The sequence below is a fragment of the Pseudomonas gingeri genome, assembly GCF_013385635.1.
GTDB lineage: Bacteria > Pseudomonadota > Gammaproteobacteria > Pseudomonadales > Pseudomonadaceae > Aquipseudomonas > Aquipseudomonas gingeri_A.
On record NZ_JACAPR010000031.1, the window covers coordinates 1 to 109907 of the forward strand.

Genomic DNA, 109907 nt, shown 5'->3' on the forward strand with positions numbered 1-109907 from the left:
GAGGGCACGAATGGCGTTGGCCAGAGTACGCTGGCTCGGTTTCAGAATCGGTTGCGGGTTGGACATTTCTTGGGCTCTTGTTGATTTTTATTTCAGTCCCTGGTGCTTATCCGACCAGACTTCATGCAGGCGCGACGGTCCCGCCCTCAAAGGCTGGTCAATGCCCTATTCGCCGCCTCGACCGCGGTGATCCGCTCGACCTTCGGGCCGGAGCGCTCGGCTTCGAAGTCGGACTCAAGGAAGATTTTCACAATGCTCTTGGCCAACTCGGGACCGATCACCCGTGCACCAATGGACAGGATCTGCGCATCGTTGCTTTTGCGCGCACGCTCGGCCGAATAGGTGTCGTGGGCCTGGGCCGCACGTACGCCCTTGATCTTGTTCGCGGAAATGGCCATGCCGATGCCGGTACCGCAAATCAGGATGCCCAGGCGATGCTCCCCGGCACTCACGGCAGTCGCGACCGTGGCCGCGATATCCGGGTAAAGCACCGGACTGGAGGAGTAGCAGCCGAAATCCTGGAGCCTGTAGCCCAAACCTTCGATATGGAGCTTGAGCAGCTCCTTGAGCTCGTAGCCGGCCTCGTCGCTGCCGACGGCTACCGAAAACAGTGTGTTTGCATCCATAAGTTTTCCTCCGCCGCCTGACAGAAACCCAGGCAGCGATCAAATGATCACGCAATGAAATTTTGCACAAGTATTAGCCCGCCAGAAACAGAGGAGTGTCAAGCGGTTTTTTGAATGATTTATCGCCATAATGACCAACAAGCGGCGGAAACCGCCAAAGAATAGAAAGCCTCGTTGACACATACTAGGGATTTGCTTTAAACATATGATCACTCGCCGATCATTTGATCGACTTGACCTAACAAGAAAATCAGCAAGAGGACACCCCGATGGCTACGCCATTACTGCTCCAGGCTGAACATGTCGCCAAAGCCTATGCAGGGATCCCGGCCCTGCGCGACGGGCGCCTCTCTCTCCGTGCAGGTAGCGTGCACGCCTTGTGCGGCGGCAACGGTGCAGGCAAATCGACCTTTCTCAGCATCCTCATGGGCATCACCCAGCGTGACGCCGGCAGCATCCTGCTCAATGGCCAAGCGGTGCATTTCCAGCGCCCCGGCGAGGCGCTCGCCGCCGGCGTGGCGATGATCACCCAGGAGCTGGAACCGATCCCCTATATGACCGTCGCCGAAAACATCTGGCTGGGCCGCGAACCCCGCCGTGCCGGCTGTATCGTCGACAGCCGGGAGCTGAACCGCCGCACCCGCGAATTGCTGCACAGCCTGGAGTTCGAGGTGGACGCCACCAGCCCCATGCATCGCCTGAGCGTGGCGCAGATCCAGTTGGTGGAAATCGCCAAGGCCTTCAGCCATGACTGCCAGGTGATGATCATGGACGAGCCGACCTCGGCCATCGGCGAGCGCGAGACTGAAACTTTGTTCAAGGCCATCCGCCGCCTGACCGCCCGCGGCGCGGGGATCATCTATGTATCGCATCGCTTGAGCGAACTGGCGCAGATTGCCGACGACTACAGCATCTTCCGCGATGGCGCCTTCGTCGAAAGCGGACGCATGGCCGATATCGACCGCGCCCATCTGGTTCGCGGCATCGTCGGCCAGGAACTGCAACGCATCGATCACAAGATCGGTCGCGAATGCACCACGCAGAACTGCCTGGATGTCGAAGGACTGAGCCGCGACGGCGAGTTCCAAGACATCAGCCTGCAACTGCGCCAGGGCGAAATCCTCGGCATCTATGGCCTCATGGGCTCGGGCCGCAGCGAGTTCCTCAACTGCCTCTACGGCCTCACCGCACCCGACTCGGGGACGGCCACCCTGCAAGGCCGGCCCCTGCCGATCGGCGTGCCGGCGGCAACCATCCGCGCCGGCATGTCGCTGGTCACCGAGGATCGCAAGGACAGCGGCCTGGTCCTCAGCGGCAGCATCATGGCCAACATCGCCCTCTCGGCCTACAAGCAGCTATCGAGCTGGTCGGTGATCAGCGCACGCAAGGAAAACGAACTGGCCCGCAGCATGGTCAAGCGCCTGCAGATCAAGATCTCCTCCCTCGATCTGCCGGTGGCCTCCATGAGCGGCGGCAACCAGCAGAAAGTGGTGCTCGCCAAATGCCTGTCGACCCAGCCGATCTGCCTGCTCTGCGACGAGCCGACCCGGGGCATCGACGAAGGCGCCAAACAGGAGATCTACCACCTGCTCGACGAGTTTGTCCGCGCCGGCGGCGCGGCCATCGTGGTCTCGTCCGAAGCCCCGGAACTGCTCCATCTGAGTGATCGCATCGCGGTATTCAAAGGCGGCCGACTGGTCACCGTCAGCACCGATACCGCTCTTTCCCAGGAAGCCCTGTTGAGTCTCGCCTCATGAACAGTAAAATCCTTGCCGCCCCCGCCCCCCTCCCCGTATCCACGACCAGCCGCCCGCGCGCGCGCCTGCGCCTGGCCCTGGACCGCTTCGGCCTGCCGCTGGTGTTTATCCTGCTGTGCATCGCCATGGCCTTTGCCAGCGAGTACTTCATGACCTGGCGCAACTGGATGGACATCCTGCGCCAGACCTCCATCAACGGTATTCTCGCCGTGGGCATGACCTATGTGATCCTGACCAAGGGCATCGACCTCTCGGTCGGCTCGATTCTGGCCTTCGCCGGCCTGTGCAGCGCCCTGGTGGCGACCCAGGGTCATGGCCTGCTGGCGTCGGTCAGCGCCGGGATGTTCGCCGGAGCCATGCTTGGCGTGGTCAACGGTTTCATGGTTGCCAACCTGTCGATCCCGCCGTTTGTCGCGACCCTGGGCATGCTCAGCGTCGCCCGCGGCATGACCTTCATCCTCAATGACGGCAGCCCGGTCACCGACCTGCCCGACAGCTACCTGGCCCTGGGCATCGGCAAGATCGGCCCGATCGGCGTGCCGATCATCATCTTCGCGGTGGTCGCGCTGATCTTCTGGATGGTCCTGCGCTACACCACCTACGGCCGCTATATCTACGCCGTGGGCGGCAACGAAAAGAGCGCCCGCACCTCAGGGATCGGCGTGCGCAAGGTGATGTTCTCGGTCTATGTGGTCTCGGGGCTGCTGGCCGGACTGGCCGGCGTCGTGCTCTCGGCACGAACCACCTCCGCCCTGCCCCAGGCCGGCACGTCCTATGAGCTGGACGCCATCGCCGCCGTGGTGATCGGTGGCACCAGCCTCTCCGGTGGCACCGGGAGCATTGTCGGCACCCTGTTCGGCGCCCTGCTGATCGGCGTGATCAACAACGGCCTGAACCTGCTCGGGGTGTCCTCGTATTACCAACAAGTCGCCAAGGGGCTGATCATCGTGTTCGCGGTGCTGATCGATGTCTGGCGCAAGAAAAAACGCTGAGCCAGGCGTTTGCCTTCGCCCCCTGTCAAACGAACGACAACAATAAAGGTGTTCCCCATGAAGTCAGGTAAAACGGTATTCGCCCTGCTGGCCATGTCCCTGCTGGCCAGCAGCGTCAGCTTCGCCCAGGGCAAGACCTACAAGATCGGTGCCGCCGTCTATGGCCTCAAGGGCCAGTACATGCAGAACTGGGTCCGCGAGTTGAAGGAGCATCCGGCGGTCAAGGACGGCACGGTGCAGCTCACGGTATTCGACGGCAACTACGACGCCCTGACCCAGAACAACCAGATCGAGACCATGGTCACCCAACACTACGATGCGATCATCTTCGTGCCGATCGACACCAAGGCCGGGGTCGGTGCCGTGCTCCGCGCCCAGGAAAGCGACGTGCCGGTGATCGCCTCCAACACCAGGGTCGCCAGCGCCAACGTGCCCTTCATCGGCAACGACGATGTCGAGGGCGGGCGCCTCCAGGCCCAGGCCATGGTCGACAAGCTCAAGGGCAAGGGCACCGTGGCCATCATCCAGGGCCCGATCGGCCAGTCGGCGCAGATCGATCGGCAAAAGGGTGAAATCGAAGTGCTGCTGAAGAACCCGGGCATCAAGGTCATCGAGATGAAGACCGCCAACTGGTCGCGCTCCGAGGCCCTGACCCTGACCGAAGACTGGCTCAACGCCCACCCCAACGGCGGCATCTCCGGCATCATTGCGCAGAACGACGACATGGCCCTGGGCGCCCTGCAAGCGGTGAAATCCCGAGGCCTGTCGCCAAATGACGTCCCCATCACCGCGATCGACGGCATGCCCGACGCCATCCAGGCGGCGAAGAAAGACGAAGTCACCACCTTCCTGCAGGACGCCCAGGCGCAGTCCCAGGGCGCCCTCGACATGGCCCTGCGCACCCTGGCCGGCAAGGACTACAAGCCGCAATCGACGATCTGGGAGCGTTATGCCAAGGAAGTGAAATGGGGCGACGGCACCGACAAGGCGTACATTCTGCCGTGGGTGCCGGTGACCGGTAACAACGCCGATGCCCTGTACACGCAGGTCACCGGCACCAAGTAAGCGTCTGCCCAATCGAAAACCCGGGCCGGGTCCGGCCCGTATGGAGTGTATGCAATGTCCAATTTCTGGAACCAGGCGTTCGACCTCGACGGCCGCTGCGCCGTGATCACCGGTGGCGCCGCCGGTATCGGTCTGGCCTGTGCCAGCCTGCTGGTGGAGCGCGGTGCCAGGGTCGCCCTGCTGGACCGCGATCCGGCGGTGGTCGACGTGGCGGCCAGCCTCGGCGCCGGGCACATCGGCCTGGCCGTCGATCTTCGCCAGCTCGACCAGGTGCAGACCGCCGTCGACCAGGCCGCCACGCACCTCGGCCAACTGGACTATCTGGTCAACAGCGCGGGGGTCGCCCTGCTGGACAAGGCCATGGACGTCAACGAAAACGCCTGGGACACCACCCTGGACATCAACCTCAAGGCCAGTTTCTTCGTGGCCCAGGCCTGCGCCCGGCACATGATCGGGCAAGGTAACGGCCGCATCGTCAACCTCGCGTCCCAGGCCGCCGTGATTGGCCTGGACCGGCATGTGGCCTACTGTGCAAGCAAGGCCGCGGTGGTCGGCATGACCAAGGTACTGGCCATGGAGTGGGCAGCCCATGGCATCAATGTCAACGCGGTATCCCCGACCATCGTTGAAACGGCCCTGGGCAAGAAGGCCTGGGCCGGCGAACTCGGTGAACGGGCAAAATTGCAGATCCCGGTCGGACGCTTCGCCCAGCCGGAAGAAATCGCCGGGCTGGTGCTTTATCTGCTCAGCGATGCGGCCAGGATGATCACCGGCGAGAACGTGGTGATCGACGGCGGCTACAGCATCCAGTAATCGGCTCAGACCTTACAAGAACAAGGAAACACGCCATGAATCGAGTCATCAACGATCCGGACCAGGTAGTCGAGGACATGCTCAAGGGCATCCTCGTGGCCCATCCGGAACTGGCCCAGTACGAAGCCAATCCACGGGTCATCGGCAAGCGCACGCCCTCACCGGCGGGTCGGGTGGGGATTGTCACCGGTGGCGGCTCCGGCCATGAACCGGCCTTCCTGGGTTATGTCGGCCCCGGCCTGGTCGATGCCGTGGCCGTCGGCGAAATATTTTCCTCGCCCACCGCCAAGAGCTTCTTCGACGCCTTCCGCGCCGCTGACCAGGGCGCAGGCGTCGCCTGCCTGTACGGCAACTACGCCGGCGACAACATGAACGTCAAGCTGGCGATGAAAATGGCCGCCAGCAAGGACATGAACATTCGCACCGTGGTCGCCAACGATGACGTGGCCTCCGCCCCGCCGGCCGATATCGCCAAGCGCCGTGGTGTCGCCGGGGAGATCTTCATGTGGAAGGTCGGTGGCGCCGCCGCCGCCCAGGGCTACGACCTGGACGGCGTGATCCGTGTCGCCCGCAAGGCCGTCGACCACTGCCGCTCCATTGGCGTGGGCCTGACCCCGTGCATCATCCCGGCGGTGGGCAAGCCGAACTTCCAGATCGCCGACGGCATGATGGAACTGGGGATCGGCCATCACGGCGAACCGGGAATCGAAGTCATCCCTGTCGAGTCCGCCGCTGCCATGGCCGAGCGCATGCTCGCGCCGATTCTCGCCGACCGCGACTTCAGCCGGGACGACAGCGTGGTGGTGCTGGTCTCCGGCCTGGGCGCGACCCCGGTGATGGAGCTGTATATTTTCTACGCCGAAGTCGAACGCCTGCTCAAGACCAAGGGCCTGCGGGTTCATCGCTGCTATATCGGCAATTACTTCACGTCACTGGAAATGATGGGCGTCACCCTGACCCTGCTCGGACTCGACGCCGAACTGACCACCCTGATCGATCAACCCTGCCGCTCCATCGGCCTGTCGCAGTCGGAGTAAACCATGAGCCAGCATTTTTCCAGCAGCACCGGTAGCGCCATCGTTGCCAGCCTGGTCTCGGTGATCGTCGCCAACCGCGAATACCTCAGCGAAGTGGACGGTGCCATCGGCGACGGCGACCACGGTATCAACATGGCCAAGGGTTTCTCCCGCTGCGGCAAGAGCCTTGAAGGTCGCCAATTGTCCCTGGCCGAGGCGCTTGACGAGCTGACCCTGGCCCTGATGGAAGGCATTGGCGGCTCGATGGGGCCACTCTACGGCAGCCTGTTCATCGGCATGGCCGACGAAGTACGGGGCCGCGACGAAATCGACGCGGCCAGTTTCGCCCGGCTGCTGCGCGGCGGCCTCACGTCGTTGCAGGACATTACCGATGCGGGTGTCGGCGACAAGTGCCTGATGGACACGCTGATCCCCTCCGTGGAAGCCTTCGAACAGGCCCAGGCCAACGGCGCTTCGTTCCATGACGCCTTGAACCGGATGAAAAGCGCGGCCTCACAGGGCCGGGACTCCACCCGCGACCTGGTGGCGAAAATCGGTCGGGCCAGCCGCCTGGGCGAGCGCTCCCTGGGCGTGCTGGATGCCGGCGCGGTGTCCTGCTGCCTGATCCTCACCAACCTCGCCGAATCGGTGCAAGCGCAACTGCTCGACTGAGCGTCCACCGCCCCTGATCGGACGCTCGTCGAGGCGCGCCGATCAGGGTACTCCCGAGCCCTTCAGACGAGTTTGCGCGTCGCATCGTCAAGCGCGAGGATGGTGTAGGCATTGGACACCGTCGTCGCCAGGGTATTGATCACCCCGGAGCGCAATGCGCCGAGCGTCGCCGCCGCCTTGGTATTCTCGCTGGCAATCGCCACCACGTCGGGAATCCGCGCCAGTTCCTGAACCGACAGCCCGATCACCCGCCCCTGCATGGTGTTGACCGCCGGCTGGCCATGGATGTCGATGAAGTCGTACCCCATCATGTCGCCCACCGTACCGGACAGTCGCGCCTGGGCGATCTCCTGGGGCGAGAACCAGCCCATGCGCACCATGTTGCTGTTCTCGCTCATGTCGCCGATGCCGATCAGCGCGATATCGGCGCGACGGGCCCGATCCAGGGTCGAACGTACCGTATCGTTGTTGATCAGGGCGCTGCGCAACTCATGGTTGGCCACCAGCGCCGGTGCGTAGAGGGTTTCGCTTTCCGCACCGAAGCGCAGGGCAAGCCGACGGCAGATGTGGTCGGGGTTCATGTATTCGCCAGCCTTGAGCGAACCGCCGATGGCGCAGACGAACGTGCAATTGCGCGTCACCGGCAGGAACACGTTTTCAGCCACGGCACCGACATTGCGGCCCATGCCGACGGCGACGATCATGCCGTCATCCAGGGTCTTGTTCAGGTAGTGGGCCACCAGGCTGGCCACCGCCGAACGCTGGGCGTCCGGGTCACCGTGATCGACGGCGATCAACGCCCGGTCCAGCTTGAAGCGCTCGACCAGCGTCTGCTCCAGCTCGCTGTTCATCGCAGGGTGTTGCAGTACCCGCACTTCGACAATCCCTTCGTCGCGCGCGCGCTTGAGCAGCCGGCTGACTTTTGCCCGGGACAACTCGAAGCGCTTGGCAATAGCCTCCTGCGTGATGTTCTCAAGGTAATAAAGCATGGCAACGTCCGTCATCAGATCGATGTCACTGGGGCCGCGCTGTGCACTGTCACTCATGAGAGCTTCCATTTCCGCATCAAAAACCCATTGTCCCCATTCGATACGGGTCAAGTCCAGTGGCGGGAGGGCGAAAAACGGCCGTGGCCCGCCACCCGTCCCCGCGAGACAGGCGCCCGGCTGGCCGGCCTGCCCCACGGGATCGTTGCTGCGGCCCTCTACACCCAGCGTTTGAACAGCACGCTGGCATTGACCCCGCCAAAACCGAAGCCATTGGACAGTGCATAGTCCATGGCCACCGGCCGGGCCTGGCGGCGAATCAGGTCAAGGCCTTCGGCGGCCTCGTCGGGGTTGTCCAGGTTCAGCGTGGCCGGCGCGATCTGGTCGCGCAAGGCCAGGACCGTGAAGATCGCCTCGATCCCGCCGGCCGCGCCCAGCAGGTGCCCGGTGGCGGATTTGGTCGAACTGATGGCCGGGCCATCCAGCGTTCCGAACAGCGCCTTGATCGCCGCCATCTCGCCCTTGTCGCCCACCGGCGTCGAGGTGGCGTGGGCATTCAGATGGCGAACCTGCGAGGGCTCGACACCGGCCTGGCGCAACGCCTGCTGCATGGAGCGGCGCGCGCCGTCGCCGTCTTCGGGGCCCGCCGTCATGTGGTAGGCATCGGAACTGGTGCCGTACCCCACCAGTTCGGCGAGAGGCTTGGCGCCACGGGCCAGGGCATGTTCCAGTTCCTCGATCACCAGCAGGCCGGCGCCCTCGCCCATGACAAAACCATCGCGGGCCTGGTCGAAAGGCCGGGAGGCGCGCTGCGGCGTGTCGTTGAAGTCACTGGACAGTGCCCTTGCCGCGGCGAAGCCGGCCAGGCTGACGCGGTGGATACAGGCTTCGGCGCCCCCGCAGATCGCTACATCGACCTCTCCCGCACGGATCATCCGCGCGGCATCGCCGATCGCCTGGACACCGGCGGCGCAGGCGGTCACCGGCGTGCCCAGCGGCCCCTTGAAACCGTAGCGGATCGAGACATGCCCGGCCGCCATGTTGCCGAGAAACGACGGAATGGTGAACGGCGACAGGCGTCGCGGGCCCTTGCTGTCGGTGGTGCGCACCGCTTCGGCAATGGCCGGAAAGCCGCCGACGCCGGTGGCAATGATGGTCGCCGTGCGCTCCCGCGCTTCGGCGGTCTCGGGCATCCAACCGGCCTGGGCCAGGGCTTCATCGGCCGCCGCCAGGGCGAACAGGATGAAGCGGTCCATCTTGCGCTGCTCCTTGGCGGCCAGCAACTGGTCGGGATCGAAGCCGGCCTGCGGGTCCTGGAGGCGGTCCGGAACCTGGCCACCGATGCTGATCGACAGGTCGCCGATCAGCTCCGGCGGCAAGGGCCGGATCCCGGACTGTCCGGCCAGCAGACGCTGCCAGGTCTGCTCGACGCCACAGCCCAGCGGGGTCAATGCGCCCATACCCGTGACAACGATGCGTTTGTTCATGACAATCCAACTCCTTCAGGTGATTGAGCGAGGTATTGGCTTATGGACGCTACTATCATCATGAAAGTAACATACTCACCGGACAAAAGTTCGCTCGCCCGACAGGAGCCACCATGCAACGCAAGACCCTGATCCATGCCGAATGCCCCATCGCCCGCAGCCTTGAACGGGTTGGCGAGTGGTGGAGCATCCTGATCATGCGCGACGCCTTGCAGGGCCTGAAACGCTTCGACGAATTCTCCCGCAGCCTGGAGATCGCCCCGAACATGCTGACCCGGCGTTTGAATGCCCTGGTGGAAGACGGCCTGCTGGAGCGCGAGGCCTACAGCCAGCGCCCGCTGCGCTACCAGTATGTGCCGACCGCCAAGGGCAGGGATTTTCGCGTGGTGATCCTGGCCCTGGTGGAATGGGGCAATCGCCATTACGCGCCGGAAGGCGAAAGCGTGCAGATCGTCGAACGCGAGAGCGGTCGGCCATTGCACTTGATGATGGCCGATAGCGCCGATGGCCGTCCGGTGCCGCTGGAGCGCAGCACCGTGCAGGCCGGGCCGGCGGCCAGTGAGGGAATGCGTCAGCGCCTGGCTGGCGGCGAGTAGGCAAAGATCAGCTCGATCCCGATGCCGTTCGGGTCTTCGACGAACACCTGGTGTTCCGCCAGGTCGGGCACCACCCGCTCGTCAAAGGGCAGGCCGAGGTCGAGCAGGCGTTGGCGCATCCCCGGCAGGTCGCTGCAGCGAAAGGCGATGTGATCGAGCGCCCCCGTTCCCCCGCCTGCGGCACGGGCGCCCAGATAGGCCTCCAGTTCGGGATTGCTACGGTCCAGATCGGCGATATGCAGCAGTGCCCGCTCTCCCGAATAGAGCCACTGGCCAGGGAACGGGAACGCCGGACGCCAGCCCACTTCAAGGCCGATGGCATCGCGAAAGAACGCTACCGTCTCGTCGACCCGGGAAGTGCGCAGGGTGAAATGATCGAGATGCTGGACCGTCATAGTGCCCCCAGTTGTTTCATCAAGGTCAGGTTGTCTTCAAGGTGCCAGTCGGCGGCGATCCTGCCGTTTTCGATCTGGTAGATATCGAAGGCGATAAAGTCCACCACCTGGCCGCTGCCCTTGCGTTCGCCAAAGGTCCCGGTGAAATGCCCGCGAAAATGCAGCTGCGCGCTGACCCGGTCTCCGGCGACGATCATCTGCACGACTTCGCACGTCAGGTCGGGAACCGCTGCACGAAACGCCCGGGAAGCCTGCAACGGTCCCTGCGGCCCCTGCTGGCGCCCGGCAGGCAGCGTGTGGTCGATGAAGTGGTCCGCCAGCGCGGCACGGGCCAGGGCTTCGTCACCGGTGTGCCAGAAGGTGTCGTAACGCAGGGCGGCGGTTTGCGCGAGTTTCAGTTGCTCGGGGGACAGGCTCTTGTCGACGGCCAGCACGCCCGGCTTCACCAGTTCGGGTGTGGCGGCGGATGCCAGGCCCGAAAGCACCAGGGTGAAGAGTACACCCGCGAGGCGGGCGGTGAAGTTGCGCGATAGGGGTGTGAGTTGCATGGTCCAGGGCTCCGTTGAAGGGACTGATCGGTAAAACCGGATGCGACTGCAGCCAGGTTGGCCGACCCTCATCCGATCACTGGACACCACGTTAATCATTCGGCCCTGCTTTGATAATCGACCCGAAATCGAAAATGACTTTCGGACTTTTCGAATAATCCCTTCCTGAATGAACCTCGTCGTTTTTACGCGTTGCGACCTCGTCGGAAAAAGGCATTGTGCTATCTCGAAAGCCGATGTTATGTTTATAACAAGATCAAAACAAATGACATAAACATAACAATCTCACGCCGGCGCGCCGCTATGTCCACGGAAAAGAACAGCTTTCTCCAGGTGCTGGAACAACAGTTCTCCAGCCTGACCCCCACCGGCAAGCGCATCGCCAGCTACCTGCTGGGTAATCCGGAGCAGTTGCCGTTCGAGTCGGCCGACAGCATCGCGCAGCAGGCTTCCACCACGGGGATTTCCGTGGGGCGTTTCCTGCGCTCCCTGGGTTACCAGAACATCGATGAGGTCAAGAAGAGCCTGCGCGGCGAAGCGCCGACTTCGTGGCTGATCACCGACCGCATTGCCGCCTTCCGTGCCGAAGCCAACCAGGAGGACGCCCTCGACAGATCCATGGGCCGCGAACTCGAGGCCATCCAGCATGCCTATGGCCTGGCACGCAGCGAAGCCTTCACCCGGATCGTGCAGCGCATCCATGAAGCCGATGCCGTGTTCATTCTCGGGATTCAATCCACCCGGGGGATTCTCACGGCGTTCCATAGCCACCTCGAATACATTCGCCCCAAGGTCTACTACGTCGATGGCCTGTCAGGGATCTACGCCGAAACGCTGAACTCCGGCTTCGCCAATCCCTACGCCATCATTGCCGACTTCCGCGCCTATTCCAGCGTGACCCAGGCCTTCTGCAACGCGGCGATCGACAACGACCTGCCCACGGCCCTGATCACCGATCTGCAATGCCCCTGGGCGCGAGACTACCCGCTGGATCTGCTGCAACTGAAAACCGATGTCGGGCAGTTCTGGGACTCCCCTGCTCCGCTGGCCTGCCTGTTGAACCTGGTGGTTTCGGCCGTCGCGGAGAAATACGGCGAACGCCTCGATGAGCGCCTGGCCAGGAACCGTCAATTGCAAAAAGCCTTCGGCCAGTTCGAAGGCTGACCCACCGCCTCGCCGAATCCCCACTGGAGTGTTTGCGTGAACAACAGCCCCCTTGTAGAGATTGATGCCCAGCGCTATCAGGTGCAAATCGACCTGATCTACGCCAGTGCAGACAACCTGGCTGGAAAAGTGATCTACCCGACGGCCCGTTGCCTGCTGCATCGCCGCGCCGCCGAGTGCCTGGACAAGGCCAGCCAAAGGGCGCGCCTGGCCGGACTGACCCTGCGCCTCTATGACGCCTACCGCCCGCCCTACGCCCAGTACCTGTTGTGGGAAGCGTTGCCGAACAACGACTACGTGCGCGATCCGCACCTGGGCTCCCACCACAGCCGTGGCGTGGCCGTGGACCTGACCCTGGTGGGCGGCGATGGCGAACCACTGGACATGGGCACCGCGTTCGACGCCATGGAAGAACGCTCCCATCAGTTCTACCCCGACCTGCCCGCCGAGGTGCAACGCAATCGCCTGCTGTTGCTGGGGATCATGCTCGGCGCCGGGTTCCAGGCAATCGATACCGAATGGTGGCATTACGAATTACCGAATGCCGACGACTACCCCTTGCTGGAGGAGGAGTAAGCCGGCGCCCTGAAAAATCCGATCCACCCGCAACGCCAGACCTGACGAAACCACAGAGTTTCGCAAGCGACACAGCACGGCCCACCCCGGTGTGGCTGAAAACAACAATAACCCGCATGACTTACGTTTCACCTGCAACTGCCCGGTTATAGCTTTTATAAAAAACCTGACGAACTTCCATACATCGAATGATCAAGGAAACCGGCATGAACCCAACGAACACCGTGACCCGCAACGCCTTTTCCGGCACTGGCAAACTGCTGCTGAGCGTCCTGTGCAGCGCCTTGAGCCTGGGGGCCTGGCAGGCCGCCACCGCGGCTGTGCCCCAGGACACGCTGGTCATCGGCAAACCCGCCGATCCGCAGACCCTGGACCCGGCCGTGACCTTCGACAACAACGACTGGACCATCACCTATCCGTCGTACCAGCGCCTGGTCGGCTACAAGGTCGAGGGTGACAAGAGCAGCACCGAAGTCCAGGGCGACCTGGCCGAGAGCTGGACCGTGTCCCCGGACAACCTGGTCTGGGAATTCAAGATCAGGCCCGGCAACAAGTTCGATGACGGCGCCCCGGTGGATGCGGCCGCGGTGAAGTTTTCCTTCGACCGCCTGATGACCCTCAAGCAGGGGCCGTCTGGCGCCTTCCCGGAAGACATGGTGGTGACGGTGGTCGATCCGCAGACCATCCGTTTCACCCTGAAGACGCCTTTCGCGCCGTTCCTGTTCACCCTGGCGCACAACGGTGCCTCGATCATCAACCCGGCGGTGATGAGCAAGGGTGCCGACGTCAATGCCTGGCTGTCCAGCCACACCGCCGGCTCCGGCCCCTTCCGCCTGAGCAACTGGCAGAAAGGCCAGTCGTTGACCCTTGAACCGAACAGCTATTTCGCCGGCCCCAAGCCGGCACTGAAAAGCGTGGTGATCAAGATCATCGGCGAGCCCTCCGTGCGTCGCCTGCAACTCGAACACGGTGACCTGGACATCATCGAAGACATGCCCGAAGACCAGCTCGGCGCGCTCGGCAAAAAGTCCGGCGTGGTGGTCCGGGAATTCCCGTCGCTGCGGGTGACCTACCTGTACCTGAACAACAAGAAAGGCCCGCTGGCCAACGTCGATGCCCGCCGGGCGATCACCGAGGCGGTGGACTACAACGGCATTGTCAAAGGCATCCTCAAGGACAAGGCCAAGCTGATGAACGGGCCGATCCCGGATGGCATGTGGGCCTACGACAGCTCGCTGCCACCGATGAAACAGGACCTCGCCGGTGCCAGGGACAGCCTCGCCAAGGTGCCGCAGAAGATCACCACCCTGAGCTACATGTACTCGGACAAGGACCCCAACTGGGAACCGATCGGCCTGACACTGCAAGCCGCGCTGGCGCCCCTGGGCATCAACCTCAAGCTGGAAAAACTTGCCAACGCGACCTTGCGCGAACGCGTCGGCCAGGCCGACTTCGACATCGCCTCGGGGGCCTGGAGCCCGGACTTTGCCGACCCGTACATGTTCATGAACTTCTGGTTCGACTCGAAGATGCAGGGCCTGCAGGGCAACCGCTCGTTCTACAGCAATCCCGAAGTCGACCAACTGATCCGCGAAGCGGCTTCCACCAGCGACACCGCCAAGCGCGTCGAGCTGTACCAGACGGCCCAGAAAAAGGTGCTCAAGGACAGCGTCTACGCCTACCTCTATCAGAAGAGCTACACCTTGCCGATGCGTGATTCGGTCAAGGGCTACGTGTTCAACCCGATGCTCGAACAGGTCTTCAACCTGGGCAGCATGAGCAAGTAAACCTGCTCGCGCGCGCCGGCCCGGCAAGGCGGCGCGCGTCTGATTCTCGTCGTTCGTGTGACTGAGGTGCCCGATGGCCTTCCTGACTCTGTTGCGCAAGCGCCTGCTCGGCCTGGTGTTGGTCGTGTTCGGCGTTTCGCTGATTACCTTTGCAATTTCGCACCTGATTCCCGGGGACCCCGCCCGGCTGATCGCCGGCGACCGTGCCAGCGATGCACTGGTGGCCGGTATCCGTCACCAGCTGGGCCTGGACCTGCCGCTGTATCAACAATACGGCCGCTACCTGATGGACTTGCTGCACGGCGACCTCGGCACCTCGATCCGGACCAACCGTCCGGTCCTGGAGGACCTGCAGGCATTCTTCCCGGCCACCCTGGAGCTGGCACTGGTGGCGCTGGTGCTGGCGATCCTGGTCGGCGTACCGCTGGGCGTGCTGTCGGCGGTCTATCACAACCGCGCCATCGACCAGATCGCCCGCACCCTGGCGGTCACCGGTATTTCCACCCCGGCCTTCTGGCTCGGTCTGGGCGCGATTGTGCTGTTCTACGGCCACCTGGGTTGGTTACCAGGTGGCGGGCGCTTGTCCGAAGGACTTGTGCCGCCGCCGACCTTTACCGGTTTCTACCTGATCGATTCGCTGCTCGCCGGTAACGCAGAACTGTTTCTCGATACGCTGCAACACCTGGTTCTACCGGCCGCGACCCTGGGTTTCGTCACCCTCGGCGTGGTTGCCCGACAGATTCGCTCGGCCATGCTCGACCAATTGGGCGAAGACTATATCCGCACCGCCCGCGCCTATGGCCTGTCGCGCTGGACGGTGATCCTGCGCCATGCCCTGCCCAACGCGCTGATCCCCTCGGTGACCGTGCTCGGCCTGACCCTGGGTGACCTGCTGTATGGCGCCGTGCTGACCGAAACCGTGTTTGCCTGGCCAGGCATGGGCGCCTATGTGGTCAAGTCGATCCAGTCGCTGGACTTCCCGGCGGTGATGGGCTTCGCGATCCTGGTGTCATTCATCTATGTGCTGTTGAACATGGCCATCGATCTTCTGTACCGCGTGATCGACCCACGCATCGGCGAGGTGAATTGAAATGTCCATCCCCCTGACCGCAGCGCGCGGCCCGCGCTGGAGCGAGAAATTCGCCTACCTGGGTTACCAGATCCGCCGCAGCCCGCTGACCATGGCCGGCCTGGCGATCACCATGATCGTGCTGCTGTGCATGATCTTCGCGCCCTGGCTCGCCAGCCATGACCCCAATGCGCTGGACCTCACCGCGCGCCTGATGCCGCCGTCGGCCGAACACTGGTTCGGCACCGATGAAGTCGGCCGGGACCTGTTCAGCCGCGTCCTGTTCGGCAGCCAGCAATCGGTGGGCGTAGGCCTGTTCGTGGCCTTTGCCTCCTGCCTGATCGGCGGCCTGCTGGGCTGCTTTTCCGGAATCATCGGCGGGCGTTTCGACGCGCTGATCATGCGCCTGATGGACATCATGCTGTCGGTGCCCTCCCTGGTGCTGATCATGGCCCTGGCCGCGGCCCTGGGCGCCAGCCTGTTCAATGCCATGCTGGCGATCACCCTGGTACGGATTCCGTCCTATGTGCGACTGGCCCGCGGCCAGGCTCTGAGCATCCGCCAGATGGGCTACGTCAAGGCGGCCCAGACCTTCGGTGCCGGGCGCTGGCACATGGTGCACTGGCACGTGGCCCGCAATGCCATGCCACCGTTGCTGGTGCAATTGAGCCTGGATATCGGCAGCGCCATTCTCATGGCCTCGGCCCTGGGCTTTATCGGCCTGGGAGCACAACAGCCCACCGCCGAATGGGGCGCCATGGTCGCCACCGGGCGCAACTACATCCTCGACAACTGGTGGTATTCGACCTTTCCCGGCCTGGCGATCCTGATCACCGCCACCGGTTTCAACCTGCTGGGCGATGGCGTGCGCGATCTGCTCGATCCACGGCAACAGGGGAAATGACCATGCATACCGCCACTCCCGTATTGGCCATCGACAACCTGAGCCTGGAATTCCCGGCGTACAAGAACAATGTCAAGGCCCTCAACGGCGTCTCGCTGCACGTCAATCCCGGCGAGATCGTCGGCGTGGTCGGCGAGTCCGGATCGGGTAAGTCGGTCACCGCGATGCTCAGCATGCGCCTGCTGCCCGAGCGCAGTTATCGCATCACCGCCGGCAGCCTGAGCATGCTCGACCGCGACATGCTCGCCGCCTCGGAAAAGGAACTGCTGCAGATACGCGGCCGCGACGCGGCGATGATCTTCCAGGAACCGATGACGGCCCTGAACCCGACACGGCGCATAGGCCGGCAAATGCTCGACGTGATCATTCATCACCAGAAGATCAGCGCAGCGCAAGCGCGTCTCAAGGCCATTGCGCTGCTGCGCGACATGCATATCGCCAGCCCCGAGCAGGTGCTGGAAAGCTATCCGTTCGAATTGTCCGGCGGCATGCGCCAACGGGTGATGATCGCCCTGGCGTTCTCCTGCGAACCCCAACTGCTGATTGCCGACGAACCGACCACCGCCCTCGATGTGACCGTGCAACGCCAGGTGCTGTTGCTGCTCCGGGAAAAGGCCCGGCAGCAAGGCACCGCCATCCTCCTGATCACCCACGACATGGCCCTGGTCTCGCAGTTCTGCGACCGGGTCTACGTCATGTACACCGGTGCCGTGGTCGAACAGGGCCGCACCGAAGAGGTGATGGGCAATCCGCGGCATCCCTATACCCGGGGCCTGCTCAGCGGCCTGCCGGAAATGGTCGAGCCGGGGCAGCCCCTGATGACCATTCCCGGCCAGGTGCCGAACCTGGCCTCCCTGCCGGTGGGCTGCACCTTCGAGGAACGCTGCCCGTACAGCATGCCGATCTGCGCCCAACGCCCGCGCCTCAACCCCATCAACGGCAATGAGCAACGCCGCAGCGCGTGCTGGCTGCCGGTCAAGGAGCTTTCATGATGAACAGTGCCGTCATCCCGACCACGGCCCAAACGGCACCCGACATTCTCCGCCTGGATGATGTTCGCGTGCGTTTTCCGGTGAGCAACGACTGGCTGGGCCGGCCCCGGGGTTACGCCCATGCGCTGAACGGCATCGACCTGCAGGTCAGGGCCGGCGAGACCCTGGGCATCGTCGGCGAATCGGGCTGCGGCAAAAGTACCCTGGCCCAGTTGCTGATGGGCCTGCTGGCCCCGAGCAGCGGCGAACTGAACTGGCCCCCGCGCCCCGACGGCAAGGCCAGGAGCAACGTGCAGATCGTCTTCCAGGATCCGCAATCCTCGCTCGATCCACGGCTGCCGATCTGGCGGATCATCACCGAGCCGTTGTACGCCCGCGGTCATGCACCTCGCCAGCAGATGCGCGACATCGCCGCCCGGGTCGCGTCCCAGGTCGGCATCCGCCCGGAATACCTGGACCGCTTCGCGCACCAGTTTTCCGGCGGCCAGCGCCAGCGGATCGCGATTGCCCGCGCCCTCTCATCGGACCCGGACATCATTGTCCTGGACGAGCCGACCTCCGCCCTGGACATCTCGGTCCAGGCGCAGATCCTCAACCTGCTGGCGGAACTGCAACGGGCGCGCAACCTGACCTATATCCTGATATCCCACAACGTCTCGGTCGTGCGGCACATGGCCGACCGGGTCGCGGTGATGTACCTGGGGCAGATCGTCGAACTGGGCAGCGCTACCCAGGTGCTGGAGCAACCGCGTCATCCCTACACCCGCCTGCTGCTCGAAGCGGTGCCGCGCCTGGGCGTGCCCCTGCAGGCGGAACAGGTGGCGGCGCCGACCGAGTTGCCGGGCAACCGTGTCCTGCCGCAAGGTTGCTTCTTCCGTGAACGGTGCAGTTTGTGTACCCGCGGTTGTGAGCAGCCGCAGGCATTGCGTGGAGAGCCGCAACAGGTCAGGTGTCATGTGCAAGGTTGAGTCTCAGCCAATACGCACGATAGCGCACCAATAGTATGATAAACTTTGCCTACCGACAGTATTCCTCTGAGGCCCAATCATGGGAACCGTGCGTAAAACCATTACCGTGACCGACCAGCAAGATGGCTGGATCAAAGCGCAAATCGAAGCCGGCCACTATACCAACGACAGCGAATATATCCGTGACCTGATCAGGCGCGAGCAGGAGCGCAGCGCCGAACTTGAGGCAATCCGCACCGCACTGATGGAAGGTGAAGCCAGCGGGGAACCACGCCCATTCGACGCCGAGGAGTTCAAGCGCAGAATGATGACCGCGCATGGCTGAGTATCGCCTTACACCTGCTGCCGAACGTGATCTTGAAGCGATCTGGATTTATACCGTTCGACAATGGGGCATGGATCAGGCCACTCGCTATATCGATGTCATGACTGCCACTTTTGCGGAATTGGCGCAGACACCCAAGACCGCCCAGGCATGCGATCACATTCGACCCGGCTATCGCCGAAGCAGCGCCGGGCGGCACATGATCTACCTGCGTATCACCGCTTACGGGATCGTGATCGTTCGTATCTTGCATGATCGAATGGATGCACCACGCTACCTACTGTAACCCATGAGGCCTCCGGCCTGCGGCAGATTGCCGCCGGCCTTTGCCGCCTGCGCGCGACGTGGCAAGATCACAGCCCTCTTCCTGCCCTTGCCCGGAAACCCACGTGCGCCGCACTCGAACTCAGCAGCGATTCGCTACCTGGCTGGCCATGCTGGCCCTGGGTCTGCTGCTGTTCGTGCCGACGATTTCGCGGACCGTCCAGGCCCTGGAACACCAGCCGCCGAGCGGCGCCTGGTGTCCCGAGCACGTCATGGCCGGTGCCCAGCACCAGCACCCGGCTGGCGATTCCGGTCATGGCGGCGTTCACGAGGCGCTCGACGCCTGCGGCTACTGTTCGCTGTTTCACGACAGCCCGGCCCTGCTCTGGGCCGTGGCGGTGCTGCCGCCACGGGTGCCCGCCGCGCCCAATGCCGTGCCCTGCAAGACGCCCATCCCACCGTATCAATGGCCGCTGGACCTGTGTCCGCGCGGACCGCCCCTGGCCTGATCCAGGCGTTTCCGAAAAAACAAACCCTCCGCTGAACACCGCGAGCGCCCCGGCGCCCGTGGTTTTTCCGCGTGTTTTGTCGCCCTGAATCACGGATCTGCATCGATGCCTATCACACGCCCACAACGCGCCCTCGCCGCGTTGACGCTGGCGGTCGCCCCTGCGCCGACCGCACGCTTGTCGAGCCTGAACACGGCCCTGCTCTCGGCCCTGGCCAGCAGCCTGGTACTGCTGCCGAGCGTACTGCCGGTACACGCCGACACCCTCGCCTCGCCCCCCCACAACGCCGACCGGACAGCCGATGCCACCCCCATCGTCCTCGGTAATGTCACGGTCACCGCCGACGACTCGGTACAACCGCTGCCCCACGCCGTCGCCAGTGCCCCGGCAGTGGTGGAAAGCCGCAGCGCCGAGCAGATCAACGACAGCGTCAACCTGATGACCTCGGCGCAGGCCCTGAAATACCTGCCGAGCATCGAAGTGCGCGAACGCTATATCGGCGACCGCAACGGCATCGTCTCCACCCGCACCACCGGGACCGTGTCCAGCGCCCAGTCGCTGGTCTATGCCGATGACCTGCTGCTCTCCAACCTGCTGGGCAACAGCTACAGCTTCCCGCCGCGCTGGGGCCTGGTGTCGCCCAGCGAGATTTCCCGCGTCGACGTCATGTATGGCCCGTTCAGCGCGCTCTATCCGGGCAATTCCCTGGGCGGCGTGGTCACCCTGGAAACGCGCATGCCGACCCGCCCGGAGTTCCATGCGGCGATCACCGGCGCGCAGCAGGACTTCAAGCTCTACGGCACCCACGAAAACTACAACAGCGGCAATGTCAGCCTGGCCGGCGGCAATCGCGTCGGGCCGTTTTCAGTCTGGGTCTCCTACGACCATCTCGACGCCCAGGGCCAGCCAATGAGTTTCGCCACCGCCAACCTCTCGGGCCGCTCGGCCGCCGCCTCGGCCACCCCAGTCAGCGGCGCCCACCAGGACACCGACCAGAACGGCAACCCGCGCCTGGTGTTCGGCGGCTATGCCATCGACCACAGTGTCCAGGACCAGGGCAAACTCAAGCTCGGCTGGGACATCAACCCGGACGTCACCGCCCTCTATACCCTGGGCCTGTGGGCCGACGAGTCGCATACCACGGTCGACAGCTACCTGAAGAACAGTGCCGGCCAGACCTTCTACAACGGTCCGGTGAATATCGACGGCAAGGCCTACACGGTGTCCGGTCTCAACCCCGGCAGCACCGACGAGCTGCATATCCTCAACGCCCTGTCGCTGGGCAGCGATACCCAGGGACCGTTCGACTGGCACGCGGCCTACAGCAACTACCACTACCTCAATGAAGAATCGCGCTCGGCCTCCAACTACGGCCAGACCCTGGCCGGCACCCGCCAGGTGCAGGACGGCACCGGCTGGCAGACCGGCGAACTGCGCGGTATCTGGCGCCCGCAGCCACTGTTCGACCAGAGCCATGAGGTCACCTTCGGCTATCACGTCGATGACTACCTGCTCAAGCAGGAGACCTACAAGGTCGCCGACTGGAAGAGCGGCGACGATGGCCCGAAAAGCGCCGCCTCCGGTGGCGAGACCCGCACCCAGGCGCTGTACCTGCAAGACACCTGGAAGCTGGCCCCGCGCTGGACCCTGACCCTGGGCGGGCGCGAGGAGTACTGGCAAGCCTTCGACGGCTTCAACCTCAACACCGCGACCACCCCGGCGCAGGTCAGCTACCCCGACCAGCGCCGCCATGACTTCTCGCCCAAGGCGGCGCTGGCGTTCGACATCACCCCGGCGCTGCAAACCCGCCTGTCCTTCGGCCGCGCGGTACGCTACCCGACGGTGACCGAGCTGTTCCAGCAGGTCACCAGCGGTAACCAGCTGGTGCAGAACAACCCCGATCTCAAGCCCGAGGACGTGCGCTCCTACGACTGGACTACGCAATACAGCTGGAACCAGTACCAGTTGCGCGTCTCGTTGTTCCAGGAGAATCGCCGCAATGCGCTGTTCTCGCAAACCGACACCACGGTCAGCCCCAACCTGACGCAGATCGAGAACATCGACCGCGCGCGTATCCATGGCGTGGAAACCGCCCTCGATGCCCAGGACGTCATCCTGTCGGGCCTGGAGCTGTCGGGCAGCATCACCTACGCCGAATCCGAAGTGCAACAGGACACCCAGGCGCCAGCCGCCGAAGGCAAGGAGTTCCCGCGTATCCCGCGCTGGCGCAGCCGCGTCTCGGCGATCTACCACCCGAACGCGCAACTGACCTACGCCCTCGGCTACCGCTATTCCAGTGGTGCCTACAGCACCCTGCTGAACACCGACAGCGACCACGACACCTATGGCGGCATCAGCCATTACAGCGTGTTCGACGTCAAGGCCAGCTACAAGATCGACGCGCACCTCACCGCCTCGGCCGGCATCGACAACCTGGGCAACGAAAAATACTTCGTCAGCCCCCATCCCTATCAGCAGCGCACCGCCTTCCTGGGGCTCAACTATGACTACTGACCCATCCGTCCACACCACCATTCACCGCAACGGGAGCCTCGCCCCATGAGCACTTCCAGCGTTTCCCCGAGCGCCCGGACCCGCCATCGCGCCGGGCTCTACCGACTGATCTGGCGCTGGCATTTCTATGCCGGGCTGTTCTGCATTCCCTTTGTCCTCGCCCTGTCGCTGAGCGGTTCGATCTACCTGTTCCATCCGCAGATCGACGCATTGCTCGACAGCCCCTACAACCGGGTCCAGGCCGATGCGCCACGACAGCCGATCAGCGCACAGGTGCGGACGGCCCTGGCGTTGGTGCCGGGCGGTGTGCTCAACGCCTACCAGTTGCCCGAAGGCCCGAACGACGCGGCGCAGATACTGGTGGGCAAAGGCGATACATTGCTGCGGGTCTATGTCGACCCGGTGACGACCAGGGTCGTGCACCAGGTGGCCGATGACGAGCGTTTCACCCGCCTGTTGTTCCACCTGCACGGCGAATTGCTCATGGGCGGCCTGGGCTCGGCCCTGGTGGAGCTGGCCGCCGGCTGGACCCTGGTCATGCTGCTCTCGGGACTCTATCTCTGGTGGCCGCAAGACGGCCGCGTGGCCGGGGTGCTCTATCCACGGCTGCACCAGCGTGGCCGGCTGTTCTGGCGTGACCTGCATGCGGTGGTCGGTTTCTGGATTTCGTTGTTCGCCATCCTGTTGATCCTCAGCGGCCTGCCCTGGGCGACCGTCTGGGGCGGTGCGCTCAAGGAGTTGCGGCAGTGGGTCGCCAGCCATGCCGTGGAACAGGACTGGACCACTGGCCGCGCCTCGGAACTGGCCCAGCGACGGGCGATGAACATGCCCATGAACGACGAACACGCGAACATGCCCGGCATGCACCACGACATGCCCATGCCGATGAAGGCATCCGTCGCCGCGGACTACAGCCCGCTGGAACGCCTGGTACCGCAGGTCCAGGCCCTGGACCTGCCGCCGCCGGTGCTGATCTCGCCGCCCTCGGCCCGGGCGCCGGACTGGACCGCCCGCTCCGATACGGCAAACCGTCCACAACGGCTGAACCTGACACTCGATCCGGTCAGCGCCACAGTGCTCAAGCGGGTCGACTTCAGCCAGCGACCGCTGCTCGACCGCGTTATCGGCTATGGCGTGGCGGTGCATGAAGGCCAATTGTTCGGCCTGGCCAACCAGTTGCTCGGCCTGTTCACCACCTGCGGCCTGATGACCCTGTCCCTCAGCGCCCTGGTGCTCTGGTGGCGTCGCCGTCCGCAGGGTGCGCTCGGCGCGCCGCCCGCCCTGGCCGAGAGCCGTTACCCGGCCGTCATGCTCGGTGTACTGGTGCTGCTGGGTCTGTACCTGCCGCTCCTGGGAGCATCCATGCTGGCGCTGTGGTTGCTGGAACGCTGTGTGTTGTCACGTATCGCGCCATTGCGCGACTTCCTCGGCCTGGCCGCGGTGTAGGAGACATCGCACGCAAAAAACAACCGACAAGAGCGGGTTTTGACAGGGCGAGTGACCCGTCTTGTGGTGCTCGGTAACACCCGGCCCTGTTGCGGTGCGTCTTTTCCAGCAGGGGCCGGCACGCACCGCGCCCCTGCAAGGCCGCAACGGCCATGGCGTAATTCGTGCATCTGGATGCGCTCCCACTTCGCTTGAAGCCGCCATGCGCCCCAAGGAACTGAAACTCTGGACCACCGGTGTTGCCCACCTGCTCGACCTGCCTGCCGGACAGGCGCGGCTGATGGGCCTGAGCCACTGGTTGCGGCAGGTGTGCCCGGTCGATCATTTCGTGTTGTTCGTCTACGAAGGTAATCACCGGCCGCTGGCGCTGTTCGACACCTTCGCCGCCGACAAGCGCGCGGTGTATGTCGATGACTATCAATGCGGGCCCTATCTGCTGGACCCGTTCTACCTGGCTTGTACCCGCGGACAGGCACCAGGACTGTGGCGTTTGCGCCAATTCGCTCCCGACCACTTTTACCTCGGTGAGTACTACCTGACCTATTACCAGCTCACCGGCCTGGCCGAAGAAGTGGCGTTTTTCGTCGACCTCGGCGACGGCGCCATGGCCGTCCTGTCGCTGATGCGCTCCACCGCCAGTTGCGCCTTCGGCCGTGACGAGATGCAGTTGATCGAGTGCGCACAGGCGGTGGTCGAACAGGTCGTCAACGAAGCCTGGCGTCTGCGCCAGGCCCAGCAACCGCGCCCGACGCAGGACCTGGACTTCAAGATCCGCGAGGCCTTCGACCAGTTCGGCGCGCATATCCTCACCCATCGCGAACAGCAGATCGTGCAGTTGCTGCTGCGCGGCCACTCCAGTGCATCGGTGGCCGAACAACTGAGCATCAGCCCGGGAACGGTGAAGATTCACCGCAAGAACATCTACGCCAAGCTCGGCATCGGCAGCCAGGCCGAATTGCTCGGGCTGTTCATCCGCGACCTCACCGGCCACCAGCAGATCGCCGAAGCCTGATGGCGGAAAACGACTCTATCCCCCAAGGGATATATACAGCGTAAAACCCTCGTTGCTAGTTTGGCCCCCGACGCACTGATCCATCACTGCAAGGGAGCCCGCCTCGTGAACAACAGCATGAACGATAGCCCGCCAAGCGATATCGAGTTCTGCAATGTGGTCAAACGCTACGGCCAGGTGCTGGCCGTCAACGGCCTGAACTTCGTCGTGCGCCGAGGCGCGTTTCATTCCTTTCTTGGCGGCTCGGGCTGCGGCAAGACCACCACCCTGCGCATGATCGCCGGCTTCGAACAACCCACCAGCGGTGAAGTGCGCCTGGCCGGTAAAAGCGTGGCCGGTGTACCGGCATTCGAACGACCGGTGAACATGGTGTTCCAGCACTACGCCCTCTTCCCGCACCTGACCGTCGCGCAGAACATCGCCTACGGCCTGCGTTATCGCACTCCGCGCCCCGACAAGAAAAGCCAGTTGCGCATGGCCGACGAAGCCCTGGAGATGGTCCGTCTCAGCGGCTTCGGCCAGCGCAAGCCGAGTGAATTGTCCGGCGGCCAGCAACAGCGCGTGGCCCTGGCCCGGGCGCTGGTCAACAAGCCCACGGTGTTGCTGCTCGACGAGCCGCTGGCCGCACTGGACCGCAAGCTGCGCAAGGAGATGCAATCGGAACTGCTGCGCCTGCAGCGCGAGGTCGGTATCACCTTCGTGCTGGTCACCCACGACCAGGAAGAAGCCTTGTCGATGAGCGACAGCATCAGCGTGATGCACAACGGCTCGATCATCCAGACCGCCACGCCGGAACAACTCTATGAAGCACCGGCCAGTCGCTACGTGGCCGACTTTATCGGCGAATCCAATCTGTTCAACGGCACGGTTCGCCACCTGCACGGCAACTGCGTGGTGCTGCGCACCGAGCAGGGCCTGGAGCTGACCAGCCCGCTGACACCCACCGGCCAGGCCTTGAGCGCGGATGCCGCCGGTTGCATCGCCGTGCGCCCGGAACTGATCAGCATCGCCGGCGCCCAGGCCGAACTGGCCCGTGAAGTGAAACTCCAGGGCTGCGTCGAGGACCGTATCTACCTCGGCACCTGCACCGAATACCGCGTGCGTACCCAGGCCTTCGGCGTGGTCTGCGTGCGCGTGCCGCGCCAGCAGGATCACGGCGCCCATGCATTCGAACACGGCGCGGCAGTGAGCGTCGGCTGGGATCACGCCAATGGCCTGGCCATGGCGTTGTAAATCATCGATTCGTTTCATCAACCGATTGGGGAGCGTGCCATGGACCAGAAGACCTTTATCAAGACCCTGCGCAGCTGGCAGAACGGCTCGATCAGCCGCCGCGATTTCCTTGGCCGTACCGGCCTGGGTATCGCAGCGGCGGTGGTCGCCAGCAATATGCCCGGCTTGCTGACCGCCAGCGCCGAAGCCGCCGAGGCGGGCAAACTGGGTGATCGCCTGTCACTGGCGACCTGGCCGAATTACCACAGCCAGGAAAACCTCGACAACTTCGCCAAGACCACCGGCGCCCGCGTCTCCATGAGCGTGTTCGGCTCCAACGAAGAAATGCTCGCCAAGTTGCAGGCCGGCGGCAGCGGCTGGGATGTACTGGTGCCGACCAATTACACCATCAGCACCTACGTCGGCCTGGGCCTGATCGAACCACTGGACCTGTCGCGCATTCCCAACTTCCAGGCCTCGGCCTTCCAGCAGAAATTCATGGCCCAGGGTACGGTGGACGGCAAGGTCTACGCGGTGCCGAAGAACTGGGGCACCACCGGCATGCTCTACGACACCGGCAAACTGAAGAACGGCCCCACCAGCTGGAAAGAATTCTGGGCCGCCGCCCAGGGCCCCGCCAGCGGCCGGACGATGGTGCACGACTATCAGCTGACCGCTATCGGCAACGCCCTGAAGAGCTTCGGCTACAGCTTCAACTCCCTCGACCCGAAAGAACTGGCCGATGCCGAAAAACTGCTGATCGCGGTCAAGCCGCACCTGTTCGCCATCAACTCCGATATCCAGCCGTCGATGCGCAGCGGCGATGCCTGGCTGGCGATGTCCTGGACCGGCGACGCCTCGCAACTGCACCGCGACAACGAACAGATGCACTTCACCCTCGGCAAGGAAGGTGGCGAACTCTGGAGCGACTTCTTCGCCATCCCGAAAAGCTCGGAACACAAGGACGCCGCCTACGCCTTTATCAACTACCTGCTCGATCCCCAGCACAACAAGCTCGAAGTGCTCAGCCACGGCTACCCGAGTGGCGACAAGCGTGTCGACGCCTTGCTGCCCGTGGCCATGCTCGACGACCCGATCATGTACCCGGCCGCCGAAGCGCTCAGCCCGTTGGAGTTCGGTGCCGCGGCGACGCTGACCAGTCCGGCCCGCGCCGAACTGATGGCCCGCTTCAAGTCCGCCTGATCGCCCCGCCATGGCCAATGAGGAGTCCCCCATGAACGCCGCCGCCCATCCGCAAACGGTGCCGCTGGGCAATGCCCCGTCGGCCGGGGTTCGCCAACGGCGCAATCTCGGCCGGCGGATCAGCCTGCTGATGCTGCTGCCTTCGACCTTGTGGTTCCTGCTGCTGTTGCTGATGCCGCTGGTGATCATCCTGGTGTTCAGCTTCGGCGAACGCAGCACCGTGGGCGGTTACGCCGGCGGCTTCACATTGGCCAACTACCTGAACCTCGGTTCCCGCGCGGCGGCGTTCGGCAATACACTGATGCTGGCGCCGCTGGGCACCCTGGTGTGCCTGGTAGCAGCCTATCCGCTGGCGTATTTCCTGGCGGTCAAGGTGCGCAAGAACCGCTCGCTGCTGCTGACACTGGTGATCGTGCCGTTCTGGACCAGCTTCCTGATCCGCACCTATGCGTGGATCTTCATCCTCAGCGGCAAGGGCATCCCGGCATTACTCGCCAGCCTCGGCCTGGAAGACGTGCGACTGATCAACACGCCCTGGGCGGTGCTGATCGGCATCGTCTACGGCTACTTGCCGCTGATGGTTTTCCCGATCTACGTCAGCCTGGAGAAACTCGACAAGCGCCTGCTCGAAGCCTCGGCGGACCTGGGAGCCAGCGCCTTCGAAAGCTTTCGGCGGATCACCCTGCCGCTGTCGGCGCCGGGCATCATCACCGGGGTGATGCTGGTGTTCATCCTGTTAATGGGCGAGTTCCTGATCCCGGCGATCCTCGGCGGCGGCAAGGTGTTCTTTGTCGGCAACGCGCTGGTCGACCTGTTCCTGCAATCGCGCAACTGGCCGTTCGGCAGTGCACTGGCCATGAGCCTGGTGGCAATGATGCTGCTGATTATCGGGTTGTATCTGAAACTGGTGGCGCGCTACGGCGGCCGACCTGCCGATGGAGGCATATGACATGTGGCTGCGCAGCTATTCGACCTCGCTGTATCTGTTTCTCTATGCGCCCATCGCCCTGATCGTGCTGTTCAGCTTCAACGCCGGGCGCAGCGGCCTGGCCTTCGAGTGCTGCTCGACCCAATGGTTCGGCCGCGCCTTCGGTAACCCGTTCATCATGGAGGCGCTGGGCCATAGCGCGTTCATCGCCTTCACTTCGGCGCTGATCGCCACGCTGTTCGGCACCCTGGCGGTGTTCGGCCTGCAGCGTTGCGGGCCGAAAATTCGCCTGCTGTTCGATGCGCTGACCTACTGCGCTATCATCGTGCCCGGCATCGTCATCGGCATCTCGACGCTGATTGCCTTCATCAGCCTGTTCGACCTGATCAACCCGCTGCTGGCGCGCTGGATACCGGACGTCCCGCGCCTGAACATGGGCTTCTTCACGGTGATCGCCGCCCACTCACTGTTCACCATGGCCCTGGTCATGGTCATCGTGCGCAGCCGCGTCGACGCCCTGGACAAGGCGTTGCTGGAAGCCTCTGCCGATCTCTACGCCCCGCCGATGCAGACGTTCTGGCGGGTCACCCTGCCGCAGATCAGCCCGGCGATCATGGCCGGGTTCCTGCTCGCGTTCACCTTCAGCTTCGACGACTTCATCATCGCGTTCTTCGTCGCCGGTTCCGAAACGACCTTGCCGATCTATATCTTTTCCTCCATCCGCCGGGGGGTGACACCGGAGATCAATGCGGTCTCGACGGTGATCATCTGCGCGTCGCTGGCCCTGCTGTTTACTTCCCGCCACCTGCAAAACCGCCGCACCGGCGCCCAGGAGTCTCACCATGCGTGACCAGCATTACATCAACGGCGAATGGGTCAGCCCGGACCTGGGCGGTTATCTGCCGGTCATCGATCCGGCCACCGGGCAGGCATTCCAGAAAATCGCCGCGGGCACCGAAGAGGATGTCGATCATGCCGTGCGCGCGGCCCGGCGTGCGTTCGACGGTGGCTGGAGCCAGACCACCGGGGCTGAACGCGCACAGTGGCTGGAGGCGCTGGCCGATGATCTGGAAGGCAGCCAGCAGGCGCTGGCCGAACTGGAAGTGCGCGACAACGGCAAACCCTTGCCCGAAGCGCTATGGGACGTGGGCGATACCATCGGCTGCTTTCGTTACTACGCAGGGCTCGCCCGCGAACTCGATCAGCGCCAGGACCAACCGCTGGCCCTGGCCGACGCGCGTTTTCGTTGCCGCATCCGTCACGAACCGATTGGCGTCGCCGGACAGATCATTCCCTGGAACTACCCGCTGCTGATGGCCGCCTGGAAGGTCGCGCCGGCCTTGGCCGCGGGGGCCACTTCGGTGCTCAAGCCCTCCGAACTGACGTCGCTGACGGCGCTGGAACTGGCCGCCGCCGCCGACCGTATCGGTCTGCCGGCGGGTGTCCTGAACGTGGTCACGGGCCTGGGCGCCGATGCCGGCAGCCCGCTCACGGAACATCCGGGCGTGGACAAGCTGGCCTTTACCGGCAGCGTGCCGACCGGGGCACGGATCATGTCGGCAGCCGCCCGCGACATCAAGAACATCAGCCTGGAGCTGGGCGGAAAGTCCGCGTTCATCGTGTTCGACGATGCCGATATCGAGGCCGCGGTGGAGTGGATCCTGTTCGGGATCTTCTGGAACCAGGGCCAGGTGTGCAGCGCCACGTCGCGTCTGCTGGTGCAGGAGCAGATTGCCCCGCGGCTGATCGAACGGCTGGTGGAGGCAACCCGCAAGATCCCCATCGGGCCGGGCCTGGAACCGGGCGTCCTGCTGGGTCCGCTGGTCAGCCAGGGCCAGCATGAGAAGGTCCTGGGGTTCATTGACCAGGGCCAGGCCAGTGGCGCCCGTTTGCTCACCGGCGGGCGGCGCCCGGCCGCTCTGGAACACGGTTATTTCATCGAGCCGGCGATCTTCGACGAACCCGACCACAACAGCATTGTCTGGCGCGAGGAAATCTTCGGCCCGGTGCTGTGCATCAAGCGTTTCAAGACCGAGGAGCAAGCGCTGCACATGGCCAACGCCAGCCGCTTCGGCCTGGCCGCCGCGGTGATGAGCGCCGACCTGCAACGCGCCGCCCGCGTCGCCAATCAGTTGCGGGCCGGGATCATCTGGGTCAACTGCTCGCAACCGACCTTCGTCGAGGCGCCGTGGGGCGGCATGAAACACAGCGGCATTGGCCGTGAACTCGGTCAATGGGGGCTGAACAATTACCTGGAGGTCAAGCAGGTGACCGAGTACGTCAGTGATCAACCCTGGGGCTGGTACCTGAAGTAGTCCTCCAGCAACGCCAGGTCGTCGCTGCCGACAATGGCAGCAATGTAGCCATCCGGGCGCACCAGTACCCAGTCGCCGTCAGCGGGAGTGTAGGCGTCACGAAAGTGCCCGCCCTCATCGGCCAGGTCGCCGCCCGGACCGAACACATGAATATGCAGGCCCGGGCGTGGCGACACTGAACCGCGCTCGGCCTGATAACCCAGCAACGTCCAGTGGCTGCCGCGGAACAGTTCGAACAACCGGATCGACTGGCCGGCCGCCCCACGCACCGGTGCGTCGGGAGCACGGTCGCCAGCCACGACACCATCGAGGCGCGTGGTGTTGCGCCGGGCAAGGGAGGCGTCGGGGTAACCGATGTCGAGCTGGTGCACTTCGCGTCCGCGTCGCATGTTGCCACGTACCTGGGCATCGAGCAGCCGCGTCGACAGGCCGAGCATGGCCGCGGCGACCGGTCGGCGTTCTTCCTCGTAGGTGTCGAGCAGCGTAGCGGCCGCGCCCCGGGCTACCGCCGCCAGTTTCCAGCCAAGGTTGTAGGCGTCCTGCACGCTGGTATTGAGGCCCTGGCCACCGGTCGGTGGATGGGTATGCGCGGCATCCCCGACGAGAAACACACGGCCGCTGCGGTAGTGGTCGGCCAGTCGCGCATTCATGGTATAGGCCGAGGCCCAGGAGACCGACTGGATCACGATATCGTCGCGTCCGGTGCGCTGCGCCACCAGGGCGGTCAGGCCAGCCACGCCAAGGTCGACGTCGCTGTCCATGGGGATCGGCCCCTGGATCTGGAACATCTCGGTGCCGGCGAGCGGACACAGGGCCATCTGGCGCAACCTGTCGCCTTCGTTGAAGCAGTGCCAGGCATCGCGTCCCAGGCCTGTCAGCCGCACATCGGCGACCACCGCGCGCACGCCGAGGGTCTTGCCCGGAAAGCCGACACCCAGAGCCGTGCGCACGAAGCTGCGACCGCCATCGGCGCCCACCAGCCAGCGCGCGCGCAGGGTTTGTTCGCCACCCTCGCCGACCAGTCGTGCCGTGACACCATGATTATCCTGCTCGAACCCCACCAGCTCACAGCCGAATTGCGGTTGCCGACCCAGTTCGAGCAGGCGCTCGCGCAGAATGCCTTCGGTGAGGAACTGCGGCAGCATCAGCGGCAGTTGATAAGGCTCGCCCGGCGTCGGCTCGTTGCGCTCCATGACATCCGCGTCGGTGTAACCACCCTCGTCGCGGTACTGGCGCTGGAGGGGGTATGGCCCACCCGCCGCAACGATGCGATCAAGGATGCCGAGGTCCTCGAAAATCTCCTGGGTCCGGGGTTGGATGCCCTTGCCACGCGAACCGCCGAACGGGCCGTCCCTCTTCTCTATCAGGTGGAAAGCAATGCCCCGGCGCGCCAGGTCGATGGCCAGCGTCAGGCCGGCAGCCCCCGCACCGCAAATCAGTACCTCAACTTCACCTTGCGCTTTCATCTCGACCTCGATATGTGTAATTTGCACATATAAGTGTCAAGCCGGAGCAGAAACAGTGTCAACAAAAAATGTGCAAAATACACATATCAATGCACAGATCCGTGAACTGCATGGGGCATTGGTGGAGATTGTCGGGGTCATGAACCGCCCGCAACGCGACGAGGCCATGGTTCGCGAGGCCGGTATTGCCCTCGACCGCGCGCTGTTCCCGCTGCTGGTGCTGGTTGAGCGACTGGGCCCGATTGGCGTGGTCGAGCTGGCCGATCGCGTGGGACGCGACTACACCACGGTCAGCCGCCAGGTGGCGAAACTGGACAGCCTCGGCCTGGTCGAGCGCCAGGAAAACGCCAATGACCGGCGTGTGCGCGAAGCCGTTATCACGGCGAAAGGCAAGGCAATGACCGATCGGATCGATGCGGCACGGGAAAGGATGGGACAGGGTATTTTCGCGACATGGGAGCACCAGGATGTGGCTGACCTGGTGCGTCTCATCCGTCGGTTTGCCGACGATCTCAAAGGTGATGACTAGGCGGTTCCCCTGACCAGGTCGCCTCAGGGCCGGGTGACAGTCCAGTCGTCGGGAATCACCGCGATCACATCGATCTCCATCAACCACTGCGGCTGGCCCAGGCCCGAGATCACCAGCCCGGTGGAAATCGGGAACACGCCCTTGAGCCACTTGCCGACCACCTGGTACACCGGCTCGCGGTAGCGCGGGTCGATGATGTAGGTGGTGGTCTTGACGATATGAGACAGGTCCGAGCCGGCCTCTTCGAGCAGCTGTTTGACGTTTTTCATGGCCTGTTCGGCCTGCGCCGCGGGGTCGCCCAGGCCCACCAGGTTACCGTCGAAATCGGTACCGATCTGGCCGCGGACATAGACCGTGTTGCCCGCCCGCACGGCCTGGCACAGGTCATTGTCCAGTGCCTGGTTCGGGTAGGTGTCCTTGGTGTTGAACATGCGGATGCGGGTATGGGTTGGCTTGGACATCTGCGACTCCTCAAGAGAAAGACTGCGCCGCACTCGGCTGTGCGGCGCCGGGTCGGTGCGACGATCGACGGTCAGGCACTGACGGCGGATCGGCTGGCAATCGGTTCGGCCACGTCCGCCTCGCGCTGCGCGGCATCGCGGTAGGTCAGGTACTGGCGCTGGATGGCAATCTGGTCGGCGATGTACTTGGCATCGTGCCAGACGCCCCAGATAAACGAGGACCCCCGGCGTGACTGCCACGGCAGGCCCAGGAAGTAGATGCCCGCCTCCGTGGAAATCCCCCGCTGGTGGCGCGGCTTGCCACTGGCCTCGAAAGCATCGACCTTCAGCCAGCTGTAGTCGGTGGCAAAACCGGTGGCCCAGATGATCGTGGTGATGCCCGCCGACGCCAGGTCGAGCTGGAGAATCGGTCGGGTCACGCACTCGGGGTCGGGAAAGGTCCGGCGGGCCCCGGGGTCCGGCGGCAGATCGAGGCCGTTGCGCTCGATGTAGGCATCGGCGGCATCGAGCAGCGCCAGGTAGTTCTCGTCACCGCGGTTGAGGTTGTCGGCCAGGTCCGCCTGGAAGCTGACCACGCCGTTGTCGAACGCGCGGGTCAGGCCCACCAGGTTCAGGCCGCGTTGGGCCAGTTCACGGAAGTCCACCGTGCGCCCGCCCTCGGCGCCACTGACGGCAATGGTCACGTGCTCGCGGCCCGGCTTCATGGCCGCGGCGTCCCATTCGCCGAGCACCCCCAGCCACCAGCAGAAATCGCGGTTGCGGTAGGCGCGCGGCGGCCGGTCGTGCTGGCCGACCGAGAGGTAAACCGTCCTGCCGCTGCGTTGCAGTTCATCGGCGATCTGCGTCCCTGAAGAACCGGCCCCCACCACCAGCACCGCGCCCGCGGGCAGTTGCCGGGGGTTGCGGTAATCCGCGGAATGGATCTGGTTGAGGCCGCCGATCTGCGGGGCGATGGCCGGAATCACCGGGCGCTGGAACGGTCCGGTGGCGACCACCACGCGGTTGGCCTGGATCACTCCCTCGGAGGTTTCCACGGTGAAGCCGGGACGACCGTTGTTGCGCTCGACCTTGCGCACTTCCACGCCCGTGCGGATCGGTGCATTGAATTTCTTCGCATAGGCTTCGAAGTAAGCCGCCACCCGCTCCTTCGGCGCAAAGTCATCGGGGCTGAGATCGTCGAACGCCAGGCCTGGAAAACGATCGTGCCAGGCTGGCCCGTTGGCCACCAGCGAATCCCAGCGACCGGTGCGCCAGGCTTCGGCGATGCGATTGCGCTCGAGCACCAGGTGCGGCACGCCCAGCCTGCTCAGATGCTCGCTCATGGCCACGCCAGCCTGGCCGGCGCCCACCACCAGGGTATCGATTTCAATCATTGCAGCTGTCATGCCTGTGTCCTTCTCGAAGACGGGTGTGCAGGCATTCTGTGCAGATACAGGGAATAGCGAAATTATGTTTTTTGTCGTCGCAAGACAGGAAAAAGCTAGGCCTTGAAACCAGACAGTGAAAATCAGGCCTTGAAAATCAGGAGCCGGCTGCGTCCTGGCCGGCCAGCATGCCATGGCACATCAGCGCCAGGACACTGCGCATATGCCGGGCATGGGCACCACGGTCGGGGCTCGGCTCGGTGGCCAGGCGGATAAAGGCGACGTTGGCGTACTGGTTGAACAGGGTCGCGGCCACTTCGATGTCCACGTCCTGGCGCACCTTGCCCAGGCGCTGGAAGTGCCGAAGCAATGCCTGCGCCTCCTCGATCACCGCACCATTCCACGGCTGCAGGGCCTGGGACAACTCTCCGGTGAACAGCGACGGCGCCAGTTCCCGCCACAGCGAGGCCGGCATGGCCCGTAGCTGGTACTCGGTCATCAGCCCTTCCAGCTCGCACAGGGCCTCCAGCGGATCGCCGCGGTCGTCGAGATGGGCCCGGGCCTCGCGGATCGCCAGTTCGTCGGGCGCCTTGAGCAAGGCGACGAGAATCTCCTGCTTGCCGCCGAAATAATTCACCACCGTCGGCGCCGAGACACCGGCCCGGTTGGCGATCTGCTCCAGGGTGGTGGCGACGAAACCGTGGGTCTTGAACAGCGCCAGCGCGGCATCGGCGATCACCTGCCGACGCTGCTCCTTTTGCCGCTCCCTGAGTCCGGTCATGAGGGGTCCTGATGGGGTTGGACGATAGGCCCCAGCCTACGTAAATTCCTTTTCATCAACAAATATTTTCTTTACAAAAATATTTTATAGTGACAAATATTATCCAGACACCCCCACCCTGGAGACCCGCCATGTCCGTCCCACTCGACGCCAACCGCACCACCCGTGACTACCAGGCCGCCGACGCCGCCCACCACATCCACGCCTTCGTCGACCAGAAGGCGCTCAATGCGGAAGGCCCGCGGGTAATGGTCGGCGGCGACCGCCTGACGCTCTGGGACAACGATGGCAAGCGCTATCTGGACGGCATGTCGGGCCTGTGGTGCACCCACCTCGGTTACGGCCGCAAGGACCTTGCCGCCGCCGCCCACGCGCAGCTGGAACAACTGCCCTATTACAATATGTTCTTCCACACCACCCACCCGACGGTGATCGAGCTGTCGGAGCTGTTGTTCAGCCTGTTGCCGGCGCACTACAGCCACGCGATCTATACCAACTCCGGCTCCGAGGCCAACGAGGTGCTGATCCGCACGGTGCGCAAGTTCTGGCAGGTGATGGGCAAGCCCGAGAAGAAAATCATGATCGGCCGCTGGAACGGCTATCACGGCTCGACCCTGGCGGCCACGGCCCTGGGCGGGATGAAGTTCATGCACGAAATGGGCGGTACCATCCCGGATGTGGCGCACATCGACGAGCCGTACTGGTTTGCCCACGAAGGCGACCTGACACCCGAGGAATTCGGCCTGCGCGCGGCTCGCCAATTGGAAGAGAAGATCCTCGAACTGGGCGCCGACAAGGTCGCCGCCTTTGTCGCCGAACCCTTCCAGGGCGCCGGCGGGATGATCATTGCACCCGCCACCTACTGGCCGGAAATCCAGCGCATCTGCCGCCAGTACGATGTGCTGCTGTGTGCCGACGAAGTCATCGGCGGCTTTGGCCGCACCGGCGAATGGTTCGCCCACCAGGCCTTCGGCTTCGAACCCGACACACTGTCCATCGCCAAGGGCCTGACCTCGGGCTACATCCCCATGGGCGGCCTGATCCTGTCGCGACGCATGGCCGAGGCTCTGGTGGAAAAAGGCGGAGTGTTCGCCCACGGGTTGACCTACTCCGGCCACCCGGTGGCGGCAGCCGTGGCGATTGCCAACCTCAAGGCCTTGCGCGACGAAGGCGTGGTACAACAGGTGAAAAGCGATACCGGGCCGTACCTGCAGAGCTGCCTGCGGGAAGTGTTCGGCCAACATCCGCTGGTGGGTGAAGTCCAGGGTATCGGCCTGGTCGCCGCACTGCAATTCGCCGAGGACAAGGCCACCCGCAAGCGTTTTGCCAACGAGAACGATATCGCCTGGCGCTGCCGTACTCTCGGCTTCGAGGAGGGCCTGATCATCCGCTCGACCCTTGGCCGCATGATCATGGCGCCGGCGCTGATCGCCACGCGGGCCGAGCTGGACGAACTGGTGGACAAGACCCGCATTGCCGTCGACCGCACCGCGCGCGAGTACGGACGCCTGTAAGGCATGCATGGCGCGTGGCAAGTTTTTACCTAAGCCAGCACCATAAAAAACCTCGTTTCGCCCGCTGCCACTCATGGACAGAATGCCGTCATACCCACTCCGCGCCCGTGCGCCTTGAACAGGTTGCCGGGATGCGGAGGGCGAGTCTGGCCGGAAACAGGATACCCCCACCATGACGTTTTCCATCGTCGCCCGTTGTGCCGAAACCGGCCAGTTGGGCATTGCCATCAGTTCTTCGAGCATTGCCGTGGGTGCCCGCTGCCCCTGGCTGCGTCCCAGCGTGGGCGCGGTCGCCACCCAGAACATCACCCTCCCCGCCTTGGGCCCGCATGTCCTCGACCAGCTCGAACAAGGGCTGTCGCCGGCACTGGCGCTGGACAAGGCGCTGACCAGCAACGGCTACAGTCAGTTCCGCCAACTGACCGCCATCGATCACCTGGGCAACACCGCGCATTTCAGCGGCGGCGAAACCCTCGGTTGCCACAACGCACTGTCGGGCGAACAGTGCGTGGCTGCCGGTAACCTGCTGGCGAACCCGGCGGTGATCGAGGCCATGGTGCACACCTTCGAAACCAGTGGCGGTCAACTCGCCGATCGCCTGGTCGCGGCGATGCAGGCCGCGGTGGCAGCCGGTGGCGAGGCCGGCCCGGTGCATTCGGCGGCCATGGTGGTGGTCGGCGAACTGATCTGGCCGATCATCGACTTGCGAGTCGACTGGGCGGACGAAGACCCGGTCGGCCAACTGGCACAACTGTGGACCGATTACCGCCCGCAGATGCAGGACTACATCGTCCGCGCCCTCGACCCGACCAAGGCGCCGAGTTACGGCGTGCCCGGGGACGAATGAATGAGCAGCAGCCGCGAGGTACTGGCCACTCTGATCGCCTTCGACACCACCAGCCGTGAGTCCAACCTGCAACTGATCGAGTTCGTCCGCGACTACCTGGCGCGCCTGGGCGTGCCTTGCGAACTGATCTTCAATGACGAGCGCAGCAAGGCCAACCTGTTCGCCACCCTGGGCCCGGCTGATCGCCCGGGCATCGTGCTGTCCGGTCATACCGATGTGGTGCCGGTGGACGGTCAGCCCTGGACAGTGGCACCGTTCGAACTCACCGAGCAGGACGGCCGGCTTTACGGGCGCGGCACCGCCGACATGAAGGGCTATATCGCCTGCGTGCTGGCGGCCGTGCCACAGTTGCTGGCCGCACCGTTGCGCATGCCGGTGCACATCGCCCTGTCCTATGACGAGGAAGTCGGGTGCCTGGGCGTGCGCTCGCTGCTCGCCGAACTCGAACCTCGGCCGCACAAGCCGCTGCTGTGCATCATCGGCGAACCCACCGAGCTCAAGCCGGTGCTGGGCCACAAGGGCAAGCTGGCGATGCGTTGCGATGTCCACGGCGCGGCCTGCCATTCAGCGTATGCACCGCAGGGCGTCAACGCCATCGAATATGCCGCCGAACTGATCGGCGAACTCGGTCGCATCGGCTCGCATCTGCGCGCGGCGCATTTGCATGACCCGCGCTTCGATCCGCCCTTCACCACGGTGCAGACCGGCGTAGTCAGCGGCGGCAAGGCGCTCAATATCGTCCCCGCCGACTGCCGTTTCGACTTCGAGGTGCGCGCCCTGCCCAGCCAGGATCCCCGTGAAGTCGCGCAGCAACTGGAGCAGTACGCCGAGCAGCAGGTATTGCCGAAAATGCAGGCGGTGGACGCCGGCAGCAGCATTCGTTTTTCCCAGTTGTCGGCCTACCCCGGACTGGCCACCGACCCGCAGAGCCAGGCGGCGCAGTTGATCGCACAGTTCTGCGGATCGAGCGAATTCAGCACCGTCGCCTTTGGCACCGAAGGCGGCCTGTTCGACGCCATCGGCATCCCCACCGTGGTCTGCGGTCCCGGCAGCATGGACCAGGGCCACAAGCCCGATGAGTTCGTCAGCCTCGAACAACTGCACGGCTGTGATGCGATGCTCGCGCGCCTGGTCCAGGCGCTGCGAACCTGATCCGGTTCAGGCGCCCGGCTTGGGCGCCAGCACCTCGCGGCAGTGATCGACAAACAACTGCGCCGGCTTGGTCAACTGCGAGCGACGCAGCCACGCGGCGGACAGCCCGGAACCGGTGACCGTTTCGGCCAACGGTACGCGCACCACCTTCTGACCGTCGTAGGTGTAGTCCGAATGCGGTCGGGTGACCAGGATCGAAAAACCGAATCCACGCCCGACCATGCCCCGGACCATTTCGATGGAGGGCGAGCTGAACAGTATATTCGGGGTCAGGCCACGCTCTTCGAAGATGCTCACGAAGTAGGTGCGGCTGGGCTGCACATCCAGCAGCACCATCGGCTCCAGCACCAGGTCGTTCAGCGAGACCTTGGCCTGGTGGGCGAAGCGGTGCCCTTCCGGCAACAGCGCATAAGGCTGCTGCGGCGCCATCAGCGGCACGGTGTCGATGGTGCTGTCCAGGTCGTGCTCGTAAAGAATCGCCAGGTCGATACTGCCGGAGGTCAGCGCCTGCACCAACTCCTGTTGCTCGCCATCGCGGATACGGATCTCCACCCCGGGCCAGCGCTCGCGAAAGCCGGCGATCAGGCGCGGTAGATAGAGCGGCGCGACGGTTTCGAAACAGCCGATATCGATCTGCCCGGCCACCACATCGTTATCCGCCAGGGCGTTCTGCTCGAACTCGTGGGCCACCCGCAGCAGCTCCTGGGCCTTGCGGTAGAAGCGTGCGCCACTGGGGGTCAGCGACACGCCCTGGGCGTGATGGCGAATGAACAACTGCACGGCAAAGCTTTCTTCCAGGTGCTTGATCGCGGTCGAGACCGAGGGCTGGGCGATATAGAGCTTGCGCGAGGCCTCGGCGACGCTGCCGCACTCGACAGTGGTCACGAAATATTTGAGTTGTCGCAAGTTGTAAGCGGCCATGGCTACCTCGGAAGTGGCTTTGTTGGATTTTGCGGTGTTCGCCGCGCGCGATAAACCAGTAATTTCCTCGGGACTGAACTTAAAAAACCTGTCCAGGCGTGCGCCATCACGGTGCATCGCTGGTGAGTTTTTTTATCGGTAGCGAAGACATTTTTACTCATTTCCCGAGCCGCGCGCTTACCCCACTATCGAGGCCACCGATCATCAACATAGCTCGTCGCGGGCTATCAGGGAGAATCCAGTGACCGACTTGAACACCTGGCAGCGCCTGGCCGGGCAGCAACGCCTGCTCGATCTCGCCTGCATCGACGGACGCGCCCACGCCGCCCGGGACGGCCGTACCTTCGTCGTCATCAACCCCGCCACCAACGCTGTGCTCGCGCATGTCGCCGCCTGCTCCGACAGCGATATCGACCTGGCCGTGAGCGTGGCCCGCAACAGCTTCGAAAATGGCCCCTGGGCCCGCATGCAACCACGGGAGCGCAAAGCGATCCTGCTGCGCCTCAGTGAGCTGATCCTGGCCCATCGCGAGGAACTGGCGCTACTCGACTCGTTGAGCATGGGCAAGCCGGTGATGGATGCCTACGCCATTGACGTCCCTGGCGCGGCCCAGGTGTTTGCCTGGTATGCCGAAAGCCTCGACAAGCTCTATGACCAGGTGGCGCCCACCGGTCCGGGCACCCTGGCGACCATCACCCGCGTGCCCCTGGGGGTGATCGCCGCCGTGGTGCCATGGAATTTCCCGCTGGACATGGCCGCGTGGAAAATCGCACCGGCCCTCGCCGTCGGCAACAGCGTGATCCTCAAGCCCGCCGAGCAATCGCCCTTCTCCGCCCTGCGCCTGGCCGAGCTGGCACTGGAGGCAGGAGTACCACCGGGCGTGCTGAATGTGGTCACCGGCCTGGGCGAACAGGCCGGTCGCGCCCTGGGCCTGCACCCGGATATCGATGCGCTGGCCTTCACCGGCTCGACCCAGGTCGGCAAATATTTCATGCAGTACGCCGCGCAATCGAACCTCAAGCAGGTCTGGCTGGAGTGCGGCGGCAAAAGCCCGAACCTGGTGTTCGCCGATTGTCAGGACCTCGATCTGGCGGCGGAAAAGGCCGCCTTCGGCATCTTCTTCAACCAGGGCGAAGTCTGCTCGGCCAACTCACGCCTGCTGGTGGAGCGCTCCATCCATGACGAGTTCGTCGAGCGCCTGCAGGAACAAGCCCGGCACTGGCAACCGGGCGATCCCCTCGACCCGGCCAGCAAGATGGGCGCCCTGGTGGATGCCCGGCAGGCCGCGCGGGTGATGGCTTATATCGACCAGGCCGACGCCGAGGGCGCCCGCCGGGTGGCCGGTGGCGAGCGGGTGACGATCAATGGCTCGGACAATTTCATCCAGCCGACGCTGTTTACCCAGGTCACCCCCGACATGCGTCTGTCCCGCGAGGAAGTGTTCGGCCCGGTGCTGGCGATCACCGCCTTCGACGATGAAGACCACGCCGTCCGAATGGCCAACGACCACATCTATGGCCTCGCGGCGTCGGTGTGGAGCGACGACCTCAACCGCGCCCACCGCGTCGCCTCGCGCCTGAACGCCGGCACCGTCTCGGTCAATTCCGTGGATGCGCTGGATGTCAGCGTGCCCTTTGGCGGCGGCAAGCAGTCGGGCTTTGGCCGCGACCTGTCGCTGCACTCGTTCGACAAGTACACCCAGTTGAAGACCACCTGGTTTCAACTGCGCTGACCCTGAACGGCCCATGACCTCGCGGGCCAGCATCACGGCCCGCCTCCATCCATTACCTTAGCGGGGACACGCGCATGAAGACCCATTTCGACTATGTCATTGTCGGCGCCGGCTCATCGGGCTGTGTACTGGCGAACCGGCTGAGTGCCGACCCGGCCATCAGCGTCTGCCTGATCGAAGCCGGTAGCCATGACCACAGCCCGCGCATCCAGACACCGGCGGGCACCATCACCCTGTACAAGAGCAAGAAGTACAGCTGGAACTTCTTTTCCGCGCCGCAGCGGCACCTGGGCGGCCGTAGCCTGCACACACCGCGCGGCAAGGCCCTCGGCGGTTCCAGTTCGATGAACAGCATGATCTACATTCGCGGCCACGCCAGCGACTACGATCGCTGGGCGCAGGCCGGTTGTCCGGGCTGGGACTGGGCCGGCGTGCTGCCCTATTTCAAGCAATCCGAGAACAACCGGCTTGGCCAGGACCCGCGCCTGCACGGCAGCGCCGGCGAGCTGAATGTCGAGGCCGCCCGCGATCCCAACCCGGTGTCGAGCCTGTTCGTGCAGGCCGCCGAACGCCTTGGCCTGCGCCGCAACGATGACTTCAACGGCGAGCAACTCGAAGGTTGCGGGATCTACAACCTGACCCAGAAGAATGCCCGCCGGCTATCCAGCTACCGGGCCTTCGTCGCGCCGGTGATCGATCGACCCAACCTCACCGTGCTGACCGACTGTGCCGTGCAGTCGTTGATCGTCGAATTGAGGACAGCCAAGGGCGTCAGGGTCGAGGTGGACGGCAATCGGCATACCCTGCACGCCTACCGCGAGGTCATCCTCTGCGCCGGCGCCCTGGGCAGCCCGCAACTGCTGTTGGCCTCCGGTATCGGCCCGGCGCAGGAATTGCAAGCGGCCGGTATCCCGGTCACCCATGACCTGCCCGGCGTCGGCAAGAACCTGCAGGACCATCTCGACGGCCTGGTCACTGTCCGCTCCAGAAGCCCGCTGACGCTGGGGTTCTCCCTGAGATCCCTGCCAAGCGTGCTCGCCGCGCCGCTGCGCTATCTGCTGGAAAAGAAAGGTTGGCTGACCACCAACTACGTCGAGGCCGGTGGCTTTGCCCGAACGCCCCTGGCCGAGGCCCTGCCGGACGTACAGTTCCACTTCGTGCCGGGTTATCGCAGCCATCGCGGGCGATTGTTCGAATGGGGCCATGGCTATGCCCTGCATACCTGCGTGCTGCGCCCGAAAAGCATCGGCTCGCTGCATCTGGACCGTGACGGCAAGCTGGTCATCGATTTCAACTTTCTCGCCGATCCCGCCGATGCCAGGGTGCTGGTCGAAGGCCTGAAGCTGGCCCGGGGTATTCTCGCCGCGCCGCAGTTCGACGGGATTCGCGGTGAAGAAATGTTGCCCGGCAAGGCCGTGCAGAGCGATGAACAGCTGATGGACTATGTGCGTGACCATGCCTCGACGGTGTTCCACCCGGTGGGCACTTGCAAGATGGGCGTCGACCCCATGAGCGTGGTCGGACCCGACCTCAAGGTTCACGGTCTCAAGGGGCTGCGGGTGGTCGATGCGTCGATCATGCCGAGCCTGGTCAGCGGCAACACCAATGCGCCGTGCATCATGATCGGCGAGAAGGCGGCGGACCTGATCCTGCGACAAGCGCCCCTGGCCGCCTCAGGGGCAAGACAGCTTTTTCCTCACTAGCGACGACATATTTACTAATTTTCCTGGCCCGCGACATCAGCCAACATCAACCTCGCCCCAAAGAGGCACAAGGTCCGTCAGAGACCGCCAGGTCTGCTCAGTTTTTGGCGTCTAGCCCCACTGCCCCGAAATATACGAACTAAAAAACCATCATTCCGGGAGTGCACAATGATCAAGTCTTTCGTCTCGCGCTGCATCCGTCCGCTGGCCCTGACCGCTATCGCCGCCGGCGTTGCCAGCGGTGCCCAGGCCGGTACCCTGTCGATCGGTCATACCACCTGGGTCGGCTACGGCACCCTCTACCTGGCCAAGGACCTTGGCTACTTCAAGGAAAAGGGCCTGACCGTGGAGTTGCCGACCATCGAAGAAGCCTCCATGTACATGGCCGCCCAGGCCTCGGGCAAATTGTCCGGCTCGGCCTCGACCCTGGACGAGATCCTCAAGTACCGCCCGCAGTTCTGCTTCAAGGCCGTGGCCGCCCTGGACGAGAGCCATGGTGGCGATGGTGTGCTGGTGGGCAAGGACGTCAACAGCCTGCAAGACCTCAAGGGCAAGGCCGTGGCGGTCAACGAAGGTTCCGTCTCGCAGTTCTGGCTCAACTACCTGCTGAAGAACGCCGGCATGAAGATGAGCGACCTGACCATCCAGAACATGACCGCCGACGACGCGGCGACCGCCTTTATCGCCGGCCGCGTCCCCGCCGCCGTGACCTGGGAACCGCACCTGTCCACCGTGCGCGCCAAGCAGACCGGCAAGGTGCTGGTGGACAGCAGCAGCACGCCGGGCGTGATCGTCGACGTGGTGGCCCTGAGCTGCGATGTGGTCGACAAGCAGCCGGACGATATCAAGGCCCTGGTCGCCGGCCTGTACAAGGCGGTGCAGTACACCCAGGAGCACCCGCAGGAAGCCTACGCGATCATGGCCAAGGGCGTCGGCGGCTACCTGGCGGACCCGAAGGAACTGGCCTCGGCGGCCAAGGGCGTGCGCTTCTATGACCAGGCCATGAGTGAAGCCCTGCTGGGCAGCAATGGCAGCAAGGGCACGGCTGAAAACGTCATCAAGCTGGCCAACGAGACCGCCAGCGAGTTGCAGGGCAAGCCTTACAACGTCAGCTACAGCGACCTGATCGACAACCGTTTCATCACCCCGAAATAGGAGGCGGCATGTCCAAGCGCAATTCGTGGTTCAACCGCTGCCTGACGCCCAAGACCAGTTTGCCGATCCAGGTGATCTGGAGCGCCAGTGCACTGGCCTGGGCCCTGCTGATCGGCCTGTGGGCCGTGCTGTCCTACGGCGGCGTGGTACCGGCGATGTTCCTGCCCACCCCGGGCGCCGTGCTGGACGCGGCCCTGCGCCTGGCCCAGGACGGCACCCTGGGGCCGCATGTCTGGGCCAGCGTGGAAGTGGTCATGGTCGGCTTCGTGATCTCTTCGGTGGTGGCAGTGCCCATCGGCTTGCTGATGGGCAGTTTCCGGGTGGTGCAGGCGTTCCTGGAGCCTCTGGTCAACTTCATCCGCTACCTGCCGGTGACCTCGTTCGTACCGCTGTTTATCCTGTGGATCGGCATCGGCCTGGAACAACGGGTCTCGGTGATTATCTTCGGGGTGTTCTTCCAGCAACTGGTGATGATCGCCGACGTGTCCAAGGGTATCTCCAAGGACCTGATCAACGCCTCCTACACCCTGGGTTCCACCCGCAAGGATGCGGTCCTGCACGTCATCGCCCCGGCCTCGCTGCCGGGGGTACTGGACACCTTGCGCGTGACCATGGGCTGGGCCTGGACCTACCTGGTGGTGGCCGAGCTGGTGGCGGCTTCCAGCGGTCTGGGCTACCTCAGCCTCAAGGCCATGCGTGGCTTTCAGGTCGACGTGATTTTCCTGGCGATCGCTGTCATCGGCCTGTTGGGGCTGGTCACCGATCAACTGTTCCGACTTCTTCGCTTGAAGGTGGCCGCATGGGCTCAGTAACCGCGACAATGCCAAGGCTCGTCACGCCGACGAACATCGCCCCCGACGCCGCTGCGCGCCTGCGGGTCGACAATGTCAGCCTGCAGTACAAGACGCCTTCGGGCGACACCTTCACCGCGCTGGAAAATGTCTCGTTCGAAGTCCCCGACCAGCAGTTCGCGGTCCTCGTCGGGCCTTCGGGCTGCGGCAAGTCGAGCCTGCTCTACCTGACGGCGGGCCTGGCCGAGCCCACCTCGGGCGAAATCCATGTCGGCGGCCAGCAGGTTGACGGCCCCGGCGCCGACCGCGGCATGGTGTTCCAGAGCTACACCCTGTTTCCCTGGCTGACGGTGCGCAAGAACATCGAGTTCGGCCTCAAGCGCCGCGGCATCCCCGCCGCCGAGCGCCGCGAGACGGTGGATTACTACCTGAACGAAGTCGGCCTGTTGCACTTTGCCGACAACTACTCCAAGCAACTGTCGGGGGGGATGATGCAACGGGTGGCGATTGCCCGCGCCCTGGCCAACGACCCACAGATATTGCTGATGGACGAACCCTTCGGCGCGCTGGACAGCCAGACGCGGTTGCAGATGCAGCAACTGCTGCTGAAGGTCTGGGAGAACACCAAGAAGACCGTGCTGTTCGTGACCCATGATATCGATGAAGCCATCCTGCTGGGGGATCGCATCTTCGTCATGGGCGCCCGGCCCGGGCGGATCAAGCAGGTACTGGATGTGCCGATTGGCCGCCCGAGAAACCTGGACATGGTCATGGAGCCCTCGTTTATCCGGATGAAGCGGGAGATCTTTCACCTGCTGCATGATGGGCCGGAGGAGCAGCACTAGGCCGGGCTTATCTTCGGGGACTGGAAGGCCCAATCGGCGAGGATTGGGCCAGGTTTCTTCTCGTGGTTTCGGTACTTTAAGCGTCACATTTGAGCTTGTGCTGATCCCAACGCTTCGCCAGCAATTCAAGCTCTTGATTTTCGTTGTGGGCAATGGACTGGCGAGAAAGACGTCCATTGATGATGATCGTGAGAACGGCGGCTCCGGCACCTAACAGGATTACCGCCGTCTGAACCCAAAATCCGATGGTTTCACCAAGAATCCTGAGTGGCTGCTCTATGGCAACTGAATCCATTCAATAATCTTCCCATCCATCCTTTATGCAGGCTGTCATCACATTGTCCTCCTGATTGGTGCTTTCCATGGCTTCACAACATCTCGACGGATGCTACACCACCGAGGAGCCTCAAGTACCTGCCATGAAACGTTTTGAGAAAAAAGCAAACAGTGTCGCGACAAAGGGTAAAAGGTGGCGAACCGTACACAGGTTTGCAGACCGGCAACAAAGGAACCGGCAGGCCAAAGCCTCCTGCGCACAGCTCGCCATAACGTGGACACCAAACGCTGATTTCACGGCGCTGTGCGCCTTCTCCCTATGACTGCGAAGCTCGCGCCTCCGAATTTGCGGCGACCTCTCGAACCAACGGTATCCACCGCGTTTGGTGCACGCAATGCTCTTCCATGCCTGAAATACGTGGGAAATATTAGATTTTTCAGCAAGCTACTTCTTCATAAAAAGCAATGGCAAGTAGCCATATCCCTTGCGCTGGTTATTTAGTAGCATCTTGGGCTTAACCACTTTTCTACAAGGAATGTTATGAAGCGGGTAGTCACTTTTCTTCTCTTGGCAACCCTTTTGGGTTGCTCAAAAAAAGATGCTGAGTCTGCAATTTCCGATATCACCGTCTACGCCATCGCTTATGCCATCCACTACAAGGACACTCACAACCCTGCGCTCGCCGCCCAATGTGCCAGAAGTGTTAGCGAGAAATATGCAAATTTGACTGACATAGAACAAATCGCCGCGTTTGCGCCCAAGGCTTTCAAGGGGTTGAGGGCGACTTACCAATGCGCAGCGTCACAGATGGCTTATGCCAATGACTTGCTCAACGCCAGGGAAATCAGCTCCGTCCCGATTCCGCTGATCTGCTTCGAAAAAGAGAATATGGCGGCCATGCAGGCACTGGAGCCTGCCACTCGGGAATTCATCGTTCCCGTCTGTAGCACCAAGGGCTAATGAAGGACTCCATGGACCTGAGCGTTCACACTGCCCTCAGTCCAAAATGTTGCCTGAGAAGAAACCATGTTTGATTTTATCCTCGGGATTCTGCAAGGAGTGGACCTTCTGGATTCCGAGGCCCAGAAAGACAACTCGCCCACATGGCTTCGACGACATCGAAAGTTGATCCGGGTGTTGTTTATCATCTGCATGTACCCCTTCTACGCAGGACTGCTGATTCTCCTGATCATATGGTTGATCAACCTGGGGCCAGTGGCGCAGAAGGTGGCTATGGGGGTAGTCGCGATCCAGGTGCTGGGCCTCCTCGCATTACTGGATCGCCGGCGTCGAACTCCCCGAGCTGCGGGCCGCCGCTCAAGCGGGACTTGAGCTCATCCCTGCCCATCGATGGTGAGGCTCAGGCCCCCGCTGCTGCCCGATTCGCGCGATAAACCGACCAGCCATAAAACGCCAGTGCCACGCCCGCCAGCACGCCACCCACCACACCGATATAGGCGAATCCGAGCTGCCGGCCGACCCAACTGCCCACCAGCGCCCCGCCACCGATGCCGATGTTGTAGATCCCCGAGAACAGTGCCATCGCCACGTCGGTTGCGTCCGGTGCCAGCACCAGTACCTTGCGCTGCAGCGACAGGCCGAAGCCCATGATCGCCATGCCCCAGAACACGCTGAGCACGCCCAGGGTCGAAACGTCCCCGCTCAACGGCAACAGCAAGGCCAGGCACACCACCAGCAACGAGGTGGCCGCAATCAGGAAGGCCTGGGGGTGCTGGCGGTTGAAGCGACTGAACAGCAGCGAGCCGAAAATCCCCGCGCCACCGAACAGCAGCAGGATAAAGGTCACCACCTCGCCGCTCATGCCCGCCACCGTCTTGATGAAAGGCTCGATATAGCTGTAAGCGGTGAATTGCGCCGTGATCACTGTCGCCGTCAGCACATAGACGGCCACCAGCGCAGGCCGTTTGAACAGAATCGGCAGGCTTCTCAGGGAGCCCGAGTTCTGGCTCGGCAATAGCGGCAAGGTCCTCGCCAACCAGAGCACCAGCGCGCCCGCCATCAAGGCGATCACCAGGAAAGTGGTGCGCCAGCCCATGGCCTCACCCAGCAATCGGCCCAGCGGAATGCCCAGCACCATCGCCATGGACGTGCCGGTCGCCAGCAGCCCCAGCGCCTGCACCTGCTTGCCCGCCGGCGCCACCCGCACCGCGAGGGAGGCGGTGATGGACCAGAACAGCGCATGGGACAAGGCAATGCCGATGCGGCTCACCATCAGGACGCCAAAGCTGGTGGCCAGGCTGGAGAGCACATGGCTGACAATAAACAGCCCGAACAGCACCATCAGCAATTTGCGCCGCTCGACGTTACGGGTGAGCAGCATGATCGGCAGCGAGGTCAGGGACACGACCCAGGCGTAGATGGTCAGCATCAGCCCGACCTGGGCGGTCGTCATGTCGAAGCTTTCACCGATGGCGCTCAACAGGCCGACCGGGACGAACTCGGTGGTGTTGAAGACAAAGGCGGCCAGGGCCAGCGCGATGACCTGGTGCCAGTTGCCGGTGTGTTCAGGTGCAGGGGTGTTCATTGGAAATCCGTCATACGCTATCAAGGATCAAGCGGCCGGTGTTTATTCGCCGGGCGCTTGAAAGAAAAGCAGATCGAGGTGACATGGAGGAGTCATGGGGTGCAAGTATCGCTCCTTGGAGGGAATTCGTTATGGGAAAGTTGCGATCCGCATCATGAAAACTCGACGCACTCTCCCCATCAGACCTTGAAGCGCCCGACCGTTGCATGCAGGGCTCCGGCCATCTGCGCCAGATCCTGACCAGCCTGATCGGTCTGTTGTGCCCCCAGCATGACCTGTTCGGACAGCGTACGAATCCCCACCAGATTACGATCCACCTCCCGCGCCACCTGCGCCTGCTGCTCGGTGGCCGCCGCGATCAACTGATTGCGCTCGTTGATCTGCGCAATCGAGCCGGTGATCTCATCCAGTGCCTCGCCGGAGCGTTGTGCGATAGCCAGCGTGGCGCCAACCAGATCGCGGCTGTTCTGCATGGCCGTGACCGCCTGCCCGGTGTCCTGGCGGATATTGCCGATCATCTGCTCGATTTCCTGGGTCGATACCTGGGTGCGATGGGCCAGTGCCCGCACTTCATCGGCCACCACCGCGAAACCACGCCCGGCGTCTCCCGCGCGGGCTGCTTCAATGGCCGCGTTGAGGGCCAACAGGTTGGTCTGCTCGGCAATGCTGCGGATCACATCCAGCACCGCGCTGATATCCTGCACACGCCCGGCCAGTTGCTGGATGCGCCCGGAAGTGTCGGTCACACCGTTGGCCAGGGCGCCGATGGAGGTCACGGTTTCCTGCACTTGCTCACGTCCGCGCTGCGCCGTCTGCTCCGACAGGCGTGACGCCTCGCTGGTGCTGATGGCATTGCGCGCCACCTCCTCCACCGCCGCCATCATCTGGTTGACCGCCGTGGCCGCCTGCTCGATCTCCAGCCCCTGGGACTTGAGACTGGCGCTGGTCTGGCCGCTGACCCGGCTCAACGCCTGCGAAGAGCTGCTCACCCGATCCACCGAGGCGGCGATCTGCGTGACCATGGCGTTCAGGTTCCGTTGCATCGCCTGCATTTGGGTCATCACACTGACGCCGCTGTTCGGGCGAGCCGGCACTTCAATGGTCAAGTCGCCCTCGGCGATCAGGCTCAACACTCGCGCGGCATCGGCAGGCTCGCCCCCCAGGGGACGGGTGACACTGCGCGTCACGACGACCGCCGCCACACCGACCGTGAGCAGGCACAACACAAACAGCCCGAGCATATTCAGGCGGGCATCGTCATAGAGGGTTTGCGCGGCGACCTGGCGCTCGGCGAACAATCGCCCCTGGAGGGCCATCAGGGCATCCAGGCTCTTGTAGACCTCACGTTCGGCGGGGATCACCTGCTCCTTGAGCTGCACCGACGCCTCGTCGATCCTGCCCTCGCGAATCAGTGCCTGCACCTTCACAAAAGCCGCGACATAAGCTTCGCGATGGCTTTTCAGCGTAGCAAAAGCGGCCTTGCCCTCAGCGGTTGGCAACAACGGCTCCAGCACCGTGAACGCCTGGCTGATCGCTTGCCGGGTCGCATCGATGGATTGCTGCACTTGCTGGTTGTCCTTGTTGATCAACAGGTCGCGGGTGTTACGGCCGTTGTCCCGCACCCCGGTGGCGATCACCATGATCGGCTCGATCTTCGGCCAATCCTGCTTGACGATCACCACCGCCTGTTCCTTGAGTATCTCCATGTCGTGCGAGGCATACAGCCCCATGGCGATCAGCGCCAACGGCGCCACGGCGAACCCTATGACAATACGTGTGGCCGTACTGAGTCTGGACATATCAACTGCATTCCCGATCGATGGTTGCCCGAACAAAAAAAAGCCTGAAGCCTTCCGGCTCCAGGCTTCGTTGCCTGTTCGAATTCAATGTGCAAGGTGGCCAGGCGGATAACGCCCATGTGCATCGATCCTCGTTGACCGATACGGCGAAGCTCGCCTGGTTCTGGAGACCGGCAAGCATTGGGGAATGGCTTGCAGCGTTTGTGCCATCAATATGGCCAGTACTGCAGGACGTCCCTGTGGCCAGAAACGCGAGAGGCCTGGGCCTCGGAAATCGCTTCAAATGGGCGCAGGAACTGATCGGATGCACCGCCATGGTGAAGGTCGGGTGCTGGGCAGGCAGTCCGTTGACGCGAGTCGCCGATCGGCGGTCGAACGGGAAGCTCGACTTTCGGTTCTGTCGCTATAATGCTCGGCGGCAGGTGATTATCGGCTTGCCATGAACCAATCTGCCCCCAACAGTCGAAGGTCTAAAAATGCCAAAGACACAACCCGCAGGCACTTCAACAGGCACCTCGACAGCCACCGCGGCAGACATCGAAAGATCCATCCAGGCCCTGAACAAAATGGCTGAACGGCTTTGGGGAGATGGCCGCGAGACCGAGGCGAAAGCCCTGCTCGATGCCCTGGACGCGTTGAACCGGGCGCTGGACAGGATCCGCATCGGCGAGAGTCGCAGGGTAGTGACGCTTCATTGAGAAGTCATAGGCGTCGGACGTAGCAAGAGGCACAGACCGGTGTCCTATGCTTGTACCCAACCTTCCGCTCGGGACATTGACATGCCCTCCTCCGAATCCCCACTCCTGCAAAGCTGGCAACATAACGCCCACGCCTGGATCGACGCCGTTCGCAGCGGCGCTATCGAAAGCCGCCGCCAGGTCACTGACCAGGCCATCCTGCTGGCGATAGCGGGCCGCCAGCCCGAGCGGGTGCTCGACCTGGGTTGCGGCGAAGGCTGGCTGTTGCGGGCGCTGGCGAAACGGGCCATCCATGCGGTCGGGGTGGATGGCGATGCGACGCTGGTCGAAGCGGCGCGGGCGGCGGGTTCTTCGCCGGTGCATCTGGCGAGCTACGAGGAACTGGTGGAGGCGACGGTAGACATCGGCCGCGACTACGACCTGATCTGCGCCAACTTCGCCCTGCTGCACCAGGACATCATCCCTCTGCTCGCCGCCATGAACGCCCTGCTCGCTCCGGACGGTGCACTGGTGATCCAGACGCTGCATCCCTGGACGGCGGCGGCAGGCGATTATCAGGATGCCTGGCGGACCGAAACCTTCAACGGGTTCAAGGGGCAGTGGCAGCCCATGCCCTGGTATTTCCGGACCTTGTCCAGCTGGCTCAACGCACTGGATATGGCGGGTTTGCGACTGGCCAGCCTGCAGGAGCCGCAGCACCCGCAAAGTCCTGTGCCGCAGTCGTTGCTGTTAGTGGCCGAGCAACGGGAGTGAGCGCTCGACCAGAGGCTCAAACGCAACACACCCAGGGCGCGCCACATGGCTATCGCGCAATCGCTCACTCTGGCCTGTAAGCCCGCGCCACCGCTTCAGCCGCCGCAAAATCCGGGGTCATGGCCCGATCCGTGGCCATGAAGGCCACGCGCTTGCGCAGTGCCTCATACAAGCCCGCGGTCTTCGGCGCCAGTACAAAGCCCTTGGCGCCCTGCTTTCTCAGGTCGATCGCCTGGGCGTCATGTACCAGCACGATGCCCAGCAGCTCGTAGCTGTTGTCGATCTGCTGTTGCAGGCGCTCCACCACCATCGGCGCGTTGGTGGCGATGTCCTCGATGTCGCCGGCCACCGGAAAGTAATCCAGGGACACCGGCATCGCCAGGTTCTTGTTCTGCATCGCCAGCATCGCCGCCGGTTTCTCCATGGCGCCGAATGCGTGGACTGTCTTGTCGGTGCCGAGGAAACGCGTGAGGCCAGTGATACCCGGATTGTTGAGCTTGATGATCTGCTGCACGTTGGCCAGGGAGTTGTGGGCCAGGGCCAGGCTCAGTTGTTCGAAGGCCAGGACCCAGGGCAGCGGCTCGAAATTGGCGCTGGGCAGTACCGCGCCCTTGACGCCGCTGCTGTCGACATAGCCGAACGCCTCCTGGGCGCGGTCTGACGGCGCGCTGACGTCCAGGGCAATGCCTGGATTGTCGTCGGAGCTGTTGAGCTGGATGGTCAATTGCTCGTTGGCCAGGCGGTAGCTGCGCTGCAGTTCGGCGAGCAGGTACACGCCGGAACGGAAGCTCAGCGGGTCCTGCAACGGTCGCTGGTCGTCGTGCTGCCACAGGCTGGCGCCTTGCAGCAAATCCCGCAGTTGCGCGCCCATGGCCTGCACTTCCGGGTACGGTCGCAGGGCCAGGGTGTTCTCCAGGAACGGCGAGACGTTGCCGTTCAGGCCTTGCAAGCTCAGGGTGAAGGTCAACGTGTTGAGCGGCAGCAAATGGGCCAGGTCATTCAACGCCAGGGCGGCATTGGCGGCGGACCAGGCATTGGAGCTGAGGATCGACAGCGCATCCTTGGCATACGGCACGATGGCCTTGCTGCCCGTGCGTTGCAACGCCTGCTTCGCCGGGACCCTGGCCCCCTGGTAGAACACCTCGCCTTCACCCAGCATCGCCAGGCCGACATGGCTCAGCACGGTGATATCGCCCTCGCCCACGGAGCCATGCACCGGCACATACGGCGTGATGCCCTTGTTCAGGAAGGCCACATAGGCATCGACGATCTCTGGCGCCACCCCACCGCTGCCGGTGAGCAGGGTATTCAAGCGCGTCACCATGGCCGCGCGTACGGCGCGCACCGTGGCCGGTTGCCCCGCACCACCGGCATGCGCATGCAGCAGGCCGATATTGAACTGGCGCGAAGCCTCGATCACCTCCTGGCTCAATTGACCATGGATGTCGACCATTTTGCGGTCTTTGTTAAGCCCCACACCAACGGTCAGGCCGTAGATTTTCTGGCCATGACGGGCCGCCTCGAGCAGCACCTGATGACCTTGCGCGACGCGCTGGGTGGCCGACGCCGCCACCGTGACCGGTTCACCACCCGCCACCTGGGCGACGATCGCTGGCGTAATGGATCGGCCATCGAGTTGCACCGCGAAAAGGAACGGGCTGAATCCTGCGCACACCGTGGAAACCAACAGCAAAGCGAGCCTGTTTAGCATGATGAACCTTTGAGGTTATGCAAATTGAAGGAGACCGCATGACCTGCTGGGGCCGGCTTGCCGGCTCCTGCAGGGGTTATCGGGTGGTCGAGGTATTGCGGGCGATGGAACACAAGGTCAGCAAGGCGATGACACTGGCGATCATCACGTACCAGGCCGGGGCAAAGCGCGTCGCGGTGTTGTCCGCCAGCCACGTCAGGATCGCCGGGGCAAAGCCGCCAAACACCGTGACCGCCAGGTTGTAGGAAACGGACATGCCACTGGCGCGCACCTCGGTAGGAAACAGGTCGGCCAAGGCCTTGGGGGCCACGCCGACAAACAGTGAGATCAGCGTGCAGAACAGCGTTTGCACCAGGATCAACATGCCCGTGGTGTGGACCTGATCGAGCAGCACCAGCAACGGATACGGCGCGACCAGCAACAACCCGGCCCCCGTGGCGAGGATGCGGTAGGTACCCACCCGATCCGACCAGGTGCCCGCCATCACACAGGCCACGACCATCGCGCAGTTGCCGATCAGCGCGGCGAGAAACGCCTGGTGGCTTTCGAAATGCAGCACCCGTTGCATGTAGATCGGCATGTAGATCACCAGCGAATACACGCTGATGGCCCACAACACCGACAAGCCGGTGCCCTGGATCAGTGAACGCTGCTGGCTTTTGAACAGGTGCACCAAGGGTGCCAGCGGGGCCGCGCCGGGCTGATGTTCGCGACGCGCCTGCTCGGCCTCGAACACCGGGGTTTCATGCAGGGTACGGCGCATCCACAGGCCAATCGGGGCGATGGACAAACCGAGGATGAAAGGGATGCGCCAGCCCCAATCGCCGACCTGTTCATGGCTCAGGGTGAGGGTGACCGCCGTGGCCACCAGCGCGCCCAGCACGTTGGAGATGCCCATGCTCGCCTGCAACCAGGACGCATACTGGCCTTTTTTATCGGCCGGCGCATGCTCGATCAGGAACGCCGCCGCCCCGCCCACTTCACCGCCCGCGGAAAAGCCCTGGAGCACCCGCCCACACAGGATCAGCAGCGGCGCGCCGATGCCGATGGCACTGTAGGGCGGCGCGAACGCGATGATTGCCGTGCCCGCCGCCATGGTCAGGATCGTCAGCATCAGCGCAGCCTTGCGCCCAACCCGATCGCCGTAGGCGCCGATCACCAATGCCCCGAGAGGACGGATCACGAAGCCGATGCCAAACGCCAGGAACGCCTCGAACAACTGAGCCCCCGCGTCCTGCTGCGCAAAGAAGTTCTGCGCGATATACACCGCAAAAAACGCGTACACCGAAAAGTCATACCACTCCAGGGCATTGCCGATGGACGCGGCGGCAATCGCCTTGCGCCCACTGTGGTGCTCGGCCGGGGTCGCCGTCCTGGTTGGGGCTGCATGGGTCATCACGGGCGCAATCGTATTTTTATTAGTCATGCTCGTCGCCTGGGGTCAGTAAGCTGCCAACGGGATATAGGGCAAAGCCTTGCGGGACACTTCGTCGAGCGACTCCGGGTAACCGGCATCGGCATAGCGCATCACGCCAACGCTGGTGTCATTGGTCATCACCAATTGCAAGCGCTGTGCCGCCGCCTCGCTGCCGTCGGCCACGGTGGTCACGCCAGAGCTGGTCATGTAGCCGCTGTAGCCGCCACCGCCGGAGTGGATCACCACCAGGTCGGCCATCGAGCAGCAGTTCATCAGCGCGTTGAGCAACGGCCAGTCGGCGATGGCGTCGGAGCCGTCGCGCATGTTCTCGGTCATGATGTTGGGGTGGGCCATGGCGCCGGCGTCCAGGTGATCGCGGCTGAAGGCGATCGGGCCCTTGAGGCGACCGTCGGCCACCATGCGGTTGACCTCCAGCGCCAACTCGGTGCGCTCACCGTGGCCCAGCCAGGCGATCCGCGCCGGTAAACCCTCAAACGGCACGTACTGGCGTGCCAGGTGAATCCAGTTGCTGACGATCCGGTTGTCGGCGAACCGCTGCAACAGGTAATCGTCGATCACACGGATATCGTCGCTGTCATTGGACAGGGCCATCCAGCGAAACGGCCCGATGGCCCGGCAAAACAGCGGCCGCAGATACGCTTCGGTAAAGATCGGAATCTCGAAGGCCCGGGACACGCCGCCCTGATGGGCATGGGTGCGGATCAGGTTGCCGTTGTCGAACACCACCGCGCCACGATCCTTGAAGCCGAGCATGGCTTCCACGTGGGCGACGATGGACTGGCGACTGGCGTTCATCAGGCCATTGATATCGGTTTCCCGCTGCTGCCTGACCTGCTCCAGACTGTAGCCAGCCGGCACGTAGCCATAGACCAGGTCGTGGGCGGCGGTCTGGTCGGTAACGATATCGGGAATGATGCCCCGCGCCAGGATCTGCGGATAGATCTCGGCCGCGTTGCCCAGCAGGCCGACGGAGATCGGCACACGTTTCTCCCGGGCCTCGGCGATCATCGCCAGGGCGCTGTCGAGGTCCGCCGCCTGGTGTTGCAGGAAGCCGATCTTCATGCGCTTGTCGAGGCTCTTCTGGTTGACCTCGACAGTGAGGATCGCCGCATTGCACATGGTGCCGGCCAGGGGTTGCGCGCCGCCCATGCCGCCGAGACCGGCGGTGAGGATAAAGCGTCCGGTGAGGTCACCGTTGAAGTGCTTCTCGGCGATACGCGAGAAAATCTCGTAGGTGCCCTGGATCACACCTTGTGAGCCGATGTACTGCCAGGCACCGGCCGTCAGGCCTCCCCAACAGATCAGATTGTCTTTTTCCCACTGGTAGAAGTTTTCCGCCTTGGCCCACTGACCGACCATATTGCAATTGGCCATGATCACCAGCGGTGCATTCGCGTGGGTCTGCAACAAGCCGATGGGCTTGCCGGACTGGATCATCAGCGTCTGGTCTTCACGCATGGTCTTCAGTGCGTGGACGATAGCGTCGTGGGACGGCCAATCCCGCGCCGCACGGCCCAGGGCGGCATAGACCACCAGTTCCTCAGGGTTTTCGCCTACAGCCAGGACATTTTCCAACAGGCGCAACAGGGCTTCCTGGCGCCAGCCCCGGCAACGTAGTTCGTTGCCGCCGGTCACGGTGAAGGACTTGCTCATGGGCGTGCTCCCTGGTCCAGGTAGCTGAACAATTCAATCCCCAGGGTCTTCTCCACCGACGGGTACACCGCCGGGTCGACAACCGACGACGACAGCGCAATCTGCCGATGGTGAATATGGAAAATCACCACTTCCATACCCGGCTTGAGCTGACCGGCGCTGATGGGGTTGCCCTGCATATCCAGGGTGGTGATCACATCCGGGTAGGTCGCCAGCCGCTGGCCATGGGCATCGTCCACCGCCATGTGTTCATTCATCACGTGCACCCGGCACATCCCGCTGCCCTGGCCGATATCCACCACACCCACATCGAACGCTTCGTCGGTGTAGCGCAAGGTGTTCGCCGTGACCTTGCCACTGCCGAGAATGTGCCCGCCGGTGTAGCTGCAGATGGCGTCGATCACCGCGCTGCCGCCCTTGCCGCCGGCGGCGATGATCGCCTCGCCCAGGCCGAGGGCCTGGCTGATACCGCCGAGTGCGGCGTGCTGACGAACGTAGGAAGCGGGAATCGGGTTGCGGCAACTGGCGATAAAGCCACCCGACATGTCGGACGCCTTACGCAGGATAGGTGAGACTTTGGCGGTGGCGCCTTTTACCACCAGTTCGATATAGGCGTTGTTCTGGCGGTTGCCGCCCACGGCGGCCTGGATCATCGGCTCAGTGCTGGACGCCAGCCCGAGGGAACCCATATCCCCGGTGGGATGCGCCCGCAGGTCGCCGACGGCATCGATGACCTTGGTGCCGAGAATCGCCGACGGCAACCAGCCATTGAGGGTGCTGGACATACCGTTCTGGCCGACGATCAGGCCATGGATCGGCGCGCCCAGTTCCTGCTGGACCAATTGCACGGCCTTGACGTAATCGACACCGAGCATCTGCCAGTCGGTGAGACCACCTGGCGCACCGATGGCGGCCGCTGTGGCGATCCAGGCGTCATTCGGCACTTCATCCAGGCTGACCAGTTCCGGCCGGCCGATGGTCACGGCCAGGCGGCCCAGTTCCAGGCCATGCTCGACCCACCCACCGCCACCACAGGCGAAGACGGAACCGCCTTTCACCGCGGCGTCTACATCCTTCAGCGTCAACACGCGCCCCATGTCTATTTCCTCTTTCGGCCTGTCTGATTATTCGTCGCGCACCTCATCCAAAAGCCCTGGCCAATGGGAGGTTGCACTGCATGGAGCCGATACTAGGGGGCGTTCAATCGTGTTGTCGTATTACTTTTTATTGCTTACGCATAACAGAATGTTAAGGATTTTTCTGAGACGCTCGTAGGTCGATCACCCCTGAACCTTCACCGTTTCCAGGGTCTCGATAAAGCGCTGGGCCAGGCGCGACAAGGGTTCGTACATGCCGTGGACGATGCTGATCGGCGTGTTCGCCGTGGGCTCCACCGGACGGAACACCACGTTGGTCCACACCGGTCCCAAGGCGGTGATTTCATCCAGCAAGGCGATGCCCGCCCCGGCCTGCACCAGCGCACAGGCCACGTGAATCTGCTGCACCTCGACCGCCGAGCGCAGGACGATATTGCGCTCGGCCAGCAGTTTCCTCACCAGGCGACCGACGGGAATATCGGTGCCATAGCCAATGAACGGCTGATCCACCAGGTCCTCCAGCTGGATCACCGCTTTGGCCGTCAGCGGATGATCCACCGGCAGCGCGGCCACCAGGCGGTTTTCGTACAACTCGCGGGATTCCACATTGGGATGGCCTTCGTGCAGGAAGGCGATACCCAGCTCCACTTGCTGGGTGATCACCGCCTGTAGCAGCACGTCGGGAATCATCGTGTGCAGGATCACCCGCGCCTCGGGCAACTCGCGGTGAAAGCGGGCGATGGCCGTCGGGATCAGGCTCAGCCCCAGGCTGGGGCTGCAGGCAATACGCAGGTGACCCATGCGGTTCTGGATCAGGTCTTCGGCCACCTCATTGACCCGCTGCACGCCCTGGTACACCGAGTTGACCTCGGCAAACAGAATGCGCGCCTCGGGCGTGGGGTACAGCCGTCCCTTGATGCGCTCGAACAGCACCAGGCCCAGGCGCTGTTCGGTATAGGACAACAACCGCGACACCGCCGGCTGTGACACGTGCAGCAGCTTGGTGGCGCCGCTGATGGAGCCGGTCAGCATGATGGCGCGGAACACTTCGATCTGCTTCAGGTTCACTTCGGTCGCTCCCGCAAAAGGCATAACAGCATGTTATGCATGAGCAATAAACAAGCATAAGACATGATGAAAACGCGCAACTTACACTGGCCCCCTCATCGGTACAAGACGACAAGAAAGGCCTGTCGCTTCTGGCTTTTCCAGGCGCAAACAGGCAACTGAACAAGGGGTCGAAGCACATGGGCGAGTACGATTTACTGGTAGTGGGCAACCTGGTGGACGCAGAGCGAGTCACCGAAAACGGCTGGCTGGCGGTGCGCGACGGCAAGATCGCCGCCACCGGCGACGGTCAACCGCCACAGGCACGGGAAGTGCTAGATGCGCGCGGCAAATGGGTGTTGCCGGGGGTCATCGACGGCCAGGTCCACTCCGGCAGCCAGGCCAACCAGGAGGGCCTGGGCTGGGCCTCGCGGGCGGCCGCCGCCGGGGGCATCACGGTGATGGTGGACATGCCCTACGACGACCCGGAGCCCATGGCTTGCCGCGAGCTGCTGGAGGGCAAGATCGCCGAGGTGGAGCGCGATTGCCATGTGGACGTGGCGCTGTTCGGCACCTTGAACAAGACCTACGGTTTCGCCGCCGCCGCCGGGCTGATCGAGGCCGGTGTGTGTGCCTTCAAGTTCTCCACTTTCGAGGCCAGCCCCGGCCGTTTCCCCCGCGTGGAAGAGGACGATCTGCAGACCGCCTTCGAACTGATCGCCCCCAGCGGCCTGGCCTGCGCGGTGCACAACCAGATGCAGGAACTGACCCGCAAGAATATCCAGGCCCTGCAGGCGGCCAACGACACGGGCTGGGACGCGTTTCTGCGTGCCCATACGCCGTTGATCGAAGACCTGGCCACGGTGCAGATCTATGAGATCGGCGCCCAGACCGGGGCCCGCGCCCACGCGGTGCATGTCTCCACTTCCCGCGGCTTCGAGCTGTACCAGATGTACAAGGACTTCGGGCACGACGTCAGTATCGAGACCTGCGTGCAGTACCTGATGCTCAACCACGAAGAACACACCCGTCGCTTCGGTGCCAGGACCAAGCACTACCCGCCGATTCGCGCCAAGGCCGAGTCGGAAAAGCTCTGGGGGCATATCGCCGAAGGGCGTTGCACCTTTGTCTCGTCCGACCATGTGAGCTGGGGCCTGGAGCGCAAGGGCAATCCGGATGTGTTCAAGAATGCCTCCGGTGGCCCGGGCCTGGAAACCCTGTTGCCCGCCTTGTGGACCGGTTGCGAGCAGCACGGCCTGCCGCCCACCACCGTCGCGCAACTGCTGTGCCGCAATCCCGCCCGGCACTTTCTGCTGGATGACCGCAAGGGCTCGTTCGATGTAGGCAAGGACGCCGACTTCGTGATCCTCAATCCGCAAAAGTACCGCTTCGATCCGAGCACCAGCCTGTCCGCCGTCACCTGGAGCGCTTTCGAAGGCATGGAGTTCAGCGTGCGCGTCGAGGCCACCTATTGCCGGGGCCAGGCCGTGTTCAAGAACCACACGATCATCAACCAGGCCGGCTATGGACGCTTCCTGCGCCCCCGCGCCAACACCTCGGAAGCCAGCCAATGAACGTCGACGACCTGATCAACTCCGAACGCCTGTGGGCACGCACTGTGCGCCTGTCCGAATTCACCCGCGACGACATGCCCTGGACCCGCCGGGCCTTCAGCCCGTTGTTCATGCAAGCGCGCGAATGGCTGACCGCCCAGATGGAAGAAGCCGGCCTCAGCGTGCACCTCGATGCCGGCGGCAACCTGATTGGCCGCCGCGAAGGCCGGAAAAACCTGCCCGCCCTGGTCACCGGTTCCCACTGCGACACCGTGGTCAGCGGCGGGCGTTATGACGGCATTATCGGCGTGCTGGCCGGTATCGAAATCGCCCAACGCTTCAAGGAGCACGGTATCGAACTGGATCATCCATTGGAGGTGATCGACTTTCTTTCGGAGGAACCCAGCGACTATGGCATCTCCTGCGTGGGCAGCCGTGCCTTTTCCGGAGAGCTGGATGCTGGCCAGTTGGCGGCCAGAAACCAGGCCGGCGAAACCCTGGCCGAAGGCATGCGCCGCATCGGCGCGCAACCGGAGGCACTGCATCGCCCCCTGCGCCAGCCGGGAGAAACCGCGGCGTTTGTCGAGCTGCACATTGAACAGGGACCGGTGCTGGAGCGGGCCGGACTGCCGATTGGTGTCGTGACCCATATCGTCGGCATCCGCCGCGCGCTGATCACCGTGATCGGCCAGCCCGACCACGCCGGCACCACGCCGATGGATATCCGTCGCGATGCCCTGGTGGGCGCGGCCCATGTGATTGACCGGGTGCAGCGCATGGCGGCGGCACAAAGTGGCAACCCGCATTACGTGGTCGCCACCGTCGGCCGCATCGCCATGACGCCGAACGTGCCCAACGCAGTACCGGGCTGGGTCGAGATCATGCTGGAAGTGCGCAGCGACAGCCAGCAGGTGCTGGATACCTTTCCTGAAGCCATCATGGCCGAGTGCGAGGAGCGCCTCAAGGCGTTGCTCCTGGAGGCCAGGATGGAACATGTCAGCCGCGCACGACCCACCCAGTGCTCGGAAACCGTGATGCAGGCCATCACCGAAGCCGCCGATGGCCTGGACCTGGCCAACCGCCGCCTGCCCAGCGGTGCCGGGCATGACGCGGTCTATGTGGCGCCGACCGGTCCCGTGGGCATGGTGTTTATCCCGTGCCTGAATGGCCGCAGCCATTGCCCGGAAGAGTCGATTACCGAAGAACAACTGGCCCGTGGCGCGGCGGTATTGGCCCAGAGCCTGATCAATCTGGACAAGCGCCTGGGGTAAGGCGGAACACCTCCACAGAAACGGCACCCACGGTGCCGTTTTTTTTCAGATACCGTATTGGCATTCTGCGCAACATTGGCCGATGCTTTTGCCTGGCGGCGGGCCACACGGCAAAACACGTTGCTGACAAGGGAATTGACGACGCAATGACTGACCGCGAACAACTCCATCGAGACGGCTATGCGTTGCTTCGTCGGGCCATCCCGGCCGAGTGGCTGGCCGACCTGCGTGCCGTGTTCGAGGCGGGCGTGAAACCACCGGACCAATGGCCGGTGCCACGTGGCATGGACTGGCGCCATTCGCTGCTGGACATTGACTCGAAGGTTCAGGCGGTGTGTCGCCTGCCGCAGGTGATCGCGGTGGTGGGCGAGTTGATCGCCGAGCGCTTCTTTCTCTCCCAGGTGGAAGGCCGCGAGCCCCTGGCCGGTGGCGGTCATCAGCGATTGCATCGCGACCTGTCGGCCCAGCGGCCAGGCGACATCGTGATCGCCCTGGCTTACTTCGACGATTATGGCTGCGAAAACGGCGCGACCCGTATCGTCCCCGGCAGCCATCGCCCCGGGCAGGGAGAACCACCATTGGATTTCAATGACGAGTCCCGGTCCGTGCAGCTTTCAGGCTCCGCCGGTGACATCCTGGTGTTTGACGCCGACCTTGTGCATGCGGGCAGCCTGAACGCCAGCGGCGCCCATCGTCGCTCCCTGCTGATCAGCTATTTTGCGCAGTCTTTGTACGCATCGCACTTGGAAACGGTGAAGCTGCGAAGTATTCGGATGGATACCACCGATCGGTTCGATCCCGTGGATTTAACGGCTGCTCTTCTTTAGATTGATTCAATTTCAGCCACCGCCGAGAGGCCGCTTTCAATCAATCCCCGACTGACCACTCCCTGCTCCAGGGCGCGACAGATAAAGCCCTGTACATACGCTGCCAGGAGCACACGATGCTTGGGCACGGCCATGGCCTGGCGTATCTCGGTAAAGTTGTCCTGCAACACCCTCACCCCCGGGTTGGATGCGGCAAACCGCTCCAGCGGCTGCCGAACCCCGGCCGCAGCGTCCAGGCCGGACTCAAGGAAGGCATCCACGGCCCCCGAGGACGTGGGTGAACGATGCAGTTCGGCATGTTGCAAAGTCCGAGAGAGAAACAGGTCATAGGCCGCCCCCTTCCCCACGGCTATCCGGCATCCGCGGGTATCGAGTTCCGATGCTCGCTGGTAAGGGCTTTCGTTTCTGACCAGATAGGTTCCATCGATACTCACGTAGGGTATCGAGAACGCGATTTTCTCCGCGCGGACAGGCTCTATCGCCAGAAACGCCAAGTCCCATTCGTCATTATCGAGAGCGGCGAACACCTTTCCGGCAGCATCGTAGGGCATCAGTTTGACAAACACGCCAATCTCCCCGGCCAATGCTTTAGCCAGAACCACGGAAACGCCGGTCAGTTCTCCGGTGAGTTCATGACGTTGGGCAAGAACGGGATTGCCCAGATTGATGGCCACTCTCAACTCGGCGGCGGGGACCAACTCATTGCGTACAGCATTGAACGGTTCGATCAAGGTAAACACTCCAAGCCTGAACAGGTCGGTCAATCAGGTGGTTTTGAAGATCATGCAGACCGGACTGCCGGTCTTGATCACCTGGCCATTTGCCATGAGCGCGCCGGTACTCTTGTCGACATCGAAGGCGACAATGGTATCGGTCTCCTCGTTGGCGACGTAGAGACGAGCGCCGTCCGGCGTCAGGTTCATGAAGCGCGGCTTACGCCCCTGAGATGGCGTGTTCACCTTCATCAGGAACGCGCCGGTTTGCGCAAGCTCGAACGTGGTCACGCTGTCGTGCCCGCGATTGGAGACATACAGGTATTTCCCGGAGGGTGCCATGACGATGGCGGCAGCTCGGTTGTTGCCGGTGAAACGTGACGGCACGGTAGACAGGATTTCCTGTGCGACCAATACCCCCGTCTGCGCATCATAGGCGTAACCAGTCACACTGCTGTCCAGCTCATTGACCACGTAGGCGTGCTCACCGTCTGGAGCAAAAACCACATGGCGCGGCCCAGCCCCCTCCCTTGCCTTGACCTTGCCGACCAGGGTCGCACCGAGCCTCGCATGGTTGTCCTGCACCCGGTACACAAAGAGGCTGTCGAGCCCTTTGTCGGGTATCACCAGAAAGCGTCCGGACGGGTCGAAAGGAATCATGTGGGGGTGTGAGCTACCCTGCTCGATCTTGTGGGGGCCGGCCTCACCGGATAACGCCTCCAGGTGCGCGACTTCGCCCAGGCTTCCGTCTTCCCGGATTGGAAACAGGGCAAAACTACCGGTGGCGTAGTACGCCACCGCCAGAAATCCGTTGGTGGGGTCGACACTCAGGTGAACAGGATTCTTGCCCTGGGCAGCGACCGTGTTGAGTATGCTCAACTCGCCTGACTTCGGATCGATTGCGAAGGCACTGACTTCGCTTTGATCACCATGCACACAATACAGACGCGTCTGATCGGCGTTGAAAGCCAGGAAGGATGGGTTGACCAGGTTTTCAAGCGTCTGAACCAGCCTGCAGGCACCGGTCTCGGCAACATAGGCGTAGACCGTGATACCTACGCCACGGGCCTCTCTCTCTTTGGTTGTCCTCGATCCGACATACGCAAAACGGGGAGTCGGGGGCGGTCTTCGTGTTGGCCATTTTGTGTTCATCACTCAGAGAAGCTGCGTCTGCAGAAATGTTGAGGCCCGTTGTCACGATCCCGCCTACCGCGAGGGCTGACAGTTGTACAAATCGACGGCGAGGCATGAGGTGACGTGGGCATTCGGATGAGCTCATGATGGCCTGCTCCTGGTGTTTTTATCATTCAACTCGGATTTGCCCATGCGACTCGGGTGCCGCACGGGCATGGAGGCATCAGAGCGCTTCGGGAATACGCACCCAGCCTTCCATCAGTCGGCGAGCGCTGCGACTCATCACGGCTTTTTCAACCACCCAGGCGCCGTCTTGAAAAACGGTCCTGGCGCCCACCGCAACGCTACCTGCGGTGTGCCCCATCCGTACCTGGCGGCCGCCAATGTCACCCACGATGCGGTTGACCAGCGTGCCATCGAGCGCTGCCGCGACGGCCACCGCCACCGCGCCGGTTCCAGTAATCGCATGGTGCAGTTTGCCCATCGACAGGATCCGCGCGATCACATCGATATCGACGGGTTGAACCTGCTTCCCACCCGCAGCCTGGTAGGCCTGAGGCTGAGCCACAAAACAGAGCTTGGGGGTGTGAGGGCGCAACCGTGTCGCCTCTTCGGCGCTGTCCGCCAGCCCCATGGCAACCGTGCAGTGAGCTCGTATGGTTTCAAGTCGGCTCAGCAACGCGGCATCACCGTTGACCTGATCCTGAGTCTCGGTCCCATTGAGGCCCACGGTCCGGGCATCGATGAAAATCGTCGGATTACCGGCATTCAGCAGCGTGACGGCTAGCGTGCCAATACCTGGGACATTGACCTGATCCACTGCGTTGCCAGTGGGCAGGATGCTCCCATCGGAACCACCGGGCTCAAGAAACTCCAGGACAACTTCCGCAGCCGGGAAGGCAACGCCATCGAGGACAAAGCCACCCTCCTCCTGGACCTCGCCATTGCGCATCGGCACATGAGCAATAATGCGTTTCTGAATATTGGCCTGCCAGATACGGACAATCGCGGTACCGTCCCGAGGCGCATCGAGCAAACCTTCCGAGATGGCGTACGGGCCAACGGCAGAACTTAGATTGCCACAGTTGCCTGACCAATCGATCACAGCCGTTTCAATCGCCGGCGCACCGAACAGGTAATCGACGTCGCAGTCATCACGGCTGGACTTGCCAATCACCACGACTTTGCTGGTACTGGACGTCGCGCCGCCCATCCCGTCGATCTGTTTGCCGTACACATCAGGGCTGCCGATCACACGCAGCAGAATCGCATCACGCTCCGCGCCCGCCGGTGGCAGGCTCTCGTCCAGAAAGAACACCCCTTTGCTCGAACCGCCACGCATGTAAACGGCAGGAATACGTCTTTGAGTCATTTTGTATTTTCTCCAACGGATCAGCGTTGCATCAGTTAACGGATGCGCTCTTCATGCTTTCGATCAGCAGCTGTGGCAGCAGACCACCGCTGCGGAAGTAGCGGACGTCTTCGAAGGTATCCAGGCGACTCACGACCGTGACACGCTCTTTCTCGCCCTGTTCACGCTCGATCACCAGCGTGATTTTTGCGCCTGGCTGGAAGTCCTCGGTGATGCCTTCGACACTGAAGGTTTCGCGCCCGGTCAGGCCCAGACTCTGGCGAGAAACACCGTCTTCGAACTGCAGCGGAAGAATGCCCAGCCCGGCCAGGTTGGTGCGGTGAATGCGCTCGAAGCTTTCCGCGACGACCACACGAACACCCAGCAGACGAGGGCCTTTTGCAGCCCAGTCTCGCGAAGAACCACTCCCGTACTCCTTGCCGGCAACCACAATCAGCGACTGCTTGCGTTGCGCGTAGATCTCGGCCGCCTGGAAGATCGTGGTGACCTTTTTCTCCGGCAGAAGCAACGTCCACGGACCTTCCCGGCCATCTTCGAGCAGCTCGTTTTTCAGGCGCGGGCTGGCGAAGGTCGCGCGCTGCGCCGCTTCATGGTTGCCACGACGCGTGCCATAGGAATTGAAGTCCGCAACCGCGATGCCATGGGATTGCAGGTATTGGCCCGCATCGCTCTCTGGAAGAATCGCGCCAGACGGCGAAATATGATCGGTGGTGATGTTGTCCGAGAGCATGGCCAACACGCGCATGTTACTCAGGTCTTTGCCGGTATCTGTTGCAGCCACCGCATCGCTCCAATAAGGCGGCCTGCGGATGTAGGTACTGCTTGCCTGCCAGGCATACTGGTCGCTGACGCCGGCACGCAGATCGCTGGCAATCAGGCCGGCTTCACGCGGGACATCCTCGTAGGCCTTGTCGAACAAATCGGCGGTCAGATTTTCGGCTTCGATCTGAGTCAGTTCCTCATCACTCGGCCACAATTCGTGCAGGTAGACCGGTACGCCCTTCTCATCGAGACCCAATGCGTCTTTTTCCGGGTCGATCAGGTAGGTACCGGCAATCGCATAGGCCACAATCAAAGGTGGTGACATGATGAACACTTCACGCGCCAGTGGGTGCACCCGGCCCTCAAAGTTACGGTTACCCGAGGTCGCCGCCACGGTTTCCAGCTTGCGCGCACGGATTTCGTCTTCGATTTCAGGACTCAGCAGCGGGCCCGACATACCGTTGCACGTGGTGCAGCCATAGCCCACCAGATTGAAACCCAAAGCGTCCAGATCTTCGTTCAGACCTGACCGTTCAAGGTAATCGGAGACCACCCTGGAGCCAGGGGCAAAGGACGTTTTCACCCAAGGCGCCCGCTGCAGTCCGCGCTTGCGCGCATTACGTGCTACCAGGCCCGCGGCAATGACCCCACGGGGATTGGAAGTGTTGGTGCAACTGGTGATTGCAGCCAGAACCACCGAACCATTGTCCAGGCCGGCAGGAAGGTGGGCAGCAGGTGCCTTTTGCCCCAGCACGATGCGCTGATGCGGCTGCTTGGGCCCTGCAATCGAACGTGCGACAGCGCTCAGGTTGAGCGTGACCACACGGTTGTACTCGGCCTCGGCAAGGCTGTCATGCCAAAGGCCCTGGGCACGTGCATAGGCTTCCGTGAGAGCGGAAATCCGGCCACCGCGCCCGGTCATACGCAGGTAATGCAGCGTACGGTCATCAATGGCAAACATCGCCGCCGTCGCACCGAACTCCGGCGCCATGTTCGACAAGGTTCCACGGTCAGCCAGGGACAGCTGAGATACACCGAGGCCGAAAAACTCCAGGAAAGAACCGATGACACCCGCCTTGCGAAGCTGCTCGGTCAATGCCAGGGCAATATCGGTCGCCAGGTAGCCCTGAGGCAACGTGCCTTCCAGGCGCACACCGACGATTTCCGGTAATCGCAGCATCAGTGATTTACCCAGCATCGCGGCTTCCGCCTCAATGCCGCCCACTCCCCAACCCAGCACCCCAATGGCATTGATCATGGTGGTATGACTGTCGGTGCCCACCAGCGTATCAGGGAAGGCCCACAGCTCATCACCGCGCCGCTGTGTCCCCACAACGGTGGTCAATCGCTCAAGGTTGATCTGGTGAAGGATGCCTTTGCCGGATGGAATGATCGAGAGATTGCTGAAGGCCTTGTTGCACCAATCCAGGAACTGAAAGCGCTCCGCGTTGCGTTCACGCTCGATCGCTTCGTTATCGGCCAATGCGCTTGCATCGCCCCAACGCTCGACGTTGAGCGAATGATCCACAACCAGGTGGGTCGGCGTCACAGGATTCACCAGGCGAGGGTTACCGCCTTTTTCAGCGACGGCATCTCTCAAGCCGGCGAGGTCAACCAGTGCCGGGGTACCGAGCAAATCCTGCAGCACCACTCGCGCCGGCCGGAAGGGAATATCGAACGCCTTGGAGCGGGCGCAGATGACTTTCAGGGCCGCTTCCGGATCCGCTTCGCCTCGCAAGACGTTTTCGGCAAGGACTCGCAGGCTGTAAGGCAGCCTGGCGTAGTTCCCTCCCAGGTCGGTAACAACCTCACGAATAGCGCTGACACGGTACTCGATACCGTTGGCGGAAACGGTTCGACCCTTTGATTTGGGCATGGGCTAATCCTCACAGGCTGTATGGGCAAGGTTTTTGTATAAATCATATTGAACTTTATCATGATATAGGTCAATGTTGATTCATCCGATCCTTCTCAGCCCTGAGGTCGGACGTACCCAACCCACGATTTCTACTGTGCACGGTCGCTCCCCCGACGTAGCGCTCAGTCAGGTACGGTAGAAAAAATAAGCATAAGAAAATCGAGGCCCACCATGATCGAGCTCACATACCCCAACCACGCCCCCACTCCCATTCGCATCGAGCCCGTCTCGACTTGAGAACCATGGCACTCTCTCAGCCACGGGGCTGACGAGGGCTACCTACGTCCAGAAAAATGGGAGTTCGACCGTGCTGACAGTCCTTGGCTTTTCAATGGTCATTTGTTTCATGTACCTGATCATGACAAAGCGCCTATCGGCGCTGATCGCATTGATCCTGATACCCATCCTCTTCGCCTTGATCGGCGGGCACTACGCCGGCCTCGGCAGCATGATGCTCGACGGTGTCAAAACCCTCGCGCCCACAGGGGTGATGCTGACATTTTCGATTCTCTACTTCGGCATCATGATTGACGCAGGGCTCTTTGACGGGCTCGTGCGCTTCATTTTGAAGGTGGTGAAAGGCGACCCTCTCAAGGTGTCGGTAGGGACCGCCGTTCTGACGATGCTGGTCTCCCTGGACGGCGACAGTTCGACGACCTACATGATTGCCTGCGCCGCGTTTCTGCCGCTCTACCAGCGACTGGGCATGAGCGTGCTGGGCATGACCTGCCTGGTGAACATCGCCAGCGGCATCATGAACATCTCGCCATGGGGCGGCCCTACCGCCCGTGCAGCCGCCGCCCTGCATGTGGACGCAATGGCGATATTCCTGCCCATGATCCCTGGCATGCTGATGGGGGCCGGCTGCCTGATCCTCACTGCCGTCGTCATTGGGCGCAAGGAACGCACTCGCCTTGGCATCCTCCACCTGGATGGCGTCGATAACGGAGCGATGGCGCTGGGGAACGGGTCGGCGCAAGAGTGCGATGAAAACCGTCGCCCCGGGATGTTCTGGCCAAACCTGATCCTGACGCTGGGACTGATTGCCTGTCTGATCGTGGGCGCCATGCCGATCCAGATACTGTTCATGGTCGGCTTCGCTATCGCCATCATGCTCAACTATCCGAAAATCGAAGAGCAGAAAGCGCGAATTGCGGCGCATGCCACCAACGTGCTGGCGGTGACCGCGGTGATTTTTGCCGCAGGGATTTTCACCGGCATCCTTTCAGGCACGGGCATGGTGGATGCCATGGCCAAGAGTCTGTTGCAGGTGATCCCGCCGGCCCTCGGCCCGTTCCTGGCGGTTTTCACCGCCCTGGTCAGCCTGCCGTTTACCTTCTTCATGTCCAACGACGCGTTCTACTTCGGTATCCTGCCGGTGATTGCACAAACGGCGGCCCAGTACGGAATAACACCGTTGGAAATTGCACGCGCATCGGTGGTGGGCCAGCCAGTCCACTTGCTCAGCCCACTGGTTCCCTCGCTTTATCTGCTCGTGGCACTGGCGAAAGTGGATCTGGGAGACCATCAACGCTTTGCGCTCAAATGGGCCATTCTGGCAAGCCTTGGCCTTCTGGCCGGCGGCCTTCTTTTCGGAGCATTCCCCTTTTATCAAGTCCGCTAACACCCGTTGCAAGCACAACAGGTATCTCGACAGAGGCCTTGACGGGTCTCTGCCGTTAAGCTGACCGACACGCTAGAATGGCGATCCCATGGTCAGCTCTATCTGGTTCTCGATCCGATGCCTCTAAGTCCTCTGCAAGCGCGCATTGCGCGTGACATCGTTTCTCACGTGCGCCGTGAGCGTTTTGATATAGGACACCACCTGGTCGAGTCACAACTGGCCACGACGCTCAACGTTTCCCGCACGCCGGTCAAATTCGCCCTGGCGCATCTGGTCGAAAAAGGCATGCTCACCTACGACCGAAACCGGGGCTTTTTTCTCGCCCGCGCCAGTGACGACCTGACCGACCTCGCCTCAGAAGTCATGGAAAGCAGTGACGACCCGCTCTACCTCAAGTTTGCGCAGCTGCGCCTCGGCAGGCAGTTGCCCGAGCTGTTTACGGAAATCGAGTTCATGCGCCAGTTTGACGTATCCCGGGCAGCGCTGAGGGGGGTCCTCTCACGCATTCAGCAGGAAGGATGGATAGAGCAGCGTGCCGGCCAGGGGTGGAAACTTCTGCCGATGATCGACTCGGTCGAGGCGTATGAAGAGAGCTATTCATTCCGAGCGACTATCGAGCCTTCGGGCCTGCTGTCTCCCACGTTTCATATTGACCGCGAAACGCTGAATACCTGTCGCAGACAACAAGAATTCATCGCCAACGGCGGTTACCTCACCATGACGCCTCAAGAGTTGTTCGAGGCAAACTCACAGTTCCACGAAACACTCGCAGCGTGTTCAGGCAATCGGTTTTTGCAACAGACCGTTCGCCGCCTCAATCAACTGCGCAGGCTGGTCGAATACCGCCAGGCCGGCACACGAGCGCCCCGCAAAGGCCAGGCAGAAGAGCATCTGGCGATCCTTGAGTTTCTCGAACGCGGCGATCGACTGGCCGCTGCCGACCAGATGCGCAAGCATCTGGAGCAGGCTCGTCGTAAAAAAGTAGACCCCGCGCTGTTCGAATAACCCTCACCGCTTTTCTCGCGCCGATAGCAAGCGCGATCCCATGGGATCGTGCTCGCTTTGCCGTGTCCGGATGTCATGACCCGACGATCAGGCCGATCGTCGGGTCATGATCGTTTCACACATTCAAGATTAACTTATATCGATATAAAGTTCATTTTTGACGAAAGCATAGCGTCGCCGGTTGATGTGTCCGCCTGAACACTTTCGTTAACCAGCACTGCGACTAAGCGCCCACCACAATCAGAACAATGGTGAAAACATGTCGTACCGTAGAGGCTGGATAGCCGTCTTTCTCTTTTCGCTGGCCATGATCAACTACATGGATCGGATCGCCCTATCCATCGCGGCCAAACCTATCGCCGAGGAGTTTCACCTCACGTCCGTGGGCATGGGTTATCTGTTCTCGTCCTTCATCTGGAGCTACGCGCTGTTCCTGATTCCAGTCGGCCTGTTGATCGACAGGTATGGCGTCAAGCGTGTCGGCGGCATCGGTATTTTCATCTGGTCACTGGCGACCGCCCTCACGGGTGCCGCCTCAAGTTTTGCCAGCCTTTTGACCGCTCGGTTGGTCATGGGCGCAGGCGAGTCGGTCAGCAATCCTGTCGGGGCCAAAGTCATTCGTGAGTGGATACCCAGTACAGAGCGCGGAACGATCACCGCGATTTTCAATAGCGGCTCCTACGCCGGACCAGCCATCTGTTCGCTGGTGCTCGCCGCCCTCGTCGCGGCGTTCGGTTGGCGCCTGTCATTCGTCATTGCCGGTGGCATCGGCTTCGCCTGGCTGCTGGTCTGGTTCTTCTTTTACGGTAAGCCGGAACAGGTGTCCTGGTTGAGCGAACAAGAACGCAGTTTGATCATCGAGCGTCGTGCCGCCAACGGCGGCCGCGACACCGACGCTCAAACCTACGGTCTCAAGCAACTGCTCAAAACACCCACCCTGTGGGGCCTGGCGCTGGCACAGGGATGCAATGTCTACACCCAATACCTGTTCCTGACCTGGCTACCGAGCTACCTGCAAGACGCCCGGCACCTGACGATTGCCAAGAGCGGCCTGTTTACCGCCATCCCCTACTCCGTCGCAGTCATTTTGTGCATCGGTATCGGCAAACTCAGCGATCACTATCTGAAAAAAGGAAGCGGTGCGGCATCGGGCAAACGTCGAAACGTTATCGCGCTCACCATGCTCATCTCCAGTTGCCTGCTGCTGATCCCTGTGGCGCAGGACATCACCCAGCTCGTGGTGATTTTCTCACTCACCCTGGCCGGGATTGCCGCGACGACGTCATTGAACTTCACCCTGCTGAACGATCTGCTCCCAAGCTCCGGCGACGTCGGCAGGGCCATGGCCTTCGTGGTGGTAGGGGGGAACATCTTCGGGATGTTGGCGCCGGTGGTGACCGGCTATGTGATCAGCGCTACAGGCAGCTACAACTGGGCGTTCGGGATTGCGGGAGGACTGCTGCTGACCGGGGCACTGGTGATCCTGTCGATGACCCGAAAACCGATGATTGCAAAAGAACGCCTGTCGCCCCTGCCTTCATCAGCCCTGGCCACACAATCTCCGTAACCACAAGAGCATCGTCGCCGGCGGTCGTTACCCTGCCGCTCTGACGCAATCCGCTTGAATACTTGCCTGATCCTCCGAGCATGCCGGGCAATGGGTGGGAAACTTTGCGCACGCGGGCTAGAGTCAAGTCATGAAGGAATTAGCCGACATGACCCATTCAAGCTTGCACCAGACAGGGCCTCTGGCATCGAGCATCGACCCGCACACCCGCCAGCCGGGAGATTTCCCGACGGCCATTGCCGGCATGTCCGTCTTTCGTCGCGACCAGCCGGCACCACCGGCGGTGTGCATGATCGAGCCCAGCCTGGTGCTGGTCGCCCGCGGTGAAAAACAACTCTGGGTCGGTGGCGAAGGCTACGTGTATGACGCCTCCCGGTTTCTGATCAACTCGCTGGATCTGCCCGCCAACTCGCAGGTGCTCGTCGCCAGTGCACAGCAACCCTGCGTCGGGCTGGTGATGAAACTGGACCTGGCCATGCTCGCCGAGCTGATCGCCAAGGGCGGCCTGCCGTCGACACGCGACCGTGCCCAGGGCAAAGGCGTGGGGATCGGCAACATGACCCCTGCGCTGGAGGAAGCGCTCAGCCGCCTGCTGGGGTTGCTGGATGAGCCCGAGGCAATCCCGGTGCTTGGCCCGCTGATCATGCGCGAGATCCACTATCGCCTGCTGAACAGCGACCAGGGCGCGCGTCTTCGGCAGATGACAGCCGTGGACGGCCAGGGCTACCGCATCGCCAAGGCCATCGACTGGCTCAAGCGGAACTACGCCGAAGCGCTGCGCATCGAAGAACTGGCAGCGCGGGTACAAATGAGCCCGCAGACCTTTCATCACCACTTTCGCCAACTCACGGCCATGAGCCCGCTGCAGTACCAGAAATGGCTGCGCCTGACCGAGGCCAGGCGACTGATGCTCAGTGAGCGCCTGGACGTATCGCGAGCCGCGTTTGCCGTGGGCTACGAAAGCCCGTCGCAGTTCAGCCGTGAATACGCGCGACTGTTCGGGGACACCCCCAGGCGCGATATCGCCCTGTTGCGCGGTCAGGCGGCCGATGGGGATACAACGACTTCGAGCACGGCATGACGCTTGTGCAATAGCGATGCGCCTCGCTGCTCATCGCTACTTATAACAACGAGATATCAACCGACGATCAGCGGGTGAGCCATGGAACTACGAATCAACCAGAAGAGTTATCAGGTCGATGCCGATGCCGATACGCCACTGCTGTGGGTGATCCGCGATGATCTGGGATTGACCGGCACCAAATACGGCTGCGGCCTGGCGCAGTGCGGGGCCTGTTCGGTGCTGGTGGACGGCAACGTGGTACGCGCCTGTGTCACGCCCGTGGCCGGCGTGGTCGGCCGCGAGGTCACCACGATCGAAGCCATCGAGGCGGATGAGGTGGGCAAGCGCGTGGTGGCGGCCTGGGTCGAGCATCAGGTTGCCCAGTGCGGTTACTGCCAGTCCGGTCAGGTCATGGCGGCCACGGCGCTGCTCAAGCACACCCCGCGCCCCAGCGACGAGCAGATCGCGGCGGCGATGGTCAACCTGTGCCGTTGCGGCACCTATAACGCCATTCATGCCGCCGTGCACGACCTTGCGGCACAACCCGCCCCGAAAGGAGCAGCATGATGAACGCACGCATCGATTCCCTTGAAAATGTCCTGGGCGAGCCGATCAATCTCTCTCGCCGCCGTTTCCTCGCGGGTACGGCCGTAGGCGCCCTGGTGCTCGGCTTCGGCCTGCCACTGGGCTCGGCCAGGGTGCAGGCGGCCGTCGCCGCCGCCGAGCGCGGAACACAGGTGCCGGCGTTCCTGGAAATCCGACCGGACAACACCGTGCGCCTGCTGTGCTCGTTCATGGAAGGCGGACAAGGCACCTACACCGCCATGGCGCAGATCGTCGGCGAAGAACTGGACGCCGACCCCGCCACCTTTGTGGTCGACAGCGCACCGCCCGGCGACGTCTACGTGGTGATGGACAACGGTCTGCGCATCACCGGCGGCAGCATGTCGGTGCGCACCAGCTACCCGACCATGCGCCGCCTCGGGGCCCTGGCCCGGGCCATGTTGCTGCAGGCTGGCGCACAGAAACTCGGGGTGTCGGTGAGCGAACTGTCCACCGAGCCGGGCAAGGTGATCCATGCCGCGTCCGGACGTTCGGTCGCCTATGGCGAGCTGGCCGAGCACGCCATGGATCTGCCGGTACCGGATCCCGCCAGTGTAAAACTGCGCGACCCGAGCCAGTTCCGCTGGATCGGCAAACCGGTCAAACGCGTCGACGCCTACGACAAATCCACCGGCAAGGCGCTCTACAGCATCGACTTGAAGGTCGACGGCATGCTCCATGCCGCCGTCCAGCACGCCCCTCGCCTGGGCATGACGGTCGCTGGCCTGCGCAACGAAGAACAGGTCAAGACCATGAAAGGCGTGCACTCGGTGCACCAGTTACCCGGCGCGGTGGCCGTGGTGGCCGAACGCTGGTGGCACGCCAAGCGCGCGGTGGAAGCGATCCAGGTCGATTGGCAGGAGCCTGCGGCCGACGCCCAGGTACGGACAATGCCCGCGGACTTTTCCAGCGATGCTTTTTTACAGCGTCTGGCCGCCGAGCAGGGGCCTGGCCGCGACGCGGAGAACGAAGGCGACGTCGCGGCCACCCTGGCCAACGCCAAGACCCGCGTCGAGGCGACCTACCACAACCAGTACCTCAACCACGGCCAACTGGAGCCGCCTTCCGCCCTGGCGCGCTTCAATCCCGACGGTTCGCTTGAGGTCTGGCTGCCCAACCAGGCGCCGGACATGTTCCGCAACGACATTGCTAAACGCACGGGCCTCGATCCTTCGCGGATCACCTTGCACTCCCCGCTGCTGGGCGGCTTTTTCGGGCGCCATTTCCTCTACGACTCGGCCAACCCCTATCCACAGGCCATTGCCTTGGCCAAGGCCGTGGGTCGTCCGGTCAAGCTCATCTGGAGCCGCGAGGAAGAGTTCCTGCGCGATGCGCTGCGGCCCGTCGCCGCGGTCAGGTTCCGCGCGGCACTGGACAGTGACGGTCTGCCCGTCGCCATCGAGGCGATCAGCGCCACCGAAGGTCCCAGCGAAGCCCTGGCGGGCAAACAGGGCGAAAAGCTCGACCCCACCGCCCTCGAAGGGTTGGCGGGCAAGTCCTACGCCATTGCCAACAAACGCATCGCCCAGGTCTACGTCAAGGGGCCGGTCATGCTCGGCTACTGGCGCTCGGTGGGCAATTCGCTCAACGATTTTTTCTACGAGGCCTTCCTCGATGAACTGGCCGACAAAGGCGGCAAGGACCCGTTCGAATTGCGCCTGCACCTGCTGCGCGACAACCCGCGCCTGACTCATTTGCTGCAGGCCGTCGGCGAGCTGTCGGGGGGCTGGAAACGCGGCCCGTTCACGGCCGAGGACGGCACCCGGCGTGCTCGCGGCGTGGCCATGGCCTCGCCGTTCGGCACCCAGACCGCGGTGATCGCCGAGGTGTCGATCGACAAGGGCCAGGTCAGGGTGCACGACATCTGGCAAGCCATCGACCCTGGCAGCATCGTCAACCCCGCCATCGTCGAAGCCCAGGTCAACGGTGCCGTGGCCCTGGGCCTGTCCCAGGTGCTGGTGGAAGAAGCGGTGTATGTCGACGGCAAGCCCCGCGCGCGCAATTACGACCTGTACCCGATCCTGCCACCGTCACGCATGGCGCGGGTGCACGTGCGTATCGTCGAGAGCGGAGAAAAGATGGGGGGCGTCGGTGAACCGCCGCTGCCGGCGGTGGCACCCGCCGTGGCCAACGCGGTGGCGCGGCTGACCGGCCAGCGCATCCGCAGCATGCCCTTGAGCCGATACACCTTCGCCTGACGGGCGCCGGAGATTTCATGAAAAACAGCCGATTCGCAAGAACCGCTGGCTGGCTGGCCCTGCCGTGCCTGGTCGCGGCTGGCCTGCTGGCCTGGTACGTCACACGTGAACCCAGCTCGCCCCTGGAGAGCGACCAGGCCGCCGAAGCCCGCTTCGACCCGGCCCTGGTCGCTCGCGGCGAGTACGTCGCCCGCCTCAGCGACTGCGTGGCCTGCCACAGCGTGCCGGGCGGTGCGCCCTTCGCCGGAGGCCTGGAGATGGCCACGCCGCTGGGTGCGATTCACGCCACCAACGTCACCCCGGACCGCGACACCGGTATCGGCCGCTACAGCCTGACGGACTTCGACCGCGCCGTGCGCAGCGGCGTTGCCCCGGGTGGACGGCGCCTCTATCCGGCCATGCCCTACCCGTCCTACGGCAAACTCAGCGACGATGACGTGCGCGCGCTGTACGCGTTTTTCATGCAAGGCGTCGCCCCGGTCAAACAGGCCAATATCCCCAGCCAGATCCCCTGGCCGCTGAACATGCGCTGGCCCATCGCCCTGTGGAATGGCGTCTTTGCCGATACGACGCCCTACGCGGCCAAGCCTACCAACGATGCGCTCTGGAACCGTGGCGCCTACCTCGTCCAGGGTCCCGGTCACTGCGGCAGTTGCCACACACCACGAGGTTTGGCCTTCAACGAGAAGGCACTGGACGACTCCGGTACACCGTTCCTGGCCGGCGCCCTGCTCGACGGCTGGTACGCACCGAGCCTGCGCGACGATCACAACACCGGCCTGGGGCGCTGGAGCGAGCCGCAGATCGTCCAGTTCCTCAAGACCGGACGCACTCAGCACGCGGTGGTCTATGGCTCGATGACCGAGGCGTTCAACAACTCCACCCAGTTCATGAGCGACGATGACTTGCGGGCAATCGCCCGCTATCTCAAATCACTTCCCGGCGACCCCGGGCGTGACGGCCCACCCTGGCAATACCAGGCGGTGTCCGCCGCGACGCTGCAGAACATGCCCGGCGCCCACACCTATGTAACCCGCTGCGCCGCCTGCCATGGCCTGGCGGGCGAGGGCCAGCCAGAATCGATGCCGCCGCTGGCCGGAGCTACCTCCGCACTGGCCGCGCATGCCGACTCGGCGATCAACATCACCCTCAACGGCTCGCAGCGCGTGGTGGCGGCCGGCCTGCCGGATGCCTACCGCATGCCGGCATTCCGTGAACAGCTGTCGGATCAGGAAATCGCCGAGGTGCTGACGTTCGTGCGCAGCACCTGGGGCAATCAGGGCGGTGCCGTTGATGCACACGCGGTTGGCACGCTGCGCGGGCACACCGGCCCCGCCAGCAGCAGCCCCATTATCCTGCATATGCGCTGAGCCCGGACGTCATGGAGAGCATTGATCTGCTGGTCTTGCGCACCGCCCGCGACTGGCTTGGCGCCGGGGAACGCGTACTGCTGGCAACCGTGGCGCGTACCTGGGGCTCGTCGCCGCGTCCCGTCGGCTCGATGATGGCCTTGCGTAACGACGGCCGTGTGGTCGGCAGCGTCTCAGGTGGCTGTATCGAGGATGACCTGATCCACCGATACACCACCGCCCATGGCGGCACGGGCCTGACAGACGGGCTGCCCGAAGTCGTGCGCTACGGTATCAGCGCGGATGAGGCCCATCGCTTTGGCCTGCCCTGCGGCGGCACGCTTGAACTGGTCCTCGAATTCAGCCCGTCGCGACAGCAGCTCGATGAAGTCCTGAACCGGCTCGATGCCGGCAGTCTCATTCGTCGCCGGCTGGCGGTAGACACCAACGAAGTGGTCCTGGAACCGACCGCGATCCCTGAGCAGTTCAGTTTCGATGGGCAGTACATGACCAACACCCTGGGCCCCGGCTATCGCATGCTACTGATCGGCGCCGGCGCGCTGGCCGAATACCTGGCGACCATGGCGCTGTTCAACGGCTTCAAGGTGGCGGTCTGCGATCCTCGACCCGAGTACATGGAGTCCTGGGCGGTCGATGACGTGGAGTGCATCGTCGGCATGCCGGACGATGTCGTCCGCGCCTTTTCCGTCGACCTGCGCACCTGCATCGTCGCGCTCAGCCATGACCCCAAGCTCGACGACCTGGCGCTGCTGGAAGCCTTGCAGGGCCCCGCCTTCTACATCGGCGCCATCGGCTCGCGTCGCAACAGCCAGTTGCGCCGCGAGCGACTGATCGAGCACTTCGCCCAGACCGAAGCCTCGCTCAAGCGCCTGCGGGGGCCGATCGGCATCTACATCGGCAGCAAGACCCCGTCCGAGATCGCGGTGAGCGTCATGGCCGAAATACTGGCGGCCAAGAACGGTATCGCCCTGTCGAGCGAGGTCACGATAGCCGTGGGCAAATGTGTTCATGAAGCGTGAGCCAGAACGCAGCCCCTTGTCACACCATGGGCCAGAGCAGTGATACCCCGCCAGCAAACCGGCGGGGTTGTTTGCTCAAAAAGCCCCGCCCACTCATCGAGCCGGACACTTCTGCCCCGACGGGGCCGTGGGCTTGAGCATGCTCGGAAGCACCAACCCCCGCGTGCCCAGACTCACCAGCTCATACGCCGCAAAAGGGCATTTCACCTGAGTCGTGCCGTCTTTGGCGGTGACGCTATTGATGCCCATGAACACCTCATAGTTTTTACCCTTTTCAAAGGTAAAAACAGCGGCCTGCTCCGAACATTGCATATAGCTACTGCCATAGGTGCCCGCCTGCAGCGTCTGGAGCGCCAGCACAAATGGCTTGCCCGCCGGCACCCGGTATTCGGCCACGATTTCCGAATAGTTGCCTTCAGCCATTCTTATCGCGCCCAGGTAGTCACTCAGTTTCGGCGCAAAACGGGCGGGCATATCCAGCCGCGGCGGCACCACGGGTGACTGCGGGTAGTTGATTGATGGCAGGTGATCGCCATAGAAGCGCCCTGCCCTGGCCAAGCCCTGCTCATTCCCCACACAGCCGTCGTACACGCCGCCCCGTACCTCACCATTGGTGATCACGCGAAGCTGGGCGGTGTCGGTACCTGGAGCCGGCTCGACATAGGGGACCCACGGCCGCATGCCACAGGCAGTGAGCAGGATCAGGCCGGCATACAGAGGAATATGCTTCAGGAACATGAGACCAGCCCCTCGCAAACGACAGAGACGGTATGGAGATGCGCCAGACGGGTAATGTGCATAGATCCCTCTACAGGTGTTTCAGGTGGGCGGGCTTCAAAAGTGACGCACATGAAAAAGCCCAACCTTTCTTCGGGCTGATGTTTTGATTTTATTTTGATTCTGTTTTGATTGTGATGCCGCAAAAGAAAACGGCTCAATCACCGTAAGTGCTTGAGCCGTCTACTAAATTATTGGTCGGGACGGAGTGATTCGAACACTCGACCCCTTGCACCCCATGCAAGTGCGCTACCGGGCTGCGCTACGCCCCGACACTGAGTAGCTGTGCTTTCAAACTGCTGAAAGCGATTAGGAATCTAACCTAACCTTTTGAATTTTGAAAGTATTATTTCCAAAAAATTTACTTCTTCAGCACCACCAGCACATCCTCCAGCTCGGAAATCATCTGGCGGATCAGCTGTTTGTACTGGGTGCTGTCGTCCTTGGCCTCGTCACCGGAGAGGCGCAGACGCGCCCCGCCGATGGTGAATCCCTGGTCGTACAGCAAGGCGCGAATCTGCCGGATCATCAGCACGTCGTGGCGCTGGTAATACCGACGATTGCCACCACGCTTGGCGGGGTTGAGTTGAGGAAACTCTTGTTCCCAGTAACGCAGCACATGCGGTTTTACCGCACACAGCTCGCTGACTTCACCAATGGTGAAGTAGCGTTTGCCTGGGATCGGCGGGAGCTCGTCGTTATGACTTGGTTCCAGCATAGGCCTCAACTCGGGCTTTCAACTTCTGCCCTGGACGAAAGGTGACCACACGGCGAGCCGTGATCGGGATTTCTTCTCCCGTTTTTGGATTGCGGCCAGGCCGCTGGCGTTTGTCCCGCAGATCAAAGTTGCCGAATCCCGACAGTTTGACCTGCTCGTTGTCTTCGAGAGCGTGTCTGATTTCTTCAAAAAACAGTTCGACCAATTCCTTGGCCTCCCGCTTGTTCAGACCCAGCTCTTCGTAGAGACGTTCCGCCATTTCAGCTTTCGTCAGAGCCCCCATACGTCACTTCCTTAACGTGGCGTTCAACCTGGTTTCGAGCGAGGTGAGGATGTTTTGCGTCGTGGAGTTCACCTCATCGTCATTAAGAGTGCGCGATGGATGCTGCCAGGTCAAGCCAACTGCAAGGCTTTTTCTATGCGGATCAATGCCTTTACCCTCATAGACGTCAAAGAGCCTGAGCTCTGTGAGCCATTCGCCTGCATTTTCACGAATTACGTCCAGTACGGCACTGGCCGCCACGCCCTTGTCCGCCAACAGCGCAAGGTCACGACGAACTTCAGGGAAGCGCGACAACTCGCTGAATTTCGGCATTTTGCCCAGGGCCACTTCAGCCAGAACCAACTCGAACACGAAGACCGGACGGTCGAGACCGAGGGTTTTCGACAATTCGGGGTGGATTGCGCCGATGAAACCGACCAGGCGCCCTTCCCGCTCGATGCGCGCGGTCTGACCCGGATGCAACGCTGGGTGCTTGCCCGGCACGAAGGTGAAAGAATCCAGCGCACCGGCAAAGCCCAGCAGCGCTTCCACGTCAGCCTTGACGTCGAAGAAGTCGACGGTGTCGCGACCTTGTGCCCAACCTTCCGGCAGGCGGCTGCCGCAGACCACGCCGGCCAGCATCGGCTCTTGCTTCAGGCCTTCCAACTGACCGACAAAACGCAGACCGCTTTCGAACAGGCGGACACGATCCTGCTGACGGTTCAGGTTGTGCTGCAGCGCCTTGACCAGGCCTGGCCACAGGGACGAGCGCATGGCCGCCATGTCGTTGGAGATCGGGTTGGCCAGCAACAACGGCTCGACGCCCGGGCTGAACAGTTCGAACTGCTTCGGATCGATGAAGCTGTAGGTGATCGCTTCCTGGTAACCACGGGCCACCAGTAGACGACGCAGCTCAGGCAGGTCGCTACGGGCTTCAGCCTTGGCTTTTGGTGCCAGGCGGGCTTGCGGGTAACGAACCGGCAGGCGGTTGTAGCCGTACAAGCGCGCCAGTTCTTCGATCAGGTCGACTTCCAGGCTGATATCGAAGCGATGGCTAGGTACGTCGACCTGCCACTGCCCCGCCCCACTGGCGACAATACCCAGGCCCAGGCCGGAGAGCAGACGCTCGATCTGCGGGGCGTCCATTTCCATGCCCAGCATCTGGGTGATGCGCTCGGCACGCAGGGTCACCGGGGCAATGGCAGGCAGGTGCGCTTCGCTGACGGTTTCGATGATCGGGCCAGCTTCACCACCAGTGATTTCCAGCAGCAGGCCGGTGGCGCGCTCCATGGCTTCACGGGCCAGTTGCCAGTCCACGCCACGCTCGTAGCGGTGCGAAGCGTCGGTGTGCAGGCCATAGGAGCGGGCCTTGCCAGCCACGGCGATCTGGTCGAAGAACGCGCTTTCCAGGAAAATGTCACGGGTGGTCGCGGTGTTGACGCCGCTGTGCTCACCGCCCATCACGCCGGCAATCGCCAGGGCGCGGGTGTGGTCGGCAATCACCAGGGTATCGCTACGCAGGCTGACTTCCTGACCGTCGAGCAGTACCAGCTTCTCGCCCTCTTCCGCCATCCGCACGCGGATGCCGCCGTTGATTTCGGCGAGGTCGAACGCGTGCAGCGGCTGGCCAAGTTCGATCATCACGTAGTTGGTGATGTCGACGGCGGCATCGATGCTGCGCACGTCGGAACGACGCAGGCGCTCGACCATCCACAGCGGGGTCGGCTTCGACAGGTCGACATTGCGGATCACGCGGCCCAGGTAACGCGGGCACGCTGCCGGCGCCAGGACTTCGATCGAACGCACTTCGTCATGCACGGCGGGCACCGCCGCCACGACTGGACGAGTGACCGGAGCGGCATACAGCGCGCCGACTTCACGGGCCAGACCGGCCAGGGACAGGCAGTCGCCACGGTTCGGGGTCAGGTCGACCTCAATGCTGGCGTCGTCCAGGTTCAGGTAGACACGAATGTCTTCGCCCACCGGCGCATCGGCCGCCAGTTCCATCAGGCCGTCATTGCCTTCGCCGATCTGCAGCTCGGCTTGCGAGCACAGCATGCCGTTCGACTCGACGCCGCGCAGCTTGGCTTTCTTGATCTTGAAGTCGCCGGGCAGTTCGGCACCGATCATCGCGAACGGGATTTTCAGGCCCGGGCGCACATTGGGCGCGCCACAGACGACCTGGAAGGTCTCCGAACCGTTGCTGACCTGGCAGACGCGCAACTTGTCGGCGTCCGGGTGCTGTTCGGTGCTGAGTACTTCGCCGACGATCACGCCGCTGAAGGCACCGGCGGCCGGGGTCACGCTATCGACCTCAAGACCGGCCATAGACAGACGAGCAACCAGCTCGTCGCGGCTCACCTGCGGGCTTACCCAGCCGCGCAGCCATTGTTCACTAAATTTCATCCTGTTCTCCCAATAGATTCGTTACGACTAGCGAAATTGCGCGAGGAACCGCAAGTCGTTGTCGAAGAACAGACGCAAGTCGTTCACGCCGTAACGCAGCATGGCCAGACGCTCGACGCCCATGCCGAAGGCAAAGCCCTGGAACTCTTCCGGATCGATACCGGACATGCGCAGCACGTTCGGGTGCACCATGCCGCAGCCCATGACTTCCAGCCAGCCGGTCTGTTTGCAGACGCGGCAGCCCTTACCGCTGCACATCACACATTCCATGTCGACTTCAGCGGACGGCTCGGTGAACGGGAAGTACGAAGGGCGGAAACGTACCGCCAGCTCTTTCTCGAAGAACACCCGCAGGAACTCTTCGATGGTGCCCTTGAGGTCAGCGAAATTGATGTCGCGATCGACCAGCAGGCCTTCGACCTGGTGGAACATCGGCGAGTGGGTGATATCGGAGTCGCTACGGTACACACGGCCTGGGCAGACGATGCGGATCGGCGGCTTCTGCGATTCCATGGTGCGGACCTGTACCGGCGAGGTATGGGTGCGCAACAGCATGTTCGCGTTGAAATAGAAGGTGTCATGCATCGACCGGGCCGGGTGGTGGCCTGGGATGTTGAGCGCCTCGAAGTTGTGGTAATCGTCTTCCACCTCGGGACCTTCGGCGATGCCATAGCCGATGCGGGTGAAGAATTGTTCGACGCGTTCCAGAGTCCGGGTAACCGGATGCAGACCGCCCGAGGTCTGGCCGCGGCCAGGCAGGGTCACGTCAATGGACTCGGCGGCGAGTTTGGCAGCCAGATCCGCCTCCTCGAACGACGCCTTGCGCGCATTGAGAACCTCTGTGACACGCTCCTTGGCAACGTTGATCAGGGCGCCGACTTGCGGACGCTCTTCTGCCGGCAGACTCCCCAGGGTCTTCATCACCTGAGTCAGCTCGCCCTTCTTGCCAAGGTAGTGAACCCGGATTTGCTCCAGGGCATTGATGTCTTCAGCGCTTTGCACAGCCTCAAGTGCTTGAGAGACCAGTGCGTCCAGGTTTTCCATGTACAGACTCCAGATACGAAATAGGGGAAGAGCTGTAAGGCTCTTCCCCTATTTACTGACGTTTAACACCCGAGCCCGCAAAGGCGAACCCAGGTGATTGTCGGGGGGTACTTAAGCCAAGGTGGCTTTAGCTTTCTCGACAATCGCAGCAAACGCCGCTTTTTCGTTCACTGCCAGATCAGCCAGAACCTTACGGTCGATCTCGATGGACGCTTTTTTCAGGCCGGCGATGAAACGGCTGTAGGACAGACCGTTGATACGAGCACCAGCGTTGATACGAGCGATCCACAGAGCGCGGAACTGACGTTTTTTCTGACGACGGTCACGGTAGGCGTATTGGCCTGCCTTGATTACCGCTTGCTTGGCAACACGGAATACGCGCGAGCGAGCGCCGTAGTAGCCTTTAGCAAGTTTCAGAATTTTTTTGTGACGTTTACGGGCAATGACGCCACGCTTTACACGAGCCATGAGTTACTTCCTCTATTCTTGATCCAAAAATTAACGAAGGCGCAGCATGCGCTCGACTTTTGCCACGTCAGACGGATGCAGCAAGCTGCTACCGCGCAGTTGACGCTTACGCTTGGTCGACATTTTGGTCAGGATGTGGCTCTTGAAAGCGTGCTTGTGCTTGATACCGTTAGCAGTTTTCAGAAACCGCTTAGCAGCACCACTTTTAGTTTTCATCTTTGGCATGTTCGGATACTCCGCATTCAGTTGATAAACATAACCGCAAGGCCTGCCGTGCCCTGGTGGTTACTTCTTCTTTTTCGGGGCGATGACCATAATAAGCTGGCGTCCTTCCATCTTAGGATGCTGTTCGACCGAACCGTACTCGAGCAGGTCACCTTCAACCCGCTTGAGGAGTTCCATCCCCAGCTCCTGGTGGGCCATCTCACGACCGCGGAATCTCAAGGAAACCTTGGCCCTGTCCCCATCACTCAGGAAACGTACCAGGTTGCGCAGTTTTACCTGGTAATCCCCTTCCTCCGTCCCTGGACGAAACTTGATTTCTTTAACCTGCACTTGCTTCTGGTTTTTCTTCGCAGCAGCAATTTGCTTTTTCTTTTCGAAAATCGACTTGCCGTAGTCCATCACCCGGCAGACGGGTGGCACTGCATCGGCGGAAATCTCCACCAGATCCAGCTTGGCTTCTTCAGCAATCCGAAGCGCTTCATCAATCGAGACGATGCCAATCTGCTCGCCATCAGCGCCAATTAACCGAACCTCGCGTGCCGAGATATTCTCGTTGATCGGGGCCTTCGGTGCAGCTCGTTTATCTTGTCTCATTTCACGCTTAATAATAATTACTCCGAATCTGGGCGACCACGCCGGGAAACCGCTTGCGCGAGGAACTCGGCGAACTGGGCGACGGGCATCGAGCCCAGGTCAGCACCTTCACGAGTACGCACAGCGACAGTCTGCATCTCGACTTCCCGATCTCCGATAACCAAAAGATAGGGAACCTTGAGCAAAGTATGCTCGCGGATTTTAAAGCCGATCTTTTCATTTCTCAAGTCGGACTTGGCACGAAATCCGCTTTCGGCCAGAGTTTTTTCCACTTCGAGGGCAAAATCAGCCTGCTTGTCCGTGATATTCATGATCACGGCCTGGGTAGGCGCCAGCCACGCCGGGAACGCGCCCTCGTAGTGCTCGATCAGAATTCCGACGAAACGCTCGAACGATCCGAGGATCGCCCGGTGCAACATCACCGGATGCTTGCGGCTGTTGTCTTCGGACACGTATTCGGCGCCGAGACGGATAGGCAGGTTGAAATCGAGCTGCAGGGTACCACACTGCCAGACGCGACCGAGACAGTCCTTGAGCGAAAACTCGATCTTCGGACCGTAGAAGGCACCCTCGCCCGGCTGCAGGTCGTACGGCAGGCCCGCGCTGTCCAGTGCGGCAGCCAGCGCGCTTTCGGCGCGATCCCACAGTTCGTCGGAGCCCACACGCTTTTCCGGACGGGTGGACAACTTCATTTCGATGTCTTTGAAGCCGAAGTCGGCGTAGACCGCCATGGTCAGCTTGATGAACGCGGCGGACTCGGCCTGCATCTGCTCTTCGGTGCAGAAGATATGGGCATCGTCCTGGGTGAAAGCACGCACGCGCATGATGCCGTGCAGCGCGCCCGACGGCTCGTTGCGATGGCAGGCACCGAACTCGGCCAGGCGCATCGGCAGCTCGCGGTAGCTCTTCAGGCCCTGGTTGAACACCTGCACATGGCACGGGCAGTTCATCGGCTTGATGGCGTAGTCGCGGCTTTCCGACTCGGTGGTGAACATGTTCTCGGCGTAGTTGGCCCAGTGCCCGGACTTCTCCCACAGGGAGCGATCGACCACTTGCGGGGTCTTGATCTCCAGGTAGCCGTTGTCACGCTGCACCTTGCGCATGTACTGCTCGAGCACCTGGTACAGGGTCCAGCCATTCGGGTGCCAGAACACCATGCCCGGCGCTTCTTCCTGGGTATGGAACAGGCCCAGGCGCTTGCCGATCTTGCGGTGGTCGCGTTTTTCCGCTTCTTCGATGCGCTGGATGTAGGCGGCCAGCTGCTTCTTGTCCGCCCAGGCCGTGCCATAGACGCGCTGCAACTGTTCGTTCTTCGCGTCGCCGCGCCAGTAGGCACCGGACAGCTTGGTCAGCTTGAACGACTTCAGGAAGCGCGTGTTCGGCACATGCGGGCCACGGCACATATCGACATATTCTTCGTGGTAGTACAGGCCCATGGCCTGTTCGTTCGGCATGTCCTCGACCAGGCGCAGCTTGTAGTCTTCGCCACGCTGGGTGAACACGTCGATCACTTCGGCACGCGGCGTGACTTTCTTGATCACGTCGTAATCTTTTTCGATCAGCAACTGCATGCGCTGCTCGATCGCCGCCAGGTCGTCCGGGGTGAAGGGACGCTCGTAGGCGATGTCGTAGTAGAAACCTTCGTCGATGACCGGACCGATCACCATCTTGGCCGTCGGGTACAGCTGCTTGACCGCATGGCCGACCAGGTGGGCGCAAGAGTGACGAATGATCTCCAGCCCCTCTTCATCCTTGGGCGTGATGATCTGCAGGGTGGCGTCGGCGTCGATCAGGTCGCAGGCATCGACCAGCTTGCCATTGACCTTGCCGGCCACGGTGGCCTTGGCCAGGCCGGCACCGATGGATGCGGCGACATCGGCTACGGAAACCGGATGATCGAACGAACGTTGACTGCCGTCGGGAAGAGTAATAGTGGGCATGGCGCCTCCTCTCCTAGTGGTGACCCCTACCAAAGGTCACGTGGGTTGGGATGAGCAGCCAGTACATGATCCGTCCAGCCGTTCAGTGAAGAACGCCTGCCGCACAGTGGCAGGAGCCGCAAGGCCAACCGGAAAACGAACCACCGTGACTGGAGTTCAAGAAAAAGGGTTGATGGCATGGCATCAGTCGGTTGCAACCCGCACCGATGCCGGAAATAGCCAGGTCGGGGATGCTAGCACAGATGAACGGTCATCGCCTCGCCTGACGCACAAACTGCTAAAGTCCGCAGGTTTTGCAGCCCGGGTGAACTTGAATTGCACCCGTGCCCTCAAATACAGGGTAAGCGCTACTCAGCCCGTCGTTTTTATCCAGAGGAGTATTCGAACATGCGCCTGACTCATCTTTTTGCCTTTGCCGCCCCCGCCCTCCTGCTGCTACCCCTGAGCGCCCAGGCTGACTGGCCGTCAAAGGAAACACGCGCCGCCTACATGAAGGACTGCACTGCCGCCGCCAGCCAGAGCGTCCCGGTCAATGTCGCACAGCAACACTGCGCTTGTGGCGCCGACAAGCTGCGGGACAACTTCAGCAAGGATGAAATCTCCGCGCTGATGAACGCGAAAAAAGAGCCCAGCCCCGAACTCAAGACCAAGGCGCTGAACGCCATTGCCGCGTGCCGGGTCGTCAAATAACCCCTGAAACAGGGACACTTGTGAGGCCTTCAGGGCAGAAAACGGCTTGAAAACCAGCCTTTTCACACATTTTATGCAGCTTTTACGGCTTTTTTTATCACCGCCTTTTTTCCCTGAAAGCCTTTTAAACCGGGGCTCTCAGACAATCACCGTGGTAAAGAAAGCGCGACTGATTGGCAATCCGCCGCTGCAGGGGGCTCCCAAGTCGAACATTTCGACTATGATAGGCCAGTGTGCCCAGTTGGCCTGAGCAGCACAGTACTACTGAAAATATATGTTTCTTGGAGATACACCATGTCTAATCGCCAAACCGGCACCGTAAAATGGTTCAACGATGAAAAAGGCTTCGGCTTCATCACTCCTCAAGGTGGCGGTGACGACCTGTTCGTACACTTCAAAGCTATCGAAAGCGACGGTTTCAAAAGCCTGAAAGAAGGCCAGACCGTTTCCTTCGTGGCTGAGAAAGGCCAAAAGGGTATGCAAGCTGCACAGGTTCGTCCGGAGTAAGTTTCCGCGAACTGAAAAAACCCCGTCCATGTGGCGGGGTTTTTTATGGGCGCTATACAACCGACCGGCCGATCAGCCGCAGTTGACCCGCTCGATCTTGCCGGCGCTGTCGGCATTGAGGTTCAGACGGTCCGAACGGTATTCCAGTGTGACCATGTCATCCGGCCCGAGGATCCGTGCGCTCTGTGCGCCGCTGCGGCTACGCGCCTGCTCCAGCAGCTCGGCAGAGGCCTGCTTGCCGATCGCGAACTCGGCGCCTTTGGCTTCGCAACGGCTATTGCCATTGCCGCTTTCGCTGGCAGGCGCACTGGCCGCCGGCGCGGAACCACTGTTCGCGCAACCCGCCAGGACCGACATGGCGAACAACGCCCCCAAAGATGCAAGCTTCCAAGGCATGAAGCCTCCTTTCAAAAAATAAGTAGAGTGCGTGCGACCGCCGTTTACGTCATTGGTTGCATATCGAACGGTCGCTGGCCTGATTCTTACAGCAAGGCAGGACAAGTCTGCCTGAGCCGCCGACTCGCCTGCGCAATGAATCGTGACTGAATATGAACGAATGGTGGAGTCAGTAGATGTCGATGTAGTCGTACGGCGGGTTGGGCCAGTTCTCTTTCAACGCATTGAAGATCTGCATGACCCAAACCTCGTCGCTGGCCGCGACATTGCCGACATAACCGGAGCCGGCCGCCCAGGTTTCGAGGCGGAACGACAGGCCGTCGATCTCCTGCCCGCCGACCACGCCGGAAGACAGGTAGGCGATGCCGGAACGGGTCACCCGTAACTGGGTGTGCACGTCGTCACTGGCCGAAGCGAGCAGCTGGCGCACCGCGTCGAGGGTCAGGTTGGCGGGGTTGTTCAGGTCGATCTGCACGGGCGGGTTCCAGGAAAAACAAAACCCGATTCTGACATGCGGCCAGGTCCTGTGCCCAGCCACCGCGAGCGGTTGTGACGCGGAGTGTCCAATCGCTTCGATCGTTCCCACGCTCTGCGTGGGAATGCCTCTCTGGACGCTCTGCGTCCGCTCTTGTGACGCGGAGCGTCACGGGCTGCATGCCCACGCGGAGCGTGGGAACGATCAACGATCAGTCGGTACCGAAGTTACTTCAGGCGGGCCAGGCGCGCCGTCAGCAGGTCGAAGAAGCCCTGGGCGTCGCCGTTCTCGACCCAGAACACGTTCTTGTTCTGTTTCAGGCCATCGTACCAGTCGACAATGGTCTGGCCGAAGGTCGGGCCTTCACGGCTGTCGACCACCATATTGACCTGACGCCCGCTGAACAGCTCGGGCTTGAGCAGGTAGGCGATCACCGTGGCGTCGTGCACCGGGCCACCGGGAATACCGTAATGCTCCATGTCACCCTTGACGTACTCGTTGAGAATATCGCCGACCACCTTGCTGGCGTTGTTGTTCAACGCCGCGATCTTCTTCAGGCGCTCCTCGCTGGTGAGGATCTTGTGGGTCACGTCCAGCGGCAGGTAGGTCAGCTTGACCCCGCTCTTGAGCACCACCTCGGCGGCTTGCGGGTCGGCGAACAGGTTGAACTCGGCCACTGGCGTAATATTGCCGCCGTTGAAGTGTGCACCGCCCATGACCACCACTTCCTTGATGCCCTGGGTGATCTCGGGATCCTGAATCAAGGCCAGGGCCAGGTTGGTCTGCGGCCCCAGCATGGCAATGGTGATGCTGTGGGGCTTGGCCGCACGCAGGGTCTCGATCAGGTAGTTGACGGCATTGCCCTTGGCCAGGGGCGCCTTGGGTTCATGCACGGTGACGCCGGAGATGCCTTCCTTGCCGTGGATATTCTCGGCGTAGATCGGCGTGCGCAACAGCGGCCTGGGCGCACCGGCATACACCGGCACCTCTTCGCGCCCTGCCCACTCACGGGCCAGGCGCGCGTTGCGCGAGGTCTTGTCCAGGCGCACGTTGCCGGCCACGGTGGTCAGGGCGCGGATATGCAGCTCCTCCGGCGAGGCCAGGGCGAACAGCAGTGCGACCACATCGTCGGCACCCGGATCGGTGTCGATGATCAGGTCGATTTTTTCCGCCCCCTGGACGCCTGTAGCAGTAAGCAAGGACAAAATCAGCAGACTCCGGAACCAGCGTTGCAAGATCTGAGCATAACGGTGCATGGTGCACTCCTTGTGCATGGGTTGAAATCTAAAACGTGACGCCGGAGACCAGGACGATGTTGCAGTACGGCTGGCATTCGCCGGTGCGCACCACCGCCTTGGCCTGGCGACTGAGCAGCTTGAATTCTTCGTGACTGAGCAGCCGGCGCTGTCCCAGATCGCCCTGGATATTCAAGGCCTCCAGGTGCTCCAGTGCCGGCGGACGCTTGAGCAGGATCTCCTCGGCCAGCACATGGCTTTCCACCTGCATCTCGCTGAGCACGATGCGCAGGGTGCTGACGAAGTCCGGAATGCCCTGGGTCAGGGCCAGGTCGATCAGTTCGACGCCCGGCGGCACCGGCAGACCGGCATCGCCGATCACCAGCATCTCACCATGTCCCAGGGAGGCGATCAGTCGTGACAGCGCGATATTGAGCAGCGGTGCTTTTTTCATGGCTGTTGGAAACCCTGTACGTCGGACAAATGGGGAATGGACGGCTGCGCGCCGGCACGGGTGACCGACAGGGCCGCAGCGACCTGGCCAAAACGAATGGCCTCGGCTTCGCTCTTGCCGGAGGCCAGCGCCGCGGCAAAGCCCCCGACAAAGGTATCGCCGGCGGCCGTGGTGTCGAGCGCCTTGACCTTGGGCGCCGGAAAATGCGCGAAGGACTGGCCATCGGCAAACAGCGAGCCCTGGGCACCGAGGGTGACAATCACCTTCCCTGCCCCGGCCGCCATCAGGCGGGTCGCGGCGGCCTCGGCAGTCGCCAGCGAATCCACCGGCAAGCCGCTCAGGGCCGAGGCCTCGCTTTCATTGGGAATCAGATAATCGATGGACGCATACCAGTCAGCCGGCAGCGGCGCACTGGCCGGCGCCGGATTGAGGATCACCGTCTTGCCCAGTTCACGCCCGCGCTTGAGCGCATAGCCGACGGTTTCCATCGGCACTTCGAGCTGGCAGATGATCACATCCGCCGCCTGCAGCACCGCGTCGAACCCCTTGAGGACATCGGTCGTCAGGCAGCCGTTGCCGCCGGCGACAATGACAATCGCGTTCTGGCTGCTGGCATCGACCACGATCAGCGCAACGCCGCTGGACACGCCATCAATCGCGGTGACCGCCTGGCAATCGATACCCTCCACCAGCAAGGCATCGCGCAGTTGCTGGCCGTAGGCGTCATCGCCGACACAGCCGACCATCGACACCCGGCCCCCCAGGCGCGCCGCCGCGACCGCCTGGTTCGCGCCCTTGCCGCCGGGAACCGTGGCGAAGGACTGGCCGATCAGGGTCTCACCCGCGCGTGGCAGCCGCTCGGCCCGGGTGACCAGATCCATGTTGAGACTGCCTATGACCACTACTTTTGCTTGCATGCATCATTACTCTTGAATTCAATTCGGTCAGGTTCAGCGCCGCGGCCCCAAGGGCTCATACGAGCCCATCCGGGACCGGCGCCGTCGACTCGCGCAGGACGATACTCGGGATCACGATCCTCTGGTCGATCGGCACCTGCGGCGTCGCAATACGTCGCAGCAGCAGTTCGGCCGCCGTCTCCCCCAGTTGCAGGATCGACTGGCCGACCGTGGTCAGCGCCGGGTAGACATAGCGACTCATCTGGATATCGTCGAAGCCGATGACCGACAACTCGCCGGGCACACGGATATTACGTTCCGCCGCTGCCCGCAGGACACCGATGCCGAGCAGGTCGTTGCCGGCGAAAATCGCGCTGGGCCGGTCGCCGTCCAGCAACACCGCGGCGGCCTGATAACCACCGGTACTGGTGAAGTCGCTGGCCAGCACCCACTTGGCCGGCACCTTGACCTTCGCTCGCTGCAGCGCCCGGCGATAACCGGCCAGGCGCAGTTGCGCCACGCTGGTATTGTCCGGCCCGCCGATAAAGGCGATTGCCCGATGCCCCAGCTCCAGCAGGTGTCGGGTTGCCAGGTACGCGCCTTCCTCGTGGTCGATACGCACCATGTCGGTTTCCAGACCGATGACGCCCCGGTCGACGATCACCATCGGCGTGCGCACCGCGGACAGACCGGCCGCGAAACTTTCGTCGCCACCGGTGGAGGCCACGATCAGGCCGTCGACGCGCTTCTCCAGCAATACACGCAGGTAGCTGCGCTGCTTGTCCGGATCATCGTCGGAATTACAGAGGATCACGCAGTAGTTGTTGCGCTCGCAGTAATCCTCGATGCCCCGCGCCAGTTCGGCGAAGTACGGGTTCAGGCTGTTGGGCACCAGCAGGCCGATGGTCGCGGTGGTCTTGGCCTTCAGTGACCGCGCCACGGCACTGGGCACATAGTCGAGGGTGGCAATCGCCGCCTCGACCTTGAGCCGCACTTCCTCGCTGACCGGCCGGGTCTTGTTCAGCACATGGGACACCGTGGTGTAGGAGATCCCGGCCAGCGCAGCAACGTCCTTGATGGTCGCCATGGTTCAAGCCCGCCGACGGGCGCGTTGGCTGCGATAGGTATCCAGCACCACCGCGATGACGATCACGGCACCGGTGATGATCCGCTTGGTCGGTTCGGTCGCTCCGATCTGCGCCAGGCCGGCCGCCAGCACCGAGATGATCAGGACACCGAAGAAGGTGCTGATCACCGAGCCGCGCCCACCCATCAGGCTGGTGCCACCGATCACCACGGCGGCGATCACCTGCAGCTCCAGACCAGAACCGGCGTTCGGGTCGGCCGCCTCCAGGCGTGAGATCTGGAACAGCGCCGCAACCCCGGCCAGCAGACCCATCAGGCTGAACACCAGGATTTTGTAGGGCTTGGGGTTGATCCCCGCCAGCCGCACCGCTTCCTCGTTGGTACCGATACCGATCAGGTAGCGACCGAACACCGTGCGGGTCAGGACCAACTGGGCCGCGATGATGATCGCCAGTGCAATGATGAACGAGGGCGAGATACCGAAGGCGATCGGGTTCGACAGCCAGGCGAACGAGTCGCCGATATAGGCGGTGCGCGAGCCGGTCATCTGGTAGGCGACCCCACGGGCCATTTCCAGCACACCGAGGGACACGATAAACGACGGAATCCGCCAGGCAACGGTGATCGAACCGGTGATGGTCCCGGCCAGGGCCGCACAGCCCATGCCCAGCACCGCCGCCGGCAGCACACCCCAGCCCCAGCCGAGAATCGCCACGCTGACCGCGGACGCCGCCAGCGCCAGCACCGACCCCACCGACAGGTCGATGCCGCCGATGATCAGCACGAAGGTCATGCCCACCGCCAGCACCATCAGGTCGGGAATCTGGTTGGCCAGGGTGCTGAAGGTGTCATAGGAGAGGAAATGACTGCTCAGGCTGGAGAACAGGATGATCATCGCCAGCAGCGCGCCGGCCAGCCCCAGGTAAGTGCCGAGGCCGTAGAAGTTGCGACTGGCTTTACCGGCCGAGGGTGCAGTTTTCATAGGGTATCCCTAGGCGCCGCATCGTTGAGCAGCGCGTCACGTTTTTGGTAGCCGGCAAAGGCGGCAGCAAGCAAATCGTCCTGGGTCCAGGTGTCGCGCTCGAAGGTCTCGATCAGACGCCCGGCGGACAACACGCCGATCCGGTCGCAGATCAGCATCAGTTCGCGCAGGTCGCTGGACACCACCACCAGCGCCTTGCCCTGGCGGGTCAGTTCGCCGAGCAAGGCATAGATATCGAACTTGGCACCGACGTCGATCCCGCGCGTCGGCTCATCGAACAGCAATACCGAACAATCGCGCTCCAGCCAGCGGCCGATCACCACCTTTTGCTGGTTGCCGCCGGACAGCTCGGAGACCAACTGATCCGGGCTCGAACTGCGGATGCGCATGGCCCCGATCTGTCGCCGCGCCAGGGCCGTTTCGTCACGTCCGTTGACCACGCCGCCACTGGAAATCGCCGGCATGTTGCCCAGGGCGATATTGGCGCTGATCGATTGCGTCAGCAGCAATCCCTCGCCCTTGCGATCCTCGGTGATCAGCGCGATGCCATGGCGCACCGCATCCACCGGCGAGCGGATGTCCGCGACCTGCGCCGGCGAACCGAGGGACACCGTGCCGCTATCGGCGATATCCGCGCCGTAGATCAGGCGCAGCAACTCCGTACGCCCCGCGCCGATCAGGCCGGAAATGCCGTAGATCTCCCCGGCGCGTACTTCGAAGGAAACGTCGAGCACCTTGTCCGAACGGCTCAGGCCCTTGACCGTCAGGGCCGGCGCGCCAATCTTGCGCACGCCCATGTCCATGTGTTCGCCCAATTCGCGGCCCACCATCAGGGTGACCAACTGCTCGCTGTTGTAATTGGCCATCGGTTCGACACAGACCAGGTTGCCGTCGCGCAGTACCGCGATGCGCTGGGCGACCCGGGCCAGCTCTTCGAGCCGGTGGGAGATATAGATGATCGCCACACCCCGGGCCTGCAGGCGGGTGATCTGCTCGAAGAGCATTTCGACCTCGCGGGCGGTGAGCATCGCGGTCGGCTCGTCGAGAATCAGCACATGGCAATCGCCGATCAGGTTGCGGGCGATTTCCACCATCTGCTGGTGGCCGATGCCAAGATCGCCGACCAGGGTATCCGGGTCGATCGCGTCCAGGCCGACCTGGGCCATCACCTCGATGGCGGCCTTGCGCAGTTGCTTGCGGCTGATCCAGCCACCGTGACTGGGCAGGTTGTCAAGAAACAGGTTCTCCGCCACCGACAGGGTCGGCAACAGATTGAGTTCCTGCATGACCATGCGGATCCCCTGCTCTTCAGCCTGGGTCCGACTGCCGGGGGCATAGGCCCGGCCATTGAACTGCATCTGGCCGGTGGTCGGTGTGACCAGTCCGCCGATGATCTTCGACAGCGTGCTTTTCCCCGCGCCGTTTTCACCGGTCAGCGCCAATACTTCCCCACGCATCAGCGTCAGGTCGATGTTGCTCAGGACAGGTTGCGCGTAGGTCTTGCCGATACCGCTGACCGACAGGACAGCGTTCGGTGCGGAAGATGACATAGGAAAGTCTCCAGGCGCCCGCTCAGGACGAGCGGGCGCTGTTGGGTGCAGCCAAGTACAGGGATTACTTCTTGAGGACCAGCTCGACCGGGGTTTCGATCACGCCGTTGACGCTGTCGACTTTCTCGCCCTTGACCAGCTTGAGCGCGTTCTGGATACCGAAGACGGCTTGCTGGGCAGCAGCCTGGTCAGCAGTGGCCAGCACGCGGCCATCCTGGAGCATCGGCTTGATGGCTTCGATGTTGTCATAGCCGACCACTTGCACCTTGCCGGCCTTGCCCGCGGCACGCACCGCGGAAACAGCGCCCAGGGCCATGTTGTCGTTACCGGCCAGCAATGCCTTGAGGTCCGGGTACTCGCTCAACATCGCGGAGGCGACCTTGTTGCCCTGGTCGATTTCCCAGTTACCGGATTGGGTGGAAACGATCTTCATGCCGGCCGCATCCATCGCGTCCTTGAACCCGGCGGTACGCTGCTGGGCGTTGGTAGTGGTCGGTACGCCTTCGATGATGCCGACCTTGTCGCCGGCAGCCAGGGTCTTGGCCAGGTAGTCACCCACCAGGCGGGAACCCTTGCGGTTGTCCGGTCCTACGAAAGGAATCTCGAGGTTTTTGCTTTTCAGCACGTCCGGGTCCAGGCGGTTGTCGATGTTGACGACCTTGATCCCGGCGTCGGAGGCTTTCTTCAGCACGGTCACCAGGGCCTTGGAATCGGCCGGGGCAATCACCAGCGCATCGACCTTGGCCAGAATCATCTGGTTGACGATATCGATCTGCGCGGCGGTATCGGTCTCGTTCTTGATCCCGTTGGTGATCATGTCGAAATCGGTGGCGTGGGCTTTCTGGTAATCCTTGGCGCCATCCTGCATGGTGACGAAGAATTCATTGGCGAGGGATTTCATGACCAGGCCGACTTTCGGCTTGGCGGCTTCCGCGGCGAAGGCCGAAGAAAGTGGCAGAGCGGCAGAGGCGGCAGCCAGCACAGCGACAGCGAGAAGACGTCCAGCGAATGGCAACTTCATGGGTTCACTCCGATCTTATGATTATTGTGAGCAATGCCAGGAGCGCGACGGGACTTCGGATGCGACTTTTGGAGAAAGCCCCTGAAACGGTCCGCGCAAACGTTTGCGTAAGACAAACTATGAGAACCCCGCTGACTTTTGTCAACGGGGTTGTAGGGGTTTCAGCGAGAGATTTTCATGAAGAAAGCGTCATCGACGAGCTGTCGACGCGCAGTGCCGATCAGGCGGTGGTATTGATCGCAGAGGCCTTGCCCGCCTGGTCGGTCAAGGCCTTGACCAGGGCGTTGGCCACTTCCATCAGACTGCCGTTGGTCTGGGAAATCTGACTCTGGATCCCCATCAAGGTGGTGGTGCGCACGTCATCCGACGGATAGGAAGCCTTTTCCGCCGCGGCCAGTTGCTGTTCCTGCTGACGCAACAGCTCCTGCAATTCCTTCATGCGCTTTTGCAGCGTCTTGATCGCGATGCTCTGCGAACTTGTACCGCTGTCGGCATCCGGCGCATCGGCAGCGGCCCCGCCGGTCTTCACTTTACCGTCCTTCGCATCGGCCTCGCTGGTGGCTTGCACCGCCTTGTCGATCTCGTCCGTCATGGCGATGGTCTTGGATTCCGTCGCACTGGGCAGCTTGCCATTGATCAGCAAGCCGCCAGGAGAAGGAAAACCGACTGACATGGACATAAGAACCTCGGGAAAATTTTCTGTACCTGTTTATCGGCGGCAAGCGCCAGGCCTTTAGCCGCCCTGTACGACCTTGCATCCATTGCCGACACGAATCCCTACATTCAAGCCCACCTTCAGCGCCGCAAAAGCTGAAAAACCCTACCGGTTAAAAATCACCAGCCGACATCTATCCCACTGTAAATTCTTATAATTTTTCCTACGACTGACATCAAATCGCAAAAGCTTCTGTCAGAAAGCGCACCAGTTCTCGCTGAGAGTTGCGAAATGCCCCACAGTAAAATACTGTATACACGTACAGCTAATTAAGGATTGTTCCGTGGCAAACCCAACTTCAGCCTCCGCCGCCCCCAGTTCCTACGAACGCATGGGCCTGCGCGTACAGAAAATCATCAACTCACCCACCGCCCAGAAAGCCAGGGCCGCGCTGATCTTCCGCCTGCTGGACGAGTCCGTCGACGAGTGGGAACAACTGCTCGAAGAAATCGCCGAAAACGACAACGTCACCCTCGCCTACCGCGATGACGGTGGCGTGCAGATTTTCTGGGTCGTGCCGAAGGAAGACTGAAACAATGCTTGTGCGCGTTATCGCTTTGCTCTGCCTGTGCTGGCTGTTGCCGGCCCAGGCCGAGGCCCCCCGCACCTTCACCGAAGCCAAGAAAGTCGCCTGGAAACTTTATGAACGCCAGTCCACGGAGTTCTATTGCGGCTGCAAGTACAGCGGCAACCGGGTCAATCTCGAAGCCTGCGGCTATGTCCCGCGCAAGAACGCCAACCGCGCCGCGCGCATCGAGTGGGAGCATATAGTCCCGGCCTGGCAGATCGGCCACCAGCGCCAGTGCTGGCAGCAAGGCGGACGCAAGAACTGCAGCCAGAACGATCCGGCCTACAAACGCGCCGAAGCCGACCTGCACAATCTGGTGCCGAGCATCGGCGAAGTGAACGGTGACCGCAGCAACTTCGGCTTCGGCTGGCTGCCGGAGCAGAAAGGCCAATACGGCTCGTGCCTGACCCAGGTCGACTTCAAGGCCAAGAAAGTCATGCCGCGCCCATCGATTCGCGGGATGATCGCCCGCACCTATTTCTACATGAGCAAGCAGTACGGCCTGCGCCTGTCGAAACAGGATCGCCAGTTGTATGAGGCGTGGGACAAGACCTACCCGGTGCAGGTCTGGGAACGCCAGCGCAACCAGAGCGTGGCCTGCGTGATGGGGCGCGGCAACGAGTTTGTCGGTGCGGTAGACCTGAAGGCCTGCGGCTGACAGCACCCTACACATCCTTCTGTAGGAGCCGACGTGCCGGCGCCTACAGAAGTGATGATCGTTCCCACGCTCTGCGTGGGAACGCATCGGGTGACGCTCCGCGTCACCGACAGAGCGGACGCAAAGCGTCCTGGGCGGCATTCCACGCGGAGCGTGGGAACGACCAACCGCCATCGCCGGCAAGCCGGCACCCCTACGTTATCAAGGCTGCGCCTTGTGCTCCACGACCTCGGAATCCATGTTCTGCTTGTCGGCCAATTGCGCCTTTTTCTGCTCGGCAATCTCCTTGCTCGCAAACGGCCCGGCAATCACCCGACCATCGTCGAGGATCTTGAACGGGAAACCATGCTCGATCAGCCAGGCGGTCCAGTCGGTCAGCGCCTTGGACTTGTCATCCTTGATCAGCAGGTCCCAACCCGTAGTTGTGGCCGCCGCGACTACCGGGGCAGCGGCCGCTTTGGCCGGCTCGACCTGCTTTCCCGAACCGTCGCCACAACCGGCCAGCACCACGAATGCCACCATCACTGCTATTCTGCGCACAAAGCGTCTCCCGTAATGATCAGTTAATGTGATTTTATCACCTTACGGCTTGTCTCAACCCTGTTGATCTGAGCTGCTCCTGTCTTTATCAGGCTGAATTACCGACGATTTTCCGGCTTCGGGGAATTAAATAGAATGAAATGACGTCTGTAATGAACCACCCGCTCGAATGAACTTGGCGGTATTCTGTGTGTAAGACCTAAGCCAGGAATGCCTGCGAAAGGCACCTTAGTAACAATCAAGGAGAAAGACATGCTGATACTCACCCGCAAAGTCGGTGAAAGCATCAACATCGGTGACGACATCACGATCACGATTCTGGGCGTTAGCGGCCAGCAAGTCCGGGTCGGCATCAACGCCCCGAAAGACGTTGCCGTGCATCGTGAAGAGATTTACCAGCGTATCCAGGCCGGCCTGTCTGCCGGAGACAAGAAAGACCCGCTGTAGGACTTCACACTCGTCAGCCCTGCCGCCCACGGTCGCGGCTGACGAAAGTTTCCCCTCCCCTCTCCTTGCCTTCCCCCTTCATCGCCCAGTCACAGGGCCAGGTTCAGGCCGCCCGCCGGCAACGGCAGCGCCGTCTTGTAGCGCACCTGCTTGAGGGCAAAACTGGAACGGATATTCGCCACCCCCGGCACCTTGGTCAGGAAGTCCATCATGAAGCGCTCCAGCGCCTGGATGGTCGGTACCAGCACGCGAATCAGATAATCCGGATCCCCCGCCATCAGGTAGCACTCCATCACCTCCGGCCGATCGGCAATCGCCGCCTCGAAATGCTGCAACGCTTCTTCCACCTGCTTTTCCAGGCTGACATGGATAAACACGTTGACGTGTAACCCCAGCAGTTCCGGATCGAGCAGGGTCACCTGCTCGCGAATCAACCCCAGTTCCTCCATCGCCTTGACCCGGTTGAAGCACGGCGTCGGCGACAGGTTGACCGAGCGGGCCAGGTCGGCGTTGGTGATGCGGGCATTCTCCTGAAGGCTGTTGAGAATCCCGATATCGGTACGATCCAGTTTGCGCATGAGATAAAAACACCTGTTTTTTATGGTTATGCAGATTTTTTATCTGCAAATACTCTCGGGCGCAACCAAACAGAGAGAAATATTCTCCTACGACCGGCCTATGATTGTTGTAGGACAAGATTTCCCTTACCCAGGGAATGATTGCCAGCTAGCGCGCCCACTACAAGAAATTCACAAGATAGAGCGTAGAAAGCCATGACCTCAGCGTACGAACCGCTGCGCCTGCACGTTCCTGAACCCTCAGGCCGTCCCGGTTGCAAGACCGATTTCAGTTACCTGCGCCTGACCGATGCCGGCCAGGTCCGCAAACCGCCCATCGACGTCGAACCCGCCGACACCGCCGACCTGGCCAAGGGCCTGATCCGGGTGCTCGACGACCAGGGCCAGGCCCTCGGGCCGTGGGCCGAAGATGTCCCGGTGGAGATCCTGCGCAAGGGCATGCGTGCCATGCTCAAGACGCGGATCTTCGATACGCGCATGGTGGTCGCCCAGCGCCAGAAGAAAATGTCGTTCTACATGCAGAGCCTCGGCGAGGAAGCCATCGGCAGCGCCCAGGCCCTGGCCCTGAACATCGACGACATGTGCTTTCCGACCTACCGCCAGCAAAGCATCCTGATGGCCCGCGAAGTGCCGCTGGTGGACCTGATCTGCCAACTGCTGTCCAACGAGCGCGATCCGCTCAAGGGCCGGCAACTGCCGATCATGTATTCCGTACGCGAACATGGTTTCTTCACCATTTCCGGCAACCTCGCCACCCAATTCGTACAAGCAGTCGGCTGGGGCATGGCCTCCGCAATCAAGGGCGATACCAAGATCGCCTCGGCCTGGATCGGTGACGGCGCCACCGCCGAGTCGGACTTCCACACCGCCCTGACCTTCGCCCACGTCTACCGTGCCCCGGTGATCCTCAACGTGGTCAACAACCAGTGGGCGATCTCCACCTTCCAGGCCATCGCCGGCGGTGAAGCCACCACCTTCGCCGGGCGCGGCGTGGGCTGTGGTATCGCCTCGCTGCGGGTCGACGGCAACGATTTCATCGCGGTCTATGCCGCCTCCGCCTGGGCCGCCGAACGCGCCCGGCGCAACCTCGGTCCGACCCTGATCGAGTGGGTGACCTACCGTGCCGGCCCGCACTCCACCTCCGACGACCCGTCCAAGTACCGCCCCGCCGACGACTGGAGCCACTTTCCCCTCGGTGACCCGATCACGCGCCTCAAGCAGCACCTGATCGCCATCGGCCAATGGTCCGAAGAAGAACACGCCAGCGTCAGCGCCGAACTGGAGGCCGAGATCATCGCGGCCCAGAAAGAGGCCGAACGCTTCGGCACCCTGGCCGGCGGGCAGATGCCCAGCGCCGCGACCATCTTCGAGGACGTCTACAAGGAAATGCCCGACCACTTGCGTCGGCAGCGCCAGGAACTGGGGCTATAAGTCATGAACGATCACAGCAAACTGCAAACGGAGAACGCCGTGGCGACCAGCACCATGACCATGATCCAGGCCCTGCGCTCGGCCATGGATGTGATGCTCGAGCGCGACGATAACGTGGTGGTCTTCGGCCAGGACGTGGGCTACTTCGGCGGCGTGTTCCGCTGCACCGAGGGCTTGCAGGGCAAGTACGGCACCTCGCGGGTATTCGATGCGCCGATCTCGGAAAGCGGCATCGTCGGCGTGGCGGTCGGCATGGGCGCCTACGGTCTGCGACCGGTGGCGGAAATCCAGTTCGCCGATTATTTCTACCCGGCCTCCGACCAGATCGTCTCGGAAGCGGCGCGCCTGCGCTATCGCTCGGCCGGCGAGTTCGTCGCGCCGATGACCCTGCGCATGCCTTGCGGCGGCGGTATCTACGGCGGCCAGACCCACAGCCAGAGCCCGGAGGCCATGTTCACCCAGGTCTGCGGCCTGCGCACCGTCATGCCGTCCAACCCCTATGACGCCAAGGGCCTGTTGATCGCCGCCATCGAAAACGATGACCCGGTGATCTTCCTCGAACCCAAGCGCCTGTATAACGGCCCGTTCGACGGTCACCACGACCGCCCGGTAACCCCCTGGTCGAAACACCCGGCCAGCGCCGTACCCGATGGCTACTACACCGTGCCCCTGGACAGCGCCGCGATTGTCCGGCCGGGCAGCGAGGTGACCATCCTCACCTACGGCACCACCGTCTATGTGGCCCAGGCCGCCGCCGAGGAAACCGGGGTCGATGCCGAAGTCATCGATCTGCGCAGCCTGTGGCCGCTGGACCTGGAAACCATCGTCAATTCCGTGAAGAAAACCCGTCGCTGTGTCGTCGTCCACGAAGCCACGCGCACCTGTGGTTTCGGCGCCGAGCTGATCTCGCTGATCCAGGAACACTGCTTCCACTACCTGGAAGCACCGATCGAGCGCGTCACCGGCTGGGACACGCCCTACCCCCATGCACAGGAGTGGGCGTACTTCCCCGGTCCAGTGCGCGTCGGTGCGGCTTTGAAACGGGTCATGGAGGTCTGAATGGGTACCCACGTCATCAAGATGCCGGACATTGGCGAAGGCATCGCAGAAGTAGAATTGTCCCAATGGCATGTGCAGGTCGGCGACCTGGTGGTCGAAGACCAGGTCCTGGCGGACGTCATGACCGACAAGGCCATGGTCGATATTCCCTCGCCGGTCCACGGCAAGGTGATTTCCCTCGGCGGCCAGCCGGGTGAAGTCATGGCGGTCGGCAGCATCCTGATCAGCATTGAGGTCGAAGGCGCCGGCAACCTGCGTGAAGGCAACGAAGCCCCGGCAGCCAAGGCGGCCCCGGCACCTGCCCCGGTAGCGCCAGCACCGGTTGCCCAGCCGAAAGTCGACAGCCAACCGGTAGCCGAGCCGGCAGCAACGCCTGCCGTCGCGCGACCGGCGCCAGTGGCACGCCAGGCCGATGAACGTCCGCTGGCTTCCCCCGCCGTGCGCAAACAGGCCTGGGATGCCGGAATCGAGTTGCGTTTCGTCCAGGGCAGCGGCCCGGCGGGACGTATCCTCCACGATGATCTGGACGCCTACCTGGCCCAGGCCGGACAACCCGCGCAGCACAGTGGCAGCGGCTATGCCCGCCGTACCGACGAAGAGCAGATCCCGGTGATCGGCCTGCGCCGCAAGATCGCCCAGCGCATGCAGGACGCCAAGCGCCGCGCCGCGCACTTCAGCTATGTCGAGGAAGTCGATGTCACGGCCCTCGAAGAGCTGCGCGTGCACCTGAACCACAAGCACGGCGACAGTCGCGGCAAGCTGACCCTGCTGCCGTTCCTGGTGCGGGCGCTGGTCGTCGCCCTGCGGGATTTCCCGCAGATCAACGTGCGCTACGACGATGATGCCCAGGTCATCACCCGCCACGGCGCGGTGCATGTCGGCGTCGCCGCGCAGACCGACGGCGGCCTCATGGTGCCGGTGGTACGGCATGCCGAAAGCCTCAACCTGTGGGGCACCGCGGACGAGATCAACCGCCTGGCCAAGGCCGCCCGCACGGGCAAGGCCACGCGCGAGGAAATGTCCGGCTCGACCATCACCCTGACCAGCCTCGGTGCCCTCGGCGGCATTGTCAGCACGCCGGTGCTGAACCTGCCGGAAGTCGCCATCGTCGGCGTCAACCGCATTGTCGAGCGGCCCGTGGTGATCAAGGGCCAGATCGTCATTCGCAAGATGATGAACCTTTCCAGTTCCTTCGATCACCGCGTGGTCGACGGCATGGACGCGGCGCAATTCATCCAGGCCATTCGCGGCCTGCTCGAACAACCCGCCTGCCTGTTTGTGGAGTGACCATGCAACAGACTCAAAACACCACCCTGCTGATCATCGGTGGCGGCCCCGGCGGTTACGTCGCGGCCATCCGTGCCGGGCAACTGGGCATTCCCACCGTGCTGGTGGAAGGCCAGGCACTGGGCGGCACCTGCCTGAACGTCGGCTGCATTCCGTCCAAGGCGCTGATCCATGTCGCCGAACAGTTCCACGCCACGCAAAGCTACATCGGCGATACCTCGCCACTGGGAATCAAGGTGTCGGCACCGACCCTGGATATCGGCAAGAGCGTCGAGTGGAAGGACGGCATCGTCGACCGCCTGACCAGTGGCGTCGCGGCGCTGCTGAAGAAGAATGGGGTCAAGGTTATTCATGGCTGGGCCAAGGTGATCGACGGCAAGCACGTCGAGGTCGACGGCCTGCGCATCCAGTGCGAACACCTGCTGCTGGCCAGCGGCTCGCAGACGGTCAACCTGCCGATGCTGCCGGTGGGCGGCGCGGTGATTTCCTCCACCGAGGCCCTGGCCCCGACCTCGATTCCCAAGCGCCTGGTCGTGGTCGGGGCCGGCTACATCGGCCTGGAACTGGGCATCGCCTACCGCAAGCTCGGTGCCGAGGTGACGGTGGTCGAGGCCCGTGACCGCATCCTGCCAACCTACGACCGCGAACTGACCCAGCCGGTGGCCGAGTCGATCAAGGCCCTGGGCATCAATGTGCTCCCGGGACACAGCGTCGAAGGCTTCGATGCCGCGACAACCACCCTTGAAGTGCGCGATCCCCAGGGTGAAGCCCGGAAGCTGGCCACCGACCAGGTGCTGGTGGCCGTCGGCCGCAAACCGCGCACCCAGGGCTGGAACCTCGAAGCGTTGGCACTGGAGATGAATGGCGCGGCGATCCGCATCGACAACCGTTGCCAGACCAGCATGCGCAATGTCTGGGCCATCGGCGACCTGACCGGGGAGCCGATGCTGGCCCACCGCGCCATGGCGCAAGGCGAAATGGTTGCCGAACTGATTTCCGGCAAGCACCGCGAGTTCAACCCGACCGCCATCGCCGCCGTGTGCTTTACCGACCCGGAACTGGTGGTGGTCGGCAAGACCCCGGATGAAGCCAAGGCCGCCGGACTGGACTGCCTGGTGTCGAACTTCCCGTTCGCCGCCAATGGCCGGGCCATGACCCTGGAAGCGAAAAGCGGTTTTGTGCGGGTGGTGGCGCGGCGTGACAATCACCTGATTGTCGGCTGGCAAGCGGTGGGTGCCGGGGTCTCGGAACTGGCGGCGGCCTTTGGCCAGTCGCTGGAAATGGGCGCACGCCTGGAAGACATCGCCGGCACCATCCACGCCCATCCGACCCTCGGTGAAGCGGTGCAGGAAGCGGCGTTGCGGGCGTTGGGGCATGCGTTGCATGTCTAACGGCTACAGTGCCTGACCTGTTGCACACTCTCCTGTAGGAGCCCGGCTTGCCGGCGATGGCGACCGGATTGACGGCGCAAGGCTTGAGGGCCTTATCGCCGGCAAGCCGGGCTCCTATAGTATCGTGCCGGACATAAAACCGGTGACCGGCCACCCCAGGGCTTTGCGGTGTTCATCCAATCGCGTCAGTTGCGATAATCCGGCGCCACCCGATCCAGCAAGCGCAACATCGCCGACCAGGCCATGTCCATGGCATTCGGGTCGGTCAACTGCCCCTCCTCCACCGGCCGCCCCGGATCGTTGAACTGGCGTTCGGTATGCGCGCAAACTTCATGGGGCGGCAGCACCAGCTCGCCACACGCCTGGGCAGTGACCTGGATCTCGCAGGCCTTTTCCAGGTAGTACATGCGCAGGAACGCCTGCCCCACCGTCTCGCCCACGCTCAACAGACCATGATTGCGCAGCACCATCACCGACTTGTCCCCCAGGTCGTGCACCAGTCGCGCCTGCTCATCCATGTCCAGCGCCACGCCTTCATAGTCGTGATAAGCCGTGCGCCCGTAGAACTCCATGGAAATCTGGTTCACCGGCAGCAACCCGCACTTGAGGGCCGCCACCGCACAACCCGACCTGGTATGGGTGTGCAGCACGCAGTGGGCATCCTCGCGGGCACCATGAATCGCACCGTGAATCACGAAGCCGGCCGGATTCACCGGATAGGGCGAATCTTCCACCGCCCGCCCGTCCAGGCCGATCTTCACCAGGTTCGACGCGGTGATCTCCTCGAACATCAGCCCGTAGGGGTTGATCAGGAAGTGGTGATCCGGACCAGGCAGGCGCAGGGAGATATGGGTGAAGATCAGGTCGGTCATGCGAAAGTGCGCAACCAGGCGATAACAGGCCGCCAGTTGCTCGCGCAATTGGCGCTCGATGGCTGCCGGCGCGGCAGCGGTATGCAGAAGGTCGTTCAAGCGGAGGACTCCCTCAGGCAGGTGGATAGGATCAGGTCTGCGGTGCGCCACGGCAGCGCCCGGCATTGGCTACTTTACTGGCTTGCCCGCGCATTGAAAGGCTCTTGATGTGCTTATTTGTGAGGATTCGACACCACCAAAAGTAAAAATATAGATTGATTTTTTACTACAGGTAAATTTTCATGGAGAAACAACAATAATTGCCCGACATCGATTCCGGGTTGCCTGGAGTATTGCCATGCCGTCGTCCCCGCACGCCTTCACCCACCTGTTCGAACCCTTGCAGTTGCGCGGCAAGCGCCTGAAGAACCGCATCATGTCCAGCGGGCACGACACCTCCATGCCGACCGACAACCGGGTCAACGAGCAGTTGATCGCCTATCACCGGGCTCGCGCCGAGGGCGGTGTCGGCTTGATCGTGCTACAGGTGGCCGGAGTCCACGACAGTGCGCGCTACACCTCCCATGTGCTGATGGCCACCGACGATGACTGCATCGATGGCTATCGGCGGTTGGCCGAGGCCTGTCATGCCCAAGGCACGCTCGTGCTGTCCCAGGTCTTTCACCCCGGCCGGGAAATCATGGAGTCCAGCGACGGCTTGCTGGCCGTCGCCTACTCGGCGTCCTGCGTGCCCAACGAACGCTTCCGGGTCATGCCCCGGGCGCTGGACCAGGCGATGATCGACGAGATCGTCAGCGGTTATGCCGCCGCCGCGCGGCGCCTGCACCAGGCCGGCATCGACGGCGTGGAGGTGGTCGCCAGCCATGGCTACCTGCCGGCGCAATTCCTCAATCCACGGGTCAACCGGCGTACCGACGAATACAACGGCGACCTCGGCCAGCGCCTGCGTTTCCTGCGGGAAGTGATCGCGGCGATACGAGCGGCCAGCGATCCGCAGTTCATCATCGGCCTGCGCATTTCTGCCGACGAGCGCGACCCCGAGGGCCTGACCGAAGACGAATCCCTCGCCGCCGTGGTGCAACTGCAGAGTGAACTGGACTATGTGCATATCGTCGCCGGCACCTCGGCCTCCCTCGGCGGGGCGATCCATATCGTGCCGCCGATGGCCATCGAAGCGGCGTACCTGGCGAAGGAAGCCGGGACCTTCAAGGCTCGCCTGTCGATTCCGCTGTTCGTCACCGGACGGATCAACCAGCCCCAGGAAGCCGAGCTGATCATCGCCCGCGGCCAGGCGGATGTCTGCGGCATGACCCGCGCGCTGATCTGCGATCCGCAGATGCCGAACAAGACCGACAGCGGCCACAGTGAAGACATCCGCGCCTGCATCGCCTGCAACCAGGCCTGTATCGGCCACTTCCACAAGGGCCTGCCGATCAGTTGCATCCAGCATCCGGAAACCGGCCGCGAGTTGCAGTACGGACAGCTGATCGCCACGGCCCGGCGCAAGCGGGTGATGGTGGTCGGCGGTGGTCCCGCCGGGATGAAGGCGGCGGCCGTCGCGGCCCAACGCGGCCATGAAGTGACGCTGTACGAAGCCGGTACGCAACTGGGCGGCCAGGTCCTGCTGGCGCAGTTGCTGCCCCGACGCAGCGAGTTCGGCGGCGCCAGCACCAACCTGCAACGGGAAATGCAACGGGCGGGCGTGCGGGTGCTGCGCAATACCCGGGTCGACCGCGCGCTGGTGGAGCGCGAACGGCCGGACCTGGTGATCGTCGCCACGGGGGCCGAACCCTACTGGCCGGCGTTCGAGCGCGGCGGCGAACTGCAGGTCGTCGACGCCTGGCAGGTGCTGCGTGACGAAGAGCCGATCGGGCGTTCGGTGGTGGTGGTCGACTGGCGTTGCGACTGGATCGGCCCGGGGATTGCCGAACGCCTGGTACGCGCCGGGCATCAGGTTCGACTGGCGGTCAACGGCACCCATTGCGGCGAGAGCCTGCCGCTCTATGTGCGCGATCAACTGGCCGGCGAACTGCACCGCCTCGGCATTCCGATCACCCCGTATGCCCGGCTCTATGGTTGCGACGACAGCACCGTGTACCTGCAACACACCGCCAGCGGCGAGCCAATGCTGTTCGAGGACGTCGATACCCTGGTGCTGTGCCAGGGTCATCAACCCGTCGACACCCTGGGCGACGAGTTGCAGGGGCTGGTGGAATTTCACCGGATCGGCGACTGCCTGGCGCCGCGCACGGTGGAGGAAGCGATCTACGAGGGCCTGAAGGTGGCCTGGGAGATCTGACCGCGAACCCCATTGTAGGAGCCGGCTTGCCGGCGATGGCGTCCTTACGGTCGATGCAAGTTTCAAGGACCTCATCGCCGGCAAGCCGGCTCCTACAGAGGTTCGTTACACCTCAGCACGCGCCAAGTACCTTATACTGCGGCCCTTTCAAGGATCGGAGCTGGCCATGAGCAATGCCCCAACGCCCGCCGGCGACAGCACCACGGCGGGCCCGCAGTTTCTCGGCACGCGCATTCGCGGCCTGCGTAAACGGCGCGGCATGACCCTGACCGAACTGGCGACCCAGGCCGAACTCACCGCCGGCTACATCAGCCAGTTGGAGCGCAACCTCGCCTACCCGTCGATCCCGGCCCTGTTCAACATCGCCCGCAGCCTGGGCGTGACCATCCAGTGGTTCTTCGCCAGCGAAACCACCACCGCTCCCGCGGACAACGGCTATGTGGTGCGCAAGAACAGCCGCTTGAGCGTGCACTACGAGGACGGCATCGTCGACCAGTTGCTCACCCCGCAGCCCAACCGCCAGCTGGAAATGCTCCACTCGCGCTTCCCGCCCGGCACCTACAGCCAGCAAAGCTACAGCCATGAAGGCGAAGAAGCCGGCTACCTGCTGTCCGGCAGCTTCGAGCTATGGGTCGGCGAGCGGCATTTCCAACTGGTCGAAGGCGACAGCTTCAGTTTCTCCAGCCAGGAGCCGCATCGCTACGGCAACCCCGGCGATGTCGATGCCGTCGTCATCTGGGTCATCACCCCGCCAACGTTCTAACGGAAAAGGTAGCGCCATGAGCACGGAACAAGCCCCCGCGCTGAAGGAAACCTTCAACAGCGAACGCCTGCTGCATATCGCCAGCGAAATGCGCGCGGTGTACCCCGACTTCGACAGCGCCGGCTTTCTCAGCCGGACCCACCAGGGCCTGGACGAGCTGTCGATCATGCAGCGCCTGGCCCGGGTCAGCGAGAGCCTGCACGCGGTGCTGCCGCTGACCTACAAGCAGTCGCTCAAGGTGCTGCGCCAGCTCGCCCCACGTCTCAACAGCAGCTTTGTCACCCTGTGCTTGCCGCATTATGTCGCCAGCTACGGGGCGAAGGATTTCGATCTGTCGATGGAGGCCCTGAAGTACTTCACCACCTTCGGCTCCGCCGAATTCGCCATCCGGCATTTCCTGCTCAACGATTTCGAACGCACCCTGGCGGTGATGGAAAGTTGGGCGCTGGACACCAACGAGCATGTCCGACGCCTCGCCAGCGAAGGTTCGCGGCCGCGCCTGCCCTGGTCCTTCCGACTGGCGCGGATCCAGGCCGACCCGAGCCTGGCCGCCGGGATACTCGACCGACTCAAGACCGATGACAGCCTGTACGTGCGCAAATCGGTGGCCAACCACCTCAACGACATCACCAAGGAGCATCCCGACTGGGTGCTGGAACTGATCGAAGGCTGGTCGCTGGAAGATCCGCGCACCGCCTGGATCGCCCGTCATGCCCTGCGCAGCCTGATCAAGCAGGGCAATCCGCGGGCCCTGACACTGATGGGCGCGGGCGCCAAGGCCCAGGTCGAGGTGCTGGACCTGAAGGCCGAGCCGGCCGTGATCCACCTCGGCGACAGCGTCACCCTCTCCTTCACCCTGACCTCCACCGCGTCGGCCAGCCAGAAGCTGGTGATCGACTACGGCATCGACTACGTCAAGGCCAACGGCGGCACCTCGACCAAGGTCTTCAAGCTCAAGACCCTGCACCTGGCAGCGGGCGCGAGCGAAACCCTGAGCCGACGCCAGCACATTCGTGAACTGACCACCCGCAAGCACTACAGCGGCCATCACGCGGTGCACCTGCTGATCAATGGTGAGCGTCTGGGCAGCAGCGGCTTCGATATTCTCGAATAAACTCCCTGGAGTCGGCTTGCAGGCACACCGCGTTATCGTT

General features: G+C 62.7%; 105 protein-coding genes and 1 tRNA gene. 61 read left to right on the plus strand and 45 right to left on the minus strand.

The features are described 5' to 3' along the window. Nucleotides 1–146 precede the first annotated feature (146 nt). Nucleotides 147–626: a ribose 5-phosphate isomerase B gene (gene rpiB / locus HX851_RS30135; RefSeq protein ID WP_177063729.1), complete on the minus strand. Its 480-nt coding sequence runs from the start codon at nucleotides 624–626 to the stop codon at nucleotides 147–149. A 269-nt stretch (nucleotides 627–895) separates the two neighbouring features. On the opposite strand from rpiB, the gene HX851_RS30140 reads away from it, so the two are divergent. From HX851_RS30140 to dhaL, 6 genes are read left to right on the plus strand one after another with little or no spacing between them, the layout of a single operon-like run. Then, a complete protein-coding gene (locus HX851_RS30140) occupies nucleotides 896–2383 on the plus strand; it encodes a sugar ABC transporter ATP-binding protein (RefSeq protein ID WP_177063728.1) in 1488 nt (495 codons plus the stop codon). Continuing rightward, entirely contained in the window at nucleotides 2380–3375 is a 996-nt protein-coding gene (locus HX851_RS30145) for an ABC transporter permease (RefSeq protein WP_177064358.1), read from the plus strand. Before HX851_RS30140 ends, HX851_RS30145 begins: the two co-directional genes overlap by 4 nt. A gap of 57 nt (nucleotides 3376–3432) precedes the next feature. After that, nucleotides 3433–4440 (plus strand): substrate-binding domain-containing protein, encoded by a 1008-nt coding sequence (locus tag HX851_RS30150; protein WP_177064359.1) that lies wholly within the window; start codon nucleotides 3433–3435, stop codon nucleotides 4438–4440. Nucleotides 4441–4494: 54 nt separating this feature from the next. Continuing rightward, nucleotides 4495–5253, plus strand: a complete 759-nt coding sequence (locus HX851_RS30155; protein ID WP_177064360.1) for an SDR family oxidoreductase — start codon at nucleotides 4495–4497, stop codon at nucleotides 5251–5253. A gap of 35 nt (nucleotides 5254–5288) precedes the next feature. Beyond that, the gene (locus HX851_RS30160) at nucleotides 5289–6290 is read left to right on the plus strand and encodes a dihydroxyacetone kinase subunit DhaK (protein WP_177063724.1); all 1002 of its coding nucleotides are present in this window, start codon (nucleotides 5289–5291) and stop codon (nucleotides 6288–6290) included. Between the two features lie 3 nt (nucleotides 6291–6293). Then, nucleotides 6294–6941 (plus strand): dihydroxyacetone kinase subunit DhaL, encoded by a 648-nt coding sequence (dhaL, locus tag HX851_RS30165; protein WP_177063723.1) that lies wholly within the window; start codon nucleotides 6294–6296, stop codon nucleotides 6939–6941. Nucleotides 6942–7003: 62 nt separating this feature from the next. Here dhaL and HX851_RS30170 read toward each other — a convergent pair whose 3' ends face one another. Both HX851_RS30170 and fabF read right to left on the minus strand, forming a co-directional pair. Continuing rightward, a complete protein-coding gene (locus HX851_RS30170; protein WP_177063722.1) occupies nucleotides 7004–7987 on the minus strand; it encodes a sugar-binding transcriptional regulator in 984 nt (327 codons plus the stop codon). A gap of 158 nt (nucleotides 7988–8145) precedes the next feature. Next, nucleotides 8146–9414, minus strand: coding sequence for a beta-ketoacyl-ACP synthase II (fabF, locus tag HX851_RS30175; RefSeq protein WP_177063721.1), 1269 nt, complete (start codon nucleotides 9412–9414; stop codon nucleotides 8146–8148). 113 nt (nucleotides 9415–9527) lie between these two features. On the opposite strand from fabF, the gene HX851_RS30180 reads away from it, so the two are divergent. Further along, nucleotides 9528–10010: a winged helix-turn-helix transcriptional regulator gene (locus HX851_RS30180; protein WP_177063720.1), complete on the plus strand. Its 483-nt coding sequence runs from the start codon at nucleotides 9528–9530 to the stop codon at nucleotides 10008–10010. On the opposite strand, the gene HX851_RS30185 is transcribed toward HX851_RS30180, so the two are convergent. Together HX851_RS30185 and HX851_RS30190 are read right to left on the minus strand one after the other, a co-directional pair. Continuing rightward, nucleotides 9986–10405: a VOC family protein gene (locus HX851_RS30185; RefSeq protein ID WP_177063719.1), complete on the minus strand. Its 420-nt coding sequence runs from the start codon at nucleotides 10403–10405 to the stop codon at nucleotides 9986–9988. The genes HX851_RS30180 and HX851_RS30185 overlap by 25 nt on opposite strands. Then, nucleotides 10402–10953, minus strand: a complete 552-nt coding sequence (locus HX851_RS30190; RefSeq protein WP_177063718.1) for an ester cyclase — start codon at nucleotides 10951–10953, stop codon at nucleotides 10402–10404. The genes HX851_RS30185 and HX851_RS30190 overlap by 4 nt, the downstream gene beginning before the upstream one ends. A 303-nt stretch (nucleotides 10954–11256) precedes the next feature. Here HX851_RS30190 and HX851_RS30195 point away from each other — a divergent pair, with 303 nt between their 5' ends. The 18 genes from HX851_RS30195 (at nucleotide 11257) to HX851_RS30280 (ending at nucleotide 30141) form a co-directional block, all read left to right on the plus strand. Further along, nucleotides 11257–12117 carry a MurR/RpiR family transcriptional regulator gene (locus HX851_RS30195; protein WP_177063717.1) on the plus strand — a complete coding sequence of 287 codons (861 nt, stop codon included), beginning with the start codon at nucleotides 11257–11259 and terminating at the stop codon, nucleotides 12115–12117. Nucleotides 12118–12153: 36 nt separating this feature from the next. Then, nucleotides 12154–12693: a D-alanyl-D-alanine dipeptidase gene (gene ddpX / locus HX851_RS30200; RefSeq protein ID WP_177063716.1), complete on the plus strand. Its 540-nt coding sequence runs from the start codon at nucleotides 12154–12156 to the stop codon at nucleotides 12691–12693. A 206-nt stretch (nucleotides 12694–12899) separates the two neighbouring features. After that, the gene (locus HX851_RS30205; RefSeq protein WP_177064361.1) at nucleotides 12900–14480 is read left to right on the plus strand and encodes an ABC transporter substrate-binding protein; all 1581 of its coding nucleotides are present in this window, start codon (nucleotides 12900–12902) and stop codon (nucleotides 14478–14480) included. Between the two features lie 73 nt (nucleotides 14481–14553). Next, the gene (locus HX851_RS30210; protein WP_177063714.1) at nucleotides 14554–15570 is read left to right on the plus strand and encodes an ABC transporter permease; all 1017 of its coding nucleotides are present in this window, start codon (nucleotides 14554–14556) and stop codon (nucleotides 15568–15570) included. Between the two features lies 1 nt (nucleotide 15571). Then, nucleotides 15572–16453, plus strand: coding sequence for a D,D-dipeptide ABC transporter permease (gene ddpC, locus HX851_RS30215; RefSeq protein ID WP_177064362.1), 882 nt, complete (start codon nucleotides 15572–15574; stop codon nucleotides 16451–16453). Between the two features lie 2 nt (nucleotides 16454–16455). Continuing rightward, nucleotides 16456–17445, plus strand: coding sequence for an ABC transporter ATP-binding protein (locus HX851_RS30220; RefSeq protein WP_256262620.1), 990 nt, complete (start codon nucleotides 16456–16458; stop codon nucleotides 17443–17445). Next, complete coding sequence (locus HX851_RS30225; protein WP_177063731.1) at nucleotides 17445–18413, plus strand: oligopeptide/dipeptide ABC transporter ATP-binding protein; 969 nt, start codon at nucleotides 17445–17447, stop codon at nucleotides 18411–18413. The genes HX851_RS30220 and HX851_RS30225 overlap by 1 nt, the downstream gene beginning before the upstream one ends. A 79-nt stretch (nucleotides 18414–18492) precedes the next feature. After that, complete coding sequence (locus HX851_RS30230; protein WP_177063711.1) at nucleotides 18493–18738, plus strand: type II toxin-antitoxin system ParD family antitoxin; 246 nt, start codon at nucleotides 18493–18495, stop codon at nucleotides 18736–18738. Further along, a complete protein-coding gene (locus HX851_RS30235; RefSeq protein WP_177063710.1) occupies nucleotides 18731–19024 on the plus strand; it encodes a type II toxin-antitoxin system RelE/ParE family toxin in 294 nt (97 codons plus the stop codon). Before HX851_RS30230 ends, HX851_RS30235 begins: the two co-directional genes overlap by 8 nt. A 103-nt stretch (nucleotides 19025–19127) precedes the next feature. Then, the gene (locus tag HX851_RS30240) at nucleotides 19128–19511 is read left to right on the plus strand and encodes a DUF2946 domain-containing protein (protein ID WP_177063709.1); all 384 of its coding nucleotides are present in this window, start codon (nucleotides 19128–19130) and stop codon (nucleotides 19509–19511) included. 105 nt (nucleotides 19512–19616) lie between these two features. Further along, the gene (locus HX851_RS30245; protein WP_177063708.1) at nucleotides 19617–22025 is read left to right on the plus strand and encodes a TonB-dependent receptor; all 2409 of its coding nucleotides are present in this window, start codon (nucleotides 19617–19619) and stop codon (nucleotides 22023–22025) included. Between the two features lie 45 nt (nucleotides 22026–22070). Continuing rightward, nucleotides 22071–23471: a PepSY-associated TM helix domain-containing protein gene (locus HX851_RS30250; RefSeq protein WP_177064363.1), complete on the plus strand. Its 1401-nt coding sequence runs from the start codon at nucleotides 22071–22073 to the stop codon at nucleotides 23469–23471. Between the two features lie 202 nt (nucleotides 23472–23673). Then, nucleotides 23674–24483: a helix-turn-helix transcriptional regulator gene (locus HX851_RS30255; RefSeq protein WP_177064364.1), complete on the plus strand. Its 810-nt coding sequence runs from the start codon at nucleotides 23674–23676 to the stop codon at nucleotides 24481–24483. Nucleotides 24484–24600: 117 nt separating this feature from the next. Continuing rightward, entirely contained in the window at nucleotides 24601–25716 is a 1116-nt protein-coding gene (locus HX851_RS30260; RefSeq protein WP_177064394.1) for an ABC transporter ATP-binding protein, read from the plus strand. Nucleotides 25717–25755: 39 nt separating this feature from the next. Then, a complete protein-coding gene (locus HX851_RS30265; RefSeq protein ID WP_177063705.1) occupies nucleotides 25756–26898 on the plus strand; it encodes an ABC transporter substrate-binding protein in 1143 nt (380 codons plus the stop codon). 31 nt (nucleotides 26899–26929) lie between these two features. Then, nucleotides 26930–27847 carry an ABC transporter permease gene (locus tag HX851_RS30270; RefSeq protein WP_177063704.1) on the plus strand — a complete coding sequence of 306 codons (918 nt, stop codon included), beginning with the start codon at nucleotides 26930–26932 and terminating at the stop codon, nucleotides 27845–27847. 1 nt (nucleotide 27848) lies between these two features. Then, entirely contained in the window at nucleotides 27849–28676 is an 828-nt protein-coding gene (locus HX851_RS30275) for an ABC transporter permease (protein WP_177063703.1), read from the plus strand. After that, complete coding sequence (locus tag HX851_RS30280) at nucleotides 28669–30141, plus strand: aldehyde dehydrogenase family protein (RefSeq protein ID WP_177063702.1); 1473 nt, start codon at nucleotides 28669–28671, stop codon at nucleotides 30139–30141. Before HX851_RS30275 ends, HX851_RS30280 begins: the two co-directional genes overlap by 8 nt. Here the strand turns inward: HX851_RS30280 and HX851_RS30285 are convergent. Continuing rightward, nucleotides 30114–31607, minus strand: coding sequence for an FAD-dependent oxidoreductase (locus HX851_RS30285; RefSeq protein ID WP_177063701.1), 1494 nt, complete (start codon nucleotides 31605–31607; stop codon nucleotides 30114–30116). The two genes, HX851_RS30280 and HX851_RS30285, sit on opposite strands and share 28 nt — an antisense overlap. A gap of 55 nt (nucleotides 31608–31662) precedes the next feature. Between HX851_RS30285 and HX851_RS30290 the strand changes: the two genes are divergently transcribed. Beyond that, nucleotides 31663–32136 (plus strand): MarR family winged helix-turn-helix transcriptional regulator, encoded by a 474-nt coding sequence (locus HX851_RS30290; RefSeq protein ID WP_368670236.1) that lies wholly within the window; start codon nucleotides 31663–31665, stop codon nucleotides 32134–32136. 23 nt (nucleotides 32137–32159) lie between these two features. On the opposite strand, the gene HX851_RS30295 is transcribed toward HX851_RS30290, so the two are convergent. The 3 genes from HX851_RS30295 to HX851_RS30305 all read right to left on the minus strand — a co-directional run bounded on the left by HX851_RS30295 (nucleotide 32160) and on the right by HX851_RS30305 (nucleotide 34742). Further along, complete coding sequence (locus HX851_RS30295) at nucleotides 32160–32597, minus strand: RidA family protein (protein ID WP_177064365.1); 438 nt, start codon at nucleotides 32595–32597, stop codon at nucleotides 32160–32162. A 71-nt stretch (nucleotides 32598–32668) separates the two neighbouring features. Further along, a complete protein-coding gene (locus tag HX851_RS30300; protein WP_177064366.1) occupies nucleotides 32669–33982 on the minus strand; it encodes a flavin-containing monooxygenase in 1314 nt (437 codons plus the stop codon). 136 nt (nucleotides 33983–34118) lie between these two features. Next, on the minus strand, nucleotides 34119–34742 hold the full coding sequence (locus HX851_RS30305; protein WP_177063697.1) for a TetR/AcrR family transcriptional regulator: 624 nt from the start codon (nucleotides 34740–34742) through the stop codon (nucleotides 34119–34121). 131 nt (nucleotides 34743–34873) lie between these two features. Between HX851_RS30305 and HX851_RS30310 the strand changes: the two genes are divergently transcribed. From HX851_RS30310 to argE, 3 genes are all read left to right on the plus strand, one after another. Then, on the plus strand, nucleotides 34874–36256 hold the full coding sequence (locus HX851_RS30310) for an aspartate aminotransferase family protein (RefSeq protein WP_177064367.1): 1383 nt from the start codon (nucleotides 34874–34876) through the stop codon (nucleotides 36254–36256). A 172-nt stretch (nucleotides 36257–36428) separates the two neighbouring features. Beyond that, a complete protein-coding gene (locus HX851_RS30315) occupies nucleotides 36429–37103 on the plus strand; it encodes a DUF1028 domain-containing protein (protein WP_177064368.1) in 675 nt (224 codons plus the stop codon). Further along, entirely contained in the window at nucleotides 37104–38255 is a 1152-nt protein-coding gene (gene argE / locus HX851_RS30320; protein WP_177064369.1) for an acetylornithine deacetylase, read from the plus strand. A gap of 6 nt (nucleotides 38256–38261) precedes the next feature. Here argE and HX851_RS30325 read toward each other — a convergent pair whose 3' ends face one another. Continuing rightward, nucleotides 38262–39176: a LysR family transcriptional regulator gene (locus tag HX851_RS30325; protein ID WP_177063693.1), complete on the minus strand. Its 915-nt coding sequence runs from the start codon at nucleotides 39174–39176 to the stop codon at nucleotides 38262–38264. A gap of 241 nt (nucleotides 39177–39417) precedes the next feature. On the opposite strand from HX851_RS30325, the gene HX851_RS30330 reads away from it, so the two are divergent. The 5 genes from HX851_RS30330 (at nucleotide 39418) to HX851_RS30350 (ending at nucleotide 45402) form a co-directional block, all read left to right on the plus strand. Next, nucleotides 39418–40908, plus strand: coding sequence for an aldehyde dehydrogenase (locus HX851_RS30330; RefSeq protein ID WP_177064370.1), 1491 nt, complete (start codon nucleotides 39418–39420; stop codon nucleotides 40906–40908). A 74-nt stretch (nucleotides 40909–40982) separates the two neighbouring features. Further along, nucleotides 40983–42611 carry a GMC family oxidoreductase gene (locus HX851_RS30335; protein ID WP_177063691.1) on the plus strand — a complete coding sequence of 543 codons (1629 nt, stop codon included), beginning with the start codon at nucleotides 40983–40985 and terminating at the stop codon, nucleotides 42609–42611. A 168-nt stretch (nucleotides 42612–42779) separates the two neighbouring features. After that, a complete protein-coding gene (locus HX851_RS30340) occupies nucleotides 42780–43766 on the plus strand; it encodes an ABC transporter substrate-binding protein (RefSeq protein ID WP_017128266.1) in 987 nt (328 codons plus the stop codon). An 8-nt stretch (nucleotides 43767–43774) separates the two neighbouring features. After that, on the plus strand, nucleotides 43775–44578 hold the full coding sequence (locus tag HX851_RS30345; protein ID WP_177064371.1) for an ABC transporter permease: 804 nt from the start codon (nucleotides 43775–43777) through the stop codon (nucleotides 44576–44578). Further along, complete coding sequence (locus tag HX851_RS30350; RefSeq protein WP_177064372.1) at nucleotides 44566–45402, plus strand: ABC transporter ATP-binding protein; 837 nt, start codon at nucleotides 44566–44568, stop codon at nucleotides 45400–45402. The genes HX851_RS30345 and HX851_RS30350 overlap by 13 nt, the downstream gene beginning before the upstream one ends. A 76-nt stretch (nucleotides 45403–45478) precedes the next feature. On the opposite strand, the gene HX851_RS30355 is transcribed toward HX851_RS30350, so the two are convergent. Beyond that, nucleotides 45479–45697 (minus strand): hypothetical protein, encoded by a 219-nt coding sequence (locus tag HX851_RS30355; protein ID WP_177063688.1) that lies wholly within the window; start codon nucleotides 45695–45697, stop codon nucleotides 45479–45481. A 522-nt stretch (nucleotides 45698–46219) separates the two neighbouring features. Between HX851_RS30355 and HX851_RS30360 the strand changes: the two genes are divergently transcribed. After that, nucleotides 46220–46639, plus strand: a complete 420-nt coding sequence (locus HX851_RS30360; RefSeq protein WP_177063682.1) for a hypothetical protein — start codon at nucleotides 46220–46222, stop codon at nucleotides 46637–46639. Nucleotides 46640–46705: 66 nt separating this feature from the next. Then, nucleotides 46706–47011 carry a hypothetical protein gene (locus HX851_RS30365; RefSeq protein ID WP_177063681.1) on the plus strand — a complete coding sequence of 102 codons (306 nt, stop codon included), beginning with the start codon at nucleotides 46706–46708 and terminating at the stop codon, nucleotides 47009–47011. 28 nt (nucleotides 47012–47039) lie between these two features. Here the strand turns inward: HX851_RS30365 and HX851_RS30370 are convergent, their stop codons facing one another. Next, nucleotides 47040–48224 carry a sugar transporter gene (locus HX851_RS30370; RefSeq protein ID WP_177064373.1) on the minus strand — a complete coding sequence of 395 codons (1185 nt, stop codon included), beginning with the start codon at nucleotides 48222–48224 and terminating at the stop codon, nucleotides 47040–47042. Between the two features lie 179 nt (nucleotides 48225–48403). Further along, nucleotides 48404–50023: a methyl-accepting chemotaxis protein gene (locus HX851_RS30375; RefSeq protein ID WP_177063679.1), complete on the minus strand. Its 1620-nt coding sequence runs from the start codon at nucleotides 50021–50023 to the stop codon at nucleotides 48404–48406. 476 nt (nucleotides 50024–50499) lie between these two features. On the opposite strand from HX851_RS30375, the gene HX851_RS30380 reads away from it, so the two are divergent. Continuing rightward, a complete protein-coding gene (locus HX851_RS30380) occupies nucleotides 50500–50721 on the plus strand; it encodes a hypothetical protein (RefSeq protein WP_177063678.1) in 222 nt (73 codons plus the stop codon). 81 nt (nucleotides 50722–50802) lie between these two features. Next, complete coding sequence (locus tag HX851_RS30385) at nucleotides 50803–51474, plus strand: class I SAM-dependent methyltransferase (RefSeq protein WP_177063677.1); 672 nt, start codon at nucleotides 50803–50805, stop codon at nucleotides 51472–51474. 64 nt (nucleotides 51475–51538) lie between these two features. On the opposite strand, the gene HX851_RS30390 is transcribed toward HX851_RS30385, so the two are convergent. From HX851_RS30390 to HX851_RS30410, 5 genes are all read right to left on the minus strand, one after another. Next, the gene (locus HX851_RS30390; RefSeq protein WP_177063676.1) at nucleotides 51539–53185 is read right to left on the minus strand and encodes an HAL/PAL/TAL family ammonia-lyase; all 1647 of its coding nucleotides are present in this window, start codon (nucleotides 53183–53185) and stop codon (nucleotides 51539–51541) included. 76 nt (nucleotides 53186–53261) lie between these two features. Beyond that, nucleotides 53262–54611: an MFS transporter gene (locus HX851_RS30395; RefSeq protein ID WP_177063675.1), complete on the minus strand. Its 1350-nt coding sequence runs from the start codon at nucleotides 54609–54611 to the stop codon at nucleotides 53262–53264. A gap of 15 nt (nucleotides 54612–54626) precedes the next feature. Continuing rightward, entirely contained in the window at nucleotides 54627–56276 is a 1650-nt protein-coding gene (gene ertB, locus HX851_RS30400; protein WP_177063674.1) for a thiourocanate hydratase, read from the minus strand. Beyond that, a complete protein-coding gene (gene ertC, locus HX851_RS30405) occupies nucleotides 56273–57373 on the minus strand; it encodes a thiohydantoin desulfurase (RefSeq protein ID WP_177064374.1) in 1101 nt (366 codons plus the stop codon). The genes ertB and ertC overlap by 4 nt, the downstream gene beginning before the upstream one ends. Before the next feature lie 183 nt (nucleotides 57374–57556). After that, the gene (locus HX851_RS30410) at nucleotides 57557–58441 is read right to left on the minus strand and encodes a LysR family transcriptional regulator (protein WP_218170817.1); all 885 of its coding nucleotides are present in this window, start codon (nucleotides 58439–58441) and stop codon (nucleotides 57557–57559) included. Between the two features lie 179 nt (nucleotides 58442–58620). Here HX851_RS30410 and ertD point away from each other — a divergent pair, with 179 nt between their 5' ends. The 3 genes from ertD to HX851_RS30425 all read left to right on the plus strand — a co-directional run bounded on the left by ertD (nucleotide 58621) and on the right by HX851_RS30425 (nucleotide 62071). Beyond that, nucleotides 58621–59994 carry a hydantoin-5-propionate amidohydrolase gene (gene ertD, locus HX851_RS30415; protein WP_177063671.1) on the plus strand — a complete coding sequence of 458 codons (1374 nt, stop codon included), beginning with the start codon at nucleotides 58621–58623 and terminating at the stop codon, nucleotides 59992–59994. Continuing rightward, nucleotides 59991–61244 carry an N-carbamyl-l-glutamate amidohydrolase ErtE gene (ertE, locus tag HX851_RS30420; RefSeq protein ID WP_177064375.1) on the plus strand — a complete coding sequence of 418 codons (1254 nt, stop codon included), beginning with the start codon at nucleotides 59991–59993 and terminating at the stop codon, nucleotides 61242–61244. Before ertD ends, ertE begins: the two co-directional genes overlap by 4 nt. A gap of 146 nt (nucleotides 61245–61390) precedes the next feature. After that, nucleotides 61391–62071, plus strand: a complete 681-nt coding sequence (locus HX851_RS30425; protein WP_177064395.1) for a phytanoyl-CoA dioxygenase family protein — start codon at nucleotides 61391–61393, stop codon at nucleotides 62069–62071. Here HX851_RS30425 and HX851_RS30430 read toward each other — a convergent pair. The 4 genes from HX851_RS30430 to HX851_RS30445 all read right to left on the minus strand — a co-directional run bounded on the left by HX851_RS30430 (nucleotide 62068) and on the right by HX851_RS30445 (nucleotide 67928). Then, nucleotides 62068–62802 (minus strand): transporter substrate-binding domain-containing protein, encoded by a 735-nt coding sequence (locus HX851_RS30430; RefSeq protein WP_218173555.1) that lies wholly within the window; start codon nucleotides 62800–62802, stop codon nucleotides 62068–62070. The two genes, HX851_RS30425 and HX851_RS30430, sit on opposite strands and share 4 nt — an antisense overlap. A gap of 33 nt (nucleotides 62803–62835) precedes the next feature. After that, nucleotides 62836–63936 (minus strand): lactonase family protein, encoded by a 1101-nt coding sequence (locus tag HX851_RS30435; protein WP_177064376.1) that lies wholly within the window; start codon nucleotides 63934–63936, stop codon nucleotides 62836–62838. 205 nt (nucleotides 63937–64141) lie between these two features. Next, nucleotides 64142–65290 carry a 2-methylaconitate cis-trans isomerase PrpF gene (gene prpF / locus HX851_RS30440; protein WP_177064377.1) on the minus strand — a complete coding sequence of 383 codons (1149 nt, stop codon included), beginning with the start codon at nucleotides 65288–65290 and terminating at the stop codon, nucleotides 64142–64144. 31 nt (nucleotides 65291–65321) lie between these two features. Further along, on the minus strand, nucleotides 65322–67928 hold the full coding sequence (locus HX851_RS30445; RefSeq protein WP_177064378.1) for an aconitate hydratase: 2607 nt from the start codon (nucleotides 67926–67928) through the stop codon (nucleotides 65322–65324). 349 nt (nucleotides 67929–68277) lie between these two features. Here HX851_RS30445 and HX851_RS30450 point away from each other — a divergent pair, with 349 nt between their 5' ends. The 8 genes from HX851_RS30450 (at nucleotide 68278) to HX851_RS30485 (ending at nucleotide 78419) form a co-directional block, all read left to right on the plus strand. Continuing rightward, nucleotides 68278–69594, plus strand: a complete 1317-nt coding sequence (locus HX851_RS30450; protein WP_177063666.1) for a CitMHS family transporter — start codon at nucleotides 68278–68280, stop codon at nucleotides 69592–69594. A gap of 117 nt (nucleotides 69595–69711) precedes the next feature. Further along, nucleotides 69712–70599 (plus strand): GntR family transcriptional regulator, encoded by an 888-nt coding sequence (locus HX851_RS30455; RefSeq protein WP_177063665.1) that lies wholly within the window; start codon nucleotides 69712–69714, stop codon nucleotides 70597–70599. A gap of 259 nt (nucleotides 70600–70858) precedes the next feature. Next, on the plus strand, nucleotides 70859–72166 hold the full coding sequence (locus tag HX851_RS30460; RefSeq protein ID WP_177064379.1) for an MFS transporter: 1308 nt from the start codon (nucleotides 70859–70861) through the stop codon (nucleotides 72164–72166). 148 nt (nucleotides 72167–72314) lie between these two features. After that, the gene (locus tag HX851_RS30465; protein WP_177064380.1) at nucleotides 72315–73247 is read left to right on the plus strand and encodes an AraC family transcriptional regulator; all 933 of its coding nucleotides are present in this window, start codon (nucleotides 72315–72317) and stop codon (nucleotides 73245–73247) included. An 81-nt stretch (nucleotides 73248–73328) separates the two neighbouring features. Further along, on the plus strand, nucleotides 73329–73796 hold the full coding sequence (locus HX851_RS30470; protein WP_177063662.1) for a (2Fe-2S)-binding protein: 468 nt from the start codon (nucleotides 73329–73331) through the stop codon (nucleotides 73794–73796). Continuing rightward, on the plus strand, nucleotides 73796–76030 hold the full coding sequence (locus HX851_RS30475) for a xanthine dehydrogenase family protein molybdopterin-binding subunit (protein ID WP_177064381.1): 2235 nt from the start codon (nucleotides 73796–73798) through the stop codon (nucleotides 76028–76030). Before HX851_RS30470 ends, HX851_RS30475 begins: the two co-directional genes overlap by 1 nt. 17 nt (nucleotides 76031–76047) lie before the next feature. Beyond that, on the plus strand, nucleotides 76048–77400 hold the full coding sequence (locus HX851_RS30480) for a c-type cytochrome (RefSeq protein WP_177064382.1): 1353 nt from the start codon (nucleotides 76048–76050) through the stop codon (nucleotides 77398–77400). An 11-nt stretch (nucleotides 77401–77411) separates the two neighbouring features. Further along, nucleotides 77412–78419, plus strand: a complete 1008-nt coding sequence (locus tag HX851_RS30485) for an XdhC family protein (protein WP_177064383.1) — start codon at nucleotides 77412–77414, stop codon at nucleotides 78417–78419. Between the two features lie 93 nt (nucleotides 78420–78512). Here HX851_RS30485 and HX851_RS30490 read toward each other — a convergent pair whose 3' ends face one another. The 10 genes from HX851_RS30490 to thrS form a co-directional block, all read right to left on the minus strand. Further along, nucleotides 78513–79157, minus strand: coding sequence for an amidase (locus HX851_RS30490; RefSeq protein WP_177064384.1), 645 nt, complete (start codon nucleotides 79155–79157; stop codon nucleotides 78513–78515). Between the two features lie 234 nt (nucleotides 79158–79391). Then, nucleotides 79392–79468 (minus strand) — tRNA-Pro (locus tag HX851_RS30495). 89 nt (nucleotides 79469–79557) lie between these two features. Then, entirely contained in the window at nucleotides 79558–79914 is a 357-nt protein-coding gene (locus HX851_RS30500; RefSeq protein ID WP_017128239.1) for a MerR family transcriptional regulator, read from the minus strand. Beyond that, complete coding sequence (ihfA, locus tag HX851_RS30505; RefSeq protein WP_002553164.1) at nucleotides 79895–80197, minus strand: integration host factor subunit alpha; 303 nt, start codon at nucleotides 80195–80197, stop codon at nucleotides 79895–79897. The genes HX851_RS30500 and ihfA overlap by 20 nt, the downstream gene beginning before the upstream one ends. A 3-nt stretch (nucleotides 80198–80200) precedes the next feature. Next, complete coding sequence (gene pheT / locus HX851_RS30510; RefSeq protein WP_177064385.1) at nucleotides 80201–82582, minus strand: phenylalanine--tRNA ligase subunit beta; 2382 nt, start codon at nucleotides 82580–82582, stop codon at nucleotides 80201–80203. A 27-nt stretch (nucleotides 82583–82609) separates the two neighbouring features. Next, on the minus strand, nucleotides 82610–83626 hold the full coding sequence (pheS, locus tag HX851_RS30515; RefSeq protein WP_177061851.1) for a phenylalanine--tRNA ligase subunit alpha: 1017 nt from the start codon (nucleotides 83624–83626) through the stop codon (nucleotides 82610–82612). Between the two features lie 111 nt (nucleotides 83627–83737). After that, complete coding sequence (gene rplT / locus HX851_RS30520; protein ID WP_007905879.1) at nucleotides 83738–84094, minus strand: 50S ribosomal protein L20; 357 nt, start codon at nucleotides 84092–84094, stop codon at nucleotides 83738–83740. 30 nt (nucleotides 84095–84124) lie between these two features. Next, nucleotides 84125–84319 carry a 50S ribosomal protein L35 gene (rpmI, locus tag HX851_RS30525; protein WP_002553160.1) on the minus strand — a complete coding sequence of 65 codons (195 nt, stop codon included), beginning with the start codon at nucleotides 84317–84319 and terminating at the stop codon, nucleotides 84125–84127. Nucleotides 84320–84379: 60 nt separating this feature from the next. Beyond that, nucleotides 84380–84931 (minus strand): translation initiation factor IF-3, encoded by a 552-nt coding sequence (gene infC / locus HX851_RS30530; protein ID WP_177061863.1) that lies wholly within the window; start codon nucleotides 84929–84931, stop codon nucleotides 84380–84382. After that, nucleotides 84931–86853: a threonine--tRNA ligase gene (gene thrS, locus HX851_RS30535; RefSeq protein WP_177061848.1), complete on the minus strand. Its 1923-nt coding sequence runs from the start codon at nucleotides 86851–86853 to the stop codon at nucleotides 84931–84933. The genes infC and thrS overlap by 1 nt, the downstream gene beginning before the upstream one ends. Before the next feature lie 387 nt (nucleotides 86854–87240). Between thrS and HX851_RS30540 the strand changes: the two genes are divergently transcribed. Both HX851_RS30540 and HX851_RS30545 read left to right on the plus strand, forming a co-directional pair. After that, the gene (locus HX851_RS30540; RefSeq protein ID WP_177064386.1) at nucleotides 87241–87543 is read left to right on the plus strand and encodes a hypothetical protein; all 303 of its coding nucleotides are present in this window, start codon (nucleotides 87241–87243) and stop codon (nucleotides 87541–87543) included. Nucleotides 87544–87837: 294 nt separating this feature from the next. Next, complete coding sequence (locus HX851_RS30545; protein ID WP_003179963.1) at nucleotides 87838–88050, plus strand: cold-shock protein; 213 nt, start codon at nucleotides 87838–87840, stop codon at nucleotides 88048–88050. A gap of 72 nt (nucleotides 88051–88122) precedes the next feature. On the opposite strand, the gene HX851_RS30550 is transcribed toward HX851_RS30545, so the two are convergent. The 10 genes from HX851_RS30550 to HX851_RS30595 form a co-directional block, all read right to left on the minus strand. Next, a complete protein-coding gene (locus HX851_RS30550; protein ID WP_177061844.1) occupies nucleotides 88123–88446 on the minus strand; it encodes an I78 family peptidase inhibitor in 324 nt (107 codons plus the stop codon). A 169-nt stretch (nucleotides 88447–88615) separates the two neighbouring features. Further along, nucleotides 88616–88921, minus strand: a complete 306-nt coding sequence (locus HX851_RS30555) for a hypothetical protein (RefSeq protein ID WP_177061842.1) — start codon at nucleotides 88919–88921, stop codon at nucleotides 88616–88618. Nucleotides 88922–89148: 227 nt separating this feature from the next. Further along, nucleotides 89149–90177 carry a nucleoside hydrolase gene (locus HX851_RS30560; RefSeq protein WP_177064387.1) on the minus strand — a complete coding sequence of 343 codons (1029 nt, stop codon included), beginning with the start codon at nucleotides 90175–90177 and terminating at the stop codon, nucleotides 89149–89151. A 28-nt stretch (nucleotides 90178–90205) separates the two neighbouring features. Next, on the minus strand, nucleotides 90206–90610 hold the full coding sequence (rbsD, locus tag HX851_RS30565) for a D-ribose pyranase (RefSeq protein ID WP_177061838.1): 405 nt from the start codon (nucleotides 90608–90610) through the stop codon (nucleotides 90206–90208). Next, entirely contained in the window at nucleotides 90607–91527 is a 921-nt protein-coding gene (rbsK, locus tag HX851_RS30570) for a ribokinase (RefSeq protein ID WP_177061828.1), read from the minus strand. The genes rbsD and rbsK overlap by 4 nt, the downstream gene beginning before the upstream one ends. A gap of 55 nt (nucleotides 91528–91582) precedes the next feature. Further along, the gene (locus HX851_RS30575) at nucleotides 91583–92593 is read right to left on the minus strand and encodes a LacI family DNA-binding transcriptional regulator (RefSeq protein ID WP_177061826.1); all 1011 of its coding nucleotides are present in this window, start codon (nucleotides 92591–92593) and stop codon (nucleotides 91583–91585) included. A gap of 3 nt (nucleotides 92594–92596) precedes the next feature. Beyond that, the gene (locus tag HX851_RS30580) at nucleotides 92597–93574 is read right to left on the minus strand and encodes an ABC transporter permease (protein WP_017128227.1); all 978 of its coding nucleotides are present in this window, start codon (nucleotides 93572–93574) and stop codon (nucleotides 92597–92599) included. Further along, entirely contained in the window at nucleotides 93571–95124 is a 1554-nt protein-coding gene (locus tag HX851_RS30585; RefSeq protein ID WP_177064388.1) for a sugar ABC transporter ATP-binding protein, read from the minus strand. The genes HX851_RS30580 and HX851_RS30585 overlap by 4 nt, the downstream gene beginning before the upstream one ends. 64 nt (nucleotides 95125–95188) lie before the next feature. After that, nucleotides 95189–96145 (minus strand): sugar ABC transporter substrate-binding protein, encoded by a 957-nt coding sequence (locus tag HX851_RS30590; protein ID WP_177061822.1) that lies wholly within the window; start codon nucleotides 96143–96145, stop codon nucleotides 95189–95191. Nucleotides 96146–96365: 220 nt separating this feature from the next. Then, nucleotides 96366–96824 carry a hypothetical protein gene (locus HX851_RS30595; RefSeq protein WP_256262544.1) on the minus strand — a complete coding sequence of 153 codons (459 nt, stop codon included), beginning with the start codon at nucleotides 96822–96824 and terminating at the stop codon, nucleotides 96366–96368. A gap of 319 nt (nucleotides 96825–97143) precedes the next feature. Here HX851_RS30595 and HX851_RS30600 point away from each other — a divergent pair, with 319 nt between their 5' ends. Together HX851_RS30600 and HX851_RS30605 are read left to right on the plus strand one after the other, a co-directional pair. Then, entirely contained in the window at nucleotides 97144–97392 is a 249-nt protein-coding gene (locus tag HX851_RS30600; RefSeq protein ID WP_177061820.1) for a DUF1654 domain-containing protein, read from the plus strand. 4 nt (nucleotides 97393–97396) lie between these two features. Continuing rightward, nucleotides 97397–98086 carry an endonuclease gene (locus tag HX851_RS30605; protein WP_177064389.1) on the plus strand — a complete coding sequence of 230 codons (690 nt, stop codon included), beginning with the start codon at nucleotides 97397–97399 and terminating at the stop codon, nucleotides 98084–98086. A gap of 201 nt (nucleotides 98087–98287) precedes the next feature. Here the strand turns inward: HX851_RS30605 and HX851_RS30610 are convergent, their stop codons facing one another. After that, a complete protein-coding gene (locus HX851_RS30610; RefSeq protein ID WP_368670249.1) occupies nucleotides 98288–98626 on the minus strand; it encodes an SPOR domain-containing protein in 339 nt (112 codons plus the stop codon). Nucleotides 98627–98878: 252 nt separating this feature from the next. Between HX851_RS30610 and csrA the strand changes: the two genes are divergently transcribed. Then, the gene (csrA, locus tag HX851_RS30615) at nucleotides 98879–99073 is read left to right on the plus strand and encodes a carbon storage regulator CsrA (protein ID WP_177061816.1); all 195 of its coding nucleotides are present in this window, start codon (nucleotides 98879–98881) and stop codon (nucleotides 99071–99073) included. Between the two features lie 89 nt (nucleotides 99074–99162). On the opposite strand, the gene bkdR is transcribed toward csrA, so the two are convergent. Next, a complete protein-coding gene (bkdR, locus tag HX851_RS30620) occupies nucleotides 99163–99651 on the minus strand; it encodes a Bkd operon transcriptional regulator BkdR (protein ID WP_177061814.1) in 489 nt (162 codons plus the stop codon). A gap of 195 nt (nucleotides 99652–99846) precedes the next feature. On the opposite strand from bkdR, the gene HX851_RS30625 reads away from it, so the two are divergent. The 4 genes from HX851_RS30625 to lpdA are packed head-to-tail and all read left to right on the plus strand — an operon-like array spanning nucleotide 99847 to nucleotide 104819. Continuing rightward, entirely contained in the window at nucleotides 99847–101082 is a 1236-nt protein-coding gene (locus tag HX851_RS30625; RefSeq protein WP_177061813.1) for a 3-methyl-2-oxobutanoate dehydrogenase (2-methylpropanoyl-transferring) subunit alpha, read from the plus strand. Nucleotides 101083–101085: 3 nt separating this feature from the next. Continuing rightward, entirely contained in the window at nucleotides 101086–102141 is a 1056-nt protein-coding gene (locus HX851_RS30630; RefSeq protein WP_017128217.1) for an alpha-ketoacid dehydrogenase subunit beta, read from the plus strand. Then, nucleotides 102142–103428 carry a dihydrolipoamide acetyltransferase family protein gene (locus tag HX851_RS30635; protein WP_177061812.1) on the plus strand — a complete coding sequence of 429 codons (1287 nt, stop codon included), beginning with the start codon at nucleotides 102142–102144 and terminating at the stop codon, nucleotides 103426–103428. It abuts the gene before it with no gap. Between the two features lie 2 nt (nucleotides 103429–103430). Beyond that, on the plus strand, nucleotides 103431–104819 hold the full coding sequence (gene lpdA, locus HX851_RS30640) for a dihydrolipoyl dehydrogenase (RefSeq protein WP_177064390.1): 1389 nt from the start codon (nucleotides 103431–103433) through the stop codon (nucleotides 104817–104819). A 185-nt stretch (nucleotides 104820–105004) separates the two neighbouring features. Here the strand turns inward: lpdA and HX851_RS30645 are convergent, their stop codons facing one another. Further along, nucleotides 105005–105790: a class II aldolase/adducin family protein gene (locus tag HX851_RS30645; protein WP_177064391.1), complete on the minus strand. Its 786-nt coding sequence runs from the start codon at nucleotides 105788–105790 to the stop codon at nucleotides 105005–105007. Between the two features lie 238 nt (nucleotides 105791–106028). Between HX851_RS30645 and HX851_RS30650 the strand changes: the two genes are divergently transcribed. The 3 genes from HX851_RS30650 to HX851_RS30660 all read left to right on the plus strand — a co-directional run bounded on the left by HX851_RS30650 (nucleotide 106029) and on the right by HX851_RS30660 (nucleotide 109867). Further along, nucleotides 106029–107990, plus strand: coding sequence for an oxidoreductase (locus HX851_RS30650; protein ID WP_177064392.1), 1962 nt, complete (start codon nucleotides 106029–106031; stop codon nucleotides 107988–107990). A 166-nt stretch (nucleotides 107991–108156) separates the two neighbouring features. Continuing rightward, nucleotides 108157–108753, plus strand: coding sequence for a cupin domain-containing protein (locus HX851_RS30655; protein ID WP_177061808.1), 597 nt, complete (start codon nucleotides 108157–108159; stop codon nucleotides 108751–108753). A 16-nt stretch (nucleotides 108754–108769) separates the two neighbouring features. After that, nucleotides 108770–109867 (plus strand): DNA alkylation repair protein, encoded by a 1098-nt coding sequence (locus tag HX851_RS30660; RefSeq protein ID WP_177064393.1) that lies wholly within the window; start codon nucleotides 108770–108772, stop codon nucleotides 109865–109867. Nucleotides 109868–109907: the final 40 nt, after the last annotated feature.

What these genes read in the sequence shown, in the direction of transcription:
- HX851_RS30455 (WP_177063665.1), top strand. Translation starts at nt 69,712, where the DNA reads ATGCCTCTAAGTCCTCTGCAAGCGCGCATTGCGCGTGACATCGTTTCT.
- HX851_RS30470 (WP_177063662.1), top strand. Translation starts at nt 73,329, where the DNA reads ATGGAACTACGAATCAACCAGAAGAGTTATCAGGTCGATGCCGATGCC.
- HX851_RS30270 (WP_177063704.1), top strand. Translation starts at nt 26,930, where the DNA reads ATGAACGCCGCCGCCCATCCGCAAACGGTGCCGCTGGGCAATGCCCCG.
- HX851_RS30550 (WP_177061844.1), bottom strand. Translation starts at nt 88,446, where the DNA reads ATGCCTTGGAAGCTTGCATCTTTGGGGGCGTTGTTCGCCATGTCGGTC.
- HX851_RS30635 (WP_177061812.1), top strand. Translation starts at nt 102,142, where the DNA reads ATGGGTACCCACGTCATCAAGATGCCGGACATTGGCGAAGGCATCGCA.
- prpF (WP_177064377.1), bottom strand. Translation starts at nt 65,290, where the DNA reads ATGACTCAAAGACGTATTCCTGCCGTTTACATGCGTGGCGGTTCGAGC.
- HX851_RS30350 (WP_177064372.1), top strand. Translation starts at nt 44,566, where the DNA reads ATGGGCTCAGTAACCGCGACAATGCCAAGGCTCGTCACGCCGACGAAC.
- HX851_RS30180 (WP_177063720.1), top strand. Translation starts at nt 9,528, where the DNA reads ATGCAACGCAAGACCCTGATCCATGCCGAATGCCCCATCGCCCGCAGC.
- HX851_RS30305 (WP_177063697.1), bottom strand. Translation starts at nt 34,742, where the DNA reads ATGACCGGACTCAGGGAGCGGCAAAAGGAGCAGCGTCGGCAGGTGATC.
- HX851_RS30490 (WP_177064384.1), bottom strand. Translation starts at nt 79,157, where the DNA reads ATGTTCCTGAAGCATATTCCTCTGTATGCCGGCCTGATCCTGCTCACT.
- rpiB (WP_177063729.1), bottom strand. Translation starts at nt 626, where the DNA reads ATGGATGCAAACACACTGTTTTCGGTAGCCGTCGGCAGCGACGAGGCC.
- pheS (WP_177061851.1), bottom strand. Translation starts at nt 83,626, where the DNA reads ATGGAAAACCTGGACGCACTGGTCTCTCAAGCACTTGAGGCTGTGCAA.
- HX851_RS30335 (WP_177063691.1), top strand. Translation starts at nt 40,983, where the DNA reads ATGAAGACCCATTTCGACTATGTCATTGTCGGCGCCGGCTCATCGGGC.
- HX851_RS30545 (WP_003179963.1), top strand. Translation starts at nt 87,838, where the DNA reads ATGTCTAATCGCCAAACCGGCACCGTAAAATGGTTCAACGATGAAAAA.
- HX851_RS30160 (WP_177063724.1), top strand. Translation starts at nt 5,289, where the DNA reads ATGAATCGAGTCATCAACGATCCGGACCAGGTAGTCGAGGACATGCTC.
- HX851_RS30255 (WP_177064364.1), top strand. Translation starts at nt 23,674, where the DNA reads ATGCGCCCCAAGGAACTGAAACTCTGGACCACCGGTGTTGCCCACCTG.
- HX851_RS30580 (WP_017128227.1), bottom strand. Translation starts at nt 93,574, where the DNA reads ATGAAAACTGCACCCTCGGCCGGTAAAGCCAGTCGCAACTTCTACGGC.
- HX851_RS30355 (WP_177063688.1), bottom strand. Translation starts at nt 45,697, where the DNA reads ATGGATTCAGTTGCCATAGAGCAGCCACTCAGGATTCTTGGTGAAACC.
- HX851_RS30220 (WP_256262620.1), top strand. Translation starts at nt 16,456, where the DNA reads ATGCATACCGCCACTCCCGTATTGGCCATCGACAACCTGAGCCTGGAA.
- rplT (WP_007905879.1), bottom strand. Translation starts at nt 84,094, where the DNA reads ATGGCTCGTGTAAAGCGTGGCGTCATTGCCCGTAAACGTCACAAAAAA.
- HX851_RS30475 (WP_177064381.1), top strand. Translation starts at nt 73,796, where the DNA reads ATGAACGCACGCATCGATTCCCTTGAAAATGTCCTGGGCGAGCCGATC.
- HX851_RS30275 (WP_177063703.1), top strand. Translation starts at nt 27,849, where the DNA reads ATGTGGCTGCGCAGCTATTCGACCTCGCTGTATCTGTTTCTCTATGCG.
- HX851_RS30280 (WP_177063702.1), top strand. Translation starts at nt 28,669, where the DNA reads ATGCGTGACCAGCATTACATCAACGGCGAATGGGTCAGCCCGGACCTG.
- HX851_RS30310 (WP_177064367.1), top strand. Translation starts at nt 34,874, where the DNA reads ATGTCCGTCCCACTCGACGCCAACCGCACCACCCGTGACTACCAGGCC.
- lpdA (WP_177064390.1), top strand. Translation starts at nt 103,431, where the DNA reads ATGCAACAGACTCAAAACACCACCCTGCTGATCATCGGTGGCGGCCCC.
- HX851_RS30485 (WP_177064383.1), top strand. Translation starts at nt 77,412, where the DNA reads ATGGAGAGCATTGATCTGCTGGTCTTGCGCACCGCCCGCGACTGGCTT.
- HX851_RS30250 (WP_177064363.1), top strand. Translation starts at nt 22,071, where the DNA reads ATGAGCACTTCCAGCGTTTCCCCGAGCGCCCGGACCCGCCATCGCGCC.
- HX851_RS30605 (WP_177064389.1), top strand. Translation starts at nt 97,397, where the DNA reads ATGCTTGTGCGCGTTATCGCTTTGCTCTGCCTGTGCTGGCTGTTGCCG.
- HX851_RS30195 (WP_177063717.1), top strand. Translation starts at nt 11,257, where the DNA reads ATGTCCACGGAAAAGAACAGCTTTCTCCAGGTGCTGGAACAACAGTTC.
- HX851_RS30155 (WP_177064360.1), top strand. Translation starts at nt 4,495, where the DNA reads ATGTCCAATTTCTGGAACCAGGCGTTCGACCTCGACGGCCGCTGCGCC.
- HX851_RS30385 (WP_177063677.1), top strand. Translation starts at nt 50,803, where the DNA reads ATGCCCTCCTCCGAATCCCCACTCCTGCAAAGCTGGCAACATAACGCC.
- HX851_RS30365 (WP_177063681.1), top strand. Translation starts at nt 46,706, where the DNA reads ATGTTTGATTTTATCCTCGGGATTCTGCAAGGAGTGGACCTTCTGGAT.
- HX851_RS30660 (WP_177064393.1), top strand. Translation starts at nt 108,770, where the DNA reads ATGAGCACGGAACAAGCCCCCGCGCTGAAGGAAACCTTCAACAGCGAA.
- rbsD (WP_177061838.1), bottom strand. Translation starts at nt 90,610, where the DNA reads ATGAAAAAAGCACCGCTGCTCAATATCGCGCTGTCACGACTGATCGCC.
- HX851_RS30345 (WP_177064371.1), top strand. Translation starts at nt 43,775, where the DNA reads ATGTCCAAGCGCAATTCGTGGTTCAACCGCTGCCTGACGCCCAAGACC.
- HX851_RS30285 (WP_177063701.1), bottom strand. Translation starts at nt 31,607, where the DNA reads ATGAAAGCGCAAGGTGAAGTTGAGGTACTGATTTGCGGTGCGGGGGCT.
- HX851_RS30360 (WP_177063682.1), top strand. Translation starts at nt 46,220, where the DNA reads ATGAAGCGGGTAGTCACTTTTCTTCTCTTGGCAACCCTTTTGGGTTGC.
- rbsK (WP_177061828.1), bottom strand. Translation starts at nt 91,527, where the DNA reads ATGCAAGCAAAAGTAGTGGTCATAGGCAGTCTCAACATGGATCTGGTC.
- ertD (WP_177063671.1), top strand. Translation starts at nt 58,621, where the DNA reads ATGGGCGAGTACGATTTACTGGTAGTGGGCAACCTGGTGGACGCAGAG.
- HX851_RS30425 (WP_177064395.1), top strand. Translation starts at nt 61,391, where the DNA reads ATGACTGACCGCGAACAACTCCATCGAGACGGCTATGCGTTGCTTCGT.
- HX851_RS30230 (WP_177063711.1), top strand. Translation starts at nt 18,493, where the DNA reads ATGGGAACCGTGCGTAAAACCATTACCGTGACCGACCAGCAAGATGGC.
- HX851_RS30435 (WP_177064376.1), bottom strand. Translation starts at nt 63,936, where the DNA reads ATGAACACAAAATGGCCAACACGAAGACCGCCCCCGACTCCCCGTTTT.
- HX851_RS30205 (WP_177064361.1), top strand. Translation starts at nt 12,900, where the DNA reads ATGAACCCAACGAACACCGTGACCCGCAACGCCTTTTCCGGCACTGGC.
- bkdR (WP_177061814.1), bottom strand. Translation starts at nt 99,651, where the DNA reads ATGCGCAAACTGGATCGTACCGATATCGGGATTCTCAACAGCCTTCAG.
- HX851_RS30235 (WP_177063710.1), top strand. Translation starts at nt 18,731, where the DNA reads ATGGCTGAGTATCGCCTTACACCTGCTGCCGAACGTGATCTTGAAGCG.
- HX851_RS30245 (WP_177063708.1), top strand. Translation starts at nt 19,617, where the DNA reads ATGCCTATCACACGCCCACAACGCGCCCTCGCCGCGTTGACGCTGGCG.
- HX851_RS30225 (WP_177063731.1), top strand. Translation starts at nt 17,445, where the DNA reads ATGAACAGTGCCGTCATCCCGACCACGGCCCAAACGGCACCCGACATT.
- HX851_RS30300 (WP_177064366.1), bottom strand. Translation starts at nt 33,982, where the DNA reads ATGACAGCTGCAATGATTGAAATCGATACCCTGGTGGTGGGCGCCGGC.
- csrA (WP_177061816.1), top strand. Translation starts at nt 98,879, where the DNA reads ATGCTGATACTCACCCGCAAAGTCGGTGAAAGCATCAACATCGGTGAC.
- HX851_RS30655 (WP_177061808.1), top strand. Translation starts at nt 108,157, where the DNA reads ATGAGCAATGCCCCAACGCCCGCCGGCGACAGCACCACGGCGGGCCCG.
- HX851_RS30560 (WP_177064387.1), bottom strand. Translation starts at nt 90,177, where the DNA reads ATGCACCGTTATGCTCAGATCTTGCAACGCTGGTTCCGGAGTCTGCTG.
- HX851_RS30325 (WP_177063693.1), bottom strand. Translation starts at nt 39,176, where the DNA reads ATGGCCGCTTACAACTTGCGACAACTCAAATATTTCGTGACCACTGTC.
- HX851_RS30390 (WP_177063676.1), bottom strand. Translation starts at nt 53,185, where the DNA reads ATGCTAAACAGGCTCGCTTTGCTGTTGGTTTCCACGGTGTGCGCAGGA.
- HX851_RS30190 (WP_177063718.1), bottom strand. Translation starts at nt 10,953, where the DNA reads ATGCAACTCACACCCCTATCGCGCAACTTCACCGCCCGCCTCGCGGGT.
- HX851_RS30265 (WP_177063705.1), top strand. Translation starts at nt 25,756, where the DNA reads ATGGACCAGAAGACCTTTATCAAGACCCTGCGCAGCTGGCAGAACGGC.
- fabF (WP_177063721.1), bottom strand. Translation starts at nt 9,414, where the DNA reads ATGAACAAACGCATCGTTGTCACGGGTATGGGCGCATTGACCCCGCTG.
- HX851_RS30480 (WP_177064382.1), top strand. Translation starts at nt 76,048, where the DNA reads ATGAAAAACAGCCGATTCGCAAGAACCGCTGGCTGGCTGGCCCTGCCG.
- HX851_RS30460 (WP_177064379.1), top strand. Translation starts at nt 70,859, where the DNA reads ATGTCGTACCGTAGAGGCTGGATAGCCGTCTTTCTCTTTTCGCTGGCC.
- dhaL (WP_177063723.1), top strand. Translation starts at nt 6,294, where the DNA reads ATGAGCCAGCATTTTTCCAGCAGCACCGGTAGCGCCATCGTTGCCAGC.
- ertE (WP_177064375.1), top strand. Translation starts at nt 59,991, where the DNA reads ATGAACGTCGACGACCTGATCAACTCCGAACGCCTGTGGGCACGCACT.
- HX851_RS30370 (WP_177064373.1), bottom strand. Translation starts at nt 48,224, where the DNA reads ATGAACACCCCTGCACCTGAACACACCGGCAACTGGCACCAGGTCATC.
- HX851_RS30590 (WP_177061822.1), bottom strand. Translation starts at nt 96,145, where the DNA reads ATGAAGTTGCCATTCGCTGGACGTCTTCTCGCTGTCGCTGTGCTGGCT.
- pheT (WP_177064385.1), bottom strand. Translation starts at nt 82,582, where the DNA reads ATGAAATTTAGTGAACAATGGCTGCGCGGCTGGGTAAGCCCGCAGGTG.
- HX851_RS30340 (WP_017128266.1), top strand. Translation starts at nt 42,780, where the DNA reads ATGATCAAGTCTTTCGTCTCGCGCTGCATCCGTCCGCTGGCCCTGACC.
- HX851_RS30210 (WP_177063714.1), top strand. Translation starts at nt 14,554, where the DNA reads ATGGCCTTCCTGACTCTGTTGCGCAAGCGCCTGCTCGGCCTGGTGTTG.
- ertC (WP_177064374.1), bottom strand. Translation starts at nt 57,373, where the DNA reads ATGGGGCGCGTGTTGACGCTGAAGGATGTAGACGCCGCGGTGAAAGGC.
- HX851_RS30465 (WP_177064380.1), top strand. Translation starts at nt 72,315, where the DNA reads ATGACCCATTCAAGCTTGCACCAGACAGGGCCTCTGGCATCGAGCATC.
- rpmI (WP_002553160.1), bottom strand. Translation starts at nt 84,319, where the DNA reads ATGCCAAAGATGAAAACTAAAAGTGGTGCTGCTAAGCGGTTTCTGAAA.
- HX851_RS30150 (WP_177064359.1), top strand. Translation starts at nt 3,433, where the DNA reads ATGAAGTCAGGTAAAACGGTATTCGCCCTGCTGGCCATGTCCCTGCTG.
- HX851_RS30500 (WP_017128239.1), bottom strand. Translation starts at nt 79,914, where the DNA reads ATGCTGGAACCAAGTCATAACGACGAGCTCCCGCCGATCCCAGGCAAA.
- HX851_RS30630 (WP_017128217.1), top strand. Translation starts at nt 101,086, where the DNA reads ATGAACGATCACAGCAAACTGCAAACGGAGAACGCCGTGGCGACCAGC.
- HX851_RS30140 (WP_177063728.1), top strand. Translation starts at nt 896, where the DNA reads ATGGCTACGCCATTACTGCTCCAGGCTGAACATGTCGCCAAAGCCTAT.
- HX851_RS30625 (WP_177061813.1), top strand. Translation starts at nt 99,847, where the DNA reads ATGACCTCAGCGTACGAACCGCTGCGCCTGCACGTTCCTGAACCCTCA.
- HX851_RS30185 (WP_177063719.1), bottom strand. Translation starts at nt 10,405, where the DNA reads ATGACGGTCCAGCATCTCGATCATTTCACCCTGCGCACTTCCCGGGTC.
- ertB (WP_177063674.1), bottom strand. Translation starts at nt 56,276, where the DNA reads ATGAGCAAGTCCTTCACCGTGACCGGCGGCAACGAACTACGTTGCCGG.
- HX851_RS30380 (WP_177063678.1), top strand. Translation starts at nt 50,500, where the DNA reads ATGCCAAAGACACAACCCGCAGGCACTTCAACAGGCACCTCGACAGCC.
- ddpC (WP_177064362.1), top strand. Translation starts at nt 15,572, where the DNA reads ATGTCCATCCCCCTGACCGCAGCGCGCGGCCCGCGCTGGAGCGAGAAA.
- ihfA (WP_002553164.1), bottom strand. Translation starts at nt 80,197, where the DNA reads ATGGGGGCTCTGACGAAAGCTGAAATGGCGGAACGTCTCTACGAAGAG.
- HX851_RS30315 (WP_177064368.1), top strand. Translation starts at nt 36,429, where the DNA reads ATGACGTTTTCCATCGTCGCCCGTTGTGCCGAAACCGGCCAGTTGGGC.
- HX851_RS30395 (WP_177063675.1), bottom strand. Translation starts at nt 54,611, where the DNA reads ATGACTAATAAAAATACGATTGCGCCCGTGATGACCCATGCAGCCCCA.
- HX851_RS30585 (WP_177064388.1), bottom strand. Translation starts at nt 95,124, where the DNA reads ATGTCATCTTCCGCACCGAACGCTGTCCTGTCGGTCAGCGGTATCGGC.
- HX851_RS30540 (WP_177064386.1), top strand. Translation starts at nt 87,241, where the DNA reads ATGCGCCTGACTCATCTTTTTGCCTTTGCCGCCCCCGCCCTCCTGCTG.
- HX851_RS30295 (WP_177064365.1), bottom strand. Translation starts at nt 32,597, where the DNA reads ATGTCCAAGCCAACCCATACCCGCATCCGCATGTTCAACACCAAGGAC.
- HX851_RS30575 (WP_177061826.1), bottom strand. Translation starts at nt 92,593, where the DNA reads ATGGCGACCATCAAGGACGTTGCTGCGCTGGCCGGGATCTCCTACACC.
- thrS (WP_177061848.1), bottom strand. Translation starts at nt 86,853, where the DNA reads ATGCCCACTATTACTCTTCCCGACGGCAGTCAACGTTCGTTCGATCAT.
- HX851_RS30445 (WP_177064378.1), bottom strand. Translation starts at nt 67,928, where the DNA reads ATGCCCAAATCAAAGGGTCGAACCGTTTCCGCCAACGGTATCGAGTAC.
- HX851_RS30260 (WP_177064394.1), top strand. Translation starts at nt 24,601, where the DNA reads ATGAACGATAGCCCGCCAAGCGATATCGAGTTCTGCAATGTGGTCAAA.
- HX851_RS30595 (WP_256262544.1), bottom strand. Translation starts at nt 96,824, where the DNA reads ATGTCCATGTCAGTCGGTTTTCCTTCTCCTGGCGGCTTGCTGATCAAT.
- HX851_RS30170 (WP_177063722.1), bottom strand. Translation starts at nt 7,987, where the DNA reads ATGAGTGACAGTGCACAGCGCGGCCCCAGTGACATCGATCTGATGACG.
- HX851_RS30375 (WP_177063679.1), bottom strand. Translation starts at nt 50,023, where the DNA reads ATGTCCAGACTCAGTACGGCCACACGTATTGTCATAGGGTTCGCCGTG.
- HX851_RS30650 (WP_177064392.1), top strand. Translation starts at nt 106,029, where the DNA reads ATGCCGTCGTCCCCGCACGCCTTCACCCACCTGTTCGAACCCTTGCAG.
- argE (WP_177064369.1), top strand. Translation starts at nt 37,104, where the DNA reads ATGAGCAGCAGCCGCGAGGTACTGGCCACTCTGATCGCCTTCGACACC.
- HX851_RS30145 (WP_177064358.1), top strand. Translation starts at nt 2,380, where the DNA reads ATGAACAGTAAAATCCTTGCCGCCCCCGCCCCCCTCCCCGTATCCACG.